72 protein-coding genes and 1 pseudogene (1 of these 73 running past the window's edge) are annotated in these 83,205 nt (G+C 46.3%); 35 read left to right on the plus strand and 38 right to left on the minus strand.

All coding sequences use genetic code 11. The features are described 5' to 3' along the window. Positions 1-183: the 5' end (the start) of a GNAT family N-acetyltransferase gene (locus FHW36_RS11320; protein WP_145667421.1), read on the minus strand. It extends 339 nt beyond the left edge of the window; the window shows 183 of its 522 coding nt (coding positions 1-183); it begins with the start codon at positions 181-183; its stop codon lies off the left edge, out of view. A 107-nt stretch (positions 184-290) separates the two neighbouring features. Then, positions 291-701 (minus strand): RidA family protein, encoded by a 411-nt coding sequence (locus FHW36_RS11325; protein WP_145667424.1) that lies wholly within the window; start codon positions 699-701, stop codon positions 291-293. A 122-nt stretch (positions 702-823) separates the two neighbouring features. Here FHW36_RS11325 and FHW36_RS11330 point away from each other — a divergent pair, with 122 nt between their 5' ends. Continuing rightward, positions 824-1,405 carry a GNAT family N-acetyltransferase gene (locus FHW36_RS11330; protein WP_145667427.1) on the plus strand — a complete coding sequence of 194 codons (582 nt, stop codon included), beginning with the start codon at positions 824-826 and terminating at the stop codon, positions 1,403-1,405. Between the two features lie 20 nt (positions 1,406-1,425). On the opposite strand, the gene FHW36_RS11335 is transcribed toward FHW36_RS11330, so the two are convergent. The 4 genes from FHW36_RS11335 to FHW36_RS11350 all read right to left on the minus strand — a co-directional run bounded on the left by FHW36_RS11335 (position 1,426) and on the right by FHW36_RS11350 (position 4,257). Continuing rightward, positions 1,426-1,842, minus strand: a complete 417-nt coding sequence (locus FHW36_RS11335; protein ID WP_145667430.1) for a DUF4345 domain-containing protein — start codon at positions 1,840-1,842, stop codon at positions 1,426-1,428. Positions 1,843-1,965: 123 nt separating this feature from the next. Further along, a complete protein-coding gene (locus tag FHW36_RS11340; RefSeq protein WP_145667433.1) occupies positions 1,966-2,517 on the minus strand; it encodes a dihydrofolate reductase family protein in 552 nt (183 codons plus the stop codon). 64 nt (positions 2,518-2,581) lie between these two features. Further along, positions 2,582-3,367 (minus strand): helix-turn-helix domain-containing protein, encoded by a 786-nt coding sequence (locus tag FHW36_RS11345; RefSeq protein ID WP_145667436.1) that lies wholly within the window; start codon positions 3,365-3,367, stop codon positions 2,582-2,584. Positions 3,368-3,420: 53 nt separating this feature from the next. After that, positions 3,421-4,257, minus strand: coding sequence for a hypothetical protein (locus tag FHW36_RS11350; RefSeq protein ID WP_145667439.1), 837 nt, complete (start codon positions 4,255-4,257; stop codon positions 3,421-3,423). 424 nt (positions 4,258-4,681) lie between these two features. Here FHW36_RS11350 and FHW36_RS11355 point away from each other — a divergent pair, with 424 nt between their 5' ends. From FHW36_RS11355 to FHW36_RS11365, 3 genes are read left to right on the plus strand one after another with little or no spacing between them, the layout of a single operon-like run. Continuing rightward, on the plus strand, positions 4,682-6,202 hold the full coding sequence (locus tag FHW36_RS11355; RefSeq protein WP_145667442.1) for a hypothetical protein: 1,521 nt from the start codon (positions 4,682-4,684) through the stop codon (positions 6,200-6,202). A 2-nt stretch (positions 6,203-6,204) separates the two neighbouring features. After that, positions 6,205-6,564, plus strand: a complete 360-nt coding sequence (locus FHW36_RS11360; RefSeq protein ID WP_145667445.1) for a hypothetical protein — start codon at positions 6,205-6,207, stop codon at positions 6,562-6,564. 3 nt (positions 6,565-6,567) lie between these two features. Beyond that, positions 6,568-7,290, plus strand: coding sequence for a hypothetical protein (locus tag FHW36_RS11365; protein WP_145667448.1), 723 nt, complete (start codon positions 6,568-6,570; stop codon positions 7,288-7,290). 106 nt (positions 7,291-7,396) lie between these two features. Here FHW36_RS11365 and FHW36_RS11370 read toward each other — a convergent pair whose 3' ends face one another. Both FHW36_RS11370 and FHW36_RS11375 read right to left on the minus strand, forming a co-directional pair. After that, on the minus strand, positions 7,397-8,152 hold the full coding sequence (locus FHW36_RS11370) for an SDR family oxidoreductase (protein ID WP_145667451.1): 756 nt from the start codon (positions 8,150-8,152) through the stop codon (positions 7,397-7,399). 92 nt (positions 8,153-8,244) lie between these two features. After that, a complete protein-coding gene (locus FHW36_RS11375; RefSeq protein ID WP_145667454.1) occupies positions 8,245-8,619 on the minus strand; it encodes a helix-turn-helix domain-containing protein in 375 nt (124 codons plus the stop codon). A 42-nt stretch (positions 8,620-8,661) separates the two neighbouring features. Between FHW36_RS11375 and FHW36_RS11380 the strand changes: the two genes are divergently transcribed. From FHW36_RS11380 to FHW36_RS11390, 3 genes and pseudogenes are all read left to right on the plus strand, one after another. Further along, positions 8,662-8,871: a hypothetical protein gene (locus tag FHW36_RS11380; protein WP_145667457.1), complete on the plus strand. Its 210-nt coding sequence runs from the start codon at positions 8,662-8,664 to the stop codon at positions 8,869-8,871. Next, a pseudogene (locus FHW36_RS11385) lies at positions 8,843-8,987 on the plus strand (helix-turn-helix domain-containing protein); the annotation flags it as partial. The gene FHW36_RS11380 and the pseudogene FHW36_RS11385, both read left to right, overlap by 29 nt. A gap of 78 nt (positions 8,988-9,065) precedes the next feature. Continuing rightward, the gene (locus FHW36_RS11390; protein ID WP_145667460.1) at positions 9,066-9,383 is read left to right on the plus strand and encodes a DUF3175 domain-containing protein; all 318 of its coding nucleotides are present in this window, start codon (positions 9,066-9,068) and stop codon (positions 9,381-9,383) included. Positions 9,384-9,391: 8 nt separating this feature from the next. Here the strand turns inward: FHW36_RS11390 and FHW36_RS11395 are convergent, their stop codons facing one another. Together FHW36_RS11395 and FHW36_RS11400 are read right to left on the minus strand one after the other, a co-directional pair. After that, a complete protein-coding gene (locus FHW36_RS11395; protein ID WP_145667463.1) occupies positions 9,392-11,218 on the minus strand; it encodes a cytochrome c oxidase subunit I in 1,827 nt (608 codons plus the stop codon). A 385-nt stretch (positions 11,219-11,603) separates the two neighbouring features. After that, positions 11,604-11,927: a P-loop NTPase family protein gene (locus FHW36_RS11400; RefSeq protein ID WP_145667466.1), complete on the minus strand. Its 324-nt coding sequence runs from the start codon at positions 11,925-11,927 to the stop codon at positions 11,604-11,606. 195 nt (positions 11,928-12,122) lie between these two features. Here FHW36_RS11400 and FHW36_RS11405 point away from each other — a divergent pair, with 195 nt between their 5' ends. The 3 genes from FHW36_RS11405 to FHW36_RS11415 are packed head-to-tail and all read left to right on the plus strand — an operon-like array spanning position 12,123 to position 14,542. After that, positions 12,123-12,995, plus strand: a complete 873-nt coding sequence (locus tag FHW36_RS11405) for a pentapeptide repeat-containing protein (RefSeq protein WP_145667468.1) — start codon at positions 12,123-12,125, stop codon at positions 12,993-12,995. Positions 12,996-13,007: 12 nt separating this feature from the next. Further along, complete coding sequence (locus tag FHW36_RS11410; protein ID WP_145667471.1) at positions 13,008-13,775, plus strand: ABC transporter ATP-binding protein; 768 nt, start codon at positions 13,008-13,010, stop codon at positions 13,773-13,775. Continuing rightward, the gene (locus FHW36_RS11415) at positions 13,775-14,542 is read left to right on the plus strand and encodes an ABC transporter permease (RefSeq protein WP_145667474.1); all 768 of its coding nucleotides are present in this window, start codon (positions 13,775-13,777) and stop codon (positions 14,540-14,542) included. Before FHW36_RS11410 ends, FHW36_RS11415 begins: the two co-directional genes overlap by 1 nt. 189 nt (positions 14,543-14,731) lie before the next feature. On the opposite strand, the gene FHW36_RS11420 is transcribed toward FHW36_RS11415, so the two are convergent. The 11 genes from FHW36_RS11420 to FHW36_RS11470 all read right to left on the minus strand — a co-directional run bounded on the left by FHW36_RS11420 (position 14,732) and on the right by FHW36_RS11470 (position 32,923). Beyond that, the gene (locus FHW36_RS11420) at positions 14,732-16,537 is read right to left on the minus strand and encodes a glycoside hydrolase family 97 protein (RefSeq protein WP_246121134.1); all 1,806 of its coding nucleotides are present in this window, start codon (positions 16,535-16,537) and stop codon (positions 14,732-14,734) included. Positions 16,538-16,694: 157 nt separating this feature from the next. Next, positions 16,695-18,407, minus strand: coding sequence for a RagB/SusD family nutrient uptake outer membrane protein (locus FHW36_RS11425; RefSeq protein ID WP_145667480.1), 1,713 nt, complete (start codon positions 18,405-18,407; stop codon positions 16,695-16,697). An 11-nt stretch (positions 18,408-18,418) separates the two neighbouring features. Next, on the minus strand, positions 18,419-21,715 hold the full coding sequence (locus FHW36_RS11430; protein ID WP_186452388.1) for a SusC/RagA family TonB-linked outer membrane protein: 3,297 nt from the start codon (positions 21,713-21,715) through the stop codon (positions 18,419-18,421). A gap of 275 nt (positions 21,716-21,990) precedes the next feature. Continuing rightward, positions 21,991-23,160, minus strand: coding sequence for a FecR family protein (locus FHW36_RS11435; protein WP_145667485.1), 1,170 nt, complete (start codon positions 23,158-23,160; stop codon positions 21,991-21,993). 97 nt (positions 23,161-23,257) lie between these two features. Beyond that, a complete protein-coding gene (locus FHW36_RS11440; protein ID WP_186452389.1) occupies positions 23,258-23,866 on the minus strand; it encodes an RNA polymerase sigma factor in 609 nt (202 codons plus the stop codon). 216 nt (positions 23,867-24,082) lie between these two features. Continuing rightward, positions 24,083-24,772, minus strand: coding sequence for a hypothetical protein (locus tag FHW36_RS11445; protein ID WP_145667490.1), 690 nt, complete (start codon positions 24,770-24,772; stop codon positions 24,083-24,085). Between the two features lie 5 nt (positions 24,773-24,777). Further along, entirely contained in the window at positions 24,778-27,555 is a 2,778-nt protein-coding gene (locus tag FHW36_RS11450; protein ID WP_186452390.1) for an outer membrane beta-barrel protein, read from the minus strand. Positions 27,556-27,653: 98 nt separating this feature from the next. Then, positions 27,654-28,346: a response regulator transcription factor gene (locus FHW36_RS11455; protein WP_145667495.1), complete on the minus strand. Its 693-nt coding sequence runs from the start codon at positions 28,344-28,346 to the stop codon at positions 27,654-27,656. Continuing rightward, entirely contained in the window at positions 28,343-29,755 is a 1,413-nt protein-coding gene (locus FHW36_RS11460; RefSeq protein WP_145667498.1) for a sensor histidine kinase, read from the minus strand. The genes FHW36_RS11455 and FHW36_RS11460 overlap by 4 nt, the downstream gene beginning before the upstream one ends. 317 nt (positions 29,756-30,072) lie before the next feature. Next, positions 30,073-31,017: a terpene synthase family protein gene (locus FHW36_RS11465; protein ID WP_145667501.1), complete on the minus strand. Its 945-nt coding sequence runs from the start codon at positions 31,015-31,017 to the stop codon at positions 30,073-30,075. 148 nt (positions 31,018-31,165) lie between these two features. Further along, positions 31,166-32,923, minus strand: coding sequence for a phospholipase D-like domain-containing protein (locus tag FHW36_RS11470; RefSeq protein WP_145667504.1), 1,758 nt, complete (start codon positions 32,921-32,923; stop codon positions 31,166-31,168). Between the two features lie 467 nt (positions 32,924-33,390). Here FHW36_RS11470 and FHW36_RS11475 point away from each other — a divergent pair, with 467 nt between their 5' ends. Continuing rightward, entirely contained in the window at positions 33,391-33,960 is a 570-nt protein-coding gene (locus FHW36_RS11475; RefSeq protein WP_145667507.1) for a hypothetical protein, read from the plus strand. 304 nt (positions 33,961-34,264) lie between these two features. Here FHW36_RS11475 and FHW36_RS11480 read toward each other — a convergent pair whose 3' ends face one another. Together FHW36_RS11480 and FHW36_RS11485 are read right to left on the minus strand one after the other, a co-directional pair. Beyond that, positions 34,265-34,858 (minus strand): dihydrofolate reductase family protein, encoded by a 594-nt coding sequence (locus tag FHW36_RS11480; protein ID WP_145667509.1) that lies wholly within the window; start codon positions 34,856-34,858, stop codon positions 34,265-34,267. Between the two features lie 47 nt (positions 34,859-34,905). Then, positions 34,906-35,769 carry an alpha/beta fold hydrolase gene (locus tag FHW36_RS11485; RefSeq protein ID WP_145667512.1) on the minus strand — a complete coding sequence of 288 codons (864 nt, stop codon included), beginning with the start codon at positions 35,767-35,769 and terminating at the stop codon, positions 34,906-34,908. Positions 35,770-35,929: 160 nt separating this feature from the next. On the opposite strand from FHW36_RS11485, the gene FHW36_RS11490 reads away from it, so the two are divergent. After that, positions 35,930-36,463: an eCIS core domain-containing protein gene (locus FHW36_RS11490; RefSeq protein WP_145667515.1), complete on the plus strand. Its 534-nt coding sequence runs from the start codon at positions 35,930-35,932 to the stop codon at positions 36,461-36,463. A 75-nt stretch (positions 36,464-36,538) separates the two neighbouring features. Continuing rightward, positions 36,539-36,931 (plus strand): hypothetical protein, encoded by a 393-nt coding sequence (locus tag FHW36_RS11495; RefSeq protein ID WP_145667519.1) that lies wholly within the window; start codon positions 36,539-36,541, stop codon positions 36,929-36,931. Between the two features lie 72 nt (positions 36,932-37,003). Here FHW36_RS11495 and FHW36_RS11500 read toward each other — a convergent pair whose 3' ends face one another. The 3 genes from FHW36_RS11500 to FHW36_RS11510 all read right to left on the minus strand — a co-directional run bounded on the left by FHW36_RS11500 (position 37,004) and on the right by FHW36_RS11510 (position 40,863). After that, entirely contained in the window at positions 37,004-37,900 is an 897-nt protein-coding gene (locus tag FHW36_RS11500; protein WP_145667522.1) for a 3-hydroxyacyl-CoA dehydrogenase, read from the minus strand. Between the two features lie 29 nt (positions 37,901-37,929). Then, positions 37,930-39,879, minus strand: a complete 1,950-nt coding sequence (locus tag FHW36_RS11505; protein WP_145667525.1) for an oleate hydratase — start codon at positions 39,877-39,879, stop codon at positions 37,930-37,932. 96 nt (positions 39,880-39,975) lie between these two features. Then, a complete protein-coding gene (locus tag FHW36_RS11510) occupies positions 39,976-40,863 on the minus strand; it encodes a helix-turn-helix domain-containing protein (RefSeq protein ID WP_222429045.1) in 888 nt (295 codons plus the stop codon). Positions 40,864-40,971: 108 nt separating this feature from the next. Between FHW36_RS11510 and FHW36_RS11515 the strand changes: the two genes are divergently transcribed. Next, on the plus strand, positions 40,972-42,159 hold the full coding sequence (locus FHW36_RS11515; protein WP_145667528.1) for an exo-beta-N-acetylmuramidase NamZ family protein: 1,188 nt from the start codon (positions 40,972-40,974) through the stop codon (positions 42,157-42,159). A 387-nt stretch (positions 42,160-42,546) separates the two neighbouring features. Here FHW36_RS11515 and FHW36_RS11520 read toward each other — a convergent pair whose 3' ends face one another. Continuing rightward, complete coding sequence (locus tag FHW36_RS11520) at positions 42,547-43,275, minus strand: SDR family NAD(P)-dependent oxidoreductase (protein ID WP_145667531.1); 729 nt, start codon at positions 43,273-43,275, stop codon at positions 42,547-42,549. A gap of 244 nt (positions 43,276-43,519) precedes the next feature. Between FHW36_RS11520 and FHW36_RS11525 the strand changes: the two genes are divergently transcribed. The 3 genes from FHW36_RS11525 to FHW36_RS11535 all read left to right on the plus strand — a co-directional run bounded on the left by FHW36_RS11525 (position 43,520) and on the right by FHW36_RS11535 (position 47,187). Next, positions 43,520-43,951 carry a MarR family winged helix-turn-helix transcriptional regulator gene (locus tag FHW36_RS11525; RefSeq protein ID WP_246121135.1) on the plus strand — a complete coding sequence of 144 codons (432 nt, stop codon included), beginning with the start codon at positions 43,520-43,522 and terminating at the stop codon, positions 43,949-43,951. 12 nt (positions 43,952-43,963) lie between these two features. Next, on the plus strand, positions 43,964-44,983 hold the full coding sequence (locus FHW36_RS11530) for a phosphotransferase (RefSeq protein ID WP_186452391.1): 1,020 nt from the start codon (positions 43,964-43,966) through the stop codon (positions 44,981-44,983). A 122-nt stretch (positions 44,984-45,105) separates the two neighbouring features. Further along, positions 45,106-47,187 (plus strand): AsmA family protein, encoded by a 2,082-nt coding sequence (locus FHW36_RS11535; protein WP_145667553.1) that lies wholly within the window; start codon positions 45,106-45,108, stop codon positions 47,185-47,187. Between the two features lie 169 nt (positions 47,188-47,356). Here the strand turns inward: FHW36_RS11535 and FHW36_RS11540 are convergent, their stop codons facing one another. The 3 genes from FHW36_RS11540 to FHW36_RS11550 all read right to left on the minus strand — a co-directional run bounded on the left by FHW36_RS11540 (position 47,357) and on the right by FHW36_RS11550 (position 50,455). Beyond that, on the minus strand, positions 47,357-47,782 hold the full coding sequence (locus tag FHW36_RS11540; RefSeq protein WP_145667559.1) for a hypothetical protein: 426 nt from the start codon (positions 47,780-47,782) through the stop codon (positions 47,357-47,359). Positions 47,783-47,901: 119 nt separating this feature from the next. Continuing rightward, positions 47,902-48,543, minus strand: coding sequence for a response regulator (locus FHW36_RS11545; RefSeq protein ID WP_145667562.1), 642 nt, complete (start codon positions 48,541-48,543; stop codon positions 47,902-47,904). Continuing rightward, positions 48,533-50,455, minus strand: a complete 1,923-nt coding sequence (locus FHW36_RS11550; protein WP_186452392.1) for a tetratricopeptide repeat-containing sensor histidine kinase — start codon at positions 50,453-50,455, stop codon at positions 48,533-48,535. The genes FHW36_RS11545 and FHW36_RS11550 overlap by 11 nt, the downstream gene beginning before the upstream one ends. 145 nt (positions 50,456-50,600) lie before the next feature. On the opposite strand from FHW36_RS11550, the gene FHW36_RS11555 reads away from it, so the two are divergent. The 13 genes from FHW36_RS11555 (at position 50,601) to FHW36_RS11615 (ending at position 69,030) form a co-directional block, all read left to right on the plus strand. Continuing rightward, positions 50,601-51,059 (plus strand): hypothetical protein, encoded by a 459-nt coding sequence (locus FHW36_RS11555; RefSeq protein WP_145667567.1) that lies wholly within the window; start codon positions 50,601-50,603, stop codon positions 51,057-51,059. Between the two features lie 202 nt (positions 51,060-51,261). Continuing rightward, complete coding sequence (locus FHW36_RS11560) at positions 51,262-51,855, plus strand: RNA polymerase sigma factor (RefSeq protein ID WP_145667570.1); 594 nt, start codon at positions 51,262-51,264, stop codon at positions 51,853-51,855. Positions 51,856-51,937: 82 nt separating this feature from the next. Next, a complete protein-coding gene (locus FHW36_RS11565; RefSeq protein WP_145667573.1) occupies positions 51,938-53,164 on the plus strand; it encodes a FecR family protein in 1,227 nt (408 codons plus the stop codon). Between the two features lie 57 nt (positions 53,165-53,221). Next, on the plus strand, positions 53,222-56,605 hold the full coding sequence (locus FHW36_RS11570) for a SusC/RagA family TonB-linked outer membrane protein (protein ID WP_145667574.1): 3,384 nt from the start codon (positions 53,222-53,224) through the stop codon (positions 56,603-56,605). Between the two features lie 10 nt (positions 56,606-56,615). After that, on the plus strand, positions 56,616-58,097 hold the full coding sequence (locus FHW36_RS11575; protein ID WP_145667577.1) for a RagB/SusD family nutrient uptake outer membrane protein: 1,482 nt from the start codon (positions 56,616-56,618) through the stop codon (positions 58,095-58,097). 17 nt (positions 58,098-58,114) lie between these two features. Next, positions 58,115-58,894, plus strand: coding sequence for a DUF4397 domain-containing protein (locus tag FHW36_RS11580; RefSeq protein ID WP_186452393.1), 780 nt, complete (start codon positions 58,115-58,117; stop codon positions 58,892-58,894). A gap of 36 nt (positions 58,895-58,930) precedes the next feature. Next, positions 58,931-59,674: an RNA polymerase sigma factor gene (locus FHW36_RS11585; RefSeq protein ID WP_186452394.1), complete on the plus strand. Its 744-nt coding sequence runs from the start codon at positions 58,931-58,933 to the stop codon at positions 59,672-59,674. Between the two features lie 98 nt (positions 59,675-59,772). Continuing rightward, positions 59,773-60,690 (plus strand): ABC transporter ATP-binding protein, encoded by a 918-nt coding sequence (locus tag FHW36_RS11590; protein ID WP_145667594.1) that lies wholly within the window; start codon positions 59,773-59,775, stop codon positions 60,688-60,690. 21 nt (positions 60,691-60,711) lie between these two features. Then, the gene (locus FHW36_RS11595) at positions 60,712-63,051 is read left to right on the plus strand and encodes a Gldg family protein (RefSeq protein WP_145667601.1); all 2,340 of its coding nucleotides are present in this window, start codon (positions 60,712-60,714) and stop codon (positions 63,049-63,051) included. Positions 63,052-63,107: 56 nt separating this feature from the next. Continuing rightward, complete coding sequence (locus FHW36_RS11600; protein ID WP_145667604.1) at positions 63,108-65,435, plus strand: Gldg family protein; 2,328 nt, start codon at positions 63,108-63,110, stop codon at positions 65,433-65,435. A 1-nt stretch (position 65,436) separates the two neighbouring features. Next, complete coding sequence (locus tag FHW36_RS11605; protein ID WP_145667607.1) at positions 65,437-66,795, plus strand: MutS-related protein; 1,359 nt, start codon at positions 65,437-65,439, stop codon at positions 66,793-66,795. Continuing rightward, on the plus strand, positions 66,761-68,083 hold the full coding sequence (locus FHW36_RS11610) for a MutS-related protein (RefSeq protein WP_145667610.1): 1,323 nt from the start codon (positions 66,761-66,763) through the stop codon (positions 68,081-68,083). The genes FHW36_RS11605 and FHW36_RS11610 overlap by 35 nt, the downstream gene beginning before the upstream one ends. 2 nt (positions 68,084-68,085) lie before the next feature. Beyond that, positions 68,086-69,030: a S1 family peptidase gene (locus tag FHW36_RS11615; RefSeq protein WP_145667612.1), complete on the plus strand. Its 945-nt coding sequence runs from the start codon at positions 68,086-68,088 to the stop codon at positions 69,028-69,030. 87 nt (positions 69,031-69,117) lie between these two features. On the opposite strand, the gene FHW36_RS11620 is transcribed toward FHW36_RS11615, so the two are convergent. The 3 genes from FHW36_RS11620 to nadC all read right to left on the minus strand — a co-directional run bounded on the left by FHW36_RS11620 (position 69,118) and on the right by nadC (position 73,660). Beyond that, the gene (locus FHW36_RS11620; protein WP_145667615.1) at positions 69,118-72,267 is read right to left on the minus strand and encodes a TonB-dependent receptor; all 3,150 of its coding nucleotides are present in this window, start codon (positions 72,265-72,267) and stop codon (positions 69,118-69,120) included. 172 nt (positions 72,268-72,439) lie between these two features. Then, positions 72,440-72,685, minus strand: a complete 246-nt coding sequence (locus FHW36_RS11625) for a hypothetical protein (RefSeq protein ID WP_145667618.1) — start codon at positions 72,683-72,685, stop codon at positions 72,440-72,442. A gap of 135 nt (positions 72,686-72,820) precedes the next feature. Next, positions 72,821-73,660 carry a carboxylating nicotinate-nucleotide diphosphorylase gene (gene nadC / locus FHW36_RS11630; protein WP_145667630.1) on the minus strand — a complete coding sequence of 280 codons (840 nt, stop codon included), beginning with the start codon at positions 73,658-73,660 and terminating at the stop codon, positions 72,821-72,823. A 640-nt stretch (positions 73,661-74,300) separates the two neighbouring features. Here nadC and FHW36_RS11640 point away from each other — a divergent pair. From FHW36_RS11640 to FHW36_RS11650, 3 genes are all read left to right on the plus strand, one after another. Continuing rightward, entirely contained in the window at positions 74,301-74,957 is a 657-nt protein-coding gene (locus FHW36_RS11640; protein WP_145667643.1) for a Pr6Pr family membrane protein, read from the plus strand. A 354-nt stretch (positions 74,958-75,311) separates the two neighbouring features. Further along, a complete protein-coding gene (locus tag FHW36_RS30845; RefSeq protein ID WP_145667650.1) occupies positions 75,312-76,178 on the plus strand; it encodes a helix-turn-helix domain-containing protein in 867 nt (288 codons plus the stop codon). Between the two features lie 78 nt (positions 76,179-76,256). After that, positions 76,257-76,649: a nuclear transport factor 2 family protein gene (locus FHW36_RS11650; protein WP_145667657.1), complete on the plus strand. Its 393-nt coding sequence runs from the start codon at positions 76,257-76,259 to the stop codon at positions 76,647-76,649. 275 nt (positions 76,650-76,924) lie between these two features. On the opposite strand, the gene FHW36_RS31045 is transcribed toward FHW36_RS11650, so the two are convergent. The 4 genes from FHW36_RS31045 to FHW36_RS11665 all read right to left on the minus strand — a co-directional run bounded on the left by FHW36_RS31045 (position 76,925) and on the right by FHW36_RS11665 (position 81,559). Continuing rightward, positions 76,925-77,269: a lycopene cyclase domain-containing protein gene (locus FHW36_RS31045; protein ID WP_394349215.1), complete on the minus strand. Its 345-nt coding sequence runs from the start codon at positions 77,267-77,269 to the stop codon at positions 76,925-76,927. Positions 77,270-77,550: 281 nt separating this feature from the next. After that, entirely contained in the window at positions 77,551-80,031 is a 2,481-nt protein-coding gene (locus tag FHW36_RS11655) for a TonB-dependent receptor (protein WP_145667665.1), read from the minus strand. Beyond that, positions 80,018-80,971, minus strand: a complete 954-nt coding sequence (locus FHW36_RS11660; protein WP_145667674.1) for a FecR family protein — start codon at positions 80,969-80,971, stop codon at positions 80,018-80,020. Before FHW36_RS11660 ends, FHW36_RS11655 begins: the two co-directional genes overlap by 14 nt. A gap of 12 nt (positions 80,972-80,983) precedes the next feature. After that, entirely contained in the window at positions 80,984-81,559 is a 576-nt protein-coding gene (locus FHW36_RS11665) for an RNA polymerase sigma-70 factor (protein WP_145667682.1), read from the minus strand. A gap of 164 nt (positions 81,560-81,723) precedes the next feature. Here FHW36_RS11665 and FHW36_RS11670 point away from each other — a divergent pair, with 164 nt between their 5' ends. Together FHW36_RS11670 and FHW36_RS30485 are read left to right on the plus strand one after the other, a co-directional pair. Further along, positions 81,724-82,320: a hypothetical protein gene (locus FHW36_RS11670; protein WP_145667690.1), complete on the plus strand. Its 597-nt coding sequence runs from the start codon at positions 81,724-81,726 to the stop codon at positions 82,318-82,320. A gap of 480 nt (positions 82,321-82,800) precedes the next feature. Then, positions 82,801-83,016 (plus strand): hypothetical protein, encoded by a 216-nt coding sequence (locus tag FHW36_RS30485; RefSeq protein WP_186452399.1) that lies wholly within the window; start codon positions 82,801-82,803, stop codon positions 83,014-83,016. On the opposite strand, the gene FHW36_RS11675 is transcribed toward FHW36_RS30485, so the two are convergent. Next, on the minus strand, positions 82,940-83,125 hold the full coding sequence (locus FHW36_RS11675; RefSeq protein WP_145667698.1) for a PDDEXK nuclease domain-containing protein: 186 nt from the start codon (positions 83,123-83,125) through the stop codon (positions 82,940-82,942). The two genes, FHW36_RS30485 and FHW36_RS11675, sit on opposite strands and share 77 nt — an antisense overlap. Positions 83,126-83,205 lie beyond the last annotated feature (80 nt).

The raw sequence follows: 83,205 nt of genomic DNA on the forward strand, positions 1-83,205 counted from the left end.
AAGTGATTCGGGGTGACTCAATTCGGCCTTGATTTTAACTTCACTAAAATGCTCGTCCAGGTATTTGTCCATATCATCCCCGGTATTGCCGTGGGCAAAGGTTTCAAAGAAAGTCTGCCGCCCGATCCCCTGTATCGTAGCCATATCCCCGAGCGAAGCTTTCTGTATCACTATCTGTTCCATACTGTCACTAAGATTTATACAAAGTTACCCCTGCAGCAGATGACATCAGTGGGCCAATTGTAATAAAACAGGTAGTCCAATCGTGACCTGTATTTTTGTTTCTTTGTTTACGCTTCCGGAACAAATGCCACCGCCTCCACCTCCACCAGGAAATCGGGCCTGGCCAGCGCCGACACAAAAAGGCCAGATATAGCAGGCGGGTTTTTCAAATGACCCAGGTATTTTTGGGAAGCCTGAAATCCATGATATAAATCCTGTCCCTGCACAATATAAATCGTTAGTTTCACCAGGTCTTCAAATGTAGCCCCACAAGCCCACAGCGCTGTTTGAAGATTTTCCATCACTTGTGCCGTTTGTACACCGATGTCTCCCTTGCCGACGATTTCTCCTTGTGCATTGACGGCATCCTGTCCGCCAACATAAATCGTTTTTCCGTTTCCGTGCGTAGTAACTACCTGTGAGAACGCCGGATTTTTTGAAAGACCATCGGGATTGATATGCTGTACCTGGGAACTCATGCTTGAAGATTTTTATGGTTAGAATAAGGTTATTTTGCCGCGACTGTCCTATATTCGGCTTAGTTGGTGCAGTCGGTAGCACAATTTAATTATTATATTTATAACGAGAACACACCAGATAGATGCTTACTGTTCCAGGTGACATTATAACACCGCGATTAATATTACGACTGCTCGGCCCGGCAGCTACCCAGGCCTGCCTTGCGCATGATCCGGCAACTGCCGGGCAGTTACTGGGCGTTCCTGTTTCCCCTGCACTGCTGGATACGCCCAGTGCGCTGGAGCATGACCTGCGCCAGCTGCAGCAAGAGGCTGCCTACGCGCCCTGGGCATCCCGGGCTATTATCCTGAAAGCGGAAATGAAAATGATTGGCCTGATACGATTTCACAGCCGGCCCTCGTCACCTGCCGACAAATTTTACCGGGAAAACGCCGCAGAAATGGGATATGAAATTTATGCTGACTATCAACGCCGGGGATATGCACGGGAAGCCATTACCAGCATTATGCACTGGGCCCTGGAAACCTCCGGCGTACATCGTTTTCTTGCGTCGGTAGCACCGGAAAATATAGCTTCGTTATCCCTGGTTCAGGGGTTAGGCTTTATGAAAGTAGATGAGGTGATGGATGAAACCGATGGGCTGGAATACGTGTTCCTGCTGGATACCAACGGCAATACAGGAGCCGGATACCCTTCTTATTAAGACATCCGGCTCCTGCCCTATCAATGATGAAGTGGAGCCACTGGCCGGCGCAGGGCCGCTAACAGAGAGATGCCCAGTATACAAAGCACGCTTTCAATCACCAGCCATTGCGTTCCAAACGCGCCCAGCGGTCCTTCCATTGAAATGGTGAGGAGCCTTGATATCGCATAGAGTCCCCATAGCACACTGGCAAAAGTAACGCCCTGTTGTACGTCCTTCAATGCCCAACGTACCAACGCCAGGGTAATGGTAAGTCCCACGCCACCATATACGCCCCGTATAGAACTGAATGCATCGTTATTAGATAGCTTTACCTGCACCAGGTCCATGACCGACTGGGGATTAGAAAAGGCCATCAGGCTCACCATCAGGAGACTTGCGGCAGAAAAAAAGAGGTAAATGCGGGACAGGATAAGGCTTGCACGGGTATGTTTCATTGCTTATTGTTTTTGATACTGCAAATGTGGGTGGATGCCGGTAGATAAATCTTGGTATAGACAAAGATTTATGTCAGAAAAAAGGCGCTCCCGGGGTGTGAAGTATCAAGCAACCACTTATGCTTACCCTGCCGGTACATAAGTAACTTCAACGACGCCCTTATCCAACTCCTTTACCTGCTTGCACTGCAGGCTGGCAAACATACCTTCTGTAAAAAAGCGCAGGCCATTACCCATGATATGTGGCTGTATCATTACTTTTAATTCATCCAGCAGCCCGGCGGCCAGCAAACTACGCACCAACGTACCGCTGCCCTGTACCAGTATATTTCCTTCGCCGGATGCCTTCAGTCCTTTCAGCGTTTCGATGATGTCGTCATTGATAATGGTGGAGTTTTCCCAGGCGGCTTCCTCCATAGTACCCGATACCACGTACTTAGGGGTTTTGTTGAGTTTATCAGCCACGCCCATTTCATTGTTTTTAAATGCCGACCAGTATGGATACAACATCTGGTAGGTATTACGGCCGTACAACATCGCGGAACAATCATGAATGTTTTCGCTGATGAGCGTAGCACGGCTGTCGCTGTGATAAGGGTTGAACCATTCGGCCATCAGGGTAGCGTCGAAGATGCCATCCAGGGACATCCATTCAGTAGCAATTATCTTTCTCATTGTTTTAAGTTTTAACCAAAATTAGCCCGGGTGGCGAGGTTAAAATAGAATGGACCCGACAAAATCATTTTTCGGCCGTGTAACCGGCACGTAATGCGAGGTAGTCCTTAGGGCTCATACCGGTAAATTCTTTAAATACCCGGATAAAATGACTCTGATCAGAAAAGCCATTGCGATAGGCGATATCGCTTAGCTTAGTAAACTCAAAGTGGTTGAGCTGTTGAAAGGCCACTTGGAACTGGCAGATCCTTTTATAGAGTTTAGGAGAAATACCCACCTGGTCTTCGAATAACCGCTGTACTGATCTCTCGGTACTAAACAGCTGCTCCCGCAGTTTGCCCAACGCTTTCCCGCTTGCATCTTTTTGCAGGGCAGCGGTCGCAAAAGCGATACGGCTGTAGTCAATACAATCGTTGGCTATGCGCTGTAACAGGAAGGCATTAATGAGCGCTAATTGTGCTGCTACAGAAGGCGCATTAAGCAATTGCTCCTGCAGGCTAATAGTCTTTGCCGGCTTCAGGTCGTTCACATCTACCAGCGTATCGGTCAATTCACCTGCAGTGATGCCCAGTATAGCTTTAATAGCATAAGGATGGAGGAAATAGGCAATGAGTACAAAACGTTCCTGTATAAAAAGATTGGTGGGCGCCACCGCCTGCCCATACACGCTGATATGTCCTACCTGGCTATCATTGCGCTGCCCCCGGGTACTTTGAAACACCAGCGTTGGCGTACCATTGGCATACAATGGCAATACAAAACCGGCCCGGTCCTGCGGATGTTCAATGACCATAATACTTCTTACATAAGAAGACAGCGCTGCGGGTGGTAACAAGGATTGTATATTCACTGCCGTATAAGTTTGCGATTACAACCTGTCAGAAAGATAAGGATTACTCCGCGCTAAAACAAACTCCCCTGTATGACTGCCGGTGGCATGGTAGGATGAAATAACCCTACAATGGTAAATGGTTGCTTCAAGCTGGCTTGAGCATTTTGGGTAGTTCCCAGGAAAAAGTGCAGATCTGTATTTCGTGCATACTCCTGCAGGTATTTCTTTCTTACCAGGTTGATGGCTTTCTGCTCTTTGTCTGCTCCACCGGATGCTTTCAGGCTTTTCCAGTACAGTGACGCCAGTTGCCAGTCCTCTATCGGCAATATAATCTCTTCACTTTTATCATCTGTAAAACGGAAGGAGAATTTATAGGGTAACTTAGGCATCACGGTAAAAGGATCTTCCGGTTGTTCCGTCACCCGCCCGCTTTCTTTCTCCTCCGCTAACCTTTGTAATTGTTGAGGGTCCCAGTCCGGGTCTGTTTCTTCCACCAGGAAACCCAGTATGCGGGTGGGCTTAAACACCGCCAGCGAAGTATAGAATGCTTCGTGTTTGGCTTCCATGAGTAAGGTAGATAGGTTGTGGTAAACAGTTTTTAACACCACAGCTTTTCTTTCATTCCAATGATCTGTTATGCCCAGGTGTCCAATTTTCTTAACCGGCGCTTCTGCTGAAACCGGCCTGAAACTTTCCATTCTGAAATCCCTGGGATGCCGTACCAGGTCCATCTCTACCCAATCATACAACTGGTATTGTTCCTCGTATACTTTTTTTGAAAACGGGATAGGATATATCCTGATGAAGATCCCATCGGGCGTGAAACCGGCAATGCTTACCTGCTCATCGTAATGGGAAGATATAGTGGGGTAACTTTTTACGGTGATCAAAATTTTTATCAAAGGCATGCGCACAATCTTTTTAAAGCATCCGCAAAACTAAGGTAAATCATTGAAAATAAAAAAGTTACAACCAATACGATATTTCATAACCGATGCAATGCGTGGTAAGATTAATCCGCTACCTATACCCTTTCCCGGGAAGCATCACTCGAAAAATTTATTTTATTTATATTTTTTATTTTTTGTAACTTCAGCCAGGATGATATAAATCCTATTTATCGAGCACCTAGACTTTAACTCCAATTAACACTACTGCTGTAAGAGCAAAGTGTAACATTTATGGAATGTGCTGGCAGCATTAAATTATTCCCTATAAATTAAAAGTTACCTCAATAACAGCAAATCATATAGCATTATGAAATAAATGACTTCGCACGCAAGCATTTAAGTATTTCCCAAAACCTAAGTATCACTTCAATCTTCCCCGACAATGACCAATACCTATCTTAAAAGTATTTTCCTGCTTCTTCTCAGTGTTTTCTCTTTCGGAAAAATATATGGGCAACAGGTCGTGTACGACTTCGACCGTCCCGAAGCACTGGATGGGAAAGTGCCATTCGACAGGGCCTTCCAGCTAAAGCTGGTACATATTAAGCCGGAGGTAACCGCTATTTCCGCTACTATCTACCCGGTAGGCGTTACCAACTACCGGAAGTTGATGAAAGACGCCGGCTTTATTAAGAAAGGGAAAAGAGTCAATGGAAAAAGGATCTTTCTTTCCAATGATGTGCTGCTGAACAACACCCTCAGCCCTATCTTAGTGGACTCTGTTACCCGGAATGTCAACTTCGCCGATACTGGCACCCAGGTAATAATACCCCACCTGATCACACTTCAGCCCAGCACAGATTATTTCATACAAATAAACACTTACAGTAAAAGAGAATTGACGGATGCAGAATCGGCTGCTGTATTGGCTGCGCTGGTAAGTAGTGATGCCATCCCTGGATTGTTAAACAATTTTGCCAAAGTTAATGTGGCCAATCCTCACATTCCTTTTGACCAGACATTCTCTAATTTTGTAAGAGCGATAAGAGAAAATGCGCTCAGCACCGCCCGAAAAATTAACAAAGATTATACCCTCGAACTGTCGGATAAGGATATCATCAGTCAACTACACGGCTATGCGGATATGTATAATAAAATTGCTACTACTGCTATCCAGATCGGGGAGATAGGCAAAGATGCCCTTCTGAATGACTCTCTTAAAAAAGTTGCCAGGAATAATTTTGTTGCGCAGGCTACCAATACCATGATGCAGGTTGACTGGTCAACTATTAAAGAACCGGATATCCCAGCCATTATGGCGCAGCTTTATCATGTCATTCCTAAAGACAGCAGCTTATCTGTGAGCGGGACCTATGGACTCATCGCGAAAAATATCAAAGCCGCTATTGAGTCCCGCGATGCGGCCAACAGGTATCTTACCTACAGCTTAATTGCCAGTTCCATCAAATTGCAAGGCGTGCTGGCCTGTACCTATCCCGAAGAATTTGTGAAGCAGGCGAGCCAATTTATCGCTTCCGACTTAGGTCTCGCTTATGTTTGGGGCATTGGCCGGGTAAATCCATATATTGGTGTACAGGTGGCATTATCTCCACTGGATGATTCCATCCCGTTGCGGGAATATAGAGGCTTCGGACCTATTGTTCGTTCCAGGCTTTCTTTCCTTATTGGTATTTCTGTAGACGCTGTTGCCAAAGACAGCGTAAGAAGGGGGCTTTTCGGTGGCCAGGCACTGATATTGGGCACCGGCATAAAATTATGGCCATGGCTCAAAGTCAACAGTGGCTTTTATCTGTACTATCGCGAACCAGCGAATCCTACCACTTCCAGGGATAACCTCCGATTTCACGGATCTCCATTCGTATCGCTATCTATTGATGTAAGGGTACAATCACTCCTGAACGGCGTGGGAAGTGCCATTTTCAGAACCCGTCAAACTATGTAACTATGGGACAACCAGTTCTTTTGCTCGACAACGTTAAAATACTCGCTTCAGATGGAAGCTCTAATGTAAAAAACGGACGCGATGTGTGTACCGTCTTCTATGACGCCGTAGTGACCAGCCCCGAACAAAATCCCGTACAGGTAGTGAGCTTTGTGCTCTCCGACCTGAAGGTAGCCATAGATCCCGCCAGCTGGCAAAAAACGATGCTGATCAGCGACGACTTCCTTACCTATACCCAGCTTGTTGATATCCACTCTGATGTACAATCGGCAGATCCGATAGAAATAAGGGTGAGTCTTACGATCCAGGATCGGCTTAACAACCGGAGAGAACAAATTACCAGCTTCACACTAATTCCCTGATCAATGATGAAAGCCAAATTAATTGCCCTCATAAACATCCTGCTACTGGCTCTCCTGCCTGCCTGTGACCGGGAAGATGATCTCTATTCCATGGGTAATACGTCGGGACCAAAACTAAAGGATATCATCGCATTCCAGGAGCTTTCTGTCATCTCACTGGATGCTGATAGCGCCTCTGGCTGCCATATCAAGGTAAAAATCAACCCCGAAGCAAGTGCCGGTAAGCGCACCGTGACCTTCGTGGCCAGGAGCGGTGCATTCCCTAATAATGACACCATCCAGGTTGTAAAGGCCAATGATGAGGGCATTGCTACCACCACCCTGGTTAGTAAGCAACCCGGTAAATGCATGATTAAGGCCATTACCGATATCTATACAATCGATACCTTTATTATGGTGAACGCCGCGCTGCCAGATGACATACTACTTACCAGCGATCCTTACACCGGTGATACCAGCACTTCTTTCTCTATTTCCGCTGAACTGGTGCGCAACCCGGGCCGGGGCACGGTTACCGATCCTGTCAAAGTATTTTTTGTGATCACGCCGCTGGATACCAGCATCAATCTCATTTACCCGTCCTTCTCATTTTCCAGTACGCATCTCGCCACCATCAATATTACTAATCCTTACAAAGTATCCGGGAAGTTTAAAGTAGTGTCGAAGGTCTTGTCTTCACAAGGCGATACACTCAAAAGAGATGTTATGCTGCACATTAATAAATAGCAATATCCCTGATGAGGGGCCTACGCTTATCGTAGACACGGTGTTCCCGTTGGCAACAACGGTCTGTTCGATGCCAACGGGAAACTTGTTTAAAGAAAAAGGCCTTTTAACGGGTAGTATACCCTCCGTTGGCAAAAATGGTTTGCCCGGTAATCCACCAGCCGTCGGTTACCAGGAACGCTACGAGTGGTGCAATGTCTTTGATATCGGTCAATCCGCCGAGCGCAGATGCGGATTTATGATAAGCCACTGCATCCGGTGTTTCCTGTCCATAGAAAAACGGGGTATCCATAGGGCCCGGAGCTACTGCTGTTACAGAGATACCACGGCTGCCAAACTCTTTGGAAGCGGCACGTGTGAAATCCTCTACCGGGGCCTTGGCGCCGGCATAGGTGGAGTAAAGACCGGTATAAGCTGCCAGCAGCGAAGTTACAATCGTACAAATTTTGCCGTGATCGTTCAACTGTTTGCCTGCCTCCTGCATAAAGAAATAAGCTACTTTTGAATTGATGTCGAACATCGAATCGTATTCAGCTTCTGTAGTATCGGGGAAAGGTTTTTTCAATACCTTACCAATCGTATTGATAGCGATATCTATTCCATTCCATCTCTTTTTAGTTTCTTCAAACAACTGCTTAATATTATCTATCTGCGTAAGATCGGCCTGGAACAAAAATGCGTCTCCACCGGCGCTGGTAATATCAGCCAGTGTTTTTTCCGCGTCTGCTTTCGTGCTGTCGCTGTTGTAATGAATCGCTACCTTTGCCCCTTTCTTAGCCAGGTTTCTGCTGATCAATCCCCCTAGGTTCTTGGCGCCACCAGCAATGAGTACTACCTTTCCTTTTAAATCGTTACTTGCCATGATGTCTTATTTTACTTGGTTTAATAATAGACCAAAGGTCTAAAAACCTGTACGGACGCCATGGTGAACTTTAAGGGATTTTTCCCGGAGTGTCATTTTATTTTCCCCCTGAAATCTCCGGGTGTTTGCCCCGTTATTTTTTTAAAAAACTTGGAGAAGTTGGAAGGATCGTAGGTGAGTATGTTGGCAATTTCCGCGACGGGCTTATCTGTTTCGGCCAGCATTTTCTTCGCGGCGTCGATAATTTTCCCATCATAAAAATGACAGGGATGATGCCCCATGGTTTGCTGGATAGTGGCGGTAAGATGCGCATGCGACACAAACATCGCTGCCGCAATCTGGTTCAGCTCCATAAAATGCGGCGCATCCCCATTAATGACATCTGCAATATGTTTATTTAAAAAGGTAAAATACGCTTGCGTAATCACCTCGCTTTGCTTTATTGGTTTGCTGACGGATTTCGACATGATCTTCTGAATGTTGCCCGGGTTAACCATTGCTTCACGATCATGAAGCTACAAAAAACAGTACGGATCGCCAAAGACGGTTATAATTTATGCAATGCCCATGGTAAGAAAATAACCTCCCTTGTTGCCCGCTTTCGTCATTTTGGCTACAATCATCTTCATTATGGTTACGTAACATCCCTGCCGCTGGTGGAATTTTGTGGTATAAACATCACAAAACATGAAAACGAAAGAGAAGCTATCCACCAGTGATCTATGTTAGTGAGATTGCATATGAGCTGGGGTTTGAGCATCCACAGTCTTTTAGTAAGCTGTTTAAGATAAAAACGAAGCAGTCGCCACTGGAGTTCAGGCAAGGGTTTAATTGATGTCTACCGTAAGCACTTTCACTTTCTGGATTCATTGTTGATGATTTTCTTTCAAGGGAATCATCAAAAACCCGGGTTATGAAAAAGAAAACATCACCTACCACCCGCAACCGAAAAAAGACCGGCAGAAAATGGTCGGCACATGTTACGGAAACCAGCGACGCACTGGATCTCCAACAGGGCATTTTCAAATCTGACAATCCACAGGAAATTGCAGAGTCTCTCAAGCGTTCATCGCGTAAAAGCCACCGCAGAAAAGGCACTCCGTATCAGTCGGCGATGTCGATGCTGAACTTTTATATCAACCGGGCAGGTAAAAATCTCCCTGAAAAACAAAAGCAAACCCTGGAAAAAGCCAAGGAAAAACTAAGAGTTGTTTTTGGAAAGGATAAATAACCAGCGCTTCAGGTGATGTCTTTTTCACCCGGCATTGGCGGGATCGTTTGCGGAATAAACTCCTCTCCGTTCTTTCCGTAGTCATAGGCCCAGCGATACACAACAGGGATTTCACCGGGCCAGTTGCCATGTTCCGGATGAATAGGCGTTGTCCACTCCAGCGTATTGGCCTTCCAGGGGTTTAGAGTAGTTAATTTCCGCCCTTTGAAAATGCTATAGAAAAAGTTGAGTACGAACAATAGCTGCACCGCAAAGACTACTATGGCCGCCAAGCTAATGACTTCATTTAAAGTACCAAATTGTTTAAACGACTGCCAATTGCTGAAATCATAATACCGTCTTGGCATACCGGCCATACCTTCGTAATGCATGGGCCAGAAAATCACATAAGCCCCCATCAGGGTAATCCAGAAATGGATATAGCCCAATGTATTGTTCAGGAACCGGCCATACATTTTAGGAAACCAGTGATAAACGCCCGCAAACATACCCAGCACTGCGGATACTCCCATTACCAGATGGAAGTGTGCAATAACAAAATAGGTGTCGTGCAGGTAAACATCTATGGTAGAATTGCCTAACCAGATACCAGTTAGTCCACCGGAAACAAAAGTGCTCACGAAACCGATAGCAAACATAGCAGCCGGAGTGAAATGTAGCCGTCCCCGCCAGATGGTGGCCAGCCAGTTGAATACTTTTACCGCAGAAGGCACGGCAATCAACAGCGTGAGCAATACAAAGAATGATCCCAGCAAAGGATTGATCCCTGCCACAAACATATGATGCGCCCATACCAGGAACGACAGCATAGCAATGGCAAAGAGAGAGAATACCATTGCTGTATATCCGAATACCGGCTTCCTGGATTGTACCGCCAGCACTTCCGATACAATTCCCATTGCCGGCAGTATAACAATATATACTTCCGGATGCCCGAGAAACCAGAACAGGTGCTGGTATAGAATAGCGCTGCCTCCTTCATTCGGTAATATCCTGCCGCCAATAAATATCTCGCTCAGGTAAAAGCTGGTGCCGGCATGCCGGTCCATAAGCAACAGGATAAAACCAGCCAGCAATACCGGGAACGACAGTACACCCAGGATAGCCGTAAAAAAGAACGCCCACATGGTTAACGGCAGCCTGTTCATTTGCATACCCCTGGTGCGCATATTGAGTATTGTAGTAATATAGTTGATGCCGGCGAGTAGTTGCGATACCACGAAAAGCGCCATGCTGGCCAGCCATAAGTCCATACCTATCTTGGAGCCAATAGAAGCATCTCCCAGCGCGCTTAGCGGAGGATAGGCCGTCCAGCCACCGGATGCCGGCCCTGTTTGTACAAACAGGGAACTCATCATCACTATGCCGGAGAGAAAGAAGAACCAGTAACTCAACATGTTTAAAAAAGGAGAGGCCATATCACGAGCCCCTACTTGTAAAGGAATCAGCAGATTAGAGAACGTACCACTCAAACCGGCAGTCAATACAAAAAAGATGAGGATGGTGCCATGCATGGTGATCATGGCATAAAAGGCCTCCGCTGAAATGCGGCCGCCCTTAGCCCAATGCCCCAGTATGCTCTCTAACCAGGGAAAGGAAGCATCAGGATAGCCCAACTGCAGGCGAAACAACACAGAAAACAACGCGCCAATGATAGCCCATATCATACCTGTTACCAGGTACTGTTTGGCAATCATTTTATGGTCGGTACTGAAGATGTAGGTAGATAGAAAACTTTTTTTGTGTTTATGATCTTCCGCCGGGGATGCGGGATGTATGGTGTACGCTTCTTCTTCCTTTGAACCGGCACTGCCTGGCGTAGTGTTGTCGCTCATAGTGAAAGACCTTTAGAGAACCAATATGCCTCATTTACTATGCCAGGAAAGCCTATGGGTCAACATCCCAGCCGACCGGAATACTGGCTATCTATAATAGTCTCCGGTATATTATCGGTCGTTCCCTTTGCGGAGTGGAAAATATATGCACAATCTGTATCGTAAATGAATCGCCTGTGGAAATTCTTCCAGTCTTGGGAGTCGCAAAAATACTTTTTCTCCCTGGTAACAAGTGAATTAGGGTAATGGCACGATTTTTTTATTATTTATAGCGGAAGTTTCCCGAAAAGGGGTGGTCTCGTAAAACAGACCTGAGAACATACCCTCGGACCTGATCTGGATAATACCAGCGGAGGGAAAGAAAGAAACAACCATGGCTCCGGTCTTAGGACCAGAGCCATTTTATTTTACCGTGAATTGTTATCGTATAGCTTCCAATCCGGCGGTACTCCCCCTGAAATATCAGTTCGCCCTTCTGTAAAATGCCGATATGCGTTACCAACTTCTCCTGTTCTGACAAAAGATGACTGGAAAGAAATACAGTAATGCCATATTCTTTGTTGAGATGAATCAATAACTCCCTGATCTCAATGGTTCCCAAAAGATCGAGCCCATTCAAGGGCTCATCGAGTATTAATAGTTCTGGTTGTGGAAGCAGGGCAATGGCGAGGGCCAGCCGTAATATTCTGAATGGTGGATGGGGTAACAAGCCTCATTTTCCGTGCATGGGCCCGGTTGCCACTTTTTCCTAGTAAGCTGAATTTCAATCATATACCACCGTCAGTTGTCAAATAACAACCACAAGTAGCGATCATACAACTAAGGGTGGCGGTTGTTTTTAGGTGGCTTAACGCACATCGAAATACCTTTGTGAGGTCGACACAAAAAAACAAAAAACGTATTTATGGAAACTAAAATGATCGGAAATAAAATTGCCCAGGCAAGAAAAAAAATAAATATCTCACAGGCGCAGCTGGCGCAACGGTTATTTATCAGCCCACAGGCGGTAGGAAAATGGGAACGGGGAGAATCTGTCCCGGATATTATTACCCTTAACCAACTGGCGGAAATCCTGGGAGTTGACCTGAATTATTTCTCAGAAAAATTTACCTCCGCCCCCGAAATTCCATCCATGGCGGTTTTAGAAGAACAGCCCGTAAAGCAATCGCTTAACTGGAATATGTCGCTCGGGAATTGGGTAGATGCCGACTTCTCCGGTTTGAAAAACCTCCATGAAAAGTTCAGCTCATCCAACATGCAGCGTTGCAAATTTATTGGTGCTGAAATGTCGGGGCTTTTACTGAAAAATAATATGATTACCGCCTGCGATTTCTCCCGATCCAACCTGGATAACAGCCACATAGGAAATTCTCATTTGGTAGATAATCATTTTAATGATGGCACCCTGAAAGCAGCCCAATTTTCGGGCAGTCATATTAAAAACTGCGACTTCTCAGGTGCTGATTTAACCGGGGCCACCTTTACCTCATGCGCCATGGAGAAAAATACCCTGGCAAATGTGAGGTTGCACCGTACGGTGTTTAATGCTACCCATTTAGCCAACATCGTATTCGAGGGTACGCTGGAGGATTGCTATTTCGAAAATGCTTCGTTTTCCAAGGTGACTTTCCAGAATTCCACGCTCACTAATACTTTTTTCAAATGCAGGAGCCTGAAACATATCCGGTTTATCGACTGCCAGGCGGACCGGATGACCTTTGAATTCCTGAAAAACGGGAAAGCAGATATGAGTGGTATCACATTGTTAACCGCATAAGCACGTATGTATATGTCATCAAATGAAATCGCTATCGCAGTAAAAGGACTGGAAAAATCCTATAAAAATACGCCGGTGTTGAAGGGCGTGGACTTCCAGGTAAAGAAAGGAAGCATTTTCGCGTTGCTTGGCCCCAACGGCTCAGGCAAGACTACCATGGTTAAAATCCTTGCCACGCTGTTGAAGCAAGACGGCGGACAAGCCATTGTAAATGGCTTCGATGTATCCTTGCAACCCGAACAGGTGCGGCAGTCGATTAGTCTCACCGGGCAATTTGCCGCCGTGGATGAGGTATTGACCGGCCGGGAAAACCTTATCATGATGGCCAGGTTGCGGCACCTTCCCCATCCCAGGCAGGTGGCAGATGATTTACTGGAGCGCTTCGGTTTAACCGACGCCTCCCACCGGAAGGCCGCTATTTATTCCGGCGGTATGCGCCGCCGGCTGGATATTGCCATGAGCCTGGTCGGAAATCCATCCCTCATTTTCCTTGATGAGCCCTCCACCGGGCTTGATCCGGAAGCGCGCATGGTTGTATGGGAGATCGTCAAAAAACTGGCCCGCAACGGCACTACGGTCTTCCTGACCACTCAATACCTGGAAGAGGCCGAGCAGCTCGCCGATACCATCGCCATTTTGCATAACGGCAAAATTATCGCCAGTGGCACCCTGGAAATGTTGAAGCAGCTGTTCCCGCCTGCAAAAGTTGAATACATTGAAAAACAACCCACGCTGGAAGAGATATTCCTCGCCATTGTTGGTAAAAAAACTATCTACTAATGGAAACGATCAAAAACTATTTCTTTATAGACCTGGGCGTGATGCTGGGACGCTCGATGCGCCATGTTTCCCGCAGCATGGATACCATCATTACCGTTACCATCATGCCGATTGCCATGATGCTGTTATTTGTGTATGTGTTAGGTGGCGCCATCCAAACCGGCACCGACAACTATGTAAATTATTTATTGCCTGGTATCCTGCTGATTGCTATCGCCAACAGTGTAGGCTACACCTCCTTCCGCCTGTTTACCGATGTACAGCGGGGCATTTTCGAGCGCTTCCACTCTATGCCCATTGCGCGCTCCGCGGCGTTATGGGGACATGTGCTCACCTCGCTGGTATCTAACGTTATTTCGCTGACCGTCATTATTCTTGTAGCGCTCCTGATGGGCTTTCGCTCGCCCGCAGGCCTGGTTTCCTGGCTGGCTATAGCCGGCATCCTGGCTATGTTCACCCTGGCACTGACCTGGATTGCCGTCATTCCCGGCCTCACCGCCAAAACGATTGATGGCGCCAGCGCTATTGCTTATCCCATTCACTTCCTGCCGTTGATCAGCTCCGCGTTTGTGCCCACGAAGTCAATGCCGTCAGGCGTTCGTGCTTTTGCGGAGCACCAACCGGTGACGTCGATTGTGGAAGCGATCCGTGCGTTGCTCTATCATCAACCGGTAGGCAATGGAATATGGGTGGCATTGGGATGGTGCGGGGGGATTACATTGCTGGCTTATTTTTTTGCTATGAGGGTGTATAAGAGGCGGGCGTAATTTATAAATAGAGCGTCACTCAATGAGTGGCGCTCTTGTTGAAGGCTATGTAATGTAGCGTCTGACAAACAGCAAAAGAAAACTGCAACATTTTCAGGATCGAAGTGCCATGACAAGCAGGTTTAGCATAAAAAAACCTACGCAATGCGTAGGTTTAAAGGCGCCCCGCGCCAGTGGAATTTCAGTTCATTATTTCAGTGGGGTAAACCGGATCGCTTCCCCTCCAGATGCTAATAAATGTGCATCCAGTATGCTGGAAGCATCCACCTCCGCTTGTTTTATGGATACTTTAGTGCGCACCGGAGACGACGGGTCATCGTAGTAAATTTCTGCCTTATATCGTTTTCCAGCAGACAGAAAAGAGCAATTAATTTTAATATCCCGGGCATCGTTATTGGTGATGGCGCCCACATACCAATCCGTTCCACTTCTCCTGGCAACAGTAATATACTCCCCGATAGCTCCATCCACTACCCTGGTATCATCCCAGACCGTAGGAACGGCATCAAAAAATTTCAGCTCAGGCTCGTCCTGCGAGTCTTCCGGCTTATCGTACCAATACAAAAATTGCAATGGACTATAATACACAACCGACAACGCCATTTGATGCATAGAAGTGGTTTTTAACACACGCGCATTTTGCGTTTCTGCCAGGCGGCTTTTCAGCTCCGGCCGATGGTAGTAGCAGATTGTATAATCAGCGGCCCCACATAGGAACCGGGTAAATGGCAATACAGTGTTATGGGTAGCATCGGGCATTTCTTCATTTCCTCTTATACCTTCCTGCGTAAGTAAGTTGGGATAAGTCCGGCTAAAGCCGGTAGGACGATACTCATCATGGATATCCACCATTAAATGATAACGCGCGCATTTCTTTACTGCCTCATGCAGCCAGGCCGTCCATTTGTAGGAACCTACGCTCACGAATCCAAACTTTATTCCTGCTACTCCCCATTTTTCATAGAGCGGCAACAGGATATCCAGCTGCTTTGCCAGTGCAATCTGGTTTACGTATAAGAAAACGCCGATGCCATGTTGTTTGGCATAGCTGATCACTGCCGGAAGATTCAAATCATTCTTGGGATTACGGCGGGGATCCACTTGTACGTGCGAGGCATCGGCAGCTGTATCAAACTCATACCCATACCAGCCTGCGTCAAAGTGGATATATTGCAAATGCCGCTTCACTGCAAAATCTATCTCCTTCTTTGCCCCATCAGTAGATAAGGTCATTTCACGCATTACTTTGCCAGGCTTGATCCAGGCAGTATTTTTAATGGCGCAGGGTAAATTCAGGTTTAGTAACAGATCATTATGTTGTAATAACTGCGTAGGCTTTTCTGCTATCATGATCACCCGCCACGGCGTGGAAAATGGTTCTGACAACTCGACCGGCTCATACATCGCGCAGCCTATGGTATTGGTTTTGGTGGAGTCTAAGGCAAAATAAGTACGGCAATAATCTACTACTGCTGCTTCAGCCAGGGCCGCGTATAGTCCATTTTTCAGCTGTAAGGTCAGTGGTCTTTCGGCGCCTGATGGCCATTTCTCTAATGGCAACAGGCGGTAACTCCCCTGGGCATGATTGGTAAACCAGGCCATTGTACCCGCCGGTAGCGTGAATGCAGACAGGTCTTTTTGAATGCGGACTTTACTGCCAGCAACTCCGGGAAAACAATAACGAAAAGCTACACCTTCATTATAGACACGCACCTCTATTTGCAGCTGCTGTTTTTCATTTCCTTCAAATGTAAACATGCCGGCGTGGTAATGGTCATGCACTACGTTTCTCTCTCCATACACCGGCTTCCAGGACGCGTTCTTTTCGCTCTGCTGAACAGTCATCAAATGCCAGCGATCACTCCAGCCCTCCAGTCCCAGTGGGGAATGTTCAATCACTTCCTGCTGCCGGTAAAAAATGTCATACCCAATTTTACCCCCCTCATCTACAAATAACCGGAACCGGGTCTTCCCATCGGGAGCCTCTAACTGCACTGTCTTTTGTGCTGTTACATAAAAGACAGATAAAGAAATACAACAACTCAATAAAAGCAAGCGTTTCTTGCACCTGGAAAACATCATCAGACTTTTGTTTTTTTATAAATACAACAGGAGGATGGTGTTCCCATCCTCCTTAAAACTAATATTATTTTTAATATCCCGGATTCTGCGCTAATGAAGCGCCGGTATTGGCCTGGATAACAGGGTTAGGAATGGGCATTTTGTTGACTTTGGGATCCGGAGTATATCCTGTTTCCTTTACATCTCCATTATATTTACTTAAATATTCTGTCAATTTTCCCAGGCGCATAAGGGTATTCAACCGGAACTCTTCCATGTATAATTCCCTTGCCCGTTCGTCCAGGATTAAGTCGATCGTTACATCTGCCTCGGTCACCGGCGTAGCATGGGCTCTTGTTCTTATCGCATTAATATCATTGGCAGCGCCCCCCAGGTCACCCAGCCTCATTTTAGCTTCGGCTCTTAAAAGGTAGGTTTCTGGCAAACGCATAATATACCAATCCTTGTAAGTTCTTCCGTTGTCGTGCCATTGCTTGCTTGTGGGGTCCTGGAATTTTTTATAGTGCACGCAGGAAACGGCCTTTACAAAAGTAGGCGCACATCCTGCCCTAAATAGGGATGGATCTTTCATATTCGCGCGGGTAATGGGCTGACCGTAGTAGGCACTCGCCGGGTTCGTCCAGTAGTGGGTACGGATAATATTGTATTTGGAGTTCCGGATATCGTTATTCCAATCTCCCTTATACTGCCAAATCAGGCTGTCGGCATATTTCGTAGCTGTGAGGGCGCCATTGGGTCTTCCCATTAAAGTGTCCTGCAGGAAATTTGGTTTGCCGTCGAGATCTACCAACCTCCAGGGGTTAGGACACCACCATCTCTCCATCACGAAGAAACCGCCCGAAGCATTTACGTCGGTATTATTACCGCCTATTACCGTTGAGCTTTGCTCAATATTCCAGAGTGCTTCCTGGTTACCTTCCTTAAAATTGAAATTGCCATCCTGGAACAGGTCAAAATAAACATCGCCCCAAGGCTGATAGGCGCCCTGGTACATAGGTGCATTCGACGAAAAAGAGCTCCATTTACCGAAGCGGGAAGTCATCAGACGGCAGTTTCCGCCAAGGATAACGGAATCGGCCGCTTTAACAGCACCGGCATAATCTTTCAGGCAGATACTGATTTCGCTCAACAGGCTAAATGCGGCTTCCCGCGGCGCTCTGCCTGAAATTTGGTTATTGATACCGGTCATCCATTGTGTGGCAAATATTAGATCTGTTTTACACTGTTGGTAAACATCATCCTGGCTTGCTCTCGTATAATCAAATTTAGGCGCCGTAGTTTCATTAACTACCAAAGGCACCCCTCCCCACATATTGGCAAGAAAATGATAGGCAAAGGCCCTGAGAAAGCGGGCTTCTCCCACAACGGCGTTCTTTTCTGCTTCCGATGCCCATTTCGCAGCGGGCAGTTCAGCCCTGTTAATAATCGTATTCGACTCAGCAATAATTTTATAGAGTTGCCCCCACCATTTATTCGCAAAGCCGTTATCTGCATTGAGGGTATTCCATCTGAAATAAGGCACGACCGAATTGGTGGATGCCAGGTTATCCGCAAAATCCGCATCATAACCCATCATATCATAATTTGCCGCCGCGTCGGAGGCAGCATAGAAATAAGTGCGTACTTTAAGATAAATATCTGCCAGCGCGGACTCAAACTGTGCTTTATTGTTATAGGAATTTTCGGGACTGTAAAAGTCCAGGGGGACTTCTGTCAGGGACTTTTTACAGGCTACAAATCCTGAAAAAACAATTAGTATAAAAAAGAATTTTATTACGCTCATGATAATGCTATCTAAAAGTTAAAAGTAAATACCGCCATAATCGTTCTAAGTGTCGGAATAGAGCCATCGGTCAAACCACTATTGGTTTCCGGGTCAAGCCCAATCCAATGCGGCGCATAGGTAAATAGGTTATCGGCGCTCAGGGAGCAGCTCATATCGTTGATCCCGTAGCGTTTTGCCAGCGTTGTAAGATTATATGTCAATGCAATTTTCTGCACCTTAATAAAGCTCCGGTCAAAATATTTCACGCCCTTGTAAGCGGCCGCTGTCTGGTAATTAAGACGGGGAAATACGGCGCCGCTATTTGCGGGTGTCCAGTAATCGTATACGATATGATTGATAGACGGATTATTGGCGAATCCATCGTTGTACGGGGTATTACTGCCGGACAGGAAGTGGCCGTTGCCGCCCCACATAGAATACACATATACCATCAGGGAAAGGTCTTTATAGCGAAAGGTGTTGGTAAAACCCCAGGTACATGCTGGTTTGGTATCTCCCAGGAAAACGCGGTCCTTATCTGATGTAATCTTTCCATCGTTGTTAACGTCCAGCAGCTTGTAGGTTCCTGGTAACATCCCGGTCATAATTCCTCCATTATCCTTGTCGGCCTGCTGCCACATGCCAGTTACCTGATAATCATAAATTGTTCCCAGCGTTTTCCCTATAAACAAATTATCTGAAGGCCGATCTGGCTCAATGCCTGTTTTCAGATCCGGTCCATATGCGGTAATCAACTTATTCCAGTTGCGTGCAAATGCGATATTGGAGCTCCAGGTAAAGGTTTTCGATTTTACATTAACAGTATTCAGGTTCACCTCTATCCCCTTATTTCCTATCTTTCCCAGGTTGGTACTAATTGTCGTAAATCCTGATGTAGAAGGCATAGAGAGCGGGAAGATAAGGTTACGTGTAGTTTTATCGTACCAGTCGATGGCCCCGGATATACGATTTCCGAAGACAGCAAAATCAATCCCCAGGTTTATCCCCTGGGTGTATTCCCATTTTAGCTCATTGTTACCCAGGTTGTTTACAAACGAAGTGGTAACAAATGAAGTCCCGTTATAAAAATAAAAGGAATTGCCCATTCTCGCTAATGTACCGTAGGGTGATATAGATTGATTACCATTGGTACCGTAAGATGCTCTCAGCGCCAGGTTATCTATAAAGGTGGCATGCCGCATAAATCGCTCCTGCGACAACTGCCAGTTAGCTCCTGCAGAAGAGAACACCCCATATTTATGGTTTTCGCTAAAGGCGGAATAGCCGTCCCGCCTAACCGTACCCGTTAGGGAGTATTTGTTCTTAAAGCTATAAGTCAACCGGGCCATCTCACCCACGGCTGCGCTTTTGGTACCACCGGTATTCACCGTTTGTGTTTGCCCCGTACTGAGACCGTAAATACCTAATGTTGGATCCGCAAAATTCTCTCCATGCGAGCTTTGGGAAAATAATTTATAATCTTCGGTTGAATACAACAACGTGGCATCAAAACTATGGTCGCCGATTGTTTTATTATACTTTACCAGCTGATCAATCAGTACGTAAGTATTCCGGTCGTAGTAAACATCTCCACTTCCGTTTTTGGGCAATCCAGTTACCGTCTGTGGTCCATAAAACGAGCCTCTTTCATTCCAGTTCTGGGTGATGGAGGTGGTTAAGTTATAAGATAATCCTTCCACCCAGGGCACTTTTATGGTAGCCGTTACAATGCCATTCAGGTTATTCTGCCGGTTATATACCTGGTCAGGGATTTGCCAATACGGACTGTTAAAAGACGTGGTGGTTTGCGGAAACTGCAGGTACTTGCCGTCCTGGCCAATGAGGGAGGCATAAGGACTGAACTGATACGGGCTGCTGGGGCTACCGCCACCACTAATACCATAAATGGTAGCACCGGGATAATCCTTGAGACTGTAATATGCGTTAATGCCCAGTCTAAACCAGTTGGTCAGATCGCTGGAAAGTTTTACTCTCAGTGAATAATGGTTGTACAAATCATTTTTAATTACCCCTTTCTGTTTGATCACATTTCCGGAAATATAGTATTCCGTTTTATCGGTTCTGTTGGAAACGCTGGCGGTTGCGTTCAGCGATTGTCCTGTTTGCCTGAACAGGTTATAAGGGTCCTTTAAGGTGGCCTGGTGATCAGAGGTCGCGTTATAGTTTGTCGCCTCAATCGGTTGCAGATAGGCTGCTATATTATTCGGATCGGCTGTCAAACCATTAGCATCCCTGTAATCAAGTACCCGCTGCAGGTATCCCTTTTCATCGTATACCCGTAAACGTTGCTGTTCATTAACAGCGCCGTAACCAACATTCACATTAAATTTAGGCTTGCCATTGATCCCGGTGCCTCTTTTTGTTTCAATTAAAATAACACCGTTGGCCGACCGGGAACCATACACCGCTGCAGCACTGGCGTCTTTTAACACCGTAAAGCTTTCCACATCGGTGGGTGGTATATCATTCAGTGATCCCCTGAAAATAGCGCCGTCTACCACAATCAACGGGGCAGTGCCAGACCTCATGGTATTTTCGCCTCTGACGGAAATCGAAGCTACTTCGCCTGCCTTGCTGACACCACCGATATTCAAACCGGGAACAATGCCCTTAGCGGTTTCCAGTATATTGTTGACCGGTACATTTTGGTATAACTTCAGATTAGCAGAAGCAACAGACCCGGTGATGGCCTGTTTCTTTTGTGTACCATACCCTACTACTACTATTTCCTGCTTTTCCATCACGTTCCGGATCAATACAATTCTCAATTCTTTTTCTCCTGTAAAGGATACTTCCTGGGTAACCATTCCCAAATAGGAAACCACCAGGATGCCGCTGACGGATGATGCCTGCAAGGAGAAATGCCCATTTTTATTGGTATTGGTTCCCCTGGTAGTTCCTTTCAGCCCTATAGCAGCGCCCTCCAGCGGCCCACCATGCTCATCCACCACCACACCGCTGATATTGACTACAGGCGGGGCTACATGCTGATCGCCCCACTCCTGCTTGCCGGCGTCATTTATAATAATCGTTTTGTCGATAATCGTATAGGAAAAAGGCTGACCGGCCAAACAAAGGTTCAGCGCGTCCCTGATGGGCGTTTGTCGTAAGTCAAGGCTTACTTTTCTGGCTCCCTGGAGTGTTTTACTTTCATACCAGAAATAGAAGCCGGTCTGCTGTTCTATTTTTTTAAATACCGCTTCCAGTGGGGCATTCCGCTCGGCAAGGGTGACATTCTGAGAGAATCCGGTGGCGCTCACTTGCATAGCGCCTACTATCATCAATACGACGGCAAGCTTCATCATACAAAGCATTTTTGTAGCAATACCCCTCTCCTTTTTCCTAAGAGAGCGACTACAAAGAGTAATAAATTTCATAGATTTGTTTGTCCCGGTGCCCCCGGGACAAGGTTTGTGTTAAATAATCAATAGTCTGCGCGACTGTGTTCATTATTTAGCCTAACACTTTGCCGGGTTCCGCGGGAACGGAACCTGGCTTTTCATGAACGTGGCCAGTTGGAATTTTTCAGTTTGTTTTCACCGCATATTATTATTCTTTTGGTTGATACTTTTTTGGTGGATCAGGGCGTAACGACTATTCCCTGCGGGGTTACCCTGAAATGAATTTTACTTTGTTCCAGGATTTTGAGTACGTTGGAAATATTGGTGTTGCGACTGATTTTCCCTGAAAACGCTCTCTCCGGGATCACTCCTTCGTAACTTACTTCAATGTTATACCAACGGCCCAATTCCCGCATGATGGCTTTTATATCTGCGTTTTTAAAATAAAACAAGTTGCTTTTCCAGGCGATTTCGCTCTCTGTATCTACGTCTGCCAGTACAGAAATGTTATTACCGGCAGGGTTTATCCTGGCCTGCTGCCCGGGATTGAGCAAGCGGGAATCATGTCCCTGGTGAATGGACACCACTACTTTTCCTTCCAGCAGCGTAACTTTAGCATCTCCTTCTTCGGGATAACTATTAATATTAAAGTGTGTGCCTAATACCTTTATTTCCGTCACGCCGCTCTTCACGGTAAATGGCATGGAGGTTTGTTTAGCTACCTCCAGGTAAGCCTCTCCGGTTATTTCCACTACCCGTTGGCTACCGGCAAACGCGGTGGGAAAATGTATAGAAGAAGCGGCGTTCAGCCACACTTTCGTACCATCGGATAGCGTTACCTCGTAATGCCCGCCCCGCGGGACGGTAATGGTGTTATACAGTATTTTGGCTGGCGTTCCGTTGGCCGAATACACTAATTGGCCGCTGTCTGGCTTGCTGATGCTTGCAGGTCCCTGCTTTGCGAGTGCTCCAATGCCTGCACTATCCAATCCCACTACATCGCCATTGGCCAGCGTCAGTATAGCTTTGGCGCTGCCGGGCTCAAAGTCTTTGGTAGATATGGATTTAGCCGCGGCAATAGGATTGCTGCTTTTCCTGTTAAAGAAAAGCCAGCAACCAATCCCTATTAAAAAGACGACCGATGCCGCTATGGCCAGCTGGATCCATAGCAGGCGGGGCTGCCCCAGCTTTACTTCCTGGCCGATACGCCTTTCAATATAATGATACACCTCCTGGATTTCTACTGTGTAATCCTGGTCATCCGAACCCGCTTCCAGCTGCCTGTAGAGGATGTCATTGAATGTCGCGGCATCTTCTCCGGATGCAAAGGCATCCATCAGTTGTGCTATCTCTTCTTCCGTACATTTATTATTCAGAAAGCGAATAAATAATTCTCTGGCATTTTCCATTGTTGACAAGCATTCCTATAAAGAATACAACCGAGGGAAAAATTCCCTCTGCTCCGCTAAAAGATTTTTTTCAGTTTTTTTGAGAAAGAAAGCAGGCCTATTTAAGTAATAAATCGCCCGTTCTAAGTGATAACAGCGCCAGGATGATAATCAGTTCCCTGTTTTTGCAGGCGTATTCCTTTAGGAAACGGTTGGCTTTTACAATATGGTCACTAATGGTGGATAGGGAAATGCCCAGCTGTTGACTCACTTCATGATAGCTCTTCCCTTCTATCTTGCATAATTCAAATACCTGCTTCCGTTGCGGTGGAAGTTGGTTGATCGCCATTTGTAGAAATAGCTGTTCTTCGCGTGAAATGACCCCTTCTTCAATATGTAAGTATCCATTGGCAACCCCACCCGCCAGCATTTGCAGTAACGCCCTGTCCCTGGAGGCCTTCACGTAAAAGGTAGACACCATATTCCGGGCGATAGTAAACAGGTAGGATGAAAATGACTTCTCTGTATCGATAGTCGCGCGGTGCTCCCATATTTTTATAAATACTTCCTGGAGAATTTCCTGTGCCACCGTGCGTGATTTGACAAGTTTCAGGATATTTCCGTACAACCTGCCACTATATAAAAAGTAAATTTCTTTAAACGCGACCTCACTACCGGCAGCCATTTGCTCCAATAACTCATTCTCATTATGCCCGGTAGTAATCATTTTGATGATTTTGATTCCGCAATTATCAATCAATGCTGGAATGTTTCCAACGCTTTCAAAAGTAACATATCTCTTAAATTTTTTTAAAGAATGTTTAGAAATTTTAGTCCCCCGGGCATTTGTATGATCCCACAAAAACGATTTTATAATAGCAGTTTCTAATAAACGAAAAAGCCGGCAATGCATACATTGCCGGCCCTTGAAAGCTTCCCTTAATTATTTCTTATCGCTCATTACCGGAACATCCGCCGGTGGGGTTACTTCGCCCAAACTTACAGGGGAATAGGTGATCGCTGTAGCAATGACATTGAGCTTTTTGTTGTCGACTCCCAGCACGAGACCTTTATCTGATGAAAACCCCATTGGACCTGCGCGGAGCGGTAGTGCATCAGTTACCCACAAGGTCATCTCTCCCATCTCTTTACTTTTTATGACCATTTCACGGCAGGGAAATCCTAGTATTTCTTTGGTTCTTTTACCGGTTTCAATTTTTGCTGAGTCCACAGATATGCTTGCCTTCCCAACAGCTTTATATCCTTTCTCCATTGGTATCAACGTCTTCTTACCATTTGCTTCCTGCAACGACCAGCTCTGTCCGGTAGCGGCATCGGTGTAAACAGCTATCTGTCCATCGTTGGTAACGATTTTTACTTTTGCCCCTTCATCCGATGTAATCTCATCCGGATCTTTACGGGATAAACGTGCTTTGCTACCGTTAAAATACAGTACTTCTTTATTCACTACTTTCTCCGGTACCAGGTCTTTATACTGTTGCTGATCGGGTTTCATGGATGCCCGCACGTTCAGGGTAACTTCATAGTCAATTTTACCCTGGCTTTTGTCCTGTGCCATGCCTACGGCTGTAGAGAGGCTCGCCATGGCGAGCAGAAACATCATCTTTTTCATATGCATTATTTATTTTTTGTTTTTGGAAAGTGTCTGAATTTATATACCGCACTGAGTAAAAAATATCTTCCCAGTACGCTGTTCTGCCTATCTTCTATATAACCGCTGCCACTAATACGATTGATGGTGGTATTACGATTGAGGAGGTCCTTCGCTTCCGCCCGCAGGGAGAAAGACTTGCCGATTCCTTTAGTAATAGCGGCATTCACTAATAATATGGTGTTATTATACCCGGCGGCCATACCTAAAGAACTGAAGCCATCTGTTCCGGCTTCCAATGAAATATCCCATGGCAGTGTTACAATGGACTCCACTCCATACATCAGCAGCCAGTTTTTTTCCGGTAGCAGCGGCGTAGCGGAAAACCGGCGCATATTCCAGGCGGCGCTCCCGCGTGCCGACACATTGATGTTATCTCCCAGGTAGTAGTTGAAATTCATATCCGGGGTGATAGACCAGGTACGGTTAATGTTGGGCAGGCTATTCGTAAAAGTGAGACTGCGCACATAGGTAGCGCTGATACCGGCCGTAAGGGAAGAACTATTGTGGCCGATACCAATGCTTTTGCCCACTGCCAGCGACCCGTTAAGATTCCCCGCAACATTCACCGGGATGATTCGTTGCTTACCGCTGGCGGCTTCAATGCTGGTACTGTCCGTTATATCCCTGTTATAGTAGGTAAAATCGGCCCTAGCGTAGATACTATTGCCTCCTGTTGGTTGAAAGTTGCTGAACGATAGTTGTAAATGCTGGCTCTTTTTCTGTTGTAGCAATGGATTCCCCTTTCGTATGTAAAGCGGATCGCTGTTGTCTTCCAGCGGTTGAAGCTGGGCCACAGAAGGGGCTGCTGCGTCCATGTTATACCGGAAGATCAACTTCGTTGTTTTATTTTGCTTCCATTCCGCGTAAGCTTCCGGCAGCCATGCCTGGTAGTTACTCTTCACGTGATAGCCTTTCATATCGGAGTTACCACGAATATTAAACTGGCGCCAGCCGGCTCCCACCGTATATAGCAGGTGTTTGTGATTCCCGGCAAGGGATAATTTGCTGGTATATTGCCAGGAATTTGCGTCGTATATATCGCTCAGCTGTGCATCTGACTCAGTATAATGACCACTGGCATCGCGGTCGCGTACCTGCCGGTTGTACTTCCCCTGGCTGTAGTAAAACATTTGTCCGGCCTGCAGGCTGAAAGCGCGTGATAATGGTTCGGTATACAGCAAGTTAGTGTTTACACTGTACACATCTCCCTTGTCGGTTCGCTGCTGGTCTGTGGTGGTTTGCTTTTCTCCTCCTGGCAGGTTATAGAAATTGCTGGTGTTCCTGTTGTATGTTTCCCCTGTATTATGATAGTACTCCGGCATTACATTCAGCACTACCGTGCGGCCTGGCTTGGCCAGCCGGTGACGCAGGAGTATATCGGTGGTCAGCAACTGCTGTTTGTTATGACTGTTGGTTAACTGCCGTCCTTCATTCAACAACTTTATCCCACCAGCGGTAAAGGACCGGTAGCTGCGATCTTCCTGGTTACTGCCGCCATTGATACTCATATGAGGCGATATTTTCAGCGAAGTGCGGGAATTGAATTTAATGTCCCCGCTCATATCGATGCGCTGGTTGGTATTGTTGCCCGATGTGTTGCCTGCCTGGAGATAGTTATACGCGGTGTCCGGCATTCGGTACTGCCTGGCATAATTATAACTATTGCTGGTACGATTATTATTGTAGAAATAACTGCTGCGCCACTTTAAATTGTCCCAGTCGTTATTGAAGTTTACGCCGCCGAATTTAGTATCCGTCAATCCAATAGGGCGGGCTATTTCAGCGATACTTCCACTATTACCTTCCATCCGCACTCCTTTCATGCGCGACAGCTCTGATAACGCCGCCGGAGGCAGGTTGCTGAGCATGTTCTGATCTTTCATTACCAGCTGCAACAGCTCTGATGCGCTGAATCCCGACTTATTAACGTTGTTCCCTTTGAGTAATCCCGAGAGCTGCATATCGCCGGCAAAGCTGTTAGCGTTGATACCGCCTTCATAGCGGCCATCGGTGCCTATCCCTGCACTGGCATTTCCAAAGAAGCCACGTTTCCGGTTCTTCTTAGTCACCAGGTTGATAGTCTTTGCCTGTTGCCCGTCGGCAACGCCGGTAAATTCAGTCATCTCACTCTGCTTGTCCAGCACCTGTACTTTGTCGATCATATCCGCAGGAAGGTTGCGGGTAGCAACAGAGGGATCGCTGCCAAAAAACTCTTTACCATCTACGAGAACGCGTTGTACTTGTTCTCCTTGGGCCTTGATGGAACCGTCGCGCTCTACTTGTACGCCAGGTAGCTTACGCAGTAGATCTTCCACCACCGCGTTGTCTTTCGTTTTAAATTTCGCTGCATTATATTCTACGGTATCACCTAACATCCGTACCGGTGGGATGTCTTCCTTAATCGTTACTTCCCTGAGCGTTAGCCCCGGGATGAGGGCGATGCTGTCGGGCCATATACCAGGTATGGTTACACGAAGTTGTTGATCCTGGTAGCCCAGGTAATGTATCGTCAGGTAGTATTTACCGTTTGGAATGTTCGTGAAAAATATTTTCCCTTGCTGACTGGCGATGGCAGAGCGGAATGCCACCGTGTCTCCTGTTATACGGAGGCTAACGGAAGCTCCGGCTAGCGGCCGGCCCGTAGCCTTATCCTGCACAAATGTTTGTACCGATGTTTGTGCTGCGACAACACCCGGTAGCAGGCAATATAAAAGTATGAGTAGCGGTAGCATTCTTAGCATAGTCGTTTGCATTAATCTGTTGCAAAGCTATGGGGACGCCTACCGGGAATGGGTTAACGGGTATGTACATAGTCTTAAAGAGTGTTAAAATTTTTCGCTTATACGATGAGTTTAAATCCTCGCGCGCGTACATTGATGATCTGTATATTACTATCGAAACGCAGGTATTTCCGCAGGCGCGTAATGTACACGTCCATGTTGCGGGCGTTAAAAAAACTGTCATCTCCCCACAACTCTATCAGTATATCTTTCCGAGAGGTGATGTTCCCGATATTGTCTGTCAGCATTTTCAACATATCGGCCTCCCGTTGCGACAAACGCTGCATACCATTTCCATGATGAAGCTCCTGGCGGCTATAGTCAAACAGGTATTCTCCCAGGCGACATTGCCCGCTGGCAGACGCCTGCTCTGGCGTATTCATTGTTCTTTTTAACAGGGCATGTATACGGAGTATCAGCTCTTCCATACTAAAGGGCTTTTTGATATAATCATCCGCGCCTACACGAAAACCTTTCAGCACATCCTGTATTTCACTTTTGGCCGTTAGGAATACCAGTGGTATCTTATTATCGATGGTCCTGATTTCCTGCACCAACGTGATACCGTCTTTCTTCGGCATCATCACATCTATCACACAGATAGCTGGTTTGAAGCTGCGGTAAAGCTCCAGTCCCTCTACTCCATTGAAAGCTGTAGCCACGGCAAAGCCTTTCATTTCCAGCGTTTCTGCTACCACGCCGGCTAGTATTTCTTCGTCTTCCACCAACAGCAACCGTATCGGCTCACTCATGACTTTCTTAATTGTATGGTAAATATAGTTCCTTTCCCGGGTGTGCTTTCCGCGCTGATGGATCCCTGCAGGCGTTCTACCAGCTTTTTCACATGGCTTAATCCCAGCCCATGCCCCTTCACTTCGTGAAGGTCGCCATGCGGTACGCGATAGAACCTATCAAAAATATAAGGCAGGTGTTGTTTTTCAATACCGACCCCCTGGTCTTCTATAAAAAAAAGATAGTACAGTTCATTCTCTCTTACCTGCAAAGAGATCCGCTTTTTCCCTGTAATCGTATATTTAATGGCGTTATCCAGCAGGTTGGAAAAAATTGTTTTTAAGGCCACCGGATAAGTATGTAACTGATCTCTGCTGATTTGAATATCCAGTTGGATATCTACGCCCGGCAGGCCAAGAAAACGTTGGGTGACGGCTTTCAGCAGGGCAGTCAGTGAAATATCCTCCCCCGCACCGGTCAAATCGTCATCTCCATCTTCCAGCCTGGTCAGGGCCATAATATTGTCGACCAGCCCCTGTAACTTATGGATTTCATCCTTCCCGAGGCGAAGATAGCGCTCCGTCTTTCCGGCGTCATTCATCCCTCCGAAAGACAGCAATGCCTCATTGGTGGCTCTCAGGATCGCCACTGGCGTTTTCAGCTCATGGGTGATATTACTGATAAAATCATTCTTCATCACTTCCAGCTTCTTTTGCCGGACAATAATCCGCCATAAAGTCCAGATACAGCCAATGATCAGCAATACGAGGAAAAAAGAAAGTACAATAGGCCAAAGGATTTTAAACAGCAACAGGTTATTGATGCCCTCAAAATGTACTACCAGCAACATGTTTTTTTGCTTCCGCACCACGGGCAACGTCACAAATCCTGTCTGCTGACCTGTTGGCGCAAAAGAGATGCTGAAAGGTAATGTAATGTGCCTGTTTTCCAGTTCTTTCCTGTAATTAACGGCTAACAGTGCGGTATCTATTTCCACCAGGTTGGACAAGGAAAATACGTTGGCAATCAGCTTTGTTACATTCAGACCGGTGCTCTCTGGTTGGATTTCTCTTTCGATAAGGGTATCCCTTCCTTCAACCTCAGCTTCGTGTGAAATGACCTTAATGCCAGGCTGGGACCGGGCTCTGGTGAGCAGCGAATCGAACATCCTGCTATCTCCCCTGTTGATACTTACACTGCTACTCACGCTGAACTGCCGATTGCCGTATTGCTTTTCGCCGGGGTTAAGCGTCTTCACCGATTCTACCAACGTCACATCATGGGCCTTTTGCAGGGCGTCTGACGCTATCTGCCGGAAACTGGTTTCCTGGCTGATATAGGACGTGCGTAACCAGTACAGCTGAAAAGTCAGTACAGCCAATGCGGTGGGAATAACGATCCACCAGATACGCCGGATAATAGTGTCCATTTAGCAAATGTAGTGGATGCCGGGGAGGGTGAAAAGGAATTTTAACAGTGATTAACAGTTTTGCAAGAAACATTAAGAGTAGGTGGCTCCTGTAAGCAATGACGCGTTTTTCTAAGCAGCTACCTAGTTAAAACCCTCCTGTAGTCGCGCAGTTCATAATCTTACAATAGTTGCTCTTAGACAAGCGTGATACATTTCTTTGAATTGTATCACGCCGGTATCCCCAATTGAAACACATCCAACTGTTGGTGGCCTAAAGAGCGAAAAAAACTTAGGATATAACCGACCAGGAGGAAAACTGACACTTTCCTCCTGGTTCATATTACCCGTTCAGCACTACTTTCTTCATATCGCATGGTGTAATTATACCAGTCCAGGTGACCAGCAGCCATCCACTCCAAGCCTTGTATATATTCTTCTACTGCCTGTTGCCAAACTCCAAAATCCGGCAAGGATGACCGTATCGTCATGAACGCCTGTATGTCATGATCATGTTGTGCGATAGTAGCTTCAATCGCCTCTTCCAAAGAACACTTATTTGCATGTTGGATAATTAACACCAGGTTCGTAGCTTCAAGCCCCCGCTCCCTCGCAAGGGAAAGGCAGTCATTTGACCAGGCAGTGAAACGGTTGGTAAGTAAAATTAAACGTTGTATATCGGGATGGTCCAGTACAAACGGCGGCAATATCCGGTTCATGGCAATTTCCAGCAGGTCTGTCACCGCAAACATGGCCGATGTGCGTGTCCTCAACACCATATACGATTCTACAGAAGGATAGGCAATGAGCTTGCCATGATTATAGGATTGCTCGTCCTCCATGGCCTTGAAATAATCCGCCATATGTTCAATGAACCGTTTCCTCCAGACAGGGGTAACATATGAGACCAACTCTGAAGAGAAAAGCGCTAGTTGCTTCATTATTTCATTATTTCTGACAACCGATTCCCCTTCCAATATCGCCAACGCTTCCTGCGATATCTGGCGAAGCTCCCCGGGGGACCAGGGGCCAAAAAAATCATCATGAGCAAAAATCCATAGGAAAAACCGACTAAGAGGTATCAGCCGGTCCAAACTGGCCTGCGGAAAGAACCGGGGGCCCAGGCCGCCAAAGCGGGAGTGTCTATACCTGTTCAGCAAAGCTTTCGGCAAACAGGTATATTCCTCTATCCATTTCTGTACTTCGTTTTCAACAAAAGGAGCATGTGGACTGACACTGCAGGGAAAAGGATAGCGTAGTCTGAGGATTAGTTGGGTTTTCATAAGAGATGATTATCTCTAAACTTAAAACCTTCCACTGCGATAATTATGCAGTTTCTGATCTCCCGATATCTGCACATAGAAAGCGTGATACATCCAAAAGGAATGTATCACGCTTCGCGATTTTCAAATGAACATACGCCGTAATTAATTATTCTGCTTTTGCCGCCTTTTTGGCCTTGGGCTTAGGTGCAGCTTTGGGCTTAGGCTCAGGTTTGGAGTTCTGTAGAGCCGCTTGCTTAAAGTACCAATCCTGCCATACATCCGTCGTTTTCAGCCCATGATAGGCATCTGCCATGGATGGACTGCTCTGTAAGATATACCTCCACCGGTAATGGTCGTATACATCCATTACGTGTACAACATAAGCGTTTGCCAGTTCTTTGTTGCCTTTAATGATCAGCAGGTTTTCATCATTGGCGTAAGATGCCTTGTAGCCTAAATTGTGGCTGCCGGTAATCACTACCGGATTGTCGCCGTAGGCGTCAATTACCACGATTTTATCGTGAATGATAGCATGCGCAAAATTGGAGGCCTTCAACAATTCCTGTTCCCAGTAAGAAAACTGGTCTTTGATATTTGACGCAGCCACCACAGTATCTATCTTATTTGATTCGCTGGCCAGCAAACTGGTATTGTAGTCGTTGACAGCCTTGGCATCGGTAGCGGCGCCACGGATATATAACTTAGGGTTAGCCTGTTGAATTTCCAACGCCTTGGTTAATATGCTGGGCGAGCCGGGTTGGAAAGCGAGGAATTGAATGGACTTCTGCGCTTTTTCCATCAGCTCAAACACCTCTGCCATATCACCAGGTGCTGCCGGGTTGCTGGCAGGCTTTGTTTTCTTGGTGGTATTCGGAGAAAACCAGCAATCAATTTTTGTTGGAGCGATGTTAACAGGATGTACTTCGTCATTGTTTGTCCGGAAGTCAGCGCTTTGTTCGGCATCATCAGCCTTCAGTGCTTTCCAGTAATCCAGGTAGCTTTTAGCTAATTCAGGTGAGGTAATGAGAATAGCATTGTTAGTTTGTGCACACATGCCGGTATATGTCCAGTTGGTGCTTCCCGATAATACCTTTTCTGCTTTTCCCTGGCTATTTACATACACCAGGAATTTATTATGGCCGATATGCCCGTTGCCCAATATCCTGTCGGTAATATCGATACCGGCATCGTGCAATCTTCTACGGGAAGACCTTTGATCTTCCGGAAGGTTGTCTTCATTTGTGTTGGGATCATCGTCGCCATTAGCGCCGGCATTCGACAAGATGATATGTAATTTCTTCCCAAGGCTTAATAAGCCATCTATGAGCTCCGGATCATTCAGCTCATACAACGCCGCATAGCACTCCCCTCCTTTTGTTTTCACTTCCTGGATGATTTCCATCAGGGCATCTTTAATCTGTCCCATCAGGCGATTCCGCAATTCATTACCCGGTGTTTGAATGCTGGTCATCAATTTAGGACTGCTGGGGGTATGATTAGGCCCCTCAATGGCGTGCGACACCGATTGGGTGGAAATAATCCCCCTGTTGAAATAAGCTTTGATGTTGCCGCTGCCGGGCGATAGGGTCACTTCATTGGTATGCAGATGCAGCGATTTATCTGCTATCTGTTTCAGGTTTCCGGGAGTACCTACCATGGGAATAACGTTGTAGCTGTAAGTCTTTCCCCTGGTAGCCGTAAAATCACGCCAGTTAAATTTCTGAACAGGCCAGATACTCGTGTCCTGCGCCTTCCATTGTTCGTTTTTCTGGTTTTCAAAACCTACCCAGGCCGGGAGTATAGTAGCTACTCCAGTAGCTTTGTCGATCCGTTCCAGGCAAAAACCCAGGCATTGGGGAATTTTCTGATCATAGGACCATCTGATAAACGCCAGGTCATTATTGGCGTAAGCTTGTGCGTACATAAAAGAAATTTTAAGGAGTTAATAAATCGAATGATGATCATCAGGATATGACATACGAATCACGGACAGGTATTTCCTATCAGTTTAGGTATAATGCTTAGTAAGCTCAGGATTACATTGGGGCTTATGTAGACTGGTTTTTTGAGGTGATGACTGCTTGCTCCTTCCAGTGATGCTATATTTTATCCGTTTTACGACAAATCCGTATCTATGGTATAGCAGATTGATACTGGCACCAATTTATAACTAATTAGTGAAATGGCACATTAATTTTTAAGAGAAGGGCAATGAAGATGATTAATCGCTTCTCTTCATCAAAGAAATTGATATTCAATAATATCGGTCATAAATATTATTTTTTTCCATAAAAAATCTTACCTTAGCATGCAATATTGAGCCCCATCCTTCACCCTGTCAGTCGTCGTCTTTGACTTGATCTATTATTTATTATTATAAAAACAATTTTTATGAGAACGATGTATCTTTTCGTATCGATTGCTTTTTTGGTAGCCTGTACTTCCAGCCCCAACAAATCAGCAACGGAAGCTGTAAAGACAACCGGTTCTGAGTTGGCAAAACAGGAAGTCCTGAAGTATCCGTACATGGCGGCTTATTCTTCAGATTTTGAGATCGGTCCTGCAAAAAATGCACTAACACTGCTTGAATTGTACCAAAACTGGGACAACAATACCCTCGACAATTCAAGGAATTCTTTCGCGGAAAATGACACCATGTTTTTTGCAGATGGTAGTATGTTTGCCGGTAATCGGGACAGTCTCTTTGTTATTGCCAAGAAGATGAGAGGACAGATGGGCACTGTGGTTGATTCTATTCATGCCTGGGTACCTCTCAGAAGCAAGGACAAAAAGGAAAACTGGGTAATCATATGGACCAGGGAGATTTCAACAGACGCCAAAGGCAAAAAGGCAGCCAGGGAACTGCAGGAAACATGGCGATTTGATGAAAATGGGAAAGTGAATCTGATGTATCAATACGCCCAGCTTCCACCTAAAATGCCGCCAATGATGAAGAAATAGGATATCATGGCTTACCATATAAGCACCAGGCCCGGCAAAGTATGTTGCCGGGCTTTTTATATGCCTGTATATGAACCAAAGTTCATTTAACATTGCTATTCCAACCTCTCAAATCAAATACAAATGATAGTTTGCTATCCTACCCGACTAGTCATCGCGATTTTATTGGCGGCTCTTTTCTTTCTTTTACTACCCCCCTGTATGGGATACGCCCTGGTCATCTGAAACCACCTGGTTCGGCAGTGGCAGTGGCGCCAGTCCATGGTTTACGATACCTTCCTGGCAGCCGGTGGTGGCTTGTTCTTCAAATGGTAAGATCTCCTGTCACCACCTCACCTGCACGTTTGTAGCTGGCTATGATCACTCCTTTTGAGGTTACCAGGCTTTCTGTTAACGTAAATGCTGCCGGGATAGCGCCATTATCGAACAGCTTCTTTCCTTCGCCAAGCACCAACGGGTAAATTTTTAGCCGGAGCTCATCTACCAGGTCATGTTTCAACAACAGCTGAATGAGCTGACTACTGCCCCATACCTGGATGTCTGCACCATCAGAATGTTTCAGCTTTTCGATATCTGCCGGATTTTTGAGAACCACGGTATTTTTCCAGTCTGATTCCCCGATGGTCTGCGACAGGACGTATTTGGTGCCTTCATTGATGCCAGGCCAAAAGTCGGCATGGTGAGGCCAGTAGGCAGCAAAAATATCAAACGTTTTTCTACCCAACAGATAATCCGTCTGCTTCAACTCCTCCATCATGACTTTGCCGAAATCCTCGTCGCCATAAGATGCCGTCCAGCCGCCATATTTGAAGCCGCCTGCTGTATCTTCCTGTGGGCCGCCGGGAGCCTGCATCACACCATCCAGCGTAATCATCGACAATACAATTATTTTTCTCATGTTATTCGCTTTTTGCCAGTTAAGATAAAAGTGATTATGCGATACCGTTATTTTAGAAAATCGTTCAGGTAGTGCAGTATGGTGGTTGTCTGCATCATCAGGGTAACATGGCTTTGTCCGGGAACAATGGCCAATTGCGATGCCGGCATTTTGCCCATATCCGCAGCAACAGCGCCTCCCAATAATTGATATGTTTTTATCAGCTCAATTTTATCCAGCCCGTCATTGTCGCCGGATATGATTAACACCGGTGCCGCAATCTTCGAAATATTGGCATCCCCAAAGTCAAATGGTACAGCGGCGGAAGCAATCATCTGCTCCAGGAATTTTGTCCATTTTGTTTTATCGGGAGCTACTGCATCGTATGCCGTTTGCATAGGCGTGTTGGTAAAAAGTGCTGGCTTCATTTGCTTAAACGCACTGTTTATTTCAGGGAGCCAGCCGCTGCTTTTATAGGTAGCAGAAATGATGACTAATTTTCTTAACCGTTTAGGGCTTTGTATCGCAAATTTGTATGCCACTGCGCCACCAAAACTATATCCTGCAACATCCGCGCTGTCAATCTTCAGGTAATCCATTACGCCTTCCACATCACTGGCCAAAGTAGCATGCGATAATTTTCTTTCGGAAAACGGCGTATGCCCATGTCCCTGCAATTCGATGGCAATTACCTTCCTGGTTTTTGACAGCTCAGGGATCAATTGGCTCCAGTTGGTACCAATTGTCATAAAAGCGCCGTGTAGCAAAATGAGGGGCGTGCCCTCGCCATATACTTCATAATAAACGTTGAGACCATTAACAGGTGCGTAGCCACTTTGAGAAGGTTTGATTTGTCCGTTCGATTGCGATGCTGTAAACATAATGATGGCAATTAATAATATTGATTTAAGAGGATGGAATAAATTTTTCATGACGCTATTTAAATTTTAGTTTGAATTTCTTTGACAACACAAAGATGAAACTCATTTCAGAATTTGACCCGGTGCAAAAGCGTCAACTTGAGGGGTGAATTCCGTCAAAAATCCCCGGAATCTCGTATATTTATTTAACCAGTCACTTATTCGATATACTATGTTACAGGAAAATAAAAACCATCAATCTACGCCTGCCTCCCCTGCTGCAACACCTACCCAGCATCTGTTGGGAGTGGCCATGCCCGCGGTTCAGCCGCTTCAGAAAAAACGGAGTACTCTCCAGGAGGATGAACCCGTTCAAATGAAAGCTCTTTCAGATGAGCCTGCCAGGGCGACAGTAAAACCATTTCAGCTAAAGGCAAATAATTCGGAGCTTCCGGATCAGTTAAAAACGGGGATTGAAAACCTCTCCGGTTTTTCCATGGACGATGTGAAAGTGCACTACAACTCCGATAAACCAGCTCAGCTACAGGCTTTCGCCTATGCACAGGGCAATGATATACATATCGGACCAGGGCAGGAAAAGCATTTGCCGCATGAAGCCTGGCATGTGGTGCAGCAAAAGCAGGGAAGGGTAGCCGCCAATTTACAGATGAAAGGCGCTATGATCAATGATGACTCATCGCTTGAAAAAGAAGCGGATACGATGGGAGAAAAGGCCGTTGGACTAAATGGCGCCGGCAAAGGCTAAACTGGAAGCCGGTTCTCCGGACGGAATAGAAGGTCTAAAGGACGCTAAATTTGATTATTTAAATGCCAGAAAATTATGTGGTCGTACCTCTACTGGTACTATGAGATACGGGGCAACGCAACTTATAACCAAAAAATATTAACGAGCGAGGTGCTTAATGTGTTGGAAAACACGGGGAAATTGTGCCGGACGGCCCATCAGCAATTCAGTAACCTGGAAAATTTCCCATGGATTAACATTGTTGCAGTCCATTCAAAAGATGGTAATTATGGCAGGGATGAGGATTTTAACAGTGAGTGGGTGAATTTAATTGCTGTCGTTGGATCGAAATCCAATCCTGAAAATGAAGCCTTGTACGTCACCCTGCTCACCCAGATTGCTGAAAACATACATTGGGAATTAATATTGGCGGGAGGTGATGATCACAATGAAAATATTGTTCTAAGGGAAAAATCAATAGCACAATAAATTAAAAAAGCGTGATTCATTCTTTCAAATGATATCACGCTTCTGAATTTTATGGAGCGTAAATTATCCTGCCTATTTTAAAAAATCCTTCTTCTGGTACGCAGGATGGGGATACTTATAAAACCCTTCTCCTGTGGCAACCCCCAGCTTATTCTTGTCTATAAACTGTGTTTTCAGGTACTCAACTATTTTCAATTTTAAAGGATCCTGTGTTTTCTCTGCCATCATTTTATTGATGTTGTAAGCAGTTGTGATACCAACAACGTCAAGAATAGCGAAGGGGCCCATTGGTGCACCAGTTGCAATCATCCACGTTTTGTCTATCGTGGCTGCATCAGCTACCTCTCCTACCAATAAATTGGTAGCTGCACTCAACAAGGGAACCAACAGTGAATTAAGAATATACCCGGGCTGTTCTTTATAGAGAGGCAAAGCCACCATACCGATCGCCGTTGCGAACTGCACTAAATCATCGAAAACCGCCTTATCTGTGCCAGCATGGCCCATTACCTCAGCGGTATTTTGCTTCCAGATATTATTGGCAAAATGAAGTGCCGCAAATTTCTCCGGGCGGCCTGTTGCTTCTGCAAACTGGCTCGGCAATAAGGTAGAAGAGTTAGTGGCAAACACGGTCTTTGCCGGAGCCACCTTTGAAAGTTTTTGATAGAAATCGATCTTGATCTGTGGATTTTCCGGCACCGCTTCGATAAGTAAGTCAGCATCTTTTACCGCCGCTGCCAGGTCAGCACTATAATGGAGATGCTGATAAGCGGCGTCCAATTGATCCTGTGAAGCACCCAGGTCGTTTTTGAACACTTCGCTCATGGTCCCGAATTTAGCTTTCGCTTTTTCTAAAATCTCATCATTAATATCGTACACGGTTACGTCAAATCCATGGAAGGCAGATTGAAAAGCTATCTGATAGCCCAAAACACCGCTTCCCGCTATAGTAATTTTTTTGAAATTCATAAACCTTATGATTTTAAATCTATAATTTTTCAGTTCTTAAAACTTGCCACCCATTCTTTAAACTTGCCGAATTGCTCTGCCAGGAAAGATTCCTTTTCTTCTTCGTGTGGGTGCGCATCGGCTCCTACTGGCAAGATATGTTCGAAATAGGTGCCCTTTAATACTCTCCGCAACAATCCTTCGCCTAAAAACGGCTGATTGTCGTTCAGTGTTTTGGTGGCCTTCAACAAATGGCGGATATCATATTGCAGCGGATTGATATCCGGCACCTGCTTGTTCAGATTCAGCAATGTATACACGGCAACACGTGCAGTGCGCACAGAGCTCTCCATCGTAAATACCACATCATTATTGGTTTCTACAAACTGCCCGATCAAAGCAAGGTTGCTGCATCCGTCGGGAACCACCTGCGGACGGTCACCCTTAGCCCTGGGCATAAACATCGATGTGATGTAAGGCATGTAAGCCGTATGGACAATGGTATTTGCTATCACGTTATCCACCTGCTCTACAATGCCCAGGTGATAACACAATTCCGAAAGGATCTCGTTTCCGGTGCAGGCGGGCATCGTCTTTTTAATATAGTTCCCTTCCTTATCCATAAACAGGGCATACACCCAGAGTACCAGCACATCGCCGGGTTGTGTAGGGAAGTGTGGCTGGCGATTGCAGGTGAAACTCATCAGCCAGTTGGAATCGGTTATGGTAATGATGCCACCGGTAACGGTTTTGCCGGAGTAAGGATCATTTACGGCGTATGTCTTCAATTTCTCGACCAGGGCAGAAGGCCTGCAGGTTAATGTTACCGATTCCCACGATGACTTTTCAATATTGGAGCAGAATTTTTCCGGTTTACCGAAAACGGGAGATTTCGCCGCCAGGTTCTTCCACAATTTCCATCCTGCACTCTGGCCACTTGTGCTGTTATCCACTACTAATACGGGCGCCGTAACATTATTTCCGTAAGACGTATCCTCGGTCATTGAACCTGTAGTAACAATTACATAGTCATCTGCCGTGAGCGGGATAATTACTTCTTTCCCCTCCTGTTCTGTGATAATACCCTTCACCACTTTACCTTCGGCATTGATAAGCATATCCAGGTCTTTCACAAGCGCATCAAACCGGATCTTTACACCTTTCTCCTTCAACCATCTTCCCAAAGGGGTAACAAAGGAATCATACTGATTATATTTCGGGAAAATAAGGGAAGAAAGGTCGTGTAATCCGTCTATGGCATGAAGAAAGCGATGCATATATAGCTTAAATTCCAGTAGACTATGCCAGTTTTCGAACGCGAACATGGTGCGCCAGAATGTCCAGAAGTTGCTTTCCAGAAAGCTTTTACCAAAGTACGCTTCAATGGTAATATCATCCAGCTCTTCCTTCTTCTTCAACAGCAGTTTTATAAGCGCCAGCTGGTCTTTTTTGTTTAATCCGAATTTGCTGAAGTCCCTTACTTTTCCCTGCTCATGGATTAATCTTGCGATGGAATAATTGGAGTCGTTGTCGTTTACCAGGCGGTATTCGTCCAGCACACTGTAGGGAGGCGGCATTTCCAGGGCTGGAATATCCTGGAAAAGGTCCCAGAGATTTTCGTAGGTGCAGTCCATTTCACGGCCTCCACGGATAATGTATCCATCTTTGGCGTTGCCGGCGCCGTCCAGCGAACCGCCCTCTATGGGTAGTTGTTCTATGAAAGTGATGTTTTCCGGTGTGAAGTGCCCATCGCGAATCAGGTAATAAGCGGTAGCCAATCCTCCAATACCACTGCCTACAATGTACGCTTTACTATTTTTGTAGGATCTGACCGGTATGCCTTTATTACGTTGATAATTCCCTATCTGGTCAGAAAAAGGCATTGACTTTTCGGGCGTGTTCCTGGGCGTTTCTTTGCTGGCATCCGGTTGATGATCCACTTTTCCATAGATGTCTGAAGCCTGTATAAAATTTTCGAATTTTGAAGTGATGTTATTCATGCTCAACTCATTTTGATTAACCATACAAAGATAGACTTATACCTAAATTCACTTATATCCCCAAATTCGCCAATCATATACAGAAATTCGTTTTCACTATAACAATTGGTGTTTCCTATACTCCTGGGGAGAGATGGATACATATTTTTTAAAGAAGCGTCCAAAGGAGGACGTTGAGCTAAACCCCGTGTCTATCGCAATCTGGGAGATTGTCTTCTCCGGATCGTTAAGCAATACGCAAACCTCTTTGAGCAGGGCTTCATCTATAATTTCATGGGGCGTTTTGCCGGTTGTCTTCTTAACGATATTGATCAGGTATTTGTTCGTAATAAACAACTTATCGGCATAAAATTGTACGTCTTTATAATGCAGCGCGTTCTCCCGCACAAGTTTCGTGAACTTAAAAAAAAGATTGTTTACGTCCTGCAGACTGCCGGCCATCGCTGCTTTTTCATTATCGACCAGCGTGGCTATCTCTAGCAGCAGATGTATAATAATGGTCCTGATAATATCCTCAATAAACCTGCCCTTCCGGCCCGTTTGCTGCTGGAGATAATTCAACTGCGCAAATAACTGGTCAGCATACTTCTCTCCAGGGTTGATAACGCTGAACGTTGCATTCCTGAACAAAGATAATTGCTCAATAAAAAATGGGTTAGCAATATTTTTGAGCAAAAAGATTTTGTCAAAGAATAGGAGCTTCATCCTGAAATCTTTACTGAAGTGGACAATACGGATAATCGTAGATGGCGCGGAGATTAGAAAGCTGTTGGAGACTATATGATAGCTATGGCTATCTATTTCGACTTCTACCTGTCCGGATACACAAATACAAAAAGCGTAAAAATCCATCCTGAAAGCTGTTTCCGGGAATTCAAAAATCGGGTTCCCGGAAGAGATATAGTAGGGCTCATTGCACTGTACGCCGTAAAAGGATAATGTTTCTTTCAAACTCTCGTATGCTTTCATTATAGATAGGATCATTGCAAATTTACAAATTAATTTCCGGGTCAGGCATTTCACCCAATGACCAATTTCTTACCCAAAAAGCTTAATATAGCAGGCAAACAACAGCCAATGCCAGGCCCGTTCATGCACAATATACTTTTTGGCATCGATGTTCTTTTGGCCCAAGAGCCGCCATGGAAAAGCAAACGCATTGCCCTGGTTACCAATCATGCGGCTACTACCCAGCAGTTTATCCCCTCGCGATTGGCTTTGAAACAACAAGGGTTTAATATCGTGAAACTGTTCTCGCCGGAACATGGTCTCGATACAACAGGCGCCGATGGACATGCCATGGATAATGGCATAGATCCCCAAACCACGCTGCCGGTAACCAGTTTGTATGGCGATAAACTGGCGCCGTCACCATCAGACCTGGCTGATATCGACCTGGTATTATTTGACATCCCTGATATAGGCAGCCGGTTTTATACTTACCTATGGACCCTGTCTTATGTACTGGAGGCTTGTGCAACCTGTAGTATTCCTTTTATCATAACCGACAGGCCCAACCCTTTGTCGGGCAATTTAACGCTGGCGGAAGGTCCTCTTCTCGATGAAGCGCATTGCAGTAGCTTTATTGGCCGTTGGTCGATACCGGTGAGGCACAGTTGCACACTGGGAGAGCTGGCCCGTTATTTCAACCGCTCGCGGGGCATTAACTGCCAGCTGGAGGTGATCCCCTGCGTTGACTGGCACCGGAACCTGTATTATACCGATTGGAGCCATTCGTTCGTCCCCTTGTCACCTGCCATACCTGCCTTTGAATCGGCCTTGCTGTATCCGGGTCTTTGCTTCCTGGAAGCCACGAACTGCAGCGAAGGCAGGGGAACAGCCGTTCCCTTTCGTGTAGCCGGCGCCCCCTGGCTACTGGCCAATGATACTGCCCGGTTATTTAATACTTTGGTACCGGCCCTTTCGGGCCACGTATATGCACGGCCGATAGTGTTTACACCGGTGGAAGGCAAATATGCAGGGAAGCCGTGTAATGGTGTGATGCTGCATGTCGCAGATCCCTCTTCCTTTCTTCCGGTAGCTACCGGCTGGTTACTTGTTAAAATCATAAAAACGCTACACCCTGCGAATTTCCAATGGTCTCCCTACCCTACCCATGTAAACCCTACGGGCACAAAGCATCTCGATTTATTGTCGGGCATATCGGATACTGAAATGCTTTTTGAAACCGCCTTACCTGACTTTATTGATGTGATAAAGCAGCAGGTGACGCTCAGTGACTGGTCGATGCGTATACAGCCTTATTTGATGTATACGTAAAGCTATCTGACCTATACGTCGGCCCGCGGCCAGGTAAAAGCAGATTTCAGAGACGCTTTCTTCATCTGGCAAGTATTCCCAACAGCAATAAAAGAAATGGACTAGCAGCAGTTTCGCGGATTTGCCGATGACCGGTTACAAGCGTTAGCAGACAGCGTTACCCGAACACAAGATAAATACACAAGTCTTACCCGCCATATTATTGAAGGTATTGAACAGATAGATTACGCGGCATTAAAAGACAACGTGGTACAACTCCCCCCAGGAAAGGTCACTCATTTTTTCGGCGGTGGTAGACAATAAACAGGCGCGCACCAGCGTCGAAAGCGTAGCGGGGCATGATGATACCAGGAAAGCATTTCTAAAAGGAATAAAGGGATATTGCTACTAGGGCAGCCTGGCAGCAAGCTTCTCAGGCAAATACTTTAACACCTGGTGAATAAACTTCCATTTAATGCCTGGAACAATTGTAAAGCTACTGCCGGCATTGACGATTGCACGGGCAATGAAGGAAGGCTCCATTAATAAAGACTCCGGGAGGTCAAGCCCGGCGGTCATCTTACTACGGATATATCCTGCTACAATCACATTGACAACTACTTTCCTGGCAAACAAATATTGTCTCAGCCCAGCCAGGTACTGTGTAAATGCTGCTTTGGTACTACCGTAAACAAAGTTACTTTTGCGCCCCCGTACGCCCGAAAGGGAGGATAGTCCGATGATTCGCTCCAGGTGATCGTTGTCACTGTCTTTTATAATAAGATTAATAATGGACACCGCGCCGGCATAGTGCACCTGCATCATGCGGTAACTTCCCTCCCAGTCGACCAGCGCCTGTTCATTTGTTACCTGGAAGCCTGCTGCATATACAACGATATGGGGCTTAGCAGGTAACGCGGCGTAGAATTTAGCATGATCGTCAAAAGCAGTGGCATCAAAGTAGCAGATGGTGAGCCGGCTGCCGGGAACTTTCCTTGCCTCCATAAACGCCGCTATCTCCGCCGTACTGCGGGAAGCAGCTATTACGTGGTATCCTTTTTCGAGATACAATAAGATGGCTTCTTTTGCTACATCGGAGTTGGCGCCGAGTACGAGGACGGTTTTATTGCTGTTCATAAAGTTCTCCTGATTACTACATATCCTGTAAAAGTTTGTGATGGTCCAGGTTGTTGGCGGTTAACGCTACGTAAAATTCCTGTTTATTCATTTTTCATTTATAAAACAGCTTAAAGATAAATTCTTTTGCACTATTATGATAAAGGAGGATTTACCTGGTGTTTTACAACGGTATTCCATCATTCTTATTTGGACGATAATAGAAAAAGCTTTTATATTTGCGAATAGTTGAGTAGTCAAGTATATGTCAACAATAAACTCGTCATTACAGCTTTTAATGAGCCTGGCAAAAGCCCAGGCAACAGTATCTCGTCGCATGGACAGACTGAATGCCCATGGAATTGGATTTACTGACTTTGTGATACTGCACCTGTTGCATCAGGCGCCCAACGGTAAGTTGCGCCGCAAGGACCTGGCGGAGAAAACGAACCTGACGCCATCTGGTATTACGCGTTTGCTATTGCCTATAGAAAAAATCGGGCTTATTGACAGAGAGGCCAATGAGCGGGATGCGAGGGTAAGTTATGTGGTGCTGACGGCAGCTGGCCGCCGAACCTATGAGGAGGCAAAGCCTACTGCGGATGCACTTGCTGAGGACCTTATTCCTGCAGATCAATTAAAAAAGTATACAGCGGCAGCAGCCTTGTTCAAGTTGTTGGGCGCTACTATTATCTAAATGTTATTCCCTATGTCATTGAATTATTCAAACATATTTCCGGCTGATCGTGCAGCTGCCGTAGCCGCCGCCTTTGAAAACACATTCGGCCAAGCTGTTATCAGTGAAGCAACATTGCTGACCGGTGGGCTGTCCACTGCTTCTGTATATAAGATCATGGCAGATAACCGTCCTTATGTAATGAAACTCGATATACCGCATGCTTATACCAGTGCAGATCCATTTGAGAAAATAGCCCGGGCATCCGCAGCAGGTATTGCTCCACCCCTGCATTATAAAAATGAGGAAGCGGGTATCATCATCAGTGCGTTCGTTGAAAATAAGCCAATCAGGAGCCTCTTCAGCGGCGAAGTACTGGCCGTGAAACTGGCGGAGGCCGTGAAGAAGATACACACGATACCTTACGCTGTACCCGGCGGCAATTTGCAGGAAACGATGGATCATTTGCTGGCAGGGTTCCGTCATAGTAATATACTGAATGGCCCTGTACCAGATGAATGCCTGAAACGGTACGAAAAGATAAAAGCGTCTTATCCATGGCACGATACCGACAAGGTATTCAGTCATAATGACCTGAACCCTTCCAATATTTTGTGTGACGGAGAGACTGTGTGGATCATTGACTGGGACACTGCGTTTGTTAATGACCGGTATTTAGACCTGGCCAGTGTAGCCAACTTTTTCATTTATAGTCCTGAACAGGAGGCAGCGTTCCTGAAAACATATTTCGGCGAAGTAAATAACTACAACATTTCCCGCTTCTATGTGATGCGCCAGATCAGCCGGATCATTTATGCAGTGATGATGCTGCAGCTGGCTGCCCAGGCCAAACCGGCAGACTACGCACATGACCAGCAAATGGAAGGCGTGTTTTTGAAGGATGTGGGTCCGTTGCTAGGCTCAGGTGCACTATCGCTGGCTACCTATGAAGGTCAGTTCATGTACGGTAAAGCACTGATGAATGAAGCGGTACTGCAGATGTGTACGGCGAGGTTTGAGGATGCCCTGGTTTTATTAAGTAATCATAACTAGCTTTCTACCCATCGGGAGAAATGTTGGTGGGGTTATTAGACACATTGCAAAAATGCATATACTAAACAATCTATAACAACTAGGTGTAAAAGATAAGAAACAACAGCAATACTAGCAGGCTGATGGACAGATTATCTAAAATACCGGGGAAATGGTTAATGCTGCTTTATGGTGGCATTGGCATACTCGTTATACTGATTACCGCCAACATCCTTATAAATCGAATCATTCAGCGCGCAGCCGATGAAAGGTTACAACATCTTTCTCCTCAACTAAAAATTAGTTATTCCTCCATCAAAAGTAATCTATTCACGTCATCACTTACATTGAGCAATCTTACTATTGCTTATACGCCGGATAGTAATAAACATCATCATTCCGTTCATTTTTCAGAGGTAAAACTCAGTGGTATTCATCTACTGACGATGCTCTTTCGCCAAACGCTATCTGTCAACAATTTAAAACTGAGTAATGGAGAAATAAACCTGGACCGGTTCTTAATGAATAGAAAAGATACAGCGCCAATGCAGTTGTTAGCTCAAGCGCCCGTCAAAAGCATATCGGTCAACCACCTTCAGTTAAACACCGTCCAGGTATGGGAGGATCATCAGCTACTGCTAAGGGGGAATATGGGTATAGACGACATAAACATAAATAATCTAAAGAACGCATCCACCGCCGGCAATTTTCATTTCGGTGATGTAAAGAGTCGCCTTTCGGACATCAATTATATCCTACCGAATGCCTACCATGCCCTAACGGCCAAACAGGTAAGCGTAGATAGTCGCGAGGGATTACTCGAGATAGATTCGTTACAACTGGTACCACAATACAGCAAAGTCGACTTCTTCCGGCAAACCGGCAACCAGCCTTTGTTTGTGGCGTCAAGTGTTGCAGGCATCTCCATCTACCACTTCGATATCCGGAAACTGTTTGATAAAAAGCTGGTGGCTGAAAAAATAATTTTAAACCACCCTGTTTTGAATGTGTATAGTGAACCTAACAATCCCCGACTGTCATCTCTTTTTATTGATTTCAAAAAAATGCTCTCTGCTATACAAACAGATTCATTCAAGATGCGCCACGCTGCCATCGCTTACGAAACCACAACAGGCGGCCGATTGGAGCTACATGGCGATATAGAGATGGATAAACCAGATATCCGGATAACGGATAGTGTCCCTGATATTCGTTTCAAAACGCTTGCCTGCGCGCTAACCGATATTCATGCATCCATCCCGGACGCCAGCCAAAACCTTCAAATAAAGCAGCTGGACGTTGATCGTGAAGGCACCTTACAGGCAACTTCCCTGAAGACTACACCTCAATACGACAAGATGGAGATGGGACGGAAAGCCGGGCACCAGGTAGATGTTGTTGATGCAACTATCTCTGGTGTAACTATCAGCAAACTGGATGTTGCCCAATGTCTTCAGCAAAAACTGGTAGCTGAACAAATATGGATCAAGGAAAGTAATTACTATATTTTCCGGGACAGGCGGCTACCTCGCCTATCCCGGTATAAACCACTGCCGGTTGCATTCCTAAAGAGCATTCCAGGCCATATCCGGGTCGGGCATTTCAAGGTATCTCCGTCAACGCTGTTGTATGAAGAATTCCCGAAAGACAAGCTACAAACAGGTTTGCTGCGGTTTGAAAAATTGCAGCTTTCCGTGACTCCATTTATCAATCACCCTACCCCATCCGATCCCGATCATATGGAGCTCCATATGGAAGGCGCCATCATGGGATCCGGCACTATCAAGACGACCATCTCTTTGCCGTATAACCCCGCCAAAGACTATTATGTCAACGGTGCAATCGACAATTTAGATGTAACTACCTTGAATCCATCAGCAGAAAACCTGGGTAATTTTCATGTTGAATCCGGCCTGCTGAATCATTTAGCATTTCAATTTAGTTTCAATGATGAAAAAGCAAGCGGTAAAGTGGTAGGGGAATATCACAACCTGGTGTTAGACAAACTAAAAGGACAGCAAAAGAAAATAGCCCCATTTCCGTCGTTCATGCTCAAACATGTTATCATTCCTAAGAACAAGGATAAATCATTGCCAGTGGATCGTCGCACGGGTACTATTGACTATAAGTTTGATCATACACGCGCATTGTCGTTTTACCTGTTGAAATCATTGCTGTCGGGTATTGAGGCCAGTTTTACATTTGGGTTTCTGCTGCCGAAATGATGGTTACACCAGTCAATCGGCAGCAGCTTGGATAGGTTCCAGGGTCAAAAAATGAATGAAGGCCGGCTATTCAATGGCGCAAACTGACGGACAAATAGATATATTGCTCTGCCAATGGCTTAAAGTAATTTTTTTCATCGGTTGAAAATTGAGTGGTAGAAGAGGAATGCTAGGCAATGGTAAAGAGGAAGGATGCTACAATCATCCAAATGCCAACGATGATGCCCAGTATGCCCAGGTTACCTTGTTTGGGCGCTACCTGTGCCCGGATACGTACTGCCTTTTCCCGGGCCTTTTCATTATTGGAGAGAAAGAATTTGTTGATGAGCGGAAATCCGAGCAGGAAACCAAGGCACGCTTCCACCAGGTTGCCCGCCGCTAATGTGATCCACCAGATAGGCGCAGAAGTGAGCCAACCCACGTTTAAAATGGCCATTACAAGCCCCCATATACCCCAGCCACAGAAAACAATCCCTATCCAGCCCTGGTAGGGTTCTACTTTTTCCAACAGCTCCTTTGCATTGGGTTTTTTAGATAAAATCAGCGAGGGTACGGCAATGATGCTCAGCAGGATTAATGTTATTCCGTAGATCATAATGTTGCATTTTTTTTGGTTATGAGATGGTTTCATTTTGTTATGCAACAAAGGTAGCCAGGCATGATGGGGGCTGCAACATCGTATTCCGTGAAATTCTCCCCCCTGTTTTCAGGGGGTTAGCTGAGAAGACCCAGTTTGACGGCATACCTGGTGAGGCCCGCCAGGTTACGTACTTTCAGTTTCAGGATGAGGGTTTTGCGGTAACTTTCAATGGTATGTTTGCTGAGAAAGAGTTTGTCGGCGATTTCCTGGGTGGTGTATTCTTCCGCGATCAGCTTCAGTACATCCTTTTCGCGTGAAGTGAGCATTTCAAGGGTTTCTTTCTCCTTGTTGAACACGCTTTTGAGATATTCCTGTTTCACCGCTTCTGAAAAGTATTTCCCGCCTTTGAGGATCGTTTTGATCGCCTCCAGCAACTCGTCTGAATCCGCATTTTTCGATAAAAAGCCGTCGACATTATGCTGGATAAGCGCGTCGATGATATTGCTGTCGGTATGCATACTTACCACCAGCGTGCTGATCTCCGGTCTTTTTTCCTTGATATAGTTATTCAATGTAATGCCGTCTATGTCCGGCATACTGATATCGGTAATAACCAGATCCACCTGTTCCCCGGGATGCTGATCGAGATAGTTCATGACCAGTTGGCCATTATGCGCATAATACTGTACATGGAGGTCTTTTTCTTGTGTTATCAGCCTGATAAGGCCTTCCAGGAACAATTTATGATCGTCGGCAAGGATAATATTATGCTTCATAGCACTCCGGTTTTAAAGGTATTTCAATGTCAATTACGGTGCCTTTTGAAGGGAAAGAGTCGATGGAAAATACGCCGTCGAATAGTTTCAACCGTTCCCGGATGTTCTGAAATCCGATGCCATATTTCACGTTCTCCACAGCAAATCCCTGTCCATCATCTTCAAACAACAGCTTCAGCGTACCATCCAGCCGGGTCAATTGTATCTCTACTTTCGACGCCTGGCTGTGCTTCTGGGCGTTGGTGATCAGTTCCTGGATGATCTTATAAATTTCCGCTTTCAGGGAAGTCCCGATCCGTTCAATTTCTTCGCCGGGAAATGCATGGAAGGTGATAATGGCGTTACCAGGCATGTTGAATTGCCTGATATAGCCGGTTATGAGTTCGGTGAAGCCAGTGTTACCAAATTTCAGCGGCACCAGGTCATGGGAAAGATCACGTACCTGGCGATAGGTGTCGTCGACCTGTCGGATGAGCGCATCCAGCCTATTTACGGCGGTTTGATTAGAGAGCTGGAGTTTGATGGCAGCAAGGTTACCGCCGATGCTATCGTGCAACTCACCCGCAATCCGCTTCCGCTCTTTTTCCTGGCCGCTAACAGAAGCTTTAAGCAATTCCAGTTCCTTATCTTTCAGGAGCGCCGCGATTTTCTGCCGGTTCATCTCCTCCATTGTAGCATTTAGTTTGCTCTGTGCCTGCAATTTCTGGTAATACATATACAGCAAGCCTATGATAGGTAGCAGGATAACGAGGAACCCAATCAGCAGGCTGTATTTTACTGTTTTCTGATGATTTAATTCGTTTTCCTTGTTCAATATTTCTTTTTCCTTCTGAGCGGTTTGGTATTTTATTTCGAGTTCGTTGATCTCTTTTTTATTCTGCCGGTTCAATGCCTCCTGGGAAATACCCAGGTACTGGGTCATGAGTGCATAGGCGTTTTTATAATCGCCCGTTGCTGCGTGGAGGTTACGCAGGCTGTTCAGTACTTTCAGTTGTGCTTTCAGATCGTTCCATTGCAGCGCATTAGCATATACCAGCGACAACAGGGCTTTGGCGTTGTCGTAGTCCTTGTGGGCAATGAGCAGGTCGCCCATCCTTTGACCCGCGTTGATGTACAGGTCGAAAAACTGGTACTGCTGCGCCTTGTTTTCTACTTCATTGTAAATCGTGTATGCCTCCTCCATTTGCTGGCTGAACTCCGCGATGATGCCGAGCGTCAGTTTCGCCTGCAGAACCTTCTTTTCCTCTTGTTGCTGTTGGAAATAAGCTAGTGCTTTTTCGGTATATTGCTTCGCCTGGGGCAGTTTTTTTTGCTCAAGAAAAATGATGCCCAGCCGCTCGTACACCAAATGTTCCAGTTTTTCGTCCCGGCCGGTGTGCTGTAGCAGGTCCTGGTAGGCAGCTACGGCTTTGTCGTATTCTTTACGGGCAGCATATATGTTGGCGATTCCCAGTTTGTTGTCATTGACGGCTACTTTGTTGTTGAGCGACTCCGCGATTGGAACACCCTGGAGGTAAAAACGTAACGCTTCGTCATACAGACCTTCCTCGCTGTAGGCATTGGCCAATGTGAGAAAAAGGAAAACCTGGCTGGAAAGTTTATCAGCGGATGGAAGGTCGCTCTGATTAAGACCGCCAATTAGCTGTTGCGCATAAAAAATCACGGAGTCCGCAGTGCCATGGGCTGCATGAAAGGCCAACAGGGGCTGCGCGGCCGCTATCTTCGCTTTAATATCGGTAGCCAACTGTATTTTCCGTAAAAGGGAATCGGGTGTTTTTACCGGTACTTCTCCGTAAGCCGTGAAGCCTGTCTCATTTTGGGCCAGGCAGTGACCGGAAAGCGCCATCAGGACTACAAAAAACAAGGCTGGCACTTTGTTTAGCCAGGTTCGGGTTAATATGGTAAGTTCCACGATCAAGAAAAAATATTTCCGTTTAAACGTTGAAGGTAATAATTAAATATATCATTTGGGGCGGGATAGATGGCTTGTTATCTGAGATAAAATATATTGGATCAGAAACCATAAATTTGTATCCTACCAATTTGTTAGCTAACCCATGGTCATTACTAAAAGAATACAGACAACTTATAACACTGTACTCCGTGCTAAAATGTACTTCTTTTTCAGGAAAAGTATTTGGATGTACCTGCTGGGTATGCTGATGCTGGGCTATGCTTTTCCCCTGGAAAATGTTGGGGCTATCTCTTCAGCATTCGTTTACTTTATCATTTTCGCGCTGGTTATTTTGGTCCCGGTTTATCACTTCAGCACCCGGGCGATGGTGCGGAAAGCGCATCTAGATGCGAATATTGAATTTAATGAGCAAGATATTATTATAAGACATATCGATAATAATAATATCGAAACCAAAAGCTGGGACTGGATTAAACGAATTGACATCACCCGAAAAGATATCCTGCTTATTGTGGATCATCCTACCCGTTTCCTTATTGCGCTGGAGAAGAGCAAATTAACAGCGCCTGAAATTCAGTTTTTCCTGGAGAAAAAGAAATGATAAAAGACTATACAATAGCTTATCTATACACTAAACACGCTTTTGATACGGCTCATCCCTTCTTTCCCGGTTCTGATCTTTTTTAAAAAACTACCGCACTATTGCTATACAATTGAACACTTTTTTTGTACTTTTAAGTACAGCACGATTGTCATACTATGCTCGTCAACCGATAACAACCGAAGTATGAACTTCGCAAAACATGTCACAGCAATTTGAGCCAGCCAACGAAAAAATGTATATCCGCCTTGTTAAACAGGGCGATGCAGCCGCTTTTCATGCGATATACCAACATTACAGCCCCCGGGTTTATGGCAAACTACTCCGCGTGCTGAAATCTGAAGACCTGGCCGCTGACATGCTACAAGATCTTTTTTCCATCATTTGGCAGAAGCGGGCGGAGATCGATCCGGAAAAATCATTTGGCGCATTCCTGTTCAAGATATCCGACAATCTCGTAGTGGATTTGTTCCGGAAGGCCAAACGCAATCAACAGCTGATAGAAAAGCTGGCCAAAGCAGGCGCTGAGGAATGGGAAAGTACGGAAGAATGGCTGTTTAAAAAAGAGAACGAAACCTGGCTGGCCAGGGCTATAGAAAGCCTGCCACCGCAACGCAGGCTGGTATTTCAGCTGTGCAAACTAGAGAACCGCTCACATGATGAAGTGAGCCAGTTGCTGCATATTTCCCGTGCCACGGTGAATAATCACCTCGTTAAAGCCACACAGAACCTGAAAGCATTGGCTACAGGTAAGTCGGGGATGGCAGGATTACTACTGATATGGTTGTTCAGATAGCCGTTATTTTCCTTCATGATGGCCGCTCAAATTTTTTTTAAGAACGGATAGTTATTTTCCTCCGGAGCTACGTATTATATATATGACACCTGTTCAAAAAGAGGAAGCGCTGCGTCGGCTCTTTGATCAATGGATGAAAGGAGACAACGACCGGCAAACATTGCATGAGCTGGTAAGCTATGCAGATGACCCTGCATTGGCCGGCGCCTGGCAGGCGTTGCTGGAGGAGGTTCCTGTGCCGATGCCCGTCGATGACGAGCACGCCGTAATGATAGAAAAGGTGTATCAAAGATTAACAACGACCATACCTGAGTTGCAACAACGTAAAATTGTCCGGCGCCTGCCTGTATGGACAAAGTACGCTGCAGCCGCAGCTATCCTGTTCCTTACGGGTGGACTGGGTTATTATATTTTAACCAACCATATGCCGCACGGCAGTCCGGCAGTCACCAGTGCTCCTGGCGCCAACAACGTAGTGCCGATGCATACCCGCCAGGCATCTCTTACGCTGGCAAACGGCGCCAGTATAGCACTGGACAGCATTACAACAGGAACACTGGCGCATCAGAATGGCGCGGTTGTCCTTAAATCCGGCGAGGGACACGTTGCCTATCGCCAAACGGCACCAGAAAACATGTCCACTTCCCTGCCCACTTATAATACATTGCGAACGCCTAAAGGAAGCGATTATCAACTGGTACTTTCCGATGGCACCCGTGTGTGGCTGAATGCTGCGTCTTCCATCACCTTCCCCGTTGCATTTACGGGCAATACCCGGGAAGTAGCTATCACCGGGGAGGCTTATTTCGAAGTATCTGGGAATGCTGTCGCGCCCTTTCGCGTAAAAGTAAATGATGCGGTTATAGAGGTATTGGGAACGCATTTCAATATCAGTGCCTATACTGAAGACCCTACCATAACGGCCACCTTGCTGGAAGGCGCTGTCAGGGTGGTGAAAGGCGACAACAAATTATTGTTGCGTCCCGGCCAACAGGCGTCATTCAGTAATGGCAACGATGCCATTAGGCTGATACCGCATGTAGATGGAGAAGCGGCCGTAGCCTGGAAAAACGGCGTATTCGATTTCCGGAACCAGGATATCGAAACCGTGATGAACCAGATTGGGAGATGGTATAACATGGAAATTATTTATGAAGGAGCAAAACCACAGGCGCCTATCATAGGCATGATGAGTCGTAGCACAGATCTGGCTACGGCGCTGAAAAGCCTGGAGCTCACCAGTGGTATTCATTTCAGGATAGAAGCAGGACAACATAATGAAACGGGGAAGATCATAGTACAACCATAACCGGCAGCAGACTACGCCGGGTGTTTATTTATCAACCTATCTAAACAACCAGGATCAATGCAATCAACAGTACGACGCTCCCGTCGTTCAGGGAAGCTATTGCTTATTTTTATCGCTTTCATCTTATTCGTGGATGTACGGGGATGGGCCCAAAAGGTCAGCATCTCAGCGCAACATGCATCTATTGACGCCATTCTGAAAGATGTACGCCGGCAAACCGGCTATAACTTCTTTTGCAAAGCCGAATGGGCCAGAAAAATAGGCCCGGTTACGCTGGAAGTAAAAGATGTACCCGTGGCAGAGGTACTGGAAAGATGCCTGCAGGGCCATCCTTTCTCCTACAGTATCCTGAACCAGACGATTGCTATTTACCCGATGGCCACTCTCGGCGCAGGTAGTTCTCCGGCAGGCACTTACATCGTAACAGGTACGGTAACGGATACACGCAATAAGCCATTAGAGGGTGCCAGCGTGGTGGTGCAACGTTCCCACCAGGGTACCATCACCGACGCAAAAGGGCATTTCACGTTGAAGAATATACGCCCTTCCGATACGCTCAAGGTCAGCTTTATTGGCTATAATGCCAGGCAGGTACCCATAACCGGGCAAACGGACATAAGTATTGTGCTTAAAGACGCCAGCAGCCTGTTGGATGAAGTGGTTACCCAGGCTTACAGCAAAAGCAGTCCCCGGCTGATGACAGGGAATATCACCAAAATAACCGCCGCTGAAATAGAGAAACAACCGGTGATGAATCCACTGGCCGCGCTGGAAGGCAGGGTGCCCGGCATGGTGATAAGCTATACCAATGGCTTTGCCAGTTCGCCGGTAAGTGTACAAATAAGGGGCATTAACTCCCTGAATGCCGGTGTACCTGCCGACCCGTTGTATGTGATAGACGGCGTTCCGCTCAATGTGCTGTCGCTGGGCAACTCCTATAATCATATCTCCAGTGGCTTTATTCAAAGCGTTAACTACAATTATCCAAGCGGCACTACTACCAATGGCCAAAGCCCGCTCTTCAGTATTAACCCGGAGGATATTGAAAGTATCGACGTGCTGAAAGATGCAGATGCCACCGCCGTTTACGGCGCCAACGGCAGCAATGGCGTTATACTAATCACTACCAAGCGGGGCAAGCCAGGTAAAACCAGGTTCGATTTGAATGTAGACCCGCCCATGCTTAGCTGGGGCCGCACCACCAGGCTTTTTAAATACGCTAATACCCAGGACTATCTGCAAATGCGCCGGGAGGCACTCAAAAATTCAGGCATTACGCCCAACCTGCAAAATGCTGCCGACCTGCTGCTCTGGGACACTACCCGGTATACCGACTGGGGAAAACAGGTGCTTGGCTCGCGGGCGGTTGACCTTAATGTAACAGCCGGCATATCGGGGGGCTCGGAGCAAACCAGTTTCCGGATCAACGCCAACTATAACCGCCTTACCAATACTACCAGCATATCGGGCGCCACACAGCGCATGACTTTCGCCAGCAATATCAACCATACCACGTCAGATCAGAAATTATCTGTTAACCTCTCTGCCAATTTTGCTTATAGCTATGTGAATGTAGTGCCGCCGGTGATCGATCCAGGATGGGCGCCCAATGCTCCGCCAGTATTCGATAAAAAGGGCAACCCCAACTGGGCGGAATGGGATGCCAACGGACTGCTGAGCATTTATCCCTTCGGCGCTTACCTCAACCCTTCCAATCCGCAGGCCACCACGACCCTCACCAGCAGCCTGCGCCTGGATTACAAGCCTTTCCGGGGGGTTACCTTCACCACATTATTGGGATATAACTTTGCTTATAACAGCACCAACGCTTTTATAACAATCGCCTCTCAGGGACCTTATGTGAGCAGCCCCATAGGCAGCGCCAATTTCAGCATCACACAGAATGCCGGCTGGACTATCAATCCACAGGTAAGTTATAATACCCGCCTGGGAAAGGGCCATCTGCAAGTGAGTTTCATCGGCAATGAAATTGCCACCGCCACCCGGGGCAGCAACCAGTATGGCTTTGGATATGATAACGATATCCTGTTGGGTTCTATCGCCAACGCTCCCTCCATTCTTACCTCAGCAGCTTATAGCCAGGCAAAAACCGCCGCCTTTATAGGTGATGTTTCCTATAACTGGGACGACAGGTACATCCTGCATGTAAACGGCACCAAACAAGGCTCTTCCAAGTTTGGTCCCCAGGCGCAATATGGCAGCTTTGGTTCCATAGGGCTGGCCTGGATAGCTTCCGGGGAAAAATGGCTGCGCGAAAAACTACCCACCGCCATCAGCTTCCTGAAATTCAGGGGCAGCTATGGCCTCACTGGCGATGATGGAGGGCTCGACTACCAATACCTGGCCCTATGGCAGGTACAAACTTATTCGTCTTACGCAGGCGGCGGATACAACGGGCAAAGCGCTCTCACACCCTCTATCCGGCCGAACCAGCGCTATAAATGGCAGGAAAACCGCAAGCTGGAAACGGCCCTGCAGTTGGGCCTGTTTAAAGACAAAGTATCCCTGGACATCAGCTGGTACCGCAACCGCGTTTCCGATCAGATATCTGCCTATCCCACTCCCGGGTTCATCAACTCGGTCAATATTAATTCCCTTACCACCAATGTACCCCTTGTTATACAAAACAGCGGCTGGGAAGGGAACCTATCGGCCCAACTCATCGCCAAAAAAGATTTTTCCCTGTCCGCCCGGTTCAACATAGGCATCAACAGGAACATACTGCTTTCTTTCCCTAACCTCGAAAACACGCCCTATGCCGGACTATATCGTGTGGGTCAATCAATCAACACACAGTATGTCTTTCACTTTATTGGTGTAGATCCGCTCACCGGGAAAGCGGCCTTCCAGGATTATAATCATGACGGCATCATTAATGGAGCCGGCGGTGTTGCTCCGGCTATCGGCCTGGATGACAGAGGGCTGGCTTATGATCTGCAGCCGAAGTTTGACGGCGGCTTTGGCATGGACGCATCTTACAAACGATTCCGGTTCAGTGTTTTTTTCCGGTTTAAAAAACAGACAGGCATGAATATGCTCCAGAATATTGCGTATTCACCCGGCACTTTCAATCAGAACGTACCTGAATTTATTGCCCGTTCTTCCCACTGGCAAAAACCCGGGGACGTAGTACCTTACCCGGCCTTCAACACCCAGCCGGTAGACAACAGCTGGTCCCAGCTGCGCTGGTCGAACCTCACCTTTACAGATGCCTCCTATATCAGGCTGAATAATGCCAGCATTTACTATACCCTGCCACCCGCCTGGAGCAAAAAGGCAGGTATGAAAGAACTAACACTGAGCCTGCATGCACAAAATGTACTTACACTGACCCATTACGCCGGTGGAGACCCGGAAACGCCCGGTAATGTGATGCCGCTGGCCGGCCTTTATACGGCAAAGATTAACTGGCATTTTTAAACCTCTGAACATGAAACACGATACCGATATGAAAAATAAATGGTTTATCCTGTTGCTTCCCATGGCGCTATTGGGTGCCTGTAATAAACTGGTATCTATTTCCGATCCAACAGACCGGATCAGCAACTCCGCAGTTTTCAGCTCTGATGCGCTGGCCAACTCCGCTATGAATGGTGTTTACAATAGCCTGCTGGCAGATGGCGCCTTTTCTAAAGCCATGGCATCCCTCTATGGCAGCCTGTCTGCCGATGAATTACTGGCATTCTATGGCGTTAATAGTACTTATTATACCATCAACACCAATCACATTACCGTAATGGGCATCGGTAACGCCCGTACGACGCCTACTGATAATATCTGGACGTCGGCCTACAGCACTATCTATAATGCCAATGCGGTGATAGAAGGAATTGCCGCTTCCACCTCGGCTGAACTTCACGACAGTGCGCGCCAACAGCTTACAGCAGAAGCAAAGTGCCTGCGGGCCTTCTGCTATTTCTACCTGGTGAATTTTTATGGAGATGTGCCATTGATACTCACTATTAACTACGATAAGGTAGCAACGATTGCCCGCAGCCCACAGGATGCAGTATATCAACAGATAATAACCGATCTCCAGGAAGCACGGAATAACCTGGCAGACAACTATAATGCAGGCAAAGGGAAAAGAGTACGAGTGAATAAATGGGCGGCCACCGCGCTGCTGGCCAGAGTTTACCTCTTCAAAAAAGATTATGCCAGTGCAATCGCCATGGCCACGGAAGTCATCAACCAACCCTCCCTCTTTGCCCTGGAACCCAGCCTTACCAATGTATTCCTGAATACCAGCCGGGAAGCGATCTGGCAACTCAATCCCAAAACTAAAGTCACCGACAATGACAATACCCCGGATGGCGTAACCTTCCTTCCCGGGCTTTATATCCGCACACCGGGAGATACAACAGGCGTATTCCAATATATACTGTCTTCCCAACTGCTGAATGCCTTTGAGCAGGGCGACAAACGGCGAAGCGAGTGGATAGATTCACTGCCCATCTATAGTTCTCCCCTTACCGGTTATTACATGAAAAAGTACAGGATTGGCAACTTCAATTATACCCAGGGCGCCGACCCGGTTGAATATCCTACGGTATTAAGGCTGGCAGAATTATACCTGGTAAGGGCAGAAGCACAGGCCAACGGAACAGGCGGCAATATCGCCGGCGCTATCGCTGACCTCAATACCATCCGTTCCCGGACGGGCCTGCCGGCGCTGCCAGGTAACCTGTCACCGGCCGACTTGCAGGCGGCTATAGCACACGAATGGCAGGTGGAATTTTTCTGCGAATGGGCGCACCGGTGGTTCTATCTGAAACGAACCGGGCAAGCCACCAAAGTATTGTCGCAAATAGCGCTGAAACAACCATGGGCAGGCGATTACCAATTGCTCTATCCCCTGCCACCGGCAGACCTCAACAAAGATCTTCACCTGGTACAAAATCCGGGGTATTAAATCTTAAAAAAAATACCATGCAATCCATATTTCACAAATACCTACGCTACTTCCTATTACTGCTGGTAATAGCTGCTTGCCGGAAAGAGCGCAATACGCCACCCGGCACGGCATCGCTCACTGTGATTAATGCCGTGCCCGGCGCAGACAATCTCGTAGTCAACTTCAGCAATGCAGATACGCTTCCGAATTACTATTTAAATGCGCAAAAGATCCAATATGCCACATTCCTCCCCGATTATCAATTCAGCGCTTACAGCGGAACGCAAACACTGCGCCTATACAATTACCCGGATACCCTGCCTAAAAACAATCCACTGGCGGTCGTTACACTCCACCTCCCTGTAGGCTCCATCAATAGTCTGTTTGTAACAGGCACGCTCAGTCAGCCTGACACCCTGCTGAGCGTTGACCACCCTCCCTACCGGGCAGTAACAGACAGCACTACCGGCATACGTTTCGTGAACCTCTCACCAGGTAGTGCCCCGGTAAATATCAATCTCCAGGGACAGGCAGCCGGCAGCGAAGTAAAACTGTTATCCTATAAGGGAATCACCGGTTTTAAAAGTTATTCCGCCCGGTCAACCGACAGCGTATATACGTTCGAGTTTCATGACGCTGCTAGCGGTCAGCTGCTCTGCACCTTTACCGCTGCCGGTATCAACAATAGTTCATCCGATCCGAATAACCCGGCCAACACCTGGCGTTTCCGCAATCGTACCCTGGCACTGACAGGACTTCCTGACAACGGATCCGGCAATAGCCCGCAAAATGTGCTGCTGATCAATAACTATTAAACCCGTAAGCTGCCAATGGCCGATAAGTTTGAATATATGCAACAAGAAATTTCCATCACCACGAAGACAACACCCATTCACCTGTTTGCGCACAAACGGGAAACGAGCCGGGATATCGTCTTCCTGGAAAATAAAAATACTTTTGACAGGATTGTGCAAACCTATTCTCCCAGCCTGCTCCATGCCGCTCTCCGTATTACGCACGATACACCGGCTGCGGAAGATATTGTACAGGAAGCCTTTCTCCGCCTCTGGCAGCAACGCAATAGATTAACACCGGATAACCTGGGTGGCTGGCTATACCGCGTAGTCATTCACCTCGCCTACAAACAACAGCAAAGAGAACAACGGCAATCACGTTTGTTTGAACACCTGCAGGCCGGCAAACCCGTACACTGCACTAATACCGAAAAACAACTGATTCAAAAAGAACAAACAGCACTGTTCAATGCCATATTGGATAAGCTCCCGGAAAAACAACGGCTTGTATATTACCTGAGCCGGGAACAGGGGCTGCGCAGGCAGGAAATTGCGAGCTACCTGAAAGTGTCGCCCAATACGGTAAAAGTGCACCTGCTGCGGGCTACGCAGTTTGTAAAAGAACATATGGTGAGCCTCTCTTTCTTCTTTCTCTTTTTTGTGCTCAACCAGATTTTTTTCAAAACCAGTAATACAATTGTTCCGCTCAGGGATTTATATAAAGTAAAGGAAACAATTCAAAAGCATTTACCCAATGCGCAATGCAGCGGCGCCCAATTAGTGGTGCAGGTATATTCTTAAAAATATCAATATCCTACTTCACCAGGCAATTACCCATCATCGCCACGCGCTTTAAATGAGCGTGGTACCGGGAAACATTTGCCGATAAAAAAGAAAACATGATCTTAAAAACAACGTCGCTCTCCCACAAATACACCAGCAACTGGGCTATACGGGATATCAACATGGAGATCGGACAAACAGGCGTCATCGGACTGCTGGGATCTAATGGCGCCGGCAAATCCACCACCATGAACATTATCTGCGGCGCGTTACACCAAACGAGCGGCAAAGTGTTCATCAACGGGATCGACCTGGAAAAAGAACCGGAAGCAGCCAAAAAAGAGATTGGCTTCCTGCCGCAAACACCGCCGCTTTATACGGACCTCACGATCGATGAATACCTTACCTACTGCGCCCAACTGCGATTAATGGACAAAAGCAAAATCAAGCCGGCTATGGACGAAGCCAAGGAGCGTTGCGGCATTGCACATTTCAGTTCCAGGCTCATAAAAAATCTTTCGGGCGGATACCGGCAGCGCGTAGGCATTGCACAGGCCATCATTCATAAACCCAAACTGGTAGTGATGGACGAACCCACCAACGGCCTCGATCCCAATCAACTGATTGAAGCCAGGAAACTAATACGGGAAATAGCTCAGGAACATACCGTGCTGCTGTCTTCCCATATTCTGTCTGAAATCAGCCTGCTCTGTAAGGAGATCATCATGATAGAATCGGGAAGGATCGTGTTCTCAGACAGTATGGATGCTTTCAACAACTATGCACAAGCCAGTACGGTACGGATGCAGATGGAGAATCCTCCCTCGAGGGAAGAACTCCTGCTCGTTAAAGGGGTTACCCGTGTGGAATTCCTAAGCGGTAAACAGGTACGCATCTATTTCGACGGCGACTCCGAAATTACAGAAAGACTGATAGCCGCCAGTATGCAGCATGATTGGCGCCTGCGGGAAATCAGCTTCGATAAAGGATTACTGGATGACATCTTCAAACAATTATCCGCCAGGTCATACTAAAAGCCAAATAAAGGAGCGATTATGCATACAACGTTCAAAATAGCAAAAAACGAGTTCCGCCATCTTTTCTATTCACCAATAGCCTGGTTTCTTTCCATCATCTTCCTGGTGATGTGCAGTTTCTTTTATACCGGTATCCTCTATTCCTGGGCCAAGGCCAGTTACCTGGTATACAGCAACAAACCTTACGCCGATCTTTGGGTAACAGAATCCGTCACGGGGTCCATCTTCTCCAATCCAACCGGCAGCTTTTTCTTTAGTATTCTCCAGAATATCTATCTCTTCGTTCCGCTGCTTACCATGAGCGTGATTAACCGGGAATTCAACAACGGTACTGCCAGGCTGCTTTATTCTTCCCCGGTGAAACTGCGCCAAATTGTAGTGGGAAAATATCTGGGCATAATCGCCTATAATGTCCTGCTGATATTGATCATGGGCATTTTTATTATATCCGGTTTCTTTGATATCAGGCATCTCGACTTTGGCCTGCTTTTATCGGCCGTATTCGGTTTTTATTTGCTCCTGAGTGCGTTGACTGCCATCGGCTTTTTTATGTCGAGCCTTACCCTTTACCAGGTGATCGCTGCTATTGCCAGCTTCACCGTACTCTTTATCCTAAATAGCGTTGGCCACTTATGGCAGCAATACGATTTTATCCGGGACCTCACTTATTTCCTCTCCATTGCAGGCCGCACAGAAAAAATGCTGATCGGGCTTATCTCTACCAAAGATGTGCTCTATTACCTGCTGATTATTTACATGTTCGTTAGCTTTACGCTGATACGTTTAAGAAGTGGGCAGGAAAACCGGCCCTGGTATGTGAAAACCTTCCGTTACCTGCTGGTGGCTGTATCGGTATTGGTGATCGGGTATCTCAGTTCCCGTCCGCGGTTTACCGGCTACCTGGATACTACTGCCCGGCAGGAGAATACCCTGCACCCACGTACCCAGGAAACTGTAAAGCAGCTGGGCGACAGTACACTGGAAGTAACGCTCTATTGCAATTTGTTTGATCAGAATGTGAACCATGGTCTACCTGCAGCGCGAAACATCTACTTATCAGATTTTTGGGAAAAGTACCTGCGCTTTAAACCAGACATACAATTCAGGTACAGTTACTATTACGCAGTACCTGCGGGCGACAGTTCCATCTACAAAACTTATCCGGGGAAAAGCCTTCAACAGATTGCCGGGCTGATTGCGCATGGGTTCCAGGTAGATTCATCTCTTTTCAAATCACCGGAAGCAATCCGCCGGATGATAGACCTGGCGCCGGAAAACTACCGGCTCGTTATGCAGCTCAAATACCGGGGCCGCACTACCTTTCTCCGGTTGGGGCTTGAAGATATGCTGTGGCCGGAAGAAACCAATGTGAATGCCGCCCTCAAACGCCTGCTGCATGCTCCCATCCCTAAAGTATACTTTGTAACCGGACAGCTGGAACGCAACATTTATAAAACAGGAGAAAGGGAATATGCCGCACATGCCACCAGTAAAAGAAAAGGCCATTCATTGCTGCAAATCGGTTTCGACATAGATACGCTCAACCTGGTAGCACAGAACATTCCCGCGGATGCCCGGATACTGGTGCTCGCCGATCCACGTATGGACCTGCCACCGATTGTGCAACAAAAGATCTGTAACTATATCCACGAGGGCGGTAACCTGCTGGTACTGGCAGAACCCGGCAAGCAACAGATACTGGCTCCCCTGCTCGCTCCGTTAGGCGTTGAACTAATGCACGGGCAACTCGTACAGCCCACTGCCAACGAAACGCCTGATAAGGTATGGGTGTACTATACCTACAAAGCGTTTAGCCAGGTGGAGGAACCTTATTTCCGGCAATTCAAACGGGTGTGGGATCGTAAAATATATACAGACAGCATCAAGAACATATTTGCGGGTGTTACCGGTATTGCTTATACAAGCGACAGTGGCTTTACCGTACAGCCATGGGTAATGACCCTGCCGGAAGCCGCCTGGCAGAAAGCCGGTAAGCTGGTAACAGATTCCACTGCTCCCGTTTACACACCTAAAGAAGGCGATACTGCACAGTCCAGCTTCCCTACGGTCATCGCACTATCAAAGCAGCTAAAAGGAAGGGAGCAACGCGTTATTGTGTGTGGCGATGCCGACTGTATCAGCAACTTCAGACTGGCCGACGATCTCTCTCACGCTTTCTACAGCTGGTTATGCAATGGCGAATACCCCGTATACACGCCACTGCCTTTCCCTCAGGACAGCAGGGTGGTGCTTAGTCCTGAAGGAGCAGCCAGGCAGAAAATAATATACATATACCTGCTGCCGGGGTTATTACTACTGGCTGGTACGATGGTGTTGGTAAGACGGCAAAGAAAATAGCAGATTACGTATAACCGGCGCCGTTAGCATGTATTTAAAAAGTTAAAAAAACTACAATGAAGATCATATTTAAGATAGCCAAAAATGAGTTTCGTTTCCTGTTCTACTCTCCCATAGCATGGTTTGTAATGATCGTGTTCCTGGTGCAATGCGCTATCTTCTATACGCCTGCTATATTTGGCATCGCCAACTGGCAGGAGGTGATGATAAAACTTACACCGAAATTCGAGGGATTTGGCAATTCGCTGACCGCCAGCGTATTTCTCAAAAGCGGTATATTCCTGAATGTTGTGCGCAACCTGTACTTGTTTGTCCCGATACTAACGATGGGGCTTATCAGCCGGGAAGTTAACACCGGCGCTATTGCCTTACTCTACTCCTCTCCTGTCCGCCTGCGTAATATTATATTGGGGAAGTACCTGGGCATTATGCTATACAACCTGCTACTGGTAGGAATTGTAGCGCTATTTATGGTATCCGGTTTTTTCAGCATCCGACATGCCGATTACGGGATATTTTTTTCTGCCGCCCTGGGGTTTTACCTGCTGGTATGCGCTTACTCCGCCATCGGCTTACTGATGTCGAGCCTGAGCGCCTACCAGGTGGTATCCGCCATTTGTACGTTTGCCATTATCTTCACCCTTAGCTATATTGGCAGCCTGTGGCAACGATACGATCTAGTGAGAGATCTTACCTATTTCCTGTCTCTCCAAAACCGAACCGGGAAAATGTTGACGGGTCTTATTACCACTAAAGATGTCATCTACTTCATGGTGATCACCGGCATGTTTGTTTGCTTTACCTGGCTGAAATTGCAGAACGACCGCCGCACCAGTCCCTGGTATGTTAAAACGGGCAGGTACCTGGTAGTAATGGCAGCGGCGCTGCTGATAGGTTATATCAGTTCCAGGCCGTCGCTGACAGGCTACTGGGATGTTACAGCCACCGACATCAATACCATTCACCCACGCACACAACGGGCCCTCCAACAGCTGGGCGACAGCACGCTGGAAGTAACGCTCTATGCCAATTTACTAGGCGCGGGTATTGACCGGGGCATGCCCGAAATGCGCAATGAAGATTACCTGGCCAGTTTATGGGAGCGTTACCTGCGCTTCAGACCGGATATCCGCTTCCGGTATGTTTACTATTATGATAATGATTCCATCGTCGACAATCGCTCGCTGTACCAGCAATACCCGGGTAAAACCCTGAAAGAAATTGCTGCAGAAAATGCAGACGCGCGCGATATCAGCATCACCGCATTCAAGACGCCCGAAGAAATGCGCCAGCAGATAGATCTGCGGCCCGAGGGCTACCGGCTGGTGATGCAACTGAAATACAAGGGCAAAAGCGTTTTTCTCCGCACCTTCGATGACCCCATATTCTGGCCGGATGAAACCAATGTAAATGCAGCCTTACAAAAGTTACTGCAGCCCGCCTTACCCAAAGTAACAGCAGTAACGGGCGACCTGGAGCGCAGTGTTTATAAAATAGGCGAGCGCGAATACGCCTTTCATTCCGCCTACAAAGGAGGCAGGGGAACACTGGTGAATACCGGCTTTGAAGTAGACACCGTGAACCTGGCCACCAGTAATATCCCTGTAGATGTAACTACTTTACTGCTGGCAGATCCTAAAACAGCACTCTCTCCGGAGGTATCAGATAAGCTGAAGACTTATATCAGCAACGGAGGCAATATGTTCATCATGAGCGAACCCGGCAAACAGGCATTATTACGTCCGCTGCTTTCCCAGGCAGGCGTACAGCTATCGGAAGGACAACTGGTACGCCCTACTTATAATGAAACCCCGGATAAAGTGATCAGCTACCTGCTGCCGGCCTGCCGTCACTTATCGGAAGGATTGGATTCCATGATGGGGCAGGATCCTGACGACACGCTGAAAGTGCTGATGCCGGGAACCACCACCTTATCTGCCGACAGCAGCAGTGTCTTTACCATAACGCCGCTGGTCAGCACTTTACCAGGCCAAACCTGGCTCAAAGCCGGCGCCCTGGTAACCGATTCCACGCTTCCTCCGTTCAACTACCAGGAAGGCGACCGGAAAAGCAGCACTTATGCTACTGTCCTGCAATTGTCGCGGCAGGTACACGGCAAAGAGCAACGGATCATTGTTTGCGGGGATGCTGATTTTGCGAGCAACGTAAGGCTGGCAACAAATGTCGTCCTGGTGATGCCGGCCTATAGCTGGCTGGCCTATAACCGCTCTCCCATATACACGCCACGGCCGCACCCTAAAGACGATATCATGGCCATTGGCACTTCCGGCGCGGAGGCACAGCAAATCGCTTACCTGTGGGTGCTTCCCGGCCTGTTGCTGCTGAGCAGCACAATTTTATTAATCCGTAGAAAAAGGAAATAAGATGATCACCTACTTACAAACAGATGAACAAACCATAGAAGACCTGGGGTTGTTCGGGAAACGCGACAAAGGCGGGATCTACGACATCTACAACCAACTGCATACCCGCGGCGGAGAAGCATTGCTGGAAGAGATATTCCGTTCCCCGCTATCCGACCAGGGGGCTATCAACCAGCGCAGCAGCATCATCCGGCAGTTTGCCAACCTGGGCCTCGCGTTTCCTTATGATGCAGCGCTTTTCGACATGGCGGAAAAATATCTCTCCAATCATCCCCGGCCGGGACAACACATCCAGGAACAATTGTTGGGTGAAAAAGAGATCCAAAACGGCGTCATGGCTGTCATCTCCCTGATCCACCTCACCAAAACCTTTATGGAAAAACAGGAGGTAGCGGCTATAGCCGGCTATGCGCCGGAGAGAGCAGCGATCAATGCCTTACTGGCGGAACCTGCCCTGGCGCCAGCACTCAAAGAAATACCCGGGAAAGGGCATAAACTACCCTATGCAGCCATCACTGCGTATGATGCACTCTTCCGGGTCAGTGAAAACGATAAGATCATCCGGCTGCTACGCCACATTTATATGCTGGATGTATATCTTTCCATTGCCCGCACCGCTGCAGAACGGAAATTCGTATTCCCGGCAGCGTTAGAGAAAGGTACTTGTACCCTAAAGGTAAAGGGCGTATATCATCCCTCGCTGAAAGCGCCGGTGGGCAACGATATAGAGATGTACACCCAACGCAACATCATCTTCCTTACAGGCGCCAACATGGCCGGCAAATCCACCTTCCTGCGGTCCTTAAGTACAGCGCTATACCTGGCTCACATGGGGTTTCCTGTGGCAGCCACGTCGATGGAATTTTCCGTCATGGACGGACTGTACACCACGATCAATCTCCCGGATAACCTGGGCATTGGCGCCAGCCACTTTTACGCAGAAGTACTGCGGGTAAAGAAAATAGCCAGGGAACTGAGCGCGGGCAAATTACTATTTGTGCTGTTCGACGAATTGTTCCGCGGCACGAATGTGAAAGATGCCCAGGAGGCCACCATCGCTATTATAAAAGGCTTTGCCAAAAAAACACGCAGCCTTTTCCTCGTTTCTTCGCATATCGTAGAAGCGGGAGAAGCACTCAGACCAGACGCGTCTATCGGCTTCTTTTTTCTTCCCACCCGCATGGAAGGCCATACGCCTGCCTATACGTATACGCTGGAAGAAGGTATTACCGACGACAGGCATGGGATGATTATCATTCGCAATGAAGGCATACTCGACATCCTGCAAAAGGGAAAGCAACAAACTGACAACCACCGAAATAATTATGAGCTTCAGCACAGACAAACAGACCTTGGATGAACTGAATCTGCTGGGAAAGTTCCGGCAGGATTCTGTATACCACCTGTTTAACCAGGTAAAAACGAGAGGAGGCGGGCATTTACTGGACCAGATGTTTCGCCAGCCCCTCACAGCCGCTGCTGCTATCAATGCCCGCAGCCAGGTATTCCGCTTCTTCCAGGAGGCCAACCGGTCATTTACATTTGATGTTCAGCAACTACAGCTGATGCAGGAATACCTCGATGTGCAGGTAGCGGGCAACCCCGTACTGGTACTGGCAGGCACTATCATCAAAAAATGGCTGGCCGTGCTCACCCGCGATGAACGCTACAAAAAAAAGGTGCAGGGCTTACAGGCCACGATCATCACCCTGGTGCATTGCTATAACTTTGTCAACTCCTTCCCTGCCGGCGCCAGTCCCTTTGCCACACGCCTGGCCAACATCAGGAGCCTCTTATCTGACAAACGACTGGAACGTTTGCGGGAGATAGACATTTATACCGCACTTCCACTGAGCACCCTCGCTTATTTTGAGCATCTGCTCAAGGGGAAACTATACAGTGAAACGCAAACTATCCTGACGTTTATTTATGAAGTAGATGTAAACATAGCCGTCAGCAACGTGGCCCGTAGTAAAGGTTTTAACTATGCCACTGCCCTCGATGCAGATAAGAATATTTTGTCTGCCGCCGGCTTACGCCATCCCTGCATTGACAAGGCTATTGGCAACCACCTGTTGCTAAATGAGCAAACCAACCTGCTATTTCTCACCGGCGCCAATATGGCTGGTAAGTCGACCCTGATGAAAGCGGTGGGAATCGGGCTGTACATGGCGCATATGGGATTTCCGGTAGCAGCCAGTGATATGGAATTTTCCGTCAGAGAAGGACTGTATTCTTCCATCAATGTGGCTGATAATATCGGGCTCGGTTACAGCCATTTCTATGCGGAAGTAGTACGCGTGAAACAGGCTGCGGAAGCAGCTGCCGGCGGCAAAAAGCTATTACTACTATTCGACGAGCTGTTTAAAGGTACCAATGTAAAAGACGCCTATGACGGAACCTTGGCGGTTACGCAAGGCTTCGCGGACTACGACAACTGTCTTTTTATCATCTCCACCCATATTATTGAAGTAGGCGAAGCCTTGCAGCAACGCGCCAATATCTATTTTGCCTATATGCCCACCGTGATGGACGGCAAGCGCCCCACCTATCCCTACGTGCTAAAAGAAGGTATCACGTCGGACCGGCAGGGTATGATGATCATACGTAACGAAGGCATCCTCGAATTACTCGACCAACCCAGTTAATTATGAAAACAAACCAATTAATACTGCTCTGCGCTTTTGCTCTATTGTTGCACACCAGCGCCCGTGGGCAGGCGGCAGCAACCCATAACAGGTACATCGACTACCAGCAATTCTTTAGCCATCTCCATTTAGACACCCTTTCCGGCAAAGCAACTGTTTCATTGAAAATATTGCACGACAGCGCCGCCCTGTTGGCGGATGAAGCGGCGCCTAAAGGAGAGGAAATAAAAACACTTCGTGCCAGCAGAAAATCCCTGGACGGCGCCTCTATTTATGCATTGCGAAAACAAAGTGTATTCATTATCGGTAAACTGTCGAAAGCCCAGCCATCAGGCACTACAAATTTCGACCTGATAGGCACCGCCTTTGCCATCAGCGCCAATGGCGTTTGCGTTACGAATTACCATGTACTGAAAGATATCCTGCAAAAACCAACCATAGCAAACAATAACGACAGCCTTTATTTTATCATCAACACCGACGGACAGGTACATTTTATTGACAACATACTGGCTTACTCTCAAAACAATGATATAGCCGTGTTTCATATAAATACTAGAGGCATGTCCCTGGTTCCGCTGCCACTGGGAAGGCCCGCCGAAGTAGGCGACCCTGTATACTGCCTCTCCCATCCCTTAGGATTTTTCTACTACTTCAGTAATGGCATGGTAGCCAGGAATGTAACCATCGACAAACAGGCCGCAGCGGCAGGCTATAATCCGCTTGGCAGACCTCCCATTCGTATGGAAATTACCACAGATTATGCTATCGGCTCCAGCGGCGGCCCGATATTGGATCAATGTGGTAACCTGGTAGGCATTGTTTCGTCTACTGCACCTATCTCCACAGATCAGGGGAAAGGCGCTATCATGGCAGGCGTGCATCAACAGATGGTGGTAAAAGATACGGCACCGGTAGCGGCGCTGCTGGAGTTGCTGGGGAGATGAGCAATGATCTTAGCTATAAAATGTCAGTCGCCAAACCGAAGTTTCTCTTCGGCGTGGCGACTGACAACATATATTTTGCGGATGGTTTTAGAAGAAGAATCTTACTCCTAACTGCACTTGGTAGGGGTCTCCACCCGGATTAGCAATTCCGCTGGTATTAACAGAATAGTTATATGAGCGGATGTCTTTGCTGAATGCCGAAGCACGGTATAACGAAGTATTACCGAAGTTATGGCTGGCGCCCCATTTCTTATTGAGCATATTGGCGAAGTTGAAAACGTCGACAGAAAGCTCAAAGCCGCTCTTTTTAGACACTTTGAGTGTTTTAGCCAGTCTTAAATCGAATGTACCATAGAAGCTATTAACACCTCCATTTCTCTCTGCTATCTTACCTTCCGATTTCTCAATATATTTTTTGAAGCTGCCGCCTGCGCCTGAACTCAACAGTTTATTCAAACCGTCTCTAACGCCAGCTGGTGTTGAAGGATCATTCGGATTAAATACATAAGCCAGGTCATTGGTACCGCTTACAAAATCCTGGTTGCTGTTTACACCAGACAACAGGCTGTAACGGGTGCCACCGATACCGGAGAAGCGCACGCTGAACACAAATCCCGCAACGGTAGGTGATGTACCATAGAATACTACCTTATGACGGAATTGCGCATCAGAGTAACTCATCTTACTCAGGTTACGCGGATCATCTGCCACCGGCAAACTTAAAGTAGCGGTATTGGCAACGTTACCGTTGTAGGAGGTATTATCTTTGGAATCGTTCCAGGTATAGCTGGCGGTGATGTTACCATCTTTATAATAACGATAGTTGACATCATATACAAAAGTATAGGTATTGTTTTTACCCATGCTGGTTAATTCCAGTACCCTGCCGAACGCATTGCTGATTCTACCATCCAGGTAGTTACCACTGCCACCACTGGTATTCATCTTATCTAAAGGAATATATACTCCCCTGTTGGCTTCGTTAGGCATCGTGAAATACGGGGTTTCCACCATATTCCTATCTATATAGAAGTAGTTATTACGGCCGTAGGTGAGGTAAGCGGAAACACCCATTCTAAGGCGGCTGGTGATATATTTTGTATAGTTGATATTAGCTTTGTAAACGATGGGTATTTTAGCGTCGGGGCCTGTGTAATTGATGAGTGGCAACTGGTATTGTGCAAAGGTTGGTACGGTAGAAAGGTCTTTACGGAATGCCGCGAAATCAGGGGAAGGTATAGCTACAGAACTGGCGTTCAGGTTAGCTGTTCCGAAATGTCTGCCATCAAATGTGAGGTTGTTGATGAGCATATAGTTATTAATATCGGAGCTAAATATACCCGCACCCACTTTGATATAATCTGTATGCTTCTGGTTCACATCCCATGTCAGCTGGATTCTTGGCTGCGGTACAAAAGACTTAATGCGGTTATTGGTACTTACGCCCAGCGCCTTATACAGATCCTCGTTGAATGGCGCTTCAGGATAACTAGCCATATCGAAACGCAAACCGGCCGTAAGGCCTACTCCTTTACCCAGGTCGGTTTGCAACTGACCGTAGATACCGCCATTGAAAATGCTGGAAGTTACGCTTGGATCGGCCACCAACGGCACTTCCCGATAGAATGCATAAGGCGTATTGTTACGGAAAGCATCCAGGCCTCTGTACACATAGCGGCCATTTACTTCGCTACCATACAGCGATTTAGCGTGTGTATACATGAGGTCGATACCGAAGGTATAGTTAACTTTTTGGGTATTGTAATACAGGTTGTCGGTCAGCTGGAAAACGTTGTTGGTAAATCCTTCCTGACCAAAGCGGTGCCCGCCGATCTGGATGTTGGTAGACTTAGTAGATCCATCAGATAATACAGAAGTGACGTTTTCTACGATTGCTCTTGGCAATGCGCCCGGCAGCTCGTCATTTTGCCGGCTGGCTTGCCAGGTATATAAATGTTGCGCCTTTAATTCGTTCGTAATTTTAGGGCTGATAGTAGACCTCAGTGTCAGCAACAGGCTGTTATCTTTGTTAAAGTCGTTACCGGTTGACTCATACAGGTCGATGGCCGTATTATCAATCAAACCCAGCTTGTTGATATCATTGGTATAGTTGTCCCTGATGGTCAACAGGTTTCTATCATTAATCTGCCAGTCCAGGCGCAGGAAGCCGGCGTCAGACTTACGTGTTTTCCCAAAAGAGCCATATTGTGCATGATTGGAAACACCATACTTTGTTCTGGCAATATCCACAAATGTATCCAGTACATTCCTGGTAATATTATACACCAGTTGATCGGAATTAGATTGTACATCGGCAATTACCAGGGAACGGTTGTCTGTTTGATGGTCCCATGCAAAGAAGTAGTGCAATTTATCTTTGATGATGGGTCCGCCGATAGAACCGCCAAACTGGTAAGTGGAATAGTCGTTATTCCTTTTGTTACCACGAATATCATAAGGGCTGGATAACCAGTTGGCGCGACCATAGCCGAATACGGAACCCGATACCGTGTTGGTACCGGATTTGGTAACAGCGCTCACGGTACCGCCACCGGATCTGCCGAGCGTAACATCATACTGGTTGGTGACCACTTTAAACTCACGCACTGCCTCAATAGAGATCGAATAAGGAGCGCCGCTCCTGGAGGTAGTAGGACCGGCAGACGTAGGATTCTTTGCCGTCATACCATCGATGGTATAGTTGGTACCAGATCCCAGCTGGCCGCTAATACTGTTACCATTACCGGTAAGCGGCGACAATGCTGCCAGGTTGGCGAAGTTTCTTCCGTTGACCGGCAACCTGTTCATATCCGTGGGGGTAATGGTAGTAGCCGCACCCGCATTTACAATCGCTTTCCTGTTGGACGTAGATACGATGGTAACCGCTTCCAGGTTGGAAACAGCTTGTTCAAGGTCAAAGTTCACCTGGAGTACATCTCCCTGGTTAAGGCTATAATCCTGTTTTTTCTGCGCACCAAAGCCCACTGCTGATACCGTGATTGTGTACGGACCACCGAGCGGCAATTGCTTAAAAGTGTAATGGCCTTTGTTATTTGACTGGGTCCTGTTGGTAAAACCAGTCGACTCATTTCTCACAGTAACAGATGCGCCAGGAATCAGGGTGCCATCCTTGGCTTTGACCTGGCCATTCAAATCAGCCAGCGTAGATTGGGCAAATACAAAGGAAGACGTTAGCAAGCCTAACGTAATAAAGAACAGACAGAGTGATCGCTTCATCGATTTAGATGGTTTAAAATTCAGTCCGCGAAATTATCTACATGATGTTTAGTGCGTATTAACACGATGTTAATAAAATATTATATTTGGTTTTCATATAGGCGTGACAGATAAGATAGGTTTAGATAAAGATAATATTTTAAATCTTTATTTCTTAATTTCATGTAGGGGATCAGACCCGCTCAAAAATATCCGATCCTGTAACGAACGCTTCCCATAGCCCGGCCGGCTTCTTTGTTCCATCCGCATCCAACTTTTTGTTAGCAATCACGTGCCACATGGTTTCCATCCGCCCGTCGCGTAATACACCCGTCCAGGACGCAATCTTTTGCCCTACTCCCTTACCCACAGCTGAAAAAGAGATCAGGTCATTCATGCAAACGCTGATGACGATACTCTCCTTAACGCTGGGATCCACTGCGGTATATCTAAATTGGGAAAAATTGAAGTGGCGATTGGCTGGGCTAGTGGCAGTCTTTAGCGGTATGGACGGGCAGACATCTGTATCAGGGTTACTAACAGGGAGATAATAACAACCGCGATAATATCTGCGCTATATTTGGTGTGCTTTTAAACTAAGGTCCATGCTCACAGCACGATTTGTGACAGCGCCTATTGAGACGTAATCGACACCAGTACGGGCATAGGAGATAATGTTATCGAGATTGATACCACCCGACGCCTCGGTCTCGTACTTACCGCCAATTAGCTCAATTGCTTCTTCCAATAGTTCCGGCGAGCAGTTATCGAGCATTATGCGGTGTACATTGCCCACAGCAAGCACACGGCGCACATCATCTAGGTTACGGGTCTCGATCTCTATTTTCAGATTGAGCTCGTTGACCTCAAGATACTTGTTGGTTTTCTGTATGGCCTGCTCTATGCCACCACAAAAATCGATATGGTTGTCCTTCAGCATAATCATATCGTACAAGCCCATGCGAAGGTTGTAACCACCACCAATGCGCACTGCCTGCTTCTCGTATTCGCGGAACAGCGGCGTGGTTTTGCGGGTATCGAGTATTTTGGTTTTGTAGCCTTTTATTTTATCAGCGTACTTATTGGTAAGCGTTGCGATGCCACTCATACGTTGCATGCAGTTAAGCACCAGTCTTTCTGCTTTTAATATGGTATGCACGCTGGCTTCAACGGTAAACGCGATTTCGCCATTATTTACAGCATCGCCATCTTTTTTATAGATGGTGAATTTTGCATCTTCTTCCAGATGATGGAAAATATCCTGCGCCACCTGCATACCTGCCAGTATACCTTTTTCTTTTATTTTGAGTATCGCCTTGCCTTTAGCATCGGCTGGTATGGATGCCAGTGTAGAGTAATCGCCGCTCCCCACGTCTTCGAGAAATGCTGCGGCAATGAATTCCTGTGTTGTCATACGCTCTGTATTTTCGGACGCAAAATTAAGTAAATAACCCAAGTTCCCAGTTAAAGAATAAAAAAGAGCATTGTAAATATTGATAGTTTTGAGTTACCACACAAAAAACTGCCGTACAATGCTCAGTGAGGAAAAAATTATATCAATTTTCTGTATCATTGATGACATGCTAAAGGCATGTGGTCATAATAGGAAGTGCTGTACGGTCATATTTAGAATACTATTCAATATGGATGGATAACCTCGCATACTTGCCGTCGTTCTTTTTGTACAAAAGAGTTTCTGGCTGGAACTCCCGTTGAACTAACCATGAAAATAAGTGGCCATAAGAACTTACAGGACTTCTATCGATATATAAGAATTAGTCCAGAAGAAGCAGGAAGAAAAATTAGGGAAATATGGCTTAATAAAATAGACCTCGTCTTATACTATTCAGTACAGCCGGTCCTATTACTTGTCTGTTACCCGTTGATTTATTGCTAAAACTTCACCATGAAATATATCCCATACATCATATTGACATGCCCGGTTTCTATATTTTAGTGCTACCCAAAAACGATAGTAAGCTAATAGTTGGTTAGTGTTAAAAGTATAATTTTTTTTTATTACTTTTGACAGAATTTAAATTTTAGAAAACTCTATGAAACCAACAGTTTTACCTCGAAATTTAAAATGGCTCAATGCTGTCATATTGATCATCATGGCTATCGTTACCCTGGATGCCAGTAGTTTTTGGACTGCTTGGGAGGGGAATCCGGCATTTCCTGGTTATGGTTGGAACAGGTTCAGCTATTTTACGCTCCAGAGCAATTTTATAGCCACAGCTACTTATTTGATTGCTGCGGCTGCAATTCTACAAAAAAAAGAACTTGGTGAATGGTTCAAATATCTCCGTGGTGGCGCAGTACTTTACATGATGGTAACCGGTATCGTGTTTGCGGTGTTGCTTCGAAACACACCATTGGATCCTGGTCATTTTAGTTGGGGAGATTTTATCTTACATGAATTTGGTCCAATTTTTATTACTGTTTGGTGGTTATTATGGCCTTCTCGAAAACCTATTACTGCTGCTAAAGCTTTTTATCTATTGATATTCCCACTTTTATGGGTTATTTATACTTTTATTCGTGCTTCGATTACCGGTTGGTATCCTTATCCGTTTCTTGATCCCGCTACTGCAGGGGGCGCATCAGGTGTTACGACCTATGTATGTGGCTTAACAGTGTTTTTTATAATGTTGTCTCAATTGCTCGCCTGGATTAGCCGTGCACGGGAAAATAACAATACACTTTATTAAAATAACGTGAGCTCTGGCCTAGGAGGCTATCGGGATTAAGAGAAAGCAATAAATATAATTCTTGAATAAGGAAACCAAGTACCAATATCCGCCTTCAAAATACCCCATCAATTGTTATATTACGTATTGCTCGTTATCACAAAAGATTCTGCCGCAATTTAGAATTGGTCTCAACTTCTACGGCAGGAAGAATAAACCAGCCTGTTTAGCTTGTACGGCGCGCACCGGTATTCCAAACTGGTACATTGGGTCATGGCATATTTTCACGACAACTCCGGAGACGGTAACAATAGTTTGTTTAAATTACTGAAATTTATAATTGTCCTGATCTCGTTGACATCGTACTAGTAAAACATGGCACTAAGTAAAAAAAAGCAGGCTATTCCATTCCACAGTTTAGAGGTGCAGCAAACGTTGAATGTGCATCTGCGACAGCTGGAGGGCCCGGGACTGGGTAAAACAGTGATCGAGTCTGCCCATCGTGATGATTATTATATTTTATTGTTTCAGCAGGAAGGAGTAAGTCGTTTAATGGTAGATTTCAGGGAAGTTATCTTAACAGGCCCCTGTATTTATTATATTCTTCCGGGACAGGTACATCACTATAAGTCTATTCAGGAGGTATCCGGATGGCTGCTGGGTACAGATCCACTTTCAATAGACCCTGCTTACCGGCAGGTGTTTGAGGAAGCTTTGAGTGAGCCGCAGCCCGCCATGCCGTCGTTGCAGATACAACAGCAATTGCATCATTGCTTCAAGGCCATGCGTCATTTGCTGCAGCACCCGGCAACTATATTCAATGATACTGTTTTATCTCACCTTATTTCCGTCTGCGCAGGAATATTTGCCGGTATCTTTTTAGCGGCAAAGGAACGCCTTCAGATATCTAAAGACCGACCCGCTATAGTTACCCATCAATTCCGCCACCTGGTAAGCAGTAATTATGGGCAGGAGAAAAGCCCGGCTGCATATGCCACGCTGCTTAACTTGTCATTGCCCTACCTGAATGAATGCGTAAAAGGGACTACAGGAAAACCGGTGAGCTATTGGATCCGGCAGGCCGTGATGTTAGAGGCTAAGCGCCTTTTAGCCTACAGTACTTTTAGTATTAAAGAGATTGCCTACAAGCTGGGCTATGATGATCATACGTATTTTTCCCGCCTGTTTATAAAGGAAATGAATATAACCCCTGCCCGTTTCCGCAAAAGTTACCACGGATAATCCAATTTTTCCTACGTTCATACCCTGTTTCTGCCGGAACTAATCCTGTTATTTTGTATTATTCAAAAATGATAAAAAATGGAAAGCAACAAAGCATTAATTAAGGAAAGTTTCAAGGCAGTAGTGGAAAACCTCGCTTATAATGAAGCTGCGGTGGAAAAATATTTCAGCAAGAGATATGTGCAAAAGGTAGACGGAAAAGAACTGGATTACCAGGGCTTTTGTCAACATATGAAAGTACAAAAGCAGGCGTTGAAATATCTATCTACCGATTTTATCACCATTGTAGAAGAGGGAGGGATCGTATTTACTAATCACATTGTTAATATGGAAACCAAAGAAGGCCGTTCAGCAAGCATCCAGGTGATCGCGGAATTTCATGTGGAGGAAGGTAAAATAATTTACTGTAATGAACTGACACATCTCAGGAGCGGTGATGAGCAAGATCGTGATCTGGGTTCGCGGCATTGATATGGCTGGTCCAATGTAGCAGAGCTTATAAAAACAAAATCACCCTCATGAATAACGGATATTTTAAGTGATTTCGCAAGGTTCGCATGAAGGTAATTATTTCTCAAATGATAACCAGTTGAAGGTATTTTTTGAACTTTTCATCACATTATAGCGTAAATTATAGAGCAAAAAAAGAAGACACCGCCCCTGGTGTGGGTCTTCTTTTTTTCCAGTGATCCCCTTGTATTACGTTTAAGAGCGTTGCAAGCCCCGCAACAGTTTTAATAACTACCTTACTTTTCATTATGTCTGTTTTGGAATTGTTTAAAGAAATAGATGACAAGTAGAAATTGGGCATAGCCATACACGGTGTCCTCTACAGGTATCGTGAGCAGCCTTACATTAAGGATTTCTTCAGGATTATAATTGACAATGGGGGAGTTAATCCCGGTTCCCGTAAGAATGCCATTGACAATAAAAAAACCGGGCATCAAAATAAAATAGACAAGCGAAGCAGATCCTATCCATTCTTTCCTGGCAATAAAATGGAGATAGGTCAATGTAAGGTAAGGGTTGTCGCCATTGCTGTAACAAGTGTATAAAGCCTTGTATGACAAAGCAAGGCTGTAAGGCCACATAGAACAACCGTTGCGAAAACAATAATAGTATTGAACCCATTGAAACGGGAGAGGTCATAAAAGGTATTAAGGCAGTAGAAGGTAAATACACAGGAAAATGGTATACAAAGAAAATTTACCACAGACATGAAAGATGTTTATGCGGCACCGACCAGACAGGCTGCTATGGCTGCTCTTGACGTGCTGGATGCTAAGTGGAGCACAAAGTATGCATACGCTATCAGAAGCTGGCGTAAAAACTGGGAGGAACGTTGTTACTGTCGTACCAGATCAATCCAGCTTTAGAAAGAAAAAGAATAAGTTACATAGGGGAACAATCTGATAGGAGACGAAATATTGATTTCGGGCTTATCATTTATTAAGGTCACATCAACATAAAATGGTACGGGTCTGCAGAAAAGATTGTTGATGCCGAATTGCAACGTTCCTGTTTTCCCGGATTTATACACTTTCATATAGGCAGCGTTGAAATTAAGGCTATAATTATCCGATAACCGGTGGTTATTAGGTTCTATGACCGTGTAGGTACTGCCCTGTCCCGGGGCACCGGCTGTTTTCATGGGCAGGGAAACCAGTCGGCCAGTGCTGAAGCTGCCGCTGAAAGATAATGTCCACTGTTTATCCAGCTTTTTAGAAAGCAGTAGATTGGCGATATGGGTAATGTCGTTCGGAGACCGGAAAGGCCTGCCATTATAGATAGAATCAAACTGCATGCTCGCACGCCCCAATGTATATGCACACTGAATGTCCAGGCTTTTCCATTGCTTATCCAGTTCCAGTTCCAGCCCCTGGCTATTGCCTGTGCCAGAGCACAGCCTGCCGAATTTCACCACGCCGTCAAACAACGGCTGGTACATGAGGATATCAGCGAACTTCTTCCCGTAGAACTGGGCCGAAAATTTCCCCTGTCTGAAGCGGCGGATGAAGCCCAGTTCGAATATCATTGAACGCTCGGGTGGTAAATTTGCAGTGCTGGGCGCCCTGAACTCAGAGGGAAGGGAGGCGATGCTGGAGGTGATCTGGTGGTAGAATTGTGTCATGACCGCATAGGAAGCGAATAACTCGTGTCGTTTATCTATCCTATAGGTAAGGGTATTGCGCGGCTGAAACGAGTGGTAGGTTTTTCCAGGAGCAATAAATGCGGTATAATTTAGCCCGGCCTTCAGCCTGATGTTATGGGAAATGCTAATATCGTTATCGGTATATATTTTCAGTTGCTGCGCCTGCAGATATTGTTCGGGATAAGTCAGTCCCTCATCTTCCCTTTCCGCTTTTCCCCTGTAACCGGTAAAATTGATCTTAATGCCGGCAGATGAAGAAAACTCGTTGGACCAGGAGTAATGGAAATTGCTTTCAACCCCGATGTCGGTAATGTTGTTGTACTGCTTGGTACCACTTTGCAGTTTATCCTGCCATTGGTTTTTAAAGTTACTGACGACCACTATACTGTTTTGAAACAGTCTGGGGTTGATCACTTTGTTCCACCGGAAAGAAAGTGATCGATTGCCCCATCGTAAAGTAGGGATAGTTATTTCACTGAACACGCCCAGCCGCAACATGTCGCTGCCGGCATATCCAGCCAGGTAGATACGGTTTGTTGAATCGATCCGGTAGTTGAGTTTGATATTAGCATCATAGAGATAATAGGTAAGTTCGTTACAATCCCGGCAAACAAACCTGATAAGGCCGTCAATCCAGCTGCGCCGGAAACTGCCCATGAAGGAGATTTTATCTTTGACTACCGGCCCTTCCAGCATGACGGATGTATTGATGAAACCGACATTGGCGGTACCGTGATAGGCTTCCATATTTCCGTCTTTCGTTTTGATATCTATAACAGACGATAGCCTTCCTTCATAACGTGCGGGAAACGCGCCTTTGAAAAAATCAATGCGCTTGATAGCGTCATTGTTAAAAATAGACAACCAGCCTGTAAAGTGGTAGGGATTGTAAATAGGGGCGCCGTCGAGCAATACGAGGTTTTGGTCAGTTGTACCCGCTCTGACGTTTAATCCTCCGCTGCTATATACACCTGCACCAAGACCTGCCATTCTCAACGGATCGGGTTCGCCCAGAGGGAAGGGCGCCTGTTTGGTTTTATGGGTATTTAGCAGACTGCGTTCTTTGGGAACCGGTTCATTATCGGACGTTACATCTACCACCTTCAGTTCCTGTGTTAGGCCGGGCAATTTGAAATGGCGGGTTGCAGGCCTGCTGATGCCGATGGTATCTATAACCGGGAGATGGCCGATATAGCTGATCCGGATAATATGGTTACCTGGAGGGAGCTGCAGGGTATAAAATCCATAGTCGTTGGTGCTGATCGCCAACTGGGCGTCCTGAACGTAAACAGACGCACCGGGTAGCACCTCTCCTGTATTGCCGCTATAAACGAAGCCGCTAAGTGTGAGTAGCGCGACCGGCTTTCGGTTCGGTTTATAAAGAATGACTTTGCCGGGCACCTCCATCATTTCCAGGCCATCGCCTGCCAGTAGCAGCAGTAGTACCTCTCGTAAAGGATAAGTGCCTTTAGTCAGCCTGATGGTCCGGTTCAAATCAAGCTGTGCATGGTTATAAGATAAGGTTACCCCTTGTGCGGCCAGGTGTGAAAAATGAACGGAAAGACTGGCCGATTCGATCTCGATTTTAACCGGCTGCTGCAGCGGGAGGCAGCTATACTGCGCCAGAAGGCCGCTGTTGCCCAACAAGATGCAGGAGAACAGGAGTAGTAATTGCCGTAATACCTGTTTATTTGCATTCAAGGCCCTCAATCGTAATCTCTTTGTTTTTTATGCTGTAATGGAACCCAGTCAGGATGCTAAGTTCTTTTAATACGCCATCCAGGTTAGTGTGTTCAAATCGTGAAGTAATTTTACAGGAATCCGCAGTACGGGGCGCACTTATTGTTACGCCATAACATTTTTCGATATCGGAGAATGCTTTTGAAAGCGGAGTGCCGTTGAATACAAGGGTTTGCGTTTTCCAAGAAAGGAGGTTTACATCGGTTTCAGGAAATGGCAGAAGAACGCCGTTCTCATACCTGGCCGTCTGGTTTGGTGTTAAGACAACTGCTCTTTCCCCATCTTGCCCCCTGACGGCTACTTTGCCCGTAATTACACTGACGGATGGGCTGTTGCCGGCCTTTACAAGGAACGAGGTGCCTAGTACGCTGACTTCCAACTTTTCGGTGGATACTATGAACGGTTTTGCTGCACCCGGTACTACTTCGAAAAATACTTCCCCGGTTGCACTGACCTTGCGGCTTCCCAGGAAATAGCGGTTGTAGGTGATGCTGGCGTTTCTGTTCAGTGTAACGGAAGATCCGTCCGGTAAAACGATGTGCCGCACTTCGGCCATTTGCGCATGTTCGGTGACCGGTGAGGTAATGTACTGCCACAAGCCGATGGCTATACATGCTACTGCTGCTGCGACACCAATTGCCAGCCTGTATTTCCTGTAAAACGGCACCTCTCTGCCGGAGGTGCGTGATGCGAGCAACTGCTCCGCTTTTTGCCACGCAAGCTGCGTATCAAACACTTGTGGTACCTGGGCAGAAGATTCTGCCCAAAGTATCCGAAGCGACAGGTAAGTTTCCGGATGCTCCGTCATCCATTTTTTGAGAATGGCCTCTTCCTCGCCGTTTGTTTCACCAGCAAAATGGCGGGCCAATAGTGTATCCATATATTCTTCGCCTGTTGACATCTTGCTTTTAATTTAAAACGCTATTTCGCTTAATACTCCTATGTCTATACCATGAAACCTTACATAATAGATAAGTGCCAGCAGGAAAACCGGATTTTCCGCCGCAAACTTGCGCATGTGTTTGATGGCCTTTCCCATCTGGTTCTCTACCGTTTTTACCGATATGTCCAGTTTGTCCGCAATCTGTTTGTAAGAGAGATTTTCCAATCTGCTTAGTTTAAAAATTTCCAGACATTTCGGAGGAAGCCCTTCAAATGCCCGTTCGACCAGTTTCCCGGCGCAATGTTGCGGATAGTTCCCGTCATATGGATCATCGTCTGCTGCAAATGGGGCCAGTTCATCGATATCCTGCAAATGCATACGCTTTCGCAACATGGAAATGCACTTGTTCCTGGTGGCTGTATACAGGTAGTATTTTAAGGCGTGATCTCCCAGCTTATCCTTTTTTAGTTCCCAAAATCGGATTAATACATCCTGCACTGCATCCTCACACTCATTTCGGTCGCCCAGAAATTTAAATGCATAGTTGCACAACTGCTGATAGTTTTCCAGAAACAATGTTTTGAAAATTTCTTGTGCCTCGGTCATTTATGATAATCTACTGATTGCTTGAGATGTTGTGAAGATAAGGAAATCTTTACGGGATAATTTTTTTTATGCCGTAGGGGTATTTGTTTTTAGTGCGTGTTAGTGGCAAGAATGGCGGTAAGCGCAACATTGACAGCATACGTTTACAAATAAATCATATGAATATGAAAAAAGCATCAGTTTTTGCAAGTTTAGTTCTTGTTTTTTCGGTAGCGGCACATGCACAGCAAGCCGGTCGTCATGAAGTACGAATTGGTTACAGCGATGGTTTCACGCTGGCAAATGATGAAATACTGCCGCGAATGATGACCAATATCTTTGTTGCTGTTCTGACAGGTACAAAAACCACGGTAAATACCCGCACTTTCGGTGTAATCGAAACAGGGTACAGGTTTCAGCTGACCAAGCACATTAAGCTGGGAGCCGACGTTGCTTACCAGCTTGCCAGAACAGAAATAAAAACACAGGAGTCTGCAGATATTGAAAAGTACAAAACGAATTATTTCATCATATTGCCTACCATCCAGTTTTCTTACATTAAAACAAACCTTCTGGATTTTTACGGGTCGGCAGCAACAGGCGCCTATATGAGTTCTTCGCAGCGGATATCCGCAGAAAAGTCTGCTCAGCGTAGCAAATTTGATTTCGCTTACCAGGTAAACCCGGTTGGGTTGCGCGTCGGCAGGAAGCTTGGGGGCTTTGTTGAATTGGGTTTTGGAACAAAAGGGTTTGCGACAGCTGGTATTAGTTACAAGTTCTAAAGTCTGGTTTAATTCGGATGTCAACCGGTCTCCCGTATCGTCTGATATGGGAACCGGTATTAGCGGCAACAACAACCAAAAGCAAATAACATCAAAGCGCATTACTTCAATACTCGTTTATCATCTGGCGCGCGTTTCGGGGAGAGGTCACACAAGTCTCACCAGTTGCAAAAATTGGTCGAGATTAAAGGGGAACACCATGGGGTTATAGCTTTTCCAATTTGCACATTTCCTTTCATGCACTTACTGTTTTAGGCGACAAACATACGCCTGCAGTCAGGTTGAAAAGAGCTAAGCTACTTAAGTCAGGCTAAAACATGTAAATTATATACAAAGTGTATCAAAGCCAAACTCTCACCCCTTAATTTATCAATACAAGCAACACAAATTCTGCATAACCAAAGAATAACAAAATGCTGAATGTATCCTATGCTTAATTCGTTACTTTCGGATAAGTCTAAAACATTTAATAATATGGTTATGAAACTAAGAATTACCTGCATTAAGAAAGATGGCGGAAATCACGAAAATGAATACGTTTCAATTTCTTCATTCACAGTTTATGAAGAACTCAATAAGAATACAACTACTATAACAAGAGAAAATCTGTACGAATGGGTTAAAAATGGTGGATATGCCCAATATCCTGATGTGTTAACTCATGTATTTTTAAATCAATTAACACAAAGCACTTGAGTATATAATTATAAAAAACGAGATCTATGTAAAACACTTTCGTATCCGTTTTAATACGGTACTGACGCCCATTGTTATATAGAGACGAGGTTTCTTGAGGTCCCCCCATTTGTCGGGTCAGTGTGAGATAGAGAAAGCCGGGCTATTGATGTCCCCCCATTTGTCGGGTCAGTGTGAGATAGAGAAAGC

It is taken from the genome of Chitinophaga polysaccharea (assembly GCF_007829335.1).
Taxonomy (GTDB): Bacteria; Bacteroidota; Bacteroidia; order Chitinophagales; family Chitinophagaceae; genus Chitinophaga; species Chitinophaga polysaccharea_B.

Coding starts and splice junctions, on each gene's coding strand:
- FHW36_RS11325 (WP_145667424.1), bottom strand. CDS start 701: ATGAGTTCCCAGGTACAGCATATCAATCCCGATGGTCTTTCAAAAAAT.
- FHW36_RS11330 (WP_145667427.1), top strand. CDS start 824: ATGCTTACTGTTCCAGGTGACATTATAACACCGCGATTAATATTACGA.
- FHW36_RS11335 (WP_145667430.1), bottom strand. CDS start 1,842: ATGAAACATACCCGTGCAAGCCTTATCCTGTCCCGCATTTACCTCTTT.
- FHW36_RS11340 (WP_145667433.1), bottom strand. CDS start 2,517: ATGAGAAAGATAATTGCTACTGAATGGATGTCCCTGGATGGCATCTTC.
- FHW36_RS11350 (WP_145667439.1), bottom strand. CDS start 4,257: ATGCCTTTGATAAAAATTTTGATCACCGTAAAAAGTTACCCCACTATA.
- FHW36_RS11355 (WP_145667442.1), top strand. CDS start 4,682: ATGACCAATACCTATCTTAAAAGTATTTTCCTGCTTCTTCTCAGTGTT.
- FHW36_RS11360 (WP_145667445.1), top strand. CDS start 6,205: ATGGGACAACCAGTTCTTTTGCTCGACAACGTTAAAATACTCGCTTCA.
- FHW36_RS11365 (WP_145667448.1), top strand. CDS start 6,568: ATGATGAAAGCCAAATTAATTGCCCTCATAAACATCCTGCTACTGGCT.
- FHW36_RS11370 (WP_145667451.1), bottom strand. CDS start 8,152: ATGGCAAGTAACGATTTAAAAGGAAAGGTAGTACTCATTGCTGGTGGC.
- FHW36_RS11375 (WP_145667454.1), bottom strand. CDS start 8,619: ATGTCGAAATCCGTCAGCAAACCAATAAAGCAAAGCGAGGTGATTACG.
- FHW36_RS11380 (WP_145667457.1), top strand. CDS start 8,662: ATGAAGCTACAAAAAACAGTACGGATCGCCAAAGACGGTTATAATTTA.
- FHW36_RS11390 (WP_145667460.1), top strand. CDS start 9,066: ATGAAAAAGAAAACATCACCTACCACCCGCAACCGAAAAAAGACCGGC.
- FHW36_RS11395 (WP_145667463.1), bottom strand. CDS start 11,218: ATGAGCGACAACACTACGCCAGGCAGTGCCGGTTCAAAGGAAGAAGAA.
- FHW36_RS11405 (WP_145667468.1), top strand. CDS start 12,123: ATGGAAACTAAAATGATCGGAAATAAAATTGCCCAGGCAAGAAAAAAA.
- FHW36_RS11410 (WP_145667471.1), top strand. CDS start 13,008: ATGTCATCAAATGAAATCGCTATCGCAGTAAAAGGACTGGAAAAATCC.
- FHW36_RS11415 (WP_145667474.1), top strand. CDS start 13,775: ATGGAAACGATCAAAAACTATTTCTTTATAGACCTGGGCGTGATGCTG.
- FHW36_RS11425 (WP_145667480.1), bottom strand. CDS start 18,407: ATGAGCGTAATAAAATTCTTTTTTATACTAATTGTTTTTTCAGGATTT.
- FHW36_RS11430 (WP_186452388.1), bottom strand. CDS start 21,715: ATGATGAAGCTTGCCGTCGTATTGATGATAGTAGGCGCTATGCAAGTG.
- FHW36_RS11435 (WP_145667485.1), bottom strand. CDS start 23,160: ATGGAAAATGCCAGAGAATTATTTATTCGCTTTCTGAATAATAAATGT.
- FHW36_RS11440 (WP_186452389.1), bottom strand. CDS start 23,866: ATGATTACTACCGGGCATAATGAGAATGAGTTATTGGAGCAAATGGCT.
- FHW36_RS11445 (WP_145667490.1), bottom strand. CDS start 24,772: ATGAAAAAGATGATGTTTCTGCTCGCCATGGCGAGCCTCTCTACAGCC.
- FHW36_RS11450 (WP_186452390.1), bottom strand. CDS start 27,555: ATGCTAAGAATGCTACCGCTACTCATACTTTTATATTGCCTGCTACCG.
- FHW36_RS11455 (WP_145667495.1), bottom strand. CDS start 28,346: ATGAGTGAGCCGATACGGTTGCTGTTGGTGGAAGACGAAGAAATACTA.
- FHW36_RS11460 (WP_145667498.1), bottom strand. CDS start 29,755: ATGGACACTATTATCCGGCGTATCTGGTGGATCGTTATTCCCACCGCA.
- FHW36_RS11465 (WP_145667501.1), bottom strand. CDS start 31,017: ATGAAAACCCAACTAATCCTCAGACTACGCTATCCTTTTCCCTGCAGT.
- FHW36_RS11470 (WP_145667504.1), bottom strand. CDS start 32,923: ATGTACGCACAAGCTTACGCCAATAATGACCTGGCGTTTATCAGATGG.
- FHW36_RS11475 (WP_145667507.1), top strand. CDS start 33,391: ATGAGAACGATGTATCTTTTCGTATCGATTGCTTTTTTGGTAGCCTGT.
- FHW36_RS11480 (WP_145667509.1), bottom strand. CDS start 34,858: ATGAGAAAAATAATTGTATTGTCGATGATTACGCTGGATGGTGTGATG.
- FHW36_RS11485 (WP_145667512.1), bottom strand. CDS start 35,769: ATGAAAAATTTATTCCATCCTCTTAAATCAATATTATTAATTGCCATC.
- FHW36_RS11490 (WP_145667515.1), top strand. CDS start 35,930: ATGTTACAGGAAAATAAAAACCATCAATCTACGCCTGCCTCCCCTGCT.
- FHW36_RS11495 (WP_145667519.1), top strand. CDS start 36,539: ATGTGGTCGTACCTCTACTGGTACTATGAGATACGGGGCAACGCAACT.
- FHW36_RS11500 (WP_145667522.1), bottom strand. CDS start 37,900: ATGAATTTCAAAAAAATTACTATAGCGGGAAGCGGTGTTTTGGGCTAT.
- FHW36_RS11505 (WP_145667525.1), bottom strand. CDS start 39,879: ATGAATAACATCACTTCAAAATTCGAAAATTTTATACAGGCTTCAGAC.
- FHW36_RS11510 (WP_222429045.1), bottom strand. CDS start 40,863: ATGATCCTATCTATAATGAAAGCATACGAGAGTTTGAAAGAAACATTA.
- FHW36_RS11515 (WP_145667528.1), top strand. CDS start 40,972: ATGCACAATATACTTTTTGGCATCGATGTTCTTTTGGCCCAAGAGCCG.
- FHW36_RS11520 (WP_145667531.1), bottom strand. CDS start 43,275: ATGAACAGCAATAAAACCGTCCTCGTACTCGGCGCCAACTCCGATGTA.
- FHW36_RS11525 (WP_246121135.1), top strand. CDS start 43,520: ATGTCAACAATAAACTCGTCATTACAGCTTTTAATGAGCCTGGCAAAA.
- FHW36_RS11530 (WP_186452391.1), top strand. CDS start 43,964: ATGTCATTGAATTATTCAAACATATTTCCGGCTGATCGTGCAGCTGCC.
- FHW36_RS11535 (WP_145667553.1), top strand. CDS start 45,106: ATGGACAGATTATCTAAAATACCGGGGAAATGGTTAATGCTGCTTTAT.
- FHW36_RS11540 (WP_145667559.1), bottom strand. CDS start 47,782: ATGATCTACGGAATAACATTAATCCTGCTGAGCATCATTGCCGTACCC.
- FHW36_RS11545 (WP_145667562.1), bottom strand. CDS start 48,543: ATGAAGCATAATATTATCCTTGCCGACGATCATAAATTGTTCCTGGAA.
- FHW36_RS11555 (WP_145667567.1), top strand. CDS start 50,601: ATGGTCATTACTAAAAGAATACAGACAACTTATAACACTGTACTCCGT.
- FHW36_RS11560 (WP_145667570.1), top strand. CDS start 51,262: ATGTCACAGCAATTTGAGCCAGCCAACGAAAAAATGTATATCCGCCTT.
- FHW36_RS11565 (WP_145667573.1), top strand. CDS start 51,938: ATGACACCTGTTCAAAAAGAGGAAGCGCTGCGTCGGCTCTTTGATCAA.
- FHW36_RS11570 (WP_145667574.1), top strand. CDS start 53,222: ATGCAATCAACAGTACGACGCTCCCGTCGTTCAGGGAAGCTATTGCTT.
- FHW36_RS11575 (WP_145667577.1), top strand. CDS start 56,616: ATGAAACACGATACCGATATGAAAAATAAATGGTTTATCCTGTTGCTT.
- FHW36_RS11580 (WP_186452393.1), top strand. CDS start 58,115: ATGCAATCCATATTTCACAAATACCTACGCTACTTCCTATTACTGCTG.
- FHW36_RS11585 (WP_186452394.1), top strand. CDS start 58,931: ATGCAACAAGAAATTTCCATCACCACGAAGACAACACCCATTCACCTG.
- FHW36_RS11590 (WP_145667594.1), top strand. CDS start 59,773: ATGATCTTAAAAACAACGTCGCTCTCCCACAAATACACCAGCAACTGG.
- FHW36_RS11595 (WP_145667601.1), top strand. CDS start 60,712: ATGCATACAACGTTCAAAATAGCAAAAAACGAGTTCCGCCATCTTTTC.
- FHW36_RS11600 (WP_145667604.1), top strand. CDS start 63,108: ATGAAGATCATATTTAAGATAGCCAAAAATGAGTTTCGTTTCCTGTTC.
- FHW36_RS11605 (WP_145667607.1), top strand. CDS start 65,437: ATGATCACCTACTTACAAACAGATGAACAAACCATAGAAGACCTGGGG.
- FHW36_RS11610 (WP_145667610.1), top strand. CDS start 66,761: ATGAGCTTCAGCACAGACAAACAGACCTTGGATGAACTGAATCTGCTG.
- FHW36_RS11615 (WP_145667612.1), top strand. CDS start 68,086: ATGAAAACAAACCAATTAATACTGCTCTGCGCTTTTGCTCTATTGTTG.
- FHW36_RS11620 (WP_145667615.1), bottom strand. CDS start 72,267: ATGAAGCGATCACTCTGTCTGTTCTTTATTACGTTAGGCTTGCTAACG.
- nadC (WP_145667630.1), bottom strand. CDS start 73,660: ATGACAACACAGGAATTCATTGCCGCAGCATTTCTCGAAGACGTGGGG.
- FHW36_RS11640 (WP_145667643.1), top strand. CDS start 74,301: ATGAAACCAACAGTTTTACCTCGAAATTTAAAATGGCTCAATGCTGTC.
- FHW36_RS30845 (WP_145667650.1), top strand. CDS start 75,312: ATGGCACTAAGTAAAAAAAAGCAGGCTATTCCATTCCACAGTTTAGAG.
- FHW36_RS11650 (WP_145667657.1), top strand. CDS start 76,257: ATGGAAAGCAACAAAGCATTAATTAAGGAAAGTTTCAAGGCAGTAGTG.
- FHW36_RS31045 (WP_394349215.1), bottom strand. CDS start 77,269: ATGTGGCCTTACAGCCTTGCTTTGTCATACAAGGCTTTATACACTTGT.
- FHW36_RS11660 (WP_145667674.1), bottom strand. CDS start 80,971: ATGTCAACAGGCGAAGAATATATGGATACACTATTGGCCCGCCATTTT.
- FHW36_RS11665 (WP_145667682.1), bottom strand. CDS start 81,559: ATGACCGAGGCACAAGAAATTTTCAAAACATTGTTTCTGGAAAACTAT.
- FHW36_RS11670 (WP_145667690.1), top strand. CDS start 81,724: ATGAAAAAAGCATCAGTTTTTGCAAGTTTAGTTCTTGTTTTTTCGGTA.
- FHW36_RS30485 (WP_186452399.1), top strand. CDS start 82,801: ATGAAACTAAGAATTACCTGCATTAAGAAAGATGGCGGAAATCACGAA.
- FHW36_RS11675 (WP_145667698.1), bottom strand. CDS start 83,125: ATGGGGGGACCTCAAGAAACCTCGTCTCTATATAACAATGGGCGTCAG.